95 protein-coding genes and 1 pseudogene (2 of these 96 cut by a window edge) are annotated in these 115343 nt (G+C 58.8%); 25 read left to right on the forward strand and 71 right to left on the reverse strand.

Translation table 11 applies throughout. The features are described from left to right. The 9 genes from ACFFT4_RS03330 to speE form a co-directional block, all read right to left on the reverse strand. Nucleotides 1-1155, reverse strand: the 5' portion of a protein-coding gene (locus tag ACFFT4_RS03330) for a sensor histidine kinase (RefSeq protein WP_378045064.1). It extends 621 nt beyond the left edge of the window; the window shows 1155 of its 1776 coding nt (coding positions 1-1155); the start codon lies at nucleotides 1153-1155; its stop codon lies off the left edge, out of view. A gap of 2 nt (nucleotides 1156-1157) precedes the next feature. Continuing rightward, the gene (locus ACFFT4_RS03335; RefSeq protein WP_378045065.1) at nucleotides 1158-2732 is read right to left on the reverse strand and encodes a response regulator transcription factor; all 1575 of its coding nucleotides are present in this window, start codon (nucleotides 2730-2732) and stop codon (nucleotides 1158-1160) included. A gap of 75 nt (nucleotides 2733-2807) precedes the next feature. Beyond that, complete coding sequence (locus tag ACFFT4_RS03340; RefSeq protein ID WP_378045066.1) at nucleotides 2808-4541, reverse strand: extracellular solute-binding protein; 1734 nt, start codon at nucleotides 4539-4541, stop codon at nucleotides 2808-2810. A gap of 87 nt (nucleotides 4542-4628) precedes the next feature. Further along, nucleotides 4629-5516 (reverse strand): carbohydrate ABC transporter permease, encoded by an 888-nt coding sequence (locus tag ACFFT4_RS03345; protein ID WP_378045068.1) that lies wholly within the window; start codon nucleotides 5514-5516, stop codon nucleotides 4629-4631. Nucleotides 5517-5550: 34 nt separating this feature from the next. Beyond that, a complete protein-coding gene (locus ACFFT4_RS03350) occupies nucleotides 5551-6426 on the reverse strand; it encodes an ABC transporter permease (protein ID WP_378045525.1) in 876 nt (291 codons plus the stop codon). Between the two features lie 783 nt (nucleotides 6427-7209). Further along, nucleotides 7210-7482 (reverse strand): hypothetical protein, encoded by a 273-nt coding sequence (locus tag ACFFT4_RS03355; RefSeq protein ID WP_378045070.1) that lies wholly within the window; start codon nucleotides 7480-7482, stop codon nucleotides 7210-7212. Between the two features lie 319 nt (nucleotides 7483-7801). Then, on the reverse strand, nucleotides 7802-9247 hold the full coding sequence (locus ACFFT4_RS03360; RefSeq protein ID WP_378045072.1) for a hypothetical protein: 1446 nt from the start codon (nucleotides 9245-9247) through the stop codon (nucleotides 7802-7804). 12 nt (nucleotides 9248-9259) lie between these two features. Next, nucleotides 9260-10111 carry an alpha/beta hydrolase gene (locus ACFFT4_RS03365; RefSeq protein ID WP_378045074.1) on the reverse strand — a complete coding sequence of 284 codons (852 nt, stop codon included), beginning with the start codon at nucleotides 10109-10111 and terminating at the stop codon, nucleotides 9260-9262. Nucleotides 10112-10333: 222 nt separating this feature from the next. Then, complete coding sequence (speE, locus tag ACFFT4_RS03370) at nucleotides 10334-11218, reverse strand: polyamine aminopropyltransferase (RefSeq protein WP_378045075.1); 885 nt, start codon at nucleotides 11216-11218, stop codon at nucleotides 10334-10336. A 157-nt stretch (nucleotides 11219-11375) separates the two neighbouring features. Here speE and ACFFT4_RS03375 point away from each other — a divergent pair, with 157 nt between their 5' ends. Beyond that, nucleotides 11376-12056 (forward strand): SOS response-associated peptidase, encoded by a 681-nt coding sequence (locus ACFFT4_RS03375; RefSeq protein ID WP_378045077.1) that lies wholly within the window; start codon nucleotides 11376-11378, stop codon nucleotides 12054-12056. 26 nt (nucleotides 12057-12082) lie between these two features. Here the strand turns inward: ACFFT4_RS03375 and ACFFT4_RS03380 are convergent, their stop codons facing one another. Continuing rightward, nucleotides 12083-12898, reverse strand: a complete 816-nt coding sequence (locus ACFFT4_RS03380; protein WP_378045079.1) for an SDR family oxidoreductase — start codon at nucleotides 12896-12898, stop codon at nucleotides 12083-12085. 132 nt (nucleotides 12899-13030) lie between these two features. Here ACFFT4_RS03380 and ACFFT4_RS03385 point away from each other — a divergent pair, with 132 nt between their 5' ends. Then, nucleotides 13031-13606, forward strand: a complete 576-nt coding sequence (locus ACFFT4_RS03385) for a TetR/AcrR family transcriptional regulator (RefSeq protein ID WP_378045527.1) — start codon at nucleotides 13031-13033, stop codon at nucleotides 13604-13606. Nucleotides 13607-13680: 74 nt separating this feature from the next. Here ACFFT4_RS03385 and ACFFT4_RS03390 read toward each other — a convergent pair whose 3' ends face one another. After that, nucleotides 13681-14469 (reverse strand): SDR family oxidoreductase, encoded by a 789-nt coding sequence (locus tag ACFFT4_RS03390; protein ID WP_378045081.1) that lies wholly within the window; start codon nucleotides 14467-14469, stop codon nucleotides 13681-13683. A gap of 334 nt (nucleotides 14470-14803) precedes the next feature. Between ACFFT4_RS03390 and ACFFT4_RS03395 the strand changes: the two genes are divergently transcribed. From ACFFT4_RS03395 to ACFFT4_RS03405, 3 genes are all read left to right on the forward strand, one after another. Further along, complete coding sequence (locus ACFFT4_RS03395) at nucleotides 14804-15625, forward strand: hypothetical protein (RefSeq protein ID WP_378045082.1); 822 nt, start codon at nucleotides 14804-14806, stop codon at nucleotides 15623-15625. A gap of 91 nt (nucleotides 15626-15716) precedes the next feature. Continuing rightward, complete coding sequence (locus ACFFT4_RS03400; RefSeq protein ID WP_378045084.1) at nucleotides 15717-15932, forward strand: hypothetical protein; 216 nt, start codon at nucleotides 15717-15719, stop codon at nucleotides 15930-15932. Between the two features lie 231 nt (nucleotides 15933-16163). Further along, the gene (locus tag ACFFT4_RS03405) at nucleotides 16164-16679 is read left to right on the forward strand and encodes a L,D-transpeptidase (RefSeq protein ID WP_378045086.1); all 516 of its coding nucleotides are present in this window, start codon (nucleotides 16164-16166) and stop codon (nucleotides 16677-16679) included. Between the two features lie 2 nt (nucleotides 16680-16681). Here ACFFT4_RS03405 and ACFFT4_RS03410 read toward each other — a convergent pair whose 3' ends face one another. The 3 genes from ACFFT4_RS03410 to ACFFT4_RS03420 are packed head-to-tail and all read right to left on the reverse strand — an operon-like array spanning nucleotide 16682 to nucleotide 20529. Further along, nucleotides 16682-16933: a DUF6953 family protein gene (locus tag ACFFT4_RS03410; protein WP_378045088.1), complete on the reverse strand. Its 252-nt coding sequence runs from the start codon at nucleotides 16931-16933 to the stop codon at nucleotides 16682-16684. 19 nt (nucleotides 16934-16952) lie between these two features. Beyond that, nucleotides 16953-18794, reverse strand: coding sequence for an ABC transporter ATP-binding protein (locus ACFFT4_RS03415; protein ID WP_378045090.1), 1842 nt, complete (start codon nucleotides 18792-18794; stop codon nucleotides 16953-16955). Beyond that, nucleotides 18775-20529 (reverse strand): ABC transporter ATP-binding protein, encoded by a 1755-nt coding sequence (locus tag ACFFT4_RS03420; protein WP_378045091.1) that lies wholly within the window; start codon nucleotides 20527-20529, stop codon nucleotides 18775-18777. The genes ACFFT4_RS03415 and ACFFT4_RS03420 overlap by 20 nt, the downstream gene beginning before the upstream one ends. Before the next feature lie 259 nt (nucleotides 20530-20788). Here ACFFT4_RS03420 and ACFFT4_RS03425 point away from each other — a divergent pair, with 259 nt between their 5' ends. The 5 genes from ACFFT4_RS03425 (at nucleotide 20789) to ACFFT4_RS03445 (ending at nucleotide 25427) form a co-directional block, all read left to right on the forward strand. After that, on the forward strand, nucleotides 20789-21361 hold the full coding sequence (locus ACFFT4_RS03425; RefSeq protein ID WP_378045529.1) for a peptidylprolyl isomerase: 573 nt from the start codon (nucleotides 20789-20791) through the stop codon (nucleotides 21359-21361). 132 nt (nucleotides 21362-21493) lie between these two features. Further along, nucleotides 21494-22306, forward strand: a complete 813-nt coding sequence (locus ACFFT4_RS03430; RefSeq protein ID WP_378045093.1) for an AraC family transcriptional regulator — start codon at nucleotides 21494-21496, stop codon at nucleotides 22304-22306. Between the two features lie 92 nt (nucleotides 22307-22398). Continuing rightward, the gene (locus ACFFT4_RS03435) at nucleotides 22399-23418 is read left to right on the forward strand and encodes an ABC transporter substrate-binding protein (RefSeq protein ID WP_378045094.1); all 1020 of its coding nucleotides are present in this window, start codon (nucleotides 22399-22401) and stop codon (nucleotides 23416-23418) included. Between the two features lie 3 nt (nucleotides 23419-23421). After that, complete coding sequence (locus ACFFT4_RS03440) at nucleotides 23422-24447, forward strand: FecCD family ABC transporter permease (RefSeq protein WP_378045095.1); 1026 nt, start codon at nucleotides 23422-23424, stop codon at nucleotides 24445-24447. After that, a complete protein-coding gene (locus ACFFT4_RS03445) occupies nucleotides 24444-25427 on the forward strand; it encodes a FecCD family ABC transporter permease (RefSeq protein ID WP_378045097.1) in 984 nt (327 codons plus the stop codon). Before ACFFT4_RS03440 ends, ACFFT4_RS03445 begins: the two co-directional genes overlap by 4 nt. A gap of 128 nt (nucleotides 25428-25555) precedes the next feature. Here the strand turns inward: ACFFT4_RS03445 and ACFFT4_RS03450 are convergent, their stop codons facing one another. Further along, on the reverse strand, nucleotides 25556-26206 hold the full coding sequence (locus ACFFT4_RS03450) for a GntR family transcriptional regulator (RefSeq protein WP_378045099.1): 651 nt from the start codon (nucleotides 26204-26206) through the stop codon (nucleotides 25556-25558). A gap of 71 nt (nucleotides 26207-26277) precedes the next feature. After that, the gene (locus ACFFT4_RS03455; RefSeq protein ID WP_378045101.1) at nucleotides 26278-27342 is read right to left on the reverse strand and encodes a stalk domain-containing protein; all 1065 of its coding nucleotides are present in this window, start codon (nucleotides 27340-27342) and stop codon (nucleotides 26278-26280) included. A gap of 167 nt (nucleotides 27343-27509) precedes the next feature. Here ACFFT4_RS03455 and ACFFT4_RS03460 point away from each other — a divergent pair, with 167 nt between their 5' ends. Both ACFFT4_RS03460 and ACFFT4_RS03465 read left to right on the forward strand, forming a co-directional pair. Then, entirely contained in the window at nucleotides 27510-28472 is a 963-nt protein-coding gene (locus ACFFT4_RS03460; protein WP_378045103.1) for a DNA-methyltransferase, read from the forward strand. 132 nt (nucleotides 28473-28604) lie between these two features. Next, on the forward strand, nucleotides 28605-28817 hold the full coding sequence (locus ACFFT4_RS03465) for a sporulation protein Cse60 (RefSeq protein WP_378045105.1): 213 nt from the start codon (nucleotides 28605-28607) through the stop codon (nucleotides 28815-28817). A gap of 226 nt (nucleotides 28818-29043) precedes the next feature. On the opposite strand, the gene ACFFT4_RS03470 is transcribed toward ACFFT4_RS03465, so the two are convergent. From ACFFT4_RS03470 to map, 8 genes are all read right to left on the reverse strand, one after another. Then, entirely contained in the window at nucleotides 29044-30060 is a 1017-nt protein-coding gene (locus ACFFT4_RS03470; RefSeq protein ID WP_378045106.1) for a PHP domain-containing protein, read from the reverse strand. A gap of 5 nt (nucleotides 30061-30065) precedes the next feature. Beyond that, nucleotides 30066-30860 (reverse strand): DeoR/GlpR family DNA-binding transcription regulator, encoded by a 795-nt coding sequence (locus ACFFT4_RS03475; RefSeq protein WP_378045108.1) that lies wholly within the window; start codon nucleotides 30858-30860, stop codon nucleotides 30066-30068. Nucleotides 30861-30862: 2 nt separating this feature from the next. After that, nucleotides 30863-31912 (reverse strand): ABC transporter ATP-binding protein, encoded by a 1050-nt coding sequence (locus tag ACFFT4_RS03480; RefSeq protein ID WP_378045110.1) that lies wholly within the window; start codon nucleotides 31910-31912, stop codon nucleotides 30863-30865. Further along, a complete protein-coding gene (locus ACFFT4_RS03485; protein WP_378045112.1) occupies nucleotides 31909-32709 on the reverse strand; it encodes an ABC transporter permease in 801 nt (266 codons plus the stop codon). Before ACFFT4_RS03485 ends, ACFFT4_RS03480 begins: the two co-directional genes overlap by 4 nt. Further along, the gene (locus ACFFT4_RS03490; protein WP_378045114.1) at nucleotides 32706-33638 is read right to left on the reverse strand and encodes an ABC transporter permease; all 933 of its coding nucleotides are present in this window, start codon (nucleotides 33636-33638) and stop codon (nucleotides 32706-32708) included. Before ACFFT4_RS03490 ends, ACFFT4_RS03485 begins: the two co-directional genes overlap by 4 nt. A gap of 72 nt (nucleotides 33639-33710) precedes the next feature. After that, nucleotides 33711-34814, reverse strand: coding sequence for an ABC transporter substrate-binding protein (locus tag ACFFT4_RS03495; RefSeq protein WP_378045116.1), 1104 nt, complete (start codon nucleotides 34812-34814; stop codon nucleotides 33711-33713). 283 nt (nucleotides 34815-35097) lie between these two features. Then, nucleotides 35098-35730, reverse strand: a complete 633-nt coding sequence (rnhA, locus tag ACFFT4_RS03500) for a ribonuclease H (protein ID WP_378045118.1) — start codon at nucleotides 35728-35730, stop codon at nucleotides 35098-35100. Between the two features lie 33 nt (nucleotides 35731-35763). Next, on the reverse strand, nucleotides 35764-36510 hold the full coding sequence (gene map, locus ACFFT4_RS03505) for a type I methionyl aminopeptidase (protein ID WP_378045120.1): 747 nt from the start codon (nucleotides 36508-36510) through the stop codon (nucleotides 35764-35766). Nucleotides 36511-36698: 188 nt separating this feature from the next. Here map and ACFFT4_RS03510 point away from each other — a divergent pair, with 188 nt between their 5' ends. From ACFFT4_RS03510 to ACFFT4_RS03520, 3 genes are all read left to right on the forward strand, one after another. Next, a complete protein-coding gene (locus ACFFT4_RS03510; protein WP_378045122.1) occupies nucleotides 36699-37877 on the forward strand; it encodes a ParB/RepB/Spo0J family partition protein in 1179 nt (392 codons plus the stop codon). A gap of 91 nt (nucleotides 37878-37968) precedes the next feature. Continuing rightward, entirely contained in the window at nucleotides 37969-38772 is an 804-nt protein-coding gene (locus ACFFT4_RS03515) for an AraC family transcriptional regulator (RefSeq protein WP_378045124.1), read from the forward strand. 120 nt (nucleotides 38773-38892) lie between these two features. Then, a complete protein-coding gene (locus ACFFT4_RS03520; RefSeq protein WP_378045126.1) occupies nucleotides 38893-39270 on the forward strand; it encodes a VOC family protein in 378 nt (125 codons plus the stop codon). A 185-nt stretch (nucleotides 39271-39455) separates the two neighbouring features. Here the strand turns inward: ACFFT4_RS03520 and ACFFT4_RS03525 are convergent, their stop codons facing one another. The 7 genes from ACFFT4_RS03525 to ACFFT4_RS03555 all read right to left on the reverse strand — a co-directional run bounded on the left by ACFFT4_RS03525 (nucleotide 39456) and on the right by ACFFT4_RS03555 (nucleotide 48625). Further along, the gene (locus ACFFT4_RS03525; protein ID WP_378045128.1) at nucleotides 39456-40442 is read right to left on the reverse strand and encodes a hypothetical protein; all 987 of its coding nucleotides are present in this window, start codon (nucleotides 40440-40442) and stop codon (nucleotides 39456-39458) included. Beyond that, on the reverse strand, nucleotides 40432-41013 hold the full coding sequence (locus ACFFT4_RS03530; RefSeq protein WP_378045130.1) for a sigma-70 family RNA polymerase sigma factor: 582 nt from the start codon (nucleotides 41011-41013) through the stop codon (nucleotides 40432-40434). Before ACFFT4_RS03530 ends, ACFFT4_RS03525 begins: the two co-directional genes overlap by 11 nt. A 78-nt stretch (nucleotides 41014-41091) precedes the next feature. Continuing rightward, the gene (locus tag ACFFT4_RS03535; protein ID WP_378045132.1) at nucleotides 41092-41292 is read right to left on the reverse strand and encodes a hypothetical protein; all 201 of its coding nucleotides are present in this window, start codon (nucleotides 41290-41292) and stop codon (nucleotides 41092-41094) included. 166 nt (nucleotides 41293-41458) lie between these two features. After that, nucleotides 41459-42730, reverse strand: coding sequence for an MFS transporter (locus ACFFT4_RS03540; RefSeq protein ID WP_378045133.1), 1272 nt, complete (start codon nucleotides 42728-42730; stop codon nucleotides 41459-41461). Between the two features lie 47 nt (nucleotides 42731-42777). Then, a complete protein-coding gene (locus ACFFT4_RS03545) occupies nucleotides 42778-43386 on the reverse strand; it encodes a TetR/AcrR family transcriptional regulator (protein WP_378045134.1) in 609 nt (202 codons plus the stop codon). 224 nt (nucleotides 43387-43610) lie between these two features. Then, nucleotides 43611-47372, reverse strand: coding sequence for an RCC1 domain-containing protein (locus ACFFT4_RS03550; protein WP_378045136.1), 3762 nt, complete (start codon nucleotides 47370-47372; stop codon nucleotides 43611-43613). Between the two features lie 149 nt (nucleotides 47373-47521). Continuing rightward, nucleotides 47522-48625: a site-2 protease family protein gene (locus tag ACFFT4_RS03555; RefSeq protein ID WP_378045530.1), complete on the reverse strand. Its 1104-nt coding sequence runs from the start codon at nucleotides 48623-48625 to the stop codon at nucleotides 47522-47524. A gap of 504 nt (nucleotides 48626-49129) precedes the next feature. Here ACFFT4_RS03555 and hflX point away from each other — a divergent pair. Continuing rightward, nucleotides 49130-50416 (forward strand): GTPase HflX, encoded by a 1287-nt coding sequence (gene hflX / locus ACFFT4_RS03560; protein WP_378045137.1) that lies wholly within the window; start codon nucleotides 49130-49132, stop codon nucleotides 50414-50416. A gap of 32 nt (nucleotides 50417-50448) precedes the next feature. On the opposite strand, the gene ACFFT4_RS03565 is transcribed toward hflX, so the two are convergent. Next, nucleotides 50449-52209 (reverse strand): methyl-accepting chemotaxis protein, encoded by a 1761-nt coding sequence (locus tag ACFFT4_RS03565; RefSeq protein WP_378045139.1) that lies wholly within the window; start codon nucleotides 52207-52209, stop codon nucleotides 50449-50451. A 228-nt stretch (nucleotides 52210-52437) separates the two neighbouring features. On the opposite strand from ACFFT4_RS03565, the gene ACFFT4_RS03570 reads away from it, so the two are divergent. Together ACFFT4_RS03570 and ACFFT4_RS03575 are read left to right on the forward strand one after the other, a co-directional pair. After that, nucleotides 52438-54081, forward strand: a complete 1644-nt coding sequence (locus ACFFT4_RS03570; protein WP_378045141.1) for an SWIM zinc finger family protein — start codon at nucleotides 52438-52440, stop codon at nucleotides 54079-54081. Further along, a complete protein-coding gene (locus ACFFT4_RS03575) occupies nucleotides 54078-57053 on the forward strand; it encodes a DEAD/DEAH box helicase (RefSeq protein WP_378045142.1) in 2976 nt (991 codons plus the stop codon). Before ACFFT4_RS03570 ends, ACFFT4_RS03575 begins: the two co-directional genes overlap by 4 nt. A gap of 201 nt (nucleotides 57054-57254) precedes the next feature. On the opposite strand, the gene ACFFT4_RS03580 is transcribed toward ACFFT4_RS03575, so the two are convergent. Together ACFFT4_RS03580 and ACFFT4_RS03585 are read right to left on the reverse strand one after the other, a co-directional pair. Continuing rightward, nucleotides 57255-57533, reverse strand: a complete 279-nt coding sequence (locus ACFFT4_RS03580) for a hypothetical protein (RefSeq protein WP_378045144.1) — start codon at nucleotides 57531-57533, stop codon at nucleotides 57255-57257. A 73-nt stretch (nucleotides 57534-57606) separates the two neighbouring features. Next, the gene (locus ACFFT4_RS03585; protein ID WP_378045146.1) at nucleotides 57607-57963 is read right to left on the reverse strand and encodes a LytTR family transcriptional regulator DNA-binding domain-containing protein; all 357 of its coding nucleotides are present in this window, start codon (nucleotides 57961-57963) and stop codon (nucleotides 57607-57609) included. A gap of 224 nt (nucleotides 57964-58187) precedes the next feature. Here ACFFT4_RS03585 and ACFFT4_RS03590 point away from each other — a divergent pair, with 224 nt between their 5' ends. Further along, on the forward strand, nucleotides 58188-58556 hold the full coding sequence (locus ACFFT4_RS03590; RefSeq protein WP_378045148.1) for a helix-turn-helix domain-containing protein: 369 nt from the start codon (nucleotides 58188-58190) through the stop codon (nucleotides 58554-58556). Between the two features lie 153 nt (nucleotides 58557-58709). On the opposite strand, the gene ACFFT4_RS03595 is transcribed toward ACFFT4_RS03590, so the two are convergent. The 10 genes from ACFFT4_RS03595 to ACFFT4_RS03640 all read right to left on the reverse strand — a co-directional run bounded on the left by ACFFT4_RS03595 (nucleotide 58710) and on the right by ACFFT4_RS03640 (nucleotide 74486). Then, on the reverse strand, nucleotides 58710-59327 hold the full coding sequence (locus tag ACFFT4_RS03595; RefSeq protein ID WP_378045150.1) for a DUF8426 domain-containing protein: 618 nt from the start codon (nucleotides 59325-59327) through the stop codon (nucleotides 58710-58712). 19 nt (nucleotides 59328-59346) lie between these two features. Further along, the gene (locus ACFFT4_RS03600) at nucleotides 59347-60078 is read right to left on the reverse strand and encodes a ZIP family metal transporter (protein WP_378045152.1); all 732 of its coding nucleotides are present in this window, start codon (nucleotides 60076-60078) and stop codon (nucleotides 59347-59349) included. A gap of 147 nt (nucleotides 60079-60225) precedes the next feature. Then, on the reverse strand, nucleotides 60226-62997 hold the full coding sequence (locus ACFFT4_RS03605; protein ID WP_378045154.1) for an alpha-mannosidase: 2772 nt from the start codon (nucleotides 62995-62997) through the stop codon (nucleotides 60226-60228). Between the two features lie 19 nt (nucleotides 62998-63016). Next, nucleotides 63017-66127 carry a beta-galactosidase gene (locus ACFFT4_RS03610; RefSeq protein WP_378045155.1) on the reverse strand — a complete coding sequence of 1037 codons (3111 nt, stop codon included), beginning with the start codon at nucleotides 66125-66127 and terminating at the stop codon, nucleotides 63017-63019. Beyond that, a complete protein-coding gene (locus tag ACFFT4_RS03615; RefSeq protein ID WP_378045157.1) occupies nucleotides 66120-67445 on the reverse strand; it encodes a glycoside hydrolase family 125 protein in 1326 nt (441 codons plus the stop codon). Before ACFFT4_RS03615 ends, ACFFT4_RS03610 begins: the two co-directional genes overlap by 8 nt. Before the next feature lie 47 nt (nucleotides 67446-67492). Next, complete coding sequence (locus tag ACFFT4_RS03620) at nucleotides 67493-68407, reverse strand: carbohydrate ABC transporter permease (RefSeq protein WP_378045158.1); 915 nt, start codon at nucleotides 68405-68407, stop codon at nucleotides 67493-67495. Between the two features lie 24 nt (nucleotides 68408-68431). Then, nucleotides 68432-69367, reverse strand: a complete 936-nt coding sequence (locus tag ACFFT4_RS03625) for an ABC transporter permease (RefSeq protein WP_378045160.1) — start codon at nucleotides 69365-69367, stop codon at nucleotides 68432-68434. A gap of 88 nt (nucleotides 69368-69455) precedes the next feature. Next, nucleotides 69456-70940 carry an ABC transporter substrate-binding protein gene (locus ACFFT4_RS03630; RefSeq protein ID WP_378045161.1) on the reverse strand — a complete coding sequence of 495 codons (1485 nt, stop codon included), beginning with the start codon at nucleotides 70938-70940 and terminating at the stop codon, nucleotides 69456-69458. Nucleotides 70941-71155: 215 nt separating this feature from the next. Beyond that, a complete protein-coding gene (locus tag ACFFT4_RS03635) occupies nucleotides 71156-72670 on the reverse strand; it encodes a response regulator (protein ID WP_378045163.1) in 1515 nt (504 codons plus the stop codon). Continuing rightward, the gene (locus tag ACFFT4_RS03640; protein ID WP_378045164.1) at nucleotides 72663-74486 is read right to left on the reverse strand and encodes a sensor histidine kinase; all 1824 of its coding nucleotides are present in this window, start codon (nucleotides 74484-74486) and stop codon (nucleotides 72663-72665) included. The genes ACFFT4_RS03635 and ACFFT4_RS03640 overlap by 8 nt, the downstream gene beginning before the upstream one ends. A gap of 230 nt (nucleotides 74487-74716) precedes the next feature. Between ACFFT4_RS03640 and ACFFT4_RS03645 the strand changes: the two genes are divergently transcribed. From ACFFT4_RS03645 to ACFFT4_RS03660, 4 genes and pseudogenes are all read left to right on the forward strand, one after another. Further along, nucleotides 74717-75559, forward strand: a complete 843-nt coding sequence (locus tag ACFFT4_RS03645) for a lipoate--protein ligase family protein (protein ID WP_378045166.1) — start codon at nucleotides 74717-74719, stop codon at nucleotides 75557-75559. A gap of 146 nt (nucleotides 75560-75705) precedes the next feature. Further along, nucleotides 75706-76833, forward strand: coding sequence for a transglutaminase domain-containing protein (locus ACFFT4_RS03650; protein WP_378045168.1), 1128 nt, complete (start codon nucleotides 75706-75708; stop codon nucleotides 76831-76833). A 990-nt stretch (nucleotides 76834-77823) separates the two neighbouring features. Beyond that, nucleotides 77824-77985 (forward strand): annotated as a pseudogene (locus ACFFT4_RS03655) (transposase family protein); the annotation flags it as partial. Nucleotides 77986-78003: 18 nt separating this feature from the next. Next, nucleotides 78004-78735, forward strand: a complete 732-nt coding sequence (locus ACFFT4_RS03660) for a hypothetical protein (protein ID WP_378045542.1) — start codon at nucleotides 78004-78006, stop codon at nucleotides 78733-78735. A 367-nt stretch (nucleotides 78736-79102) separates the two neighbouring features. Here the strand turns inward: ACFFT4_RS03660 and ku are convergent, their stop codons facing one another. Then, complete coding sequence (gene ku / locus ACFFT4_RS03665) at nucleotides 79103-79939, reverse strand: non-homologous end joining protein Ku (protein ID WP_378045170.1); 837 nt, start codon at nucleotides 79937-79939, stop codon at nucleotides 79103-79105. A gap of 158 nt (nucleotides 79940-80097) precedes the next feature. Here ku and ACFFT4_RS03670 point away from each other — a divergent pair, with 158 nt between their 5' ends. Further along, nucleotides 80098-80997, forward strand: coding sequence for a helix-turn-helix domain-containing protein (locus ACFFT4_RS03670; RefSeq protein WP_378045171.1), 900 nt, complete (start codon nucleotides 80098-80100; stop codon nucleotides 80995-80997). A 97-nt stretch (nucleotides 80998-81094) separates the two neighbouring features. Here the strand turns inward: ACFFT4_RS03670 and ACFFT4_RS03675 are convergent, their stop codons facing one another. The 17 genes from ACFFT4_RS03675 to ACFFT4_RS03755 form a co-directional block, all read right to left on the reverse strand. After that, entirely contained in the window at nucleotides 81095-83716 is a 2622-nt protein-coding gene (locus ACFFT4_RS03675; RefSeq protein WP_378045172.1) for a glycoside hydrolase family 38 N-terminal domain-containing protein, read from the reverse strand. Then, nucleotides 83679-84665: an ROK family protein gene (locus tag ACFFT4_RS03680; protein ID WP_378045173.1), complete on the reverse strand. Its 987-nt coding sequence runs from the start codon at nucleotides 84663-84665 to the stop codon at nucleotides 83679-83681. The genes ACFFT4_RS03675 and ACFFT4_RS03680 overlap by 38 nt, the downstream gene beginning before the upstream one ends. Before the next feature lie 21 nt (nucleotides 84666-84686). After that, entirely contained in the window at nucleotides 84687-86114 is a 1428-nt protein-coding gene (locus ACFFT4_RS03685; protein WP_378045174.1) for a DUF5005 domain-containing protein, read from the reverse strand. Between the two features lie 193 nt (nucleotides 86115-86307). Beyond that, entirely contained in the window at nucleotides 86308-86628 is a 321-nt protein-coding gene (locus ACFFT4_RS03690; protein ID WP_378045175.1) for a hypothetical protein, read from the reverse strand. 26 nt (nucleotides 86629-86654) lie between these two features. Continuing rightward, on the reverse strand, nucleotides 86655-86984 hold the full coding sequence (locus ACFFT4_RS03695) for a helix-turn-helix domain-containing protein (protein ID WP_378045177.1): 330 nt from the start codon (nucleotides 86982-86984) through the stop codon (nucleotides 86655-86657). A gap of 277 nt (nucleotides 86985-87261) precedes the next feature. Continuing rightward, a complete protein-coding gene (locus tag ACFFT4_RS03700) occupies nucleotides 87262-87819 on the reverse strand; it encodes a hypothetical protein (protein WP_378045179.1) in 558 nt (185 codons plus the stop codon). Further along, complete coding sequence (locus ACFFT4_RS03705) at nucleotides 87816-88460, reverse strand: SCO family protein (protein ID WP_378045181.1); 645 nt, start codon at nucleotides 88458-88460, stop codon at nucleotides 87816-87818. Before ACFFT4_RS03705 ends, ACFFT4_RS03700 begins: the two co-directional genes overlap by 4 nt. Before the next feature lie 8 nt (nucleotides 88461-88468). Further along, nucleotides 88469-90112, reverse strand: coding sequence for a cbb3-type cytochrome c oxidase subunit I (locus tag ACFFT4_RS03710; RefSeq protein ID WP_378045182.1), 1644 nt, complete (start codon nucleotides 90110-90112; stop codon nucleotides 88469-88471). A 14-nt stretch (nucleotides 90113-90126) separates the two neighbouring features. Next, nucleotides 90127-90600: a cytochrome c oxidase subunit II gene (locus tag ACFFT4_RS03715; protein WP_378045183.1), complete on the reverse strand. Its 474-nt coding sequence runs from the start codon at nucleotides 90598-90600 to the stop codon at nucleotides 90127-90129. A 17-nt stretch (nucleotides 90601-90617) separates the two neighbouring features. After that, nucleotides 90618-90764 (reverse strand): cytochrome c oxidase subunit 2A, encoded by a 147-nt coding sequence (locus ACFFT4_RS03720; protein WP_378045185.1) that lies wholly within the window; start codon nucleotides 90762-90764, stop codon nucleotides 90618-90620. 141 nt (nucleotides 90765-90905) lie between these two features. After that, entirely contained in the window at nucleotides 90906-91595 is a 690-nt protein-coding gene (locus ACFFT4_RS03725; RefSeq protein WP_378045187.1) for an LrgB family protein, read from the reverse strand. Beyond that, nucleotides 91570-91965: a CidA/LrgA family protein gene (locus ACFFT4_RS03730; protein ID WP_378045188.1), complete on the reverse strand. Its 396-nt coding sequence runs from the start codon at nucleotides 91963-91965 to the stop codon at nucleotides 91570-91572. Before ACFFT4_RS03730 ends, ACFFT4_RS03725 begins: the two co-directional genes overlap by 26 nt. Next, nucleotides 91947-93491 carry a TIGR02679 domain-containing protein gene (locus tag ACFFT4_RS03735; RefSeq protein WP_378045189.1) on the reverse strand — a complete coding sequence of 515 codons (1545 nt, stop codon included), beginning with the start codon at nucleotides 93489-93491 and terminating at the stop codon, nucleotides 91947-91949. The genes ACFFT4_RS03730 and ACFFT4_RS03735 overlap by 19 nt, the downstream gene beginning before the upstream one ends. Beyond that, nucleotides 93466-97677: a TIGR02680 family protein gene (locus ACFFT4_RS03740; RefSeq protein ID WP_378045190.1), complete on the reverse strand. Its 4212-nt coding sequence runs from the start codon at nucleotides 97675-97677 to the stop codon at nucleotides 93466-93468. The genes ACFFT4_RS03735 and ACFFT4_RS03740 overlap by 26 nt, the downstream gene beginning before the upstream one ends. A 17-nt stretch (nucleotides 97678-97694) precedes the next feature. Continuing rightward, complete coding sequence (locus ACFFT4_RS03745; protein ID WP_378045192.1) at nucleotides 97695-98948, reverse strand: TIGR02678 family protein; 1254 nt, start codon at nucleotides 98946-98948, stop codon at nucleotides 97695-97697. Further along, nucleotides 98941-100446 (reverse strand): TIGR02677 family protein, encoded by a 1506-nt coding sequence (locus ACFFT4_RS03750; protein ID WP_378045194.1) that lies wholly within the window; start codon nucleotides 100444-100446, stop codon nucleotides 98941-98943. The genes ACFFT4_RS03745 and ACFFT4_RS03750 overlap by 8 nt, the downstream gene beginning before the upstream one ends. A 258-nt stretch (nucleotides 100447-100704) precedes the next feature. Beyond that, a complete protein-coding gene (locus tag ACFFT4_RS03755) occupies nucleotides 100705-101448 on the reverse strand; it encodes a DUF3800 domain-containing protein (protein ID WP_378045196.1) in 744 nt (247 codons plus the stop codon). A gap of 172 nt (nucleotides 101449-101620) precedes the next feature. On the opposite strand from ACFFT4_RS03755, the gene ACFFT4_RS03760 reads away from it, so the two are divergent. Continuing rightward, nucleotides 101621-102544 (forward strand): hypothetical protein, encoded by a 924-nt coding sequence (locus tag ACFFT4_RS03760; protein WP_378045197.1) that lies wholly within the window; start codon nucleotides 101621-101623, stop codon nucleotides 102542-102544. Between the two features lie 107 nt (nucleotides 102545-102651). Here the strand turns inward: ACFFT4_RS03760 and serS are convergent, their stop codons facing one another. From serS to ACFFT4_RS03805, 9 genes are all read right to left on the reverse strand, one after another. Then, entirely contained in the window at nucleotides 102652-103941 is a 1290-nt protein-coding gene (serS, locus tag ACFFT4_RS03765; protein ID WP_378045199.1) for a serine--tRNA ligase, read from the reverse strand. Nucleotides 103942-103952: 11 nt separating this feature from the next. Beyond that, nucleotides 103953-105038, reverse strand: a complete 1086-nt coding sequence (serC, locus tag ACFFT4_RS03770; protein WP_378045201.1) for a 3-phosphoserine/phosphohydroxythreonine transaminase — start codon at nucleotides 105036-105038, stop codon at nucleotides 103953-103955. 325 nt (nucleotides 105039-105363) lie between these two features. Next, nucleotides 105364-107226 carry an SLC13 family permease gene (locus tag ACFFT4_RS03775; RefSeq protein WP_378045532.1) on the reverse strand — a complete coding sequence of 621 codons (1863 nt, stop codon included), beginning with the start codon at nucleotides 107224-107226 and terminating at the stop codon, nucleotides 105364-105366. A 116-nt stretch (nucleotides 107227-107342) separates the two neighbouring features. Continuing rightward, the gene (locus ACFFT4_RS03780; protein ID WP_378045202.1) at nucleotides 107343-108560 is read right to left on the reverse strand and encodes an MFS transporter; all 1218 of its coding nucleotides are present in this window, start codon (nucleotides 108558-108560) and stop codon (nucleotides 107343-107345) included. A 26-nt stretch (nucleotides 108561-108586) separates the two neighbouring features. Continuing rightward, nucleotides 108587-109591: an ROK family protein gene (locus ACFFT4_RS03785; RefSeq protein WP_378045204.1), complete on the reverse strand. Its 1005-nt coding sequence runs from the start codon at nucleotides 109589-109591 to the stop codon at nucleotides 108587-108589. A gap of 199 nt (nucleotides 109592-109790) precedes the next feature. Further along, on the reverse strand, nucleotides 109791-110813 hold the full coding sequence (locus tag ACFFT4_RS03790; RefSeq protein ID WP_378045205.1) for a S1C family serine protease: 1023 nt from the start codon (nucleotides 110811-110813) through the stop codon (nucleotides 109791-109793). A gap of 104 nt (nucleotides 110814-110917) precedes the next feature. Beyond that, complete coding sequence (locus ACFFT4_RS03795) at nucleotides 110918-112672, reverse strand: methyl-accepting chemotaxis protein (protein ID WP_378045207.1); 1755 nt, start codon at nucleotides 112670-112672, stop codon at nucleotides 110918-110920. A 180-nt stretch (nucleotides 112673-112852) separates the two neighbouring features. After that, the gene (locus ACFFT4_RS03800; RefSeq protein WP_378045209.1) at nucleotides 112853-113884 is read right to left on the reverse strand and encodes an ABC transporter substrate-binding protein; all 1032 of its coding nucleotides are present in this window, start codon (nucleotides 113882-113884) and stop codon (nucleotides 112853-112855) included. A gap of 83 nt (nucleotides 113885-113967) precedes the next feature. Next, a protein-coding gene (locus ACFFT4_RS03805) for a helix-turn-helix domain-containing protein (protein ID WP_378045210.1) crosses the window boundary here: on the reverse strand, nucleotides 113968-115343 show its 3' portion. Its footprint extends 214 nt past the window's final position; only the last 1376 of its 1590 coding nucleotides appear in the window; its start codon lies beyond the right edge, outside the window; its stop codon occupies nucleotides 113968-113970.

Here is a 115343-nt window from a genome sequence, read left to right on the forward strand (position 1 = left end):
TAAATACACCTCGTCGATCAGCTTCTCCATATTGGAAGCCATGTCGTTGAACGCATCCCCGATCTGGGAGAACTCGTCGTTGCCCGGCACGACCATCCGCTTGTGAAAATCTCCCTCCTTAAAAGCTTTAAGCGAGCGGATCAGCTTCATGAACCGTTTGGAGAAATAGCGCGATACGAGCCAACTGATGGCCGTCAGCACGATCAGGCTGACGAGGCTGATCCAGATCGTCAGATTGCGGACTCTCTGGGAATTTTCCTGGAACGACGAAGTCGGAATCCAGGCGACGAGTTCGGCGTCCATGTTGGCGATCGGCTGTCTGATCTGCATATAGCGATCCGGAGGGCCGCTGAATCCGTTCTTGGCCACCGTCAGAATGTTCGGGTTCATCTCGTCTAGCGAGCTCGTGTAGAGCAGCTCGTCGCTGCCGTTCACGACGAACAGCAGGCTGTCGTCGCCCAGCTGCGTAAAATCCACGTCGAAGAAAATGTCTTTGAGCTTGGCGCTCATGCGGATGAGTCCGATCGGCAGCAGCGTATCGTAATTGATGACCGGACGCAGGAACGAGATGCTGCCGCGGGTGACGTCGTCCTCGACCTGCATCCACGTTTTGAAATCGTACGCGGAGGACAAGGAGCGGTACCACGGTTTGTTTTCGATCCGGTTCAGGTGATAGATGGAGTATTGGCGCCCTCTCGTCTCCTGCCCCTGGCTGTTTGCTTTCTCCATCTCGTCTTTATAGTAAAAATCGCTGATATAGTAATATTCGCTAATATTGGTGTTGCTCAAATAAACCGACAGCTTCGCGTCCAATACGGGCAAGTTCGCCGCGGACTCCAGCTTCGGCAAAATATATTGGGTCATGATCGTATACTTCTCGTAATCCAGATAATAGCCCGACAAAATCCGGGACAGCGGCTGGTCGGCGAAAATATCGTCCGAGCTCCGAATCACGTCGCTCAGCCGGTAGTCGACGTTGCTGGCGATTTGCCGGACCGCGATTTCCAGGTTGCCGCGGGTATGCTCCTCGCTCGACTTGACCGACGTGAAGTAGGAATAGCTGCCGAGAACGAGCACCGGAGTCATGACGAGCAGCAAATACGAGCTGAGCAGCTTATACCGCAGCGGAATGTAGGCGTTCGGCTTCTTGAACATCGTTATCCACTCTGCTTTCGATAATCTCCGGGCGTAATCCCGAATTGCTCGCGAAACAGCCTGCTGAAGTAGGCCAGGCTCTTGTAGCCGACCCGGTCGGCGACCTCGTAGATTTTCAGGGCAGGGTCCTTCAACAGCGCCCGCGCCCTCTCCATCCGGTTGCGCACCAGATACTCGTTAAAACTCTCGCCGGTCTGTTCCTTGAACAGGTAACCCATATGGTTCGCCGAATAGGAGAATTTGTTCGCGATTTCCCGCAGCGTAATTTCCTGGGCGAGATTCGCCAGGATGTACTGCTCGATCGGCTCGATGAGCCGTCGTCCCTTCGTCTGCTTCTTCAGGAACAGCCGCTCGGATATTTCGAACAGCGTCTTGCGCAGCCACGATTTAATATCCTCCGCCGTCTCGAACTGCCGCACGACGTCCAGGTGCTCGAAGCCCCAGCCCAGCAGGCTTTCGTAAGTCTCGTTGACCGTGCTCAAATAAGCCTCCAGCTTGGAAGCGATATGAATCGAAAAGCTGTACACCTGCACCGGCTGCTCGAAGAAACGGACGTTGTCGAACAGTTCGTCCATGCAATCGCAAATATGGACAAGCGCGTAGTTGGCGACGGCCGCGAACATCGCTTCCAGGCTCGCGTTCAAATCTTTGGCGTCCTTGGAAATTTGCAGCTTGGCGGATTGCGGCGGAATGACCCGATTTTTGCCGAGAAACATTTTGTTGCCGATCAGTTCCTTCGCTTGGGCGTAAGAACGGGAGATTTCATCGGGAAAATGGGCCGGCTCCCCGTAGCTTGAGGTCAGCGTATACGAGGTCAGGCTTCCGACGTGCGCGCCCAAAGCCGTCAGCTCCTGCTCCAGTCTTGCCGACTCCCCTTCGTAGACGAAGGCGAGCTGGGAATCCGACACCTCGCACCACGCCCCGAGCTCGCGCTCCTCGACATAATCGGCGATCGCTCTGACGGCCGCCTTCAATTCCGCGCGGCCCGCCTCGGGAGAACGGTTCATCTTCCACAAGGCGTCGTCCAGCTCGACGACGACGGCTCTCGCGGCTCCGGAAGGAAGCGGTTTCGGATATCTCGCGAGGAAAAACGACAGCGCCTCCTTGTCCGTCTTCCCTTCCAGCAGATGCAGCAGAAAATCTCCGCGAATATAGGCGAACGACTCTTCGAAGTGCTGCTGCTCCTCCAGCTGCTTGCGCGCCTCTTCGATTTCCGCGACGACCTTCCTCAGCAGCTCCGCCACCTCGTCGTCGTCGATCGGCTTGAGCAAATACCCGTCCGCCTTCAGATTCAGCGCCGCCTTGGCGTATTCGAAATCCTGGTAGCCGCTGATGAAGATGGTTTTCAGGCTCGGGTTTTTCTCCTGCGCTTTGCGCGACAGCTCAAGACCGGTCAGCACCGGCATTTTGATATCGGTTACAAGAATGTCGATCGGGTATTGATCGATATAGCTCAGCGCGGCCAGCGAGCGATTCTCGCTGCACACGACTTCGATGCCGAGCTCCTCCCAGGGAATCAGCCGGCGCAAGCCTTCGAGATCGTACTTCTCGTCGTCCACCAATACGGCTTTGTACATATCGTCTATGCGCTCCTTTTATGGAGAAAAGAGAGGGTATGTTGAGTATACCCTCTCTTAACGCTTTGGGATAGATTAATTGCCGGCCAGCTTCTGCAGGTTGGCCTGCCACTGCTCGGCCTTCCAGGCCAGCAGCTTGTCGTAGCCGATCTTCGTCGCTTCCTCGTCGGCCTTGTCGATGAGGCCGAGCACTTCCTCGTCGCTCTTGGCGAACAGAAGCTTCGGAATCAATTGCTTGTGATAATCTCTCAGACGCTGCGCGATAATGCCTTCCTCCGAATTCGGAGCCGGCTCGAGATTGGAGAACTCGGTGACGTCGCGCGACGTCTTGAACGATACGGTCGTCTGCGCGACCGTCGTCCAGTCCTGAGCCGCGTCAGGCAGCAGCTGCTCGCGCTTGCCCTTCGTGGAATCGACGTAAGCGGTATTGCCGCTCCAGTTGAATTCGCCGATTTTCAGCTCGTCGTACTGTTTGAGATCGCGGTTGATGTACGCATCGTTCGGAATCGGAACGCCGTCCTCGACCGAATCGTAGAACAATCCCGGAGGCCCGAAGAAAATAATTTGCTGGCCTTGCGGGCTGGACGCCCAGTTGTAGTACGAGAAGATCGCTTCCGGGTCCTTCGCGTTCGTCGTAATGACGTTAACGTTCCAGCCCAGCGTATTGTAGCCCGACGGGAACACTTGATTTCTGTCCACGTCCGCTTTGTGAACCGGCCAGATGACATCGTATCCGTCCTCCGGATCGACGGCCTTCAGCAGGTTGTTCGCCTCGCGGCCGATGCCTTCCACAACGGAGTCGTAGGCGCCGAACACGGCGATTTGGCCCTTCTTCAGCTTCTCCAGAATCTGGTCCCGCGTTTGCGTGAACATATCTCCGGAGGTCAGGCCTTGGCGGAACAGCTTGCTGCTGTATAGCGCCGTATCCTTGAAGCCTTGATCCTTGTAAATCGAAGTCAGATCGCTGCCGCTCGGAATGCCGAAGATCGAACCCGAGCCCGGAGAGATAAAGGCCGGAGTCGCGCCGTTGGCCGCGCCGCTGTACAGCATGCCGACCATCTGCACGTCCTCGCCTTCGCCGCGGACTTCGCCGAAGTCCAGCGGAACGATATTCGGATATTTCTCTTTTACGAGCTTCAGATAAGACTCCAGATCTTCCCACGTCTCGAGCGGAGGGGAACCGAGCGCTTTGTAGATTTTCTTCTCGACGAGGTAAGCCGCGTTGCCGTTGCCGTTCTCGCCGTTAATGAACCAGTTCGGCAGCTGATACAGCTTGCCGTCCTCGCTGCGGAGCATGTTCAGCGTCTTCTCGCCGACCGTCTGCACGTATTCCGGATACTTCTCCAGGAACGGATCGAGCGCGACGAGCTTGCCGGCTTGCTGCAGACGTTCGATATCTTTGCCGCGGTCGGAGACGATCACGTCCGGAAGCTCGTTGGAGACGATCATCGTGTTCAGCTTCTGCGCGGCGGCGCCGTTCGATTGAACCGGTTTCAAAGTCACTTGCAGATTATCCGTAATCCATTGGCCTTGCGGACGCTCCTCCCAGGTCGGCGCCGTGTACCAGTCGTAATTGACGAACAGGGAAAACTCCACCGGCTTGACCTTGGATTGAACGTCGCCGGAATCGGCAGGGTTGTCCGAAGCGCTTGCGGGTGCGGTTTCCGACGGACTGGCCGCCGGCTGGCTTGCCGGCTGCGAAGCCGAAGGACTGGCATTGCCGCCGTTGTTGCCGGAGCAAGCCGAGAGCAGCAAGCTGAGCGTCAACACGCTTCCCGTGACCAGGCTTGCGCTTTTCTTGAACTTCATGTTCTTTCCCCTCTCTGATTTGTCGAATTGGTATATGTCATAAGCGGATGCCGCATGCAGACACCGCGTATAACCGCAATGGAAAACCTACTCCTTCAGCGAGCCTACCAGCGCGCCCTTGACGAAATACTTTTGCAGGAACGGGTAGACGACGAGGATCGGCAGCGTGGCGACCATCATCGTCGCCATCTGCAGCGCCTTGACGGTGACGGAATTCTGTACGGCGCTCTGCGCGTACGAATTCAGATTGGCGATCAGCGTCGCCGTCTGTCCGGCGTTGACGATCTGCACGAGCAGCGTCTGCAGCGGAATCAGATCCTGGTTGCCGATAAATACGGCGGGCGTGAACCAATCGTTCCACAAGCCGACTGCTGTGAACAGCGCCAGCGTGGCGACGACCGGTCCCGAGATCGGGACGACGACGCGGAAGAAGACGCCGAAGTTCGAGCACCCGTCGATTCTTGCCGACTCCTCCAGGCCGTCGGGCAGCTCCTGGAAGAAGGTGCGGAAGATGATCATGTTGTAGACGTTGATCATCCCGTGAATAATCAGAAACGTGAACGTATTGTAAAGGTTCAAATGATACACGAGAATAAAGTACGGAATTAAACCGCCGCTGAAATACATCGTCACAATGCAGACGATCATATACCCTTTTTTGAAGACGATGCCTTTCTTGGACAAGCCGTACGCGAACAATGCGGTGAAAAACATCGAGACGGCCGTTCCGATAACGGTCCGGGCGATCGTAATGAGATAGGCCTGGAAGATCCGCTTGTCCTTAAACACGATCTCGTAATTCTCCAATGTGAACTTCCGCGGCCAGAACGTAATTCCTCCCAGCGAAGTATCGCTCCCCACGTTAAAAGAGATGGCGAGAGAGTTCCAGAAAGGGTAAAACGTCATGAAGGCCAGCAGGACGAGCAGGACGTAAATGACGGTTTGCAGCACTTTGTCCGAGAAGTTTAATTTCATCTTATCGCTTCCGTTTCCTGAGAATCGCGTGGTCCTACCACAGGCTTGCCTTGCCCAGACGCCGGGCGATGCCGTTGGCGATGAAGAGCATGATTACGCTGAGCACCGACTTGAAAAGGCCTGCCGCCGTCGCGTACGAATATCTCTGATTGTGAATGCCCATCTGGTAGACATAGGTGTCGATAACTTCGGCGTACGGCATGACGATTCCGTTGGACAGATTTTTCGTCATCAGCAGAATGTCTTCGAAGCCCGCGTTCAGGATGTTGCCGACCCCCAGGATGAGGAAAATGATAATGACCGGCGAAATGCTCGGTATCGTAATCAGAAAAATCTGCTTGAAGCGGTTGGCCCCGTCCATCGCCGCCGCCTCGTACAGCGCCGGGTCGATGCCCGCGATGGCCGCGAGATAGACGATCGAGCCGAAGCCGATTTCCTTCCACACGCCGACGGAGACGAGAATGCCCCAGAAATATTCCGGCGTGGACAGCCAGTTGATCGGTTCCTTAATGAGCGAAAACTGGATCAGCACGTCGTTGACGGGCCCGTTGTCGACGGCCAGCATCGAGAACACCAGACCGGATACGACGACCCAGGAGATGAAGTGCGGAATATAGGTAATCGTCTGCACGACTCTCTTGAACAGCGCGTTCCTGACTTCGTTCAGCATGAGCGCGAGGATGATCGGAGCCGGGAAGGCGATAAACAGCTTCAACAGGCTGATGGCCAGCGTATTGCGCATGATGTTCCAGAACTCCGGCGATTCGAAGAACATCCGGAAATGGTAGAACCCCACCCACGGACTGTCTCCGAACCCTTTGAACAAATTGTACTCTTGAAAAGAAATCAGCACGCCCCACATCGGAATGTAGCTGAAGACGATGATGAACGCGATAGACGGCAGTATCATCAGTTGGTAGTCCCACTGCCGCGCGAACCGGCTCCATACTCCGTCCTTGCTCTTGCGGAGCTCGCCCGGCGGTCTCTGCGCTCCCGCGCCCGGCAGGGAAGAAATCGTGTCGCCCTTCAAGTCATCACCAGCTTCGTTTGTTTTGTATCTTTATGCTAATAGATGTCGAATCCGTTTTCTACGCAAGCGATTAACGATTATTTGACTAAATCAACGGAAAAAAATCGCGGTTGACCGATTGTCTTACATTGGCTTGTTGAGGTCTCTTGAAGTACGAAAGCGCGAAATACCAATTAAGCTTTTTCGTCATGACCTCATCCGTGCGCCGATCGTGCGCCAATGGTGCGCCGTTCATGCACCGATAGACGATTCCTTAGAACAACGTCGTCTATTTGAGCACCATTCGTGCGCCGATGTACGATTCTTTAGAACAACGCCGTCTATTTAAGACCCGTTTGAGCGCCGATGTACGATTCCTTAGAACAACGCCGTCTATTTGAGCCCCATTCGTGCGCCGATGTACGATTCCTTAGAACAACGTCGTCTATTTGAGCCCCGTTCATGCGCCGATACACGATTCCTTAGAACAACGCCGTCTATTTGAGCACCATTCATGCGCCGATACCCGATTCCTTAGAACAACGCCGTCTATTTGAGCCCCATTCGTGCGCCGATACACGATTCCTTAGAACAACGCCGTCTATTTGAGCCCCATTCGTGCGCCGATACACGATTCCTTAGAACAACGCCGTCTATTTGAGCACCATTCCATTCTTCGAGTCTTCAGGCTCCAAAATCGGTCGAAGCCGCCCAGTAACGGCCTCTCAGACCGCTAAAAGTGGGCAGTTGCCTGAATTGGCCTCCGTAACAGCCTCTCAGACCGCTAAAAGCGGGCAACTGCACGAATGAACCTTCGTAACGGCCTCTCAGACCGCTAAAAGCAGGCAACTGCACGAATGGGCCTCCGTAACGGCCTCTCAGACCGCTAAAAGCGGGCAACTGCACGAATTGGCCTCCGTAACGGCCTGCCAGACCGCTAAAGGCGGGCAGCTGCACGAATTGGCCTCCGTAACGGCCTGCCAGACCGCTAAGGCGGGCAGCTGCACGAATTGGCCTGCCGGGACGCAAAGAGGGTTGGTAGAGTAGAGGGGGCGCGATTCCTTCGAGTTCATGTATGAGAATAAAACTACGGCTGATGGCCGGTCATAGAAAAAAAGCTCGCATAAAAAGCAAGCTTCCCCTCCCATCCGTGAGCCGCAGCCACAGCCGTCGCCAGATCGAGTGAATATTGGTCCCTGCCGCCGAGGCCCATGCCGGGCGCATAATGAAAAGCCTTTGGAAACCGGGAGCGGTATTCCAAAGGCTTTTTTTAATATTATTTTGTCGCCGGATGGCTTTCTTCTTCCTCTTCTTCGAGCCCGGCCCATACGTTCTCGTCGTCGTCGGGCTCTTGCTCATTCGACTCAGGGACGAAATCGTTGTCGTCGACCTCGTAGCCGGGATCGAACGCTTCGGGAGGCAGCTTGTCCGTCGGAGCGGAGGACGAGGCGGAAGCCGTCGTCTTCTCCAGCGTGCGCAGTCCCCCCCGCAGCAGCCCCATCTGCGGCATCGCGTTGCGCCGCAGTCCGGATCTCAGCCGCATCAGCGTCGCCAATTCGCGATCCGCCTCGTCCGGCTCCCGCTGGGCGGAGGAGACGTCCGTCATCTGCAGGCGGTCCTGGAACGTGCCGAGCAGCGCCTTTTTCTTCTTGACCGCGAAGCCTCGCGCTTCCTCCACCGTACCGGCTTCGGGAGCTCTTTTGACGCGTTTTCTGACGGCTTCGTCCGACATCTCGCCCTTCATGATCGACTCTTCCACCGCCTGGAACTGATGAACGGCTCCCGCGCCCGTCGAGCTGATCGATCCCGGGAAGTTGAACGCTTTTGTCTTCAATTCGTCGGAGTCCGAATCCGCGTCCGCATCCCCCGTCTTCCTCTTGCGCTTCTTCTTGACCTCGCGCTCCTCCGAGTCCCCGAAAGCTTCCCCGAACGGCTTCGGCGTTCCGGTCGTGTGGGCTTGATTGGCGATTTCCATATTGCTGACCGCTCCCATGAGCGGCGATCGCTGCACTTCCGAGAGATTCGTAATGGTCGGAACCGACATCAGCTCCCGTTCGCGACCCTCGAAGCCTTCCGGCACTTTCTCGCCGCGATTGACGGCGTCGAGCGCCTTCCATACCTCTTGCGTGCTTGTGCTCGAAGACGTCATGTCCTCAAGATGCTCGGCCTCTCGCGGATAGGGCGTGAACTTGCCGCCGGCGTCGTAGAAATGCTGCTCTCTCTGCTGCCCGCGCTGGTTTTTGCCCTGCATTCGGCCCAGCCTGTGCCTCTTCCCCCGTACGGAGGGAGAGGCGGCGTCAAGCCGGACGTAACTGTGCGAATGGCCCTGGTCCCGAGCCTCCCTCACCAACGCGGCCCGGTCCGAAGGCCCGCTCAGCTCCGCCAAGCGCCGTCCGTCCTCCTCTCGGTTCAGGTCGGGGAACAGCTCCCGATCGCTCGCGCTCGGGGCGTGCGAATATCCGGTTAACAATTCCTGATTGAACTCCTGAATCAGCGGCGCCTGCGGCAGCTGATATTGGAAGCCTTCCGAGCTGACGCTGAACGTATTCGCGGAGGGCGTCGCCGTGGGGGGCACCGTGCCGAGCATGCCCAGCGCCTGCTGGTTGCCTCCCGTCTGCTGCATTTCCAGCAGAGCGTCGCTTACGGCCGAAGACGACGAAGCGGGAGAGGCCGGCTTTTTGGCCGGCGCCTTCGTTTGTTTCTCCTCGTTCTTTTTTGGCATCCCGTTTCCCTCTCATTCCCCTAACGCTTTAAACCAGCTCTCCACTTCTTTCAGCGCCGCCTTGTCCGACAGGATGCCGTCGTGATCGCTGTCCCGAATAAGGCTGACCTTGGCCTGACGGCATTCGGCGAACAGAGGCGCGTATTGTCCCGGCAGGAACATCTCGTCCTTCTCGCCGACCAGCACAAGCGTCGGCTGGGTCATCGCCCGCAAATCCTTTATGTACTTGGCCTTCGTCGTTCTCGACTGCAGCAGCCTGTAGCTCAGCTCCAGCGTCTCGCGTCCGTGCCGGCGTTCGAGCGGCTTGTCGATGCGCAGAACGGTCCGCCCGTTCCAGAATCGCAGCCCGATCGCATTGAGCGCAGACAACACCGCGAAGCGGAACTTGTCCACCTGAAGCTCGCTCCACGGGTCCTTCTTGTGATTGATCGGCGCTTCCGGATGAACGGACGGAGCCAGCAGCAAATAACCGCCGATCCGCTTGGCGAGACGGCGCCGGGCCATCCGGATCGCATTGCCGCCCCCCTGGGAGTGTCCGGCGAGAATGATGTCCGGCTCGTCGCCCGACTTGTTCCGCAGCCAGCCTACCAAGTCCTCCAGATCGTGGTCGTACTGTCCGATATACTCCACGTCCCCCCGGCGCACGGGATGAAAGCCGTAGCCCCTTAAATCCGGCACGACGACCTGCGCCAGTCCGTTGCCCGAGATAAACTCGGCCAGCGGATGCAAATACTGTCCGTCCTCGGAAATGCCGTGCAGCAATATGACGATTTTACCCGATTCCGCTCCGTAATGACGGTAGCATAACGATTTGCCGTCCCTCGCCTCGTAAGTCTGAACGGGCGGCAGCGCTCTCTCGAACATGACGTTCCTCCGGCAGCCGACTCATCCGCGCGGCAACCCGGCCAGCCGACTGCCACTCCCGCAGATGAAAAGCAATTTCGACTATTATATCATAATCGGACAAAAATTTCCTTCGAAATTAGGTCCATAGACTTATTCCGATAAGCCGCGTCGAAGAGGAGCGGACCGTGCCGGCAGCAATTATGCCGATACGGAACCGCGCCTGCTTCAAACACCTCCCGATTAATGCGCCCGGGCGGCGTCCGCCGACAGCTCCAGCCTTTCCTTCAGGAAGGCCGGCAGAGAGAAGCAGCGGCGCACAAGCTCCTGATTCGCATACGATGCGGTTTTATTGAAACGGATTCGTTCCGGTTCGGGCAGCTCTCGCTTGGAGCCCAGCGTGAAGCTCCACAGGCCTCCCGGATAAGTCGGAACGACGGCCGTATATAGACGGGTGTGAGGAAAAATATGTCCGATTCGCCGATACGTCTGCTCCATGATGTCGCCGTGAAATATCGGGGACTGGCTCTGGCAGACCATAAGTCCGTCCTCGCGCAGCGCCCGGTGCAGGCTTTCGTAGAAGGCCGGCTCGAACAGCATTTGCGCCGGGCCTACCGGGTCGGACGAATCGACGATAATGACGTCGTAGGCCGCGGACGCCCGCTTGGCAAAATCGACGCCGTCGTCATAGTAATAATGGACGCGCGGATCGGACAGGTTGCCGGATACTTCCGGCATATAACGTTTGCTGGCCCTCACGACGGCTTCGTCGATCTCGACCAGATCGATCCGCCGAACGCTCTCGTACTTGGCCGCTTCTTTCGCGGCTCCGCAATCTCCTCCGCCGATAATCAGCACGTCTTGGGGACGCGGGTGGACCGACAACGGAACGTGGGTAATCATTTCATTGTAAATATGCCCGTCCTTCGATGTCGTCTGGACAACGCCGTCGAGCACGAGCATGGGACCGAAATCGAACGAATCCAGCACCATCACATGCTGAAACGGGCTCGATTCCTCGAATAAGACTTCCTTGATGCGGTAGCTGATTTTCAAATTGTCCCTCTCGTCCTCGGTCAACCACAGTGTACCCTGTGAGTTATGAATATACTTGGGTAACCGTATCAATTTTCAACCTCCCTTGGAAATGTAGTCTACTCTATTGTATCAAAAATTGGCCCAAGGGTGACCGCACGGTTCAGCCCGCCCTCCGGGAGCCGCGAAAAAATTCGCTTGAACGGCGAGTGCCGCTATGATTCAATGGGCTTAAAAGGAGGGACGGGCGATGTGCGGACGATTTACGGTCGTGGCGACGATCGACGAGCTGATCCGGCGTTATCTGATCGAGCAGCCGATGGCCAGATATCATACGCCCCGCTACAACGTGGCTCCAACGCAGGATGTGTGGGCGGTCATCCACGACGGGAAGAACAATCGGCTCGGCGAGCTTCGCTGGGGGCTCGTGCCTTCCTGGGCCGCGGACGACAAAATCGGGAGCAAGATGATTAACGCGCGGGCGGAGACGCTGCTGGAGAAGGCTTCGTTCAAAAAACTCGTGGGGAGAAAAAGAGCGATCGTTCCGGCGGACGGTTTCTACGAGTGGAGGAAGGACGGCGGCCGCAAGCAGCCGATGCGCATTACGATGAAGGACGGGGCTTTGTTCTCGATGGCGGGGCTGTACGATACGTGGCAGACTCCGGACGGCCGCAAGCTCGGCACGTGCACGATCATTACGACGGCCCCCAACCGGCTCATGGCCGACATTCACGATCGAATGCCGGCCATTCTGAGTCCGGAGGACGAAGCTTCGTGGCTGGACCGCGGCAACGACGATGTCGAGTCGCTTATGGCGATGCTGCGGCCCTATCCGGCGGAAAAGATGCGCGCCTACCCCGTCTCCCCGATCGTCGGCAGCGTGAAGAACGACACGGAGGAATGCATTGCGGAGCAGCCCGCCCTGTTCTGACGGCCTCTGGAGAAACCCGTTGCGATCTATTTCTGTCGATTCAATTTCTGCACATTGGCCGTTGTGCCGCCGTCTACGCGCAAATCCGTGCCGGTGATGTAGGAGCTTTCCCCGCTGCACAGAAATTCGACGGCCGCCGCGATCTCATCGGCCGTTCCCTCCCTGCCCAGCGGAGTCATATCCAGCAATTGCTTCATCATCGGCTGCCGGGCGGCTTCCTGCCTGCCCATAGGCGTATCGATCGTCCCCGGGGAGACGGACACGATCCGCGCCCCTTTCCGCCCCCACTCCCACGCTTGGTCTTCGACCATCAGAATCACTCCAAGCTTGGAAAGACCGTATGCCGCGCCCGGATTATCTTGCGTGAACGGCATCATCCTCTCGACAAAATCGGGAGCGAGCGGCTGAGTCAAAATAGAGTCGTATGCCGCGTTCCTCGGCGTGCTGTGTCCGGCCATTGAAGCGACGCATACGGCTGCGCATCCCTGACCCGCAAGCGGCAGAAAGGCTTTAAGAACGTATCCCGTACCGATCGAATTGACCTCCAGTATTCTTCTCGCATCGGCCATTGTCGGAGACAGACCGCCCGTATGGATTATAGCCCCGAGCTCCCCGAGTCCGGAAGCGGCGACGGCCAGCTCGTTAACCTGGTCTTCATCCGTGATGTCGACAACTCTATGCGCTACCTGTGCCGCGGCGAGCGGCTGCAGCTCGGCCGCGGCCTGCTCCAGCCGCTCCGCCGACACATCCGCCAGCAGCACGGTTCCCTTTTGGCAAAAACGCCGCGCGATCGCTTTCCCCATCCCTCCGGCTCCGCCGGTAATGACATATACTTTCGGCATTCGTTATCCCTCCGTCGCAAATGATCAGGTTTTTGGTTGATGCTATAATCATTGTAGAAGCCTGTCCGAGCGCGGTTCAAGCGACAAAACGGGCGGAAATGTCCATTCCTGGAGAAAGCCGCGGTGAGCGCAATGAGCGAGAAGCCGTTGGATTCCGCATGCGAATACATCATCGAAGCCTTCTACAGGCTCTTCGCGAGGTATCCGATCGACAAAATTACGGTGAACGATATCGTGAAAAAAGCGGGAGTGAGCCGCTCGACGTTTTATCTGCATTTCGAAGACAAATTCGACTTGCTCGGCCGGGCGACGCGACGAGTTCTGGACGAGCTGAGCCGGTTCTACAACTCCGGGGGAAGTATGGAGGACGTCCGGTCCCTCGGTCCGCGAGAGTGGCTCATGCGGCATAACGCGGCCCTATGCGAGCACGTGCATTTGCACGGTTCGTTTTATCTCCGGCGGCTTCGGGATATCGAGTTCGTCGTCTATTTGTCCGCCTTGCTCAAAAACTGGATGCAGGCCAGCCTTCTCGACGAGTCTCGCGCGACATTCGCCGCACACGGAACGATCGGCCTCCTCCGCGAATGGCTGGAAAACGAGCGATTCCGCTCGATCGACTACATGGCGCGCAAGCTGACGAATATCGCGTTCTATTTGGTGCCCGACTTCGCCGAAGCCGAAGCCGAATCCGACGAATTCCGAACGTAGCGCGCCCGGCAGCCCGGCGCATCCCAAAAAGGCGTTCCCCGCCGCACTCGGCAGGAACGCCTTTTCATTGGTTCTCACAAGCCCTTGACCATTCCGCCGTCGACAAGCAGAGCTTGCCCGGTGACATACGTGTTGGCGAACGAGCCGTAAAAGACGGCGTGTCTCGCGAACTCCTCCGGCGTCCCCGCGCGGCCGAGCGGAATCAGCCGTTCGGCCTCCGCCCGGATGTCCTCGACCGTCCGTCCCCGATCCGCGGCCTTCTTGGCGTCGAGCTCGGCGATTCGGTCGGTCCCGATCCGGCCGGGAGCGACGGTGTTGACGAGAATACCGGACTCCGCCAGCTCCGTCGCCAAGCTTTTCGTCAGAGCGTAGACGCCCGCGCGGAAGACGTTGGACAGAATCAATCCGTCGATCGGCTGCTTGATGGAGACCGACGTCAGATTGACGATCCGGCCTCCGCCCGCCGATTTCATGAACGGCAGCGCCTCGCGGATCATGCGAATCGTGCTCAGCAGGCTCAGCTCGAAGCCCTGCGTCCAGTCGGCGTCCTCCATGTCGGAGAAGAAGCCTCCCCGCGGACCGCCGGCGTTCGTGACAAGCACGTCCAGGCCGTCCGCCGTAGCGGCGGCCGTGCGGATCGCATGGCTGACGTCCTCTCCTTTGGACGCGTCCATTTCGATCATCGACACCTCGACCCCGGTCCGCTCCCGAATGTCGTTGCGCGCTTCGACCAATCTGTCCAGGCTTCGGCTCGCAATCGTCACCTTGGCCCCTTCCTTCGCGTACTGCAGCGCCACGGCCTTGCCCAGACCCTTGCTCGCCGCCGCCACGAACACCGATTTTCCCTCCAGCATCAAATCCATGCTCTGTCGCACCCTTTCCCGATCAGCCGATCGCTGAAATATTCGACTTCCGTTCGTCTAAGATAAGAGTGCCATACGGAGGGCTCCGACGCAATAAGACGGGTCTGCGGAACGGTTTTCGACCAAATTCTCCGCCCTCGTCCCGGCCGTGCCGGAAAGCCTCCGAACAGTCTCCGGATTCGCTCCGGCGCTTGACACTCCTTCCAAAGTCCGGTATATTGAAGCAACAATACGATATTTTTCCACTTACGACGGAAGCACCCGTAAGCAAGGCTGAGCCAGCCTTCTTGCGGGTGCTTTTTGCCGTCCACACCAACCAAGGGAGGAATCCGTCATGTCGTTGAAAATGCCGTCCCGCCTCGTTCCGTTTATCCTGTTCTTCGTCGCCCTGATCGTCGCCCTGCCCGCCGGCGTCTCCGCCGCGGCCATCGAGCTGACCTCGTCGCTCAAGGCCTCTCTCGACAAAACCGCCGCTTCCGCGGACGCGAAGAAGGGAGCCCGGCTGCGGGAGCTGTATGCCGAGCTTGGCACCCAACTCAAGGCGGACAAAGACGCCGCGGCCAAAGTCAAAGCGCTGCAGTACCGCAACGAGGAAGCCGTCATCCTCGTTCGCAAACAAATCCGCGAGATCGACGCCGCCAAAGTAAGCCGGTCGGCCGCGGACGTCCAGCAGGCGAAAACCCGCTACAAGCCTCTGTTCGACGGCTATACGGCGCTTAACAAACAGCTGTCGCTGGCCAAATCCTTAAAGAGCAAAACGCTGAGCAGCGCCTTGAGCCTTCAAGCCCAAGTAATGAAGCTGTCCGTCCAGGCCGCCCGCGAAGATATCAAAAAGAAAGAAGCCGCCCACAAGGCGGTCAAAACCGCGGCCTCGGGCAAAATCAAAGCCGCGCGCGATTCTCTTGCGGCTATCGATTCTCTCAAAGTCCAGATCAGGGCTCAGCGCAGCAGCCTCAGCGCGACGAGGAACGGCCTGTCTCCCGTCTGGTCCAACTTCAAGTACGCGCTGAAGAAGAACGATGCCGGCAGCGCGGGCAACGCGCTGGCCTCGCTCGTTGCGTCCTTCAAGTCGATCGTCGCCCAGCAGTCCAAAATCTATGCGCTGGAAACGAAAATTTCGGACACTATCTCCGCCACGAGAGCCCGGTATCTGTAGTCAAGCCCGTTTACGAGGTATAATAGACTCCACTACTATCGCTTGCAGGGACGTTCCCCTTCGCGATAAGGAAGAGGAAGGAGGAGTCTCCGTGGCCCTTAACATTCGCTTGGTGACCGATCAAGATTTCCAGGAAGCTTTGGAGAGACACGCCCGCATCCGGGTGTTCAAGGACGATCATATCATCGATTCCGGCGGGGTCATCGTGCGCTTCGATTCCCGCACCGTCGTCATCCAGACCGGCGTCGGCGATCTGGCCTACCACGACCGCGCCGCTTGCGAAATGTTCGAGCTGCGGACCAGATAAGCCGAACCCGCTGCCGCCCTTTCGAGCCGGCTACGTCGCTGACGGCCCGGATAGACGGCAGCGGAACAGCGTCCTGATCCGAAACGGCGTCGATGTCAAAAACCGCTTCCCCGGCGCTCCCCTATGCTCCCGCATTTTGTCCTATTCGCGCTTAAAAACCGAGAATCAAGCCATTTTTCCCGAGATGTCGCATATATAGATTAGACAGATCATCCCGGGAGGCCGATACGCATGAAAACCGCTTTGTGGTGCCGCGTCCTGCTGTTCCTGTCCGCCCTGCTGCTCGTTCCGGCCGTCGCTTCCGCCCAGACGCAAACGGTGAAACTGGCGAAGAAATATGTCGAATACGAGCAGTTTATCCTCATCGACAAATCGACGAACCAATTGCATTTCTTCGAGAAAGGGAAGCTGGTCAAGTCGTTCTCCGTCGCCACGGGGAAGAAGCCCTCCTATACGCCGGAAGGCCTGTTCACCATTCGCGAGAAAATCAAAAACCGCCCTTATTACAAAGAAAACATCAAAGGCGGAGATCCCAAAAACCCGCTGGGAGACCGCTGGCTCGGCCTGGAAGTGACCGTTAACGGCAAAACCTCTTTCGCCTACGGCATTCACGGCAACAACAACGAGAAGTCGATCGGCAAATACGTATCGGCCGGCTGCATCCGCATGCATAACAAGGAGGTGCACTGGCTGTACGATCGGGTCAAGAAGGCCACGCCCGTATTGATCGTCAAGAAGCTGGCCTGACTTCAGACCTTGATCGCCGAAGTCCAGCCCCAGTAGAAAGCGTCCCGGTCCCACGCCGCCTTGCCGCCGTGGAGCTTCTTGAACGCCTTCTTGACCTCCTTGTCGATCGAAGCGTTCCCGTTCTCGTTGACGTAGACGAACCGTTCTCCGAAATGCGCTTTAATATGCTCGATCGCCGCGGCCTGGTACAGCACGCCGGCGCTTCTAAGCTCGCCGAACATCCAGGCCGCGACGTCTTCGGCCGAGTAATCCATCGTCTTCCCTCCTTCCCGTTTACGAGAATTGCACGTGGCCGCGCACCATTTCGCTGTACAGTCCGGGCCGGGCAAGCAGCTCTTCGTGGGAGCCCTGCTCCAGCAGCCTGCCGTCCTTCAATACGAGAATCCGGTCCGCGCGCCGAATCGTATTCAGCCGGTGGGCGATGACGAAGCTCGTCCGACCCTCCATCAGCCGCTGCAGGCCTTCCTGGATTTTAATTTCCGTGACCGTATCGATGCTGCTCGTCGCCTCGTCCAGCACCAGAATGGCGGGGTCGGCCAGAATCGCCCTGGCGATGGCGAGCAGCTGCTTCTGCCCTTGGCTGATCCCCCCGCCGTCCCCTTGCAGCACCTTGTCGTAGCCGCCGGGCAGACGCGCGATGAAGGAATGCGCGTTCGCCAGCTCGGCGGCCCTCACGACCTCCTCGTCGCTCGCTTCGGGTTTGCCGTAACGAATATTCTCGCGGATCGTTCCTTCGAACAGGAACGAGTCCTGCAGCACGAAGGCCATATGGGAGCGCAGGCTCGCTCGCTCAATCGTCCGAATATCGCGGCCGTCAACCGCGATCGTTCCCGAATCGGCCTCGTAGAACCGCGAAAGCAGCTGGATAAGCGAGGTTTTGCCCGCGCCGGTCGGCCCGATAATCGCGATCGTCTCGCCCGGCTTCGCCTCGAAGCTGATCCCCTTCAGCGTCTGCTCGCCGGGAACGTAGGAGAAGATGACGTCGGAGAAGGACACGGCGCCCCGCACCGCCCGAATCGGACGGGCGCCGCCCTCGTCCTTCGTCTCGTCCTCCTCGTCCAGAATCTCGAACACGCGCTCCGCGCCGGCGATGGCGGAGAGCAGTGTATTCCACTGGTTGGCGAGATCGTTAAGCGGACGCGTAAACTGTCTGGCATACTCGACGAACACGACGATTACGCCGACCGTAATCGCCCCGCGAATGGCCAGCAGGCCTCCGACCCCGACGATGACGGCGTAGCTCAAGTTGTTCAAGCCGTTCATCAGCTTCGGAATGAAGCCGGAAATCGTCTGCGCCCAGAAGCCGGACAGCCTGATCCGGTCGTTCCGTTCGCCGAATTCGCCAATGACCGTCTCCTCCTGGGAGAAGGCTTTGACGATGCGCTGGCCCGACAGCGTCTCCTCGATATAGCCGTTCAATTCTCCGAGATTGCGCTGCCGCTCCTGGAACAGCACGCCCGTTCGACGCGTAATCCACTTCATGCCCGCCGACATCAAGGGCACGACCAGGAAGGTCAGCACCATGAGCAGCGGACTTAAAATCAGCATCACGATGACGGTGCCGACGAGGATGAGCGCGCTGGAGAAAACCTGGATCGCGGAGCTGTTCAGCGTGGAGCTGACGTTGTCCATATCGTTGGTCATCCGGCTCATCAGCTCGCCGCGCTGCCGCTTGGCGAAGAACGGAATCGGCAGCCGGTGCAAATGCCGGAACAGATCGAGCCTCATCCGGTACACCGTTTCCTGCGCGATCGAGATCATCCATACGTTCTGCAGCCATCCCGCGACCGAGCCGAGAATATATACCGCCGCGAGCGCCGCCAGAAACAGCAGCCAGGGCGTTCCTCCGCTCCCTTCCAGGTAGCGGTCGATGGCCACGCCGATCATATAGGGGCCGAGCAGGGAAAGACCCGAGCTGACCAGCACCATCAGCAGAACGAGGCTTAGCATCCCTTTGCGGCGAGCCAAATACCCCCATATTCGTTTTAACGTTGCCTGCCAGTTCTTTGCTTTTCTCTTCGGACGCTTGGCTTGGGTCTCCTGCGCCGCCGGCGTCCGTTCGGCCAGCGCTTGCGATCTCGGATAGTGAAGAGGGTCACTTAGCGCTTTCCACATGAGACTCCTCCTCCCCGTATTGCGATTCGTAGATGCGGCGGTACAAGGCGCTGCCGGACAGCAGCTGGCGATGTCCGCCTTGGGCGATCAGGCGTCCGTCGTCCAGCAGCAGAATCAAATCCGCGTTCATGGCGGAGCTGATCTTCTGCGTGATCAGGAACGTCGTGCACGCCATGCCTTCCAACGCCCCGAGCAATGCCGCTTCCGTGCGCACGTCCAGCGCGCTCGTGCTGTCGTCCAGCACCAGAATCGCCGGATTGCGCACGAGCGCGCGCGCGATCGAGATGCGCTGCTTCTGGCCGCCGGACAGGTTGACGCCGCGCTGCCCAAGCATCGTGCCGTAGCCCTGCGGCAATCCCGCGATCGTCTCGTGAATCTGCGCCCGCCGGGCCGCCGCGACGATCTCCTCGTCGCTCGCCTCCGGGGCGCCCCAGGCGATATTGTCGCGAATGGTGCCCGTGAACAGCACCACCTCCTGCGGCACGTAACCGATTCTGTCGCGCAGCCGGCGCACGTCCCATTCCCGCGCCTTGCGGCCGCCGATGCGAATCGTGCCCCGCTCCTCCTCGTACAGCCGCACAATCAGCTGCACCAAAGAGGACTTGCCCGCGCCGGTCGCGCCGAGAATCGCCACCGTATCTCCCGCGCCGGCCCGGAAGGTCACGTCCTCGAGAGCGTAAGCTTCCGATTCCGGGTACCGGAAGCTCACCCGTTCGAACGAGACGCTTCCGTCGACCGGCTCGGCCTTCTCCCCGAGGGAAGCCGGACCGCTCGCCGCGGCGTCCGTTCCGCCGTCGTCCGCAAGCAGCGTCTCCTCGATCCGCCCGGCCGAAGCCCGGGCCCGCGAGAACGCCGACACCAGCATCGACAGGGCCGACAGGGCGCCCGCCGTCCGCAGCGAATAGTTCACGATCGCCACCACCTCGCCGGTCGTCGCGCTTCCGGTCTGAATGTCCAGGTGCCCGAACCACAGCACCGCGATAATGCCCGCGTTCATGATCAGGACGATGAACGGCTGCGTGATCTCGGTCAGCCGCTGCGCCGACGTCGAGCTCTGCATCAGCTCTCCGCTGTGCCGGGCGAAGCGCTCGGTCTCCCGGTCTCCGCGCACGAACACGCGAATCAGACGTATTCCCGTCAAGTTTTCCTGCATAACGCCGTTCACCGCATCGAGACGCCGCTGGACTCTGCCGAACAGCACGGCGGCTTTTTTCACCATCCACAAAATAAACAGGACGAGGATCGGCACGGTCAGCAGCAGCAGAAACCCGAGCTCCCGGTGCACGACCAGCGCCATGATCATGCTGCCGGCGACGACGAGCGGCACCCGCAGCATGAATCTGAGACCCATGAACACCGTATCCTGCACTTGCGTCACATCGTTCGTCAGGCGGGTGATCAGCGACGAAGGAGCGAAGCGGTTAAACGCCGCGTAAGAGAACGCTTGCACCTTGCCGTAGAGCTTCTCGCGGATATCGTAGCCCAGGCTCTGGCTGACGTGCGCCGCGTAAAAGGAGCTTAAAATTCCGGCGCCGAAGGCCAGCAGCGTTCCTCCGACCAGCACCGCTCCCCACAGGATCACGACCCGAGCGTTGCTCGGCCCGATGCCGTCGTCGATGATTTTGGAGATCAGCATCGGCTGGACCAGCTCGACCGCAAGCTCGACCAACATCAGGAGAATCGCCGTAAAGGCGGCAATCCGGTACTTGCCCAATACGTGAAAAACAGATTTCATGATGGTTTGTCCTCCGACCAAGCGTAAACGGCCAACGCCGTCCCAAGAACCGGCCGGACCTCGTTCGTCCCGGCTCTATGTCAGCATATACATATGCTCTCTTCTCTATTTTAACCCTTATCGCGGCCGGAGGACAGTGGATTCCTGCCCGCGCAGATGATATGATACGAATGGATATCGTGGACAAGGGGGTTTGAGCTTGAAATCCGTAAGTCGTCGATTATCCGTATCTCTAATTGCGGTATTCGCGCTTCTGTTGATCGCAACGGGATGCGGAGGCAAACAAAAGGAGGATTCTACAATGGGCGGATCAAACAATCCGATCGTCACGATCGAGATGGACAGCGGCAAGACGATTAAAATCGAACTGTATCCGGAAATCGCGCCGAACACGGTGAACAACTTTGTTTCTCTCGTGAGCAAAGGCTTCTACGACGGGACGATCTTCCATCGCGTCATTCCCGGCTTCATGATCCAGGGCGGCGACCCGGACGGAACGGGCATGGGCGGCCCCGGCTATTCGATCGAAGGGGAGTTTGCGCAAAACAAATTCCAGAACGATCTGAAGCATACGACCGGCGTGCTCTCCATGGCTCGCTCGCAGGCCCCGAACAGCGCGGGCTCCCAGTTTTTCATCATGGTTGCCGACTCGCCGCATCTGGACGGCGCGTACGCGGCCTTCGGCAAAGTGATCGAAGGCATCGAAGTGGCGCAGGAAATCGTGAACACGCCTAGAGGCGCCAACGATCGTCCGAAGACGCCGCAGGTGATGAAGAAGGTTACCGTGGACACCCGCGGAGCGGCTGTTCCGGAACCGGAAATCATCCAGTAAGACCCCCTCAGCTTTCGGTGGCCTTGCCGCCATGAAGAGACGTCGTTCTCTCGTGGAGGCACGGCCCTTTTTCTATCCGCCTCCCGCCGCTGCGCCGCTGCTGAAGATTCGATATCGAAGGGAATTTCCGCCATGAACTTTGATCAGCTTCTGTCCATGATTCCGGTCGTGCAGGCCGCCGATAATCACAGCGCTTCTCTCTCGCTCGACTTCGCGCCCGATCTCCATGTGCTCCTTGTCGTTCGGACCGGCCATGTCACGCTGTCGGGACCGGGGCTCGAGCCGATCGTCTGCGCGCAGGGCTTTGCCTGTCATCCCGCATCCGCTCCTTACCTGATCGAGGTGCCGAGGACCAAAGAAGCCGAATACACGCTTATCGCCTATCGCGCGCTTCCCGCCCATACTCCGTGGGAGCTTCGCGGTCCGCTTCATACGGTCAGCGAGGTCAAAATCCATTACATGCTCGACGAACTCGTTCGCACCTGCGCCAACATTCGGGACATGTCCGCAGAGGAAGCCGCTCCCCACCGCTTCAGAATGCGCGCCATGATCGAAAGGGTCCTGTATATTTTTCTGTACGAATCGCAGATCAAAAATACGCACAAGTCGACATCGAATACGATCGACGAGACGCTTTCCTATATCAACGAGCACTATATGAACAAGCTGACGCTGTCCATGCTCGCCGAGCGCGCCGGCATGAGCGAAGGGCATTATACGGTGCTGTTCAAGCAGCGGACCGGATCTACGATGACCCAATACCTGCGCAGGCTGCGAATCGAGAAAGCCCAGCAGATGTTTAAGCAGACCCGCCTGTCCGCCAAAGAAGTCGCCCTGAGAGCCGGTTTCTCCGATTATTTCCATTTTAGCCGCGTATTCAAGCAAACGCTTGGATGCTCGCCCCGCGAATATCAACGGCGCTTTGTCGAAAATCTAAAAAAATGACATGTCCGATCTTAAGATCAGTTATGGCTTGAGAGAGGCATCGCGGCTAAAATCAGTTGAGAATAATAATCATTTGCAGGAGGAATCAGGTTATGCCGTATTCTGTCAAACGCGTTCTGAACGCCGTTTTTATCATTTTGCTCGTATTGGGGCTGGCCGCCTGCGGACAGTCGGACAAGAATAATACCTCGAAGGACGAATCGTCTCCCGCTTCTTCCGGCTCGCCGGCAGCGTCTTCCGCGTCGCCGTCCGCCTCGCCTTCCGCTTCGCAGGCCGCTCAGGAGGACACCGCGATTCGCGTGGAGGATGCCCTGGGCACGGTCGAGCTTCCCCGCGCCCCGGAACGGATCGTGGCGATGGAATTCGGCTTTACGGACGCTCTCGTCACGCTCGGCGTACAGCCCGTGGGCGTCGCCGACGACGGCGATCCCAATCTGTTCATGGATGCCGTCAGAAACCAATTGACGAATTATCAATCGGTCGGCTCGCGCTACGAGCCGAACATCGAGCTGATCAGCTCGCTGCAGCCCGATCTGATCATCGTCGATTTGAATAAACACAAGGAAGCGTTCCCGCAGCTGAAGAGCATCGCTCCGCTGCTTGTGCTGGACGATTTCCAAGCCGACTACGAGCAAATGCTGAAAAACTACGGCATTATCGCGAAGACGGTCGGCCGGGAAGAGGAAGGCGCGAAACGTCTCGAACAGCACGCGGCTTACATCGAAGACGCCAAGCGGAGGATCAAATCTTCGGACTTGACCGTTCTTCCCGCCGTCGTCAATCCAAACGGCTTCTTCGCCCACTCCGACCATTCGTACTCGGGCTCGTTCCTCGCCTCCTTAGGCTTCGAGGATCCGGTCAAGGACGAGGCCTCTTACCCTCAGCTTACTCTCGAGCAGCTGACGGAGACGAATCCCGGAGCGTTGTTCCTGATGCCGACGGAAGAAGTGACGATCGTCGACGAATGGAAGAAAAATCCGCTCTGGAACAAGCTGGACGCCGTCGCAAGCGAGCGGGTGTTCACGGTCGAACGGCGGGACTGGTCGCTTGCGCGCGGCTTGATCGGCTCGGAGAAAATGATCGAGGATATTGCGAACGCGCTCGGAGAATAGAACATGACCTCTTCCAAGCTCGGGGGAAAGCGGAAACGGACCGGGTTTCTGCTTTTCCTTTTTTCCGCCTCGTTCTCGCTGCTGGTTATCGGAATGATTTGCAGCCTGAAATGGGGGACGGTGTCTCTCTCCTGGACGACTCTATTCGAGGCCCTGACTTACCGCGGGCATGAAAAGGAGCATTTATACGTGCAGACGCTGCGGCTTCCGCGGGCCTTGACGGCGTGTCTGGTAGGCATGCAATTGGCGCTGGCCGGGCTTCTGACCCAGCTGCTCACCCGCAACCCGCTGGCCTCGCCGCACGTCTTCGGCATTAATGCCGGAGCGGCGCTGGCCGTCGTATGCGGGCTGGTTACGTTCGCGAACTTTTCCTTGCCGGCTTCGATCGGATTCGCGTTCTGCGGGGCGGCCGCAGGGGCGGCGCTTGTATGGTCGTTGGCGGGATCGGGGGAAAAAGCTTATGTGCGCCTCGCGCTGGCGGGCATTACGATTCATTTCTTTCTGTCGGCATTAACGGAGGGAATGATCATCCTGAACCAGAATTCCTCCGAAACCATGATCTTCTGGCTGGTCGGGTCGTTAAGCAGAGCCGGGTGGACCAACGTGCGCATCCTGCTCCCGTTCTTCGCGAGCGGCCTGCTCCTGTTTGCCTTGCTGCTCCCGTCCTTCCGGCTGCTGCTGATGGACGACGAACTGGCCGCCGGACTGGGAGGGCGGCTGCGATTCATTCGCGCTGTCGGCATGCTGCTGGTGATTGCGCTGGCCGGCTCCGCCGTCGCGCTGTGCGGACCGATCGGCTTCGTCTGCCTGATCGTCCCCCATATCGCCAGAGCGTTAACCGGAAGCCGCAGTCTCTATGTGGTGGCTCCTCTGACCGGGCTGCTCGGGGCCGCGCTGCTGCTGTTCGCGGACTTCGTCAGCCGCTTTATCGCCTTTCCCTACGAATCACCGGCCGGCATCGTCACGGCGGCGATCGGGGCGCCCTTCTTCATCTACCTGGCTCGCAGGCAAGGCGGTGGATCCCGATGAGGAAACCTGTCGCGATTGCAGCCGCTCTGCTGCTCCTGGTCGCGCTCGCGATCGTATCGCTGAAAGCGGGCGCCGTCGACGTCTCGTTCGGGGAGATCGGCGCGTCTCTCCTGCGCGAACCGAACCGGGCGTTCTTTATCGTTCACGAGGTGCGTCTGCCCCGGGTCGTCACCGGCATTCTCGCCGGTTTCGGACTTGCGTCGGCAGGCGTCATCCTGCAGAGCCTGCTGCGCAATCCGCTCGCCAGTCCCGACGTCATCGGACTGACGAAAGGGGCCGGCTTGCTGGCGGCAGCGGTCCTCTTCCTGTTTCCCAAGTCTCCGGGCTATCTGCTGCCTGTAGCGGCCTTCGCGGGAGCGCTCGCCGCCTTCGGGCTGCTGCTCCTGCTCAGCAAACGCCTGACGCTGGCGCCGGCTTCTCTCGCGCTTATAGGCGTCGCCCTCGGAGCCGTGTTCCAGGCAGGCACGCAATATTTGATCGTCAAGCATCCGAGCGACATCAATCTGGCGCTGCTCTGGCTGGCCGGCAGCCTGTGGAGCCGCGATTGGGCCGACGCGCTCTCGCTGCTGCCGTGGATTGCGGTGCTGCTTCCCGTCGCCTGGCTGAGTTTCGCCAAGCTGAACGTGCTCCAATTGGGAGACGAATTGAGTTCCTCCCTCGGGCTGAACGTCGCGAAGCAGCGTTTCCTGCTGCTGCTTCTGGCGGTCGCGCTGGCCGGCATTTCCGTCTCCGCCGTCGGCTCCATCGGTTTCGTAGGTCTGATCGCTCCGCATATCGCGCGAAGCATCGTCGGCAGCCGCAACCAGTGGCTCATTCCGCTGGCCGCTCTGATCGGAGCCGATCTGATGCTGCTCGGAGACGCTCTGGGCCGCGTGCTGATCGTTCCTCGGGAAGTTCCCGTCGGCATTATGACCGCCGCGCTCGGCGCTCCGTATTTCGTCTATTTGCTGCGCCGGCAGCGGCTGCGAAGGAACGGCTGACTCCTTGCCCGGGAAGCCGTTCCGCACCTCTCCCGGTCCCGGCAGACTTTCCTTTCAACCCGAAAAGACGATGCCCGCCATGAAGACGATAAGTCTTCGCGGCGGGCATCGCCCCGTTTGTTTCTCCGTTAACACTCCACGCTGCCTCGAAGCAGCTCGTCCCGCACATGCCACTTGGAGTTTCGAAGCGTCGTCCTCGCCCCGCGGACATCCCCTGCGGACAAACACTTGTACATCTCCGAATAGACCGCTCTTCCGGTGTACGGACGGTTAGGTCTCTTGTAGGAACGATGAGCGACGACGAAAAACAAAACTTTGTCCCTGTAAGCGTCGAAGGTTTGCAGAATGTGCCGGTTATGGGTCGCCTCCAGCAGCGTCCTCATGAACAGCAGCCCGTTCTCGTAATACTCCCGATAACGCTTTCTGTCGCTGGCCTCGATCAGCCTGTCCAGACAGATTTGCATTTTGGCCAGGTCGATCTCGTCGTGATAGTTCTCGACCACGTCCAGCGCGTAGAGATACAGGGCGTTCAACAGGTCGAAAATATCGAACAGCTCCTGCACCTCGATGGCGTTCACGCGGATTCCGCGCTTGGACAGCGTCTGCACGTACCCTTCCTTCTCCAGCATCCGAATGGCGTCCCGCACCGGCGTTCGGCTCATATTCAACTGCGCGGCCAGCTCGCTCTCGGACAACAGGATGCCCGGAGCGTAATCCGCATTCAACAGATTGTGACGTATTTTCTCGTAGGCGATCGCTACTAGCGGTGAACCGGACATGCGCCTTCTCCTTTATGAAAGGTTATCCTATTCATTATACCCGCGAATGTTATCGCACGATTAACTTCCGGTTATTCGAACGCGGAAAACGGAACTTCGAACTCGGGCATCCCCGCCGCGTACGGCGTATATTCGTATTCGGTGAAGAAGACGACTATGCCGTTATGCTTCAGGAAGAAGTCGCGGTCCGGCTCGATCGTCTTGAACGGATTAAGCAAGCCGATGCCGCGCGCCTTGAGCTGGCTCTGAATGTGATCGTTGATAATCGATACGTACTTCTCGTTGCCCCCGGCGGCGTCGGCGAGGGTCAGCTGCTTGCCCGTCTTCAGGTCGAACGTGTACGTGACGCGCGCGGTCGACCCATGGGCCCCGCCTGTGTAAATATAATAATTCACGTACAGGCTCAGCTTGTCCTGCTCGTTATACGTGATCGTATAGGTCCCGTCGAAGGAAACGTCGTACGTCCCGACCTCATCATCAAGCGCGACTTCAAGCGACTGGCGGGCGAGCTCGGTGTTCAGCTCGGCGTCCGTCTTTAGCGTATCGTTGATTTTCTTCTGCACGTCTTCGTTCGCCATGCCCGAGATGAGCGGATAATTCACGGAGATGGAGCGACGCGTCCCTTCCTCCCGGATCGTCTCCGTCGCAATCTTCAGCGCGTTCTCCTGGATGGCCTGGACTCCGATCGCCTTGGTCGCCGGGTCGTAAGAGACGCCGTAGCCCATCCGCTCAAGCAGGAAGCGGAACGGCACGTACGTCGTATTGCTCTGAAGAATGGACGGCAGGCCGTAAATCCGCTGATCGTTCAACGTTGCGCTGCCATCGCCCAGATTCAGCACCAATTCCCGGTCGCGTCCGGTGACGGTGACGGTGTTGCTCGCTTTATCCCAACGCGTGTTCAAGCCGATCTCGTTGTTGAGGCTTCGAATCGCGACATAGGTCGTGCTGTCCGTATTGATGGCCGGCAGAGCGACGGTCTTGCCGTTCACTTCGATCGACTGCTCGATAATCTTGTACCCGCTCGCAGCCGCGCTTGCCGTATTTACGGACGAGACGAGGGGAGCGGACGCGAGCGTCGCCGCGAAAGCCAGAACCAATGCCGTTTTCGTTTTTCCTTTGCCAACCGTTGAATTCATTGTAATCTTCCTCTCTGTTAAAAGGCTTTCCTAATGATATAGACGTAATTCATGTCGAAAGGGTTCGGTCTTTCCCGAAAATAAGCGGTCGTTGTTGATAATCCGTTCCCGATTCTTATATGATAGGGGAGTCAATGATTACCAAGCGGTGAAGGCGGTGCTGCTCCTTGTCCAACGGCGGAAAAGAACGGGCGACGCGTAACAGAACGATCGCGCTGAGCGAGACGGAGAGAACGGAGTACCGCTCCCGGCTGCTCTCGCTGGCCGCGCCGGCGACGGCGGAACAGCTGCTGGACCGTACGATCTGCCAGGACTTGTTCGAAGCGATCGATTATTTGCCGGACGCGTTCGTGGATTTGCTGTTCGTCGACCCTCCGTACAATCTGACGAAAACTTTTAACGGGAAAACCTTTAACCGCATGAATTACCGGGAATACTCCGATTGGCTGGACGGCTGGTTCTCGAAGCTCATGCGCATTCTGAAGCCCGACGCAACGGTCTACATATGCGGGGATTGGCGCTCGAGCCATTCCATCTTCGAGGTCGCTTCCGGCTATTTGAACGTCATTAACAGAATTACGTGGGAACGGGAAAAAGGCCGGGGCGCGCTCGCCAATTGGAAGAACGCCTCGGAGGATATTTGGCACTGCACGAAATCGGCCGATTACAAGTTTTACGTCGACCGCGTCAAGCTGAAGCGCAGGGTTATCGCGCCGTACCGGACCGTCCAGGGCGCGCCGAAGGATTGGAACGACGATGCGGACGGAAAATACCGCTTGACGCATCCGTCCAACCTGTGGACCGACTTGACGGTGCCCTTCTGGTCGATGCCCGAGAACACGGACCATCCGACGCAGAAGCCGGAGAAGCTGCTGGCCAAAATCATTCTCGCCAGCTCGGACGAGCGGGACGTCGTGTTCGACCCCTTCGGCGGAGCGGGGACGACGGCCGTCGTCGCCAAGAAGCTGAACCGCCGGTTCGTCACGGTCGAGATCGACGAAACCTTCTGCTGCCTGACGGAGAAGCGGCTGCGGATGGCCGATGACGAGCCGGCGATCCAGGGCTATTCGGACGGCGTCTTCTGGGAGCGGAATACGTTCCGCGAGAGCGGACGGACGCGCCGGACTTAACGCGGCCCGGAAGGGAAAAAAGCTTCGATTGACACCGGATACCGCCAATGCTATGGTTGGAGCCATACGGGCGGAGCGCATCCGCCGACGAAGCGCTCGTCTCCAGGGCGAAACGATGGAAGGGGAGTTCCCGTGATCAGAGTCAAAGAATTTCTGGATAGCGACAGCTCCTTGGCCGAGAAAAGAGTGAACGAGTTTCTGGCCGAGCTTAAGGACGAGCAGGTCATCAATATTTGCTACAGCTCGATCAGCAAGCCGAATTTGAACAACGTCAGCGAGCAGAGAAGCGCGATTCTGGTCGTCTACAGAACGGATGCCGAGCCGTCCTCTTCCGGAAAGCAGTAACACCACGGACCGGCAAGCCGCGAACGCCTGTCGCCCGGGACCGGGCGCCGCGCGATGCGGCGAAACCCCGTGCGTGGCTTCCGGCGACTGCAGCGCGATTCCGCTTCCTGCAGCAAATCCCCCTTGAGCGAACCGTGGCGGCGCCGCGGTCATGCCCGAGGGGGATTTGTTTTTGCGTCTCCGCGATCCGCTCCATCGGAAGAATAGCCCGGCGCTAAAGATTCGTTTAAATCCGTGACTTCGACGATTCCGCGATCGGAACCGTGCGCGCCTTGCGTCCTTCGAACACGGTCCATTCCCGATAGCCGGCCTTAAGCGCCGCCGCGCTCGCCTCGTCCAGCAAGCGGCCGATGTCGTCGGGATAATGGGCATCCGACGACAGCGTGATCGGAACGTTATGCTCGGCGAGCACGGACAGAAACAGCGGGCTCGGACAAGGCTCGGCGACCGGGTAGCGGTAGGCGAGACCAGTATTGATCTCCGTGGCCGCGCCGGCCAGTACCAGCTCTTCCGCGGCGCGGCGATACAGGGGCAGCAGCTCCTTCTCGTCCGCGGGGCGGAAGCCGAACGCTTTCAGGTTGTCGGGGTGGGCGATCAGATCGAACAGCCCCGACCGGCACGCCTGGCCGAGAAGATCGTAATAGCGCGCATACGTCTTCAGCGGGTCCATCCGCTCGAAGGTCGAGCGGGTGTCGGGGTTGTCGAAGCCCCATCCGTCCAGAAAATGGACCGAGCCGATGACGTAATCCCATTCGCAAGCTCCCAATATCCGGCCGAGCTCGGCCTCTCCCCCCTCGAAGAAATCCGCTTCCACTCCGAGCCGCAGGTCCGGACGCGACCGCTTCGCATCGGTCACGAACGTCACGAATTCCTCCAGGGACGCGACGCAGACCTGGTTCAGCCATTCTTGCTGCAGACAGCCGATCGGACTGTCGTCCAGCAGCATATGTTTCTCGTAATACGGACGGCATTCCCGAAAGCGGTACAGATGGTCGACGACGCCGAACAAGCCGATCCCCCGCGCTCTTCCCTCATCCAAGTAGCGGTCGAGCCATTCCTCGCTGAAGCATCCGTCCCACATCCGTTTCTCCAATTGCTCCGACAGGTCCTCCGCCCAAGCGCGGGAATGGGCAATCGCCCGATCCGAAGCCGAGCCGGAGGCGGCCAGCGCCTGCAAGGTGCGAGAGAGCCAGCGCAGGGAATAAGGGCCTTCCTCCAGGTGAAAATGCATGTCTACCTTCATCCGCTTCATTCCTCTCCTTTCGCTTCGAGCCATTGAATCCGATGCCGCTTCAGCGCCGGAAGCCATTCTCTGGGCGGAGCGGCGTTGCTGACGATCGCGTCGATCCGGCGCAGGGGCGCGATCTCGACGAAGGCCTCCTTGCCGAATTTGGAATCGTCGGCGAGCACGATCGTCTGGCCGGCCGCCTCGATCATTCGCCGGGACAGCATCGTTTCGTCGAGATCGTAATCGCTGATCCCCCGCTTAAGCGAGATTCCCCCGATGGAAATGAACGCCTTGTCGACGCGATACTGCGCCATCTCGCGTTCTCCCGGCGCTCCGGTCAGCGACTGCTGCTCCGGGTTCAGCCGGCCGCCGATCACGATGATCTGCCCGGAGAACCGGCCCTCGTTCAACGACTCCATCAGATGGTAAGCGACGGCGATCGAATTGGTCAGCAGCGTAATCCGCTCCTTGCCGGCGATCGCCTTCGCCAGCTCGAGCGCCGTCGTGCCGACATCGATGACGATCGTATCCCCGGAAGAGATAAGCTCGGCGGCTTTCCTGCCGATCCTCGCCTTCTCCTCCGCCTTCACCTGCTGACGGTGCAGGTACGGCGGCTCGTAGTTGGCCGGTCTGGCCGAGACCGCTCCGCCGTACACTCTTTTCGCGTCCCCTTCCCTTTCCAGCAGCAGCAGGTCGCGGCGAACCGTTTCCTCCGATACGGAGCAGCGCCTCGAGATATCCGAGACTTTGACCTGCCCCTCCGATTTAAGAAGCTCGAGCATAATCCGTTTGCGTTGTTCAGACGATACCGACATCGTCAAGCCCCTTCTTTCTCCAGCTGCAGCAGTTGCGACGGATCGAGCGCCAAGCGGACGCCGCCGCCCGTCTCCATGCGCAACGCGCTCCCGTCGTTCAGTCTGTCGACCGTGAGCCGCACCCCGTTCGCCGATACGAAATAACGAACGACATTGCCCAGCACGGTAATCGAATCGATCGTTCCCTCCGCGACGCGGGCGCTGTCGCTTCCGAAGAAATCCCGCTCCCCGTGGCCCGTAAGCAGTCTCACCGATTCTGGCCGCAGCGCATAGCTCTCCGCCCGGCCGATCCCGTCGCCGAACAGACGGACGGCTTCGTTACAGGTGAGGACGTTGTAGCTGCCCATGAATCGGGCGACGAATTCGGTGCGCGGCCGCGAGTACAACGTCTCGGGCGTGCCTTCCTGGACGATATGCCCGTTGTTCATAATGCAGATGCGATCGGACATCGTGAGCGCTTCTTCCTGATCGTGGGTGACGAAGATCGTCGTCATGTTAAGCTTCCTCTGAATCTCGCGGATTTCCGTCCGCAGGCTTTTGCGGATCTTGGCATCGAGCGCGCTAAGCGGCTCGTCGAGCAGCAGCACCTTCGGCCGCACCGCCAGCGACCTGGCGAGCGCGACCCGCTGCTGCTGGCCGCCGGACAGCCGCGCCGGATAAGCGTCCCGCTTCTCCTGCAAGTCCACGAGCGCCAGCAGTTCCTCGCACCTTGCATGCCGTTCGGCCTTATCCGCTCCGCGCATTTTCAGTCCGTATTCGATATTTCCGTATACCGTCAGGTTCGGAAACAGAGCGTAAGACTGGAACACCATGCCCACCTCGCGGCTGCGCGGGGGCAGGCCGGCGATATCTTTTCTCCCAAGCAGCATGCGTCCGCCGTCCGGTTCGGTCAGACCGGCGATGCAGCGAAGCAGCGTGCTCTTGCCGCAGCCCGACGGACCGAGCAGCGTGACGAATTCCCCTTCCTGGATCGAGAGGTCTACGTTGTCCAGCACCGTCGACCCCCCGAACGTTTTGCGGATTCCCTGCAGCTCCAGGTACGATGCGTTCATCTGCCCGCCTCCCCGTTGAATTTTTGTCCCAGCTTCATCAGCGCCGCGGACAGCGCCAGAATGAACAGAAAATAAGTGATCGCGATCGCGCTGGCCAGATGCCCGCTCTCGTTCATCCGTTGGTACAAATACACCTGGATCGTCCGGATATGGCCTCCGACCAGCATGTTCGTCAACACGAATTCGCCGAACAGCACGGAGAAGCCGAGCAGCGTCGAAATCATCACGCCCGGCCAGATGTTGGGCAGCACCACCGTCGCGAACGCCCGCATCCGGGATGCCCCGAGCATCTCGGCGGCGCTGATCAGCTCCGCGGCGGATACCGTAAGCAGGCTGTTGCGAATGCCTTGATACATATACGGCAGGATAACGATGAAATACGCCCCGATCAAAATGTAAGCCGTGCCGGTAATGTCGATCGGCCCGGAGGAGTACGTCCGGATCAGGCCGACCGCGGCCACGACGCCGGGGACGGCATACGGCAGCACGACGACTCCTTTCATAAACGTCTCCCATCTCGGCAAATACACCGTAATGACGAAGACGGCGGGCAGCATCACCGCCAGGCTGAGCGCCACGCTGACGGCGCATAGATAGAACGAGGTCCACAGCGCTTCGAGAAACCGCGCATCCTCGAACATTTCCCTTACCCATTCGAGCGTCCAGCTCTCGGGCAGCACCGTTGTCTGCCACTGCTTGGCGAAGCCGTACATGAAAGTTCCGACCAGCGGCAGCAGCAGATAGATCATCAGCAGAAGCATGAGCGATCTGTGCGTCCATCCCGCCCTCGATTTCATCCTGCTCCCGCCTCCTCTTTCGCCGCAAACCGCGCTCGCTTGCGCGAGTCCGGGTTTCTCTTCTTGCTCGGCTCGGCAGCGTACGAAGCCGTAAACCGTTCCGCGCGCTTGGACATTCTATGGTTCAAATAAACCGCGAGCAAAGTGGACAGCGCCAGCAGCACCGCAAGCGCGCTGCCCGTCTCCGGCTGGTTCGCGACGTCTCCGGACACGAGCGAGCCGATGCGGATCGCCAGCAGATTGTAATTGCCGCCGACGAGAGCGTAAGCCGTCGCGTAGGCTCCCATCGCATTGGCGAACAGAATCCCGAGCGTCCCGCCGATCGCGGGCGTCAGCATCGGCAGTCCGACGGTTCTCCAGAATTGCCACGGACTGGCCCCGAGCAGCGCCGCCGCGTCCTTCCACTGATCCCGAATGCCGTAGAAGGACGGATAGAGCAGCAGCAGTGCCAGCGGCACTTGAAAATACACGTAGACGAGCACGAGTCCGCTCCAGCTGTATAGGTTAAAATCGGCGAATACATCCCAGCCCAATTGCTTGAACAGCAGCGTGAACACCCCGTTGTTGCCGAGCAAAATGATATAGGCGAAGGCAAGCGGCACGCCGGCGAAGTTCGAAGTCATATTGGACAGCATCAGCAGCCTGTCGCGAATCCGCGGCGCGAACCGGGTGATCGAATAAGCGCAGACGAGCCCGACGAGCAGGCCGATCGCGCTGGAGTATACCGAGATCAGCAGGCTGTTCTTGATGGCTTGCAAATAAAAGGCGCTGCGAAAAATTTTATCGTAATAAGCGAAGGTAAACCCCTGTCCGCCCGGCTTGCTGACGCTCCCCGTCAGCATCGTCACAATCGGCGTCAATTGGAACGCCAGCACCATGAAGACGAACGGAGCCAGCCCGAGTACCATCCAGCGTTTGTTCTGCTTCACGCTTCCACTCTCCTAGAGGGAAAGGGCGCCCCCGCCAAGCGGGCGAAGGCGCTCCGATATTCTGCCGCCCGCTCAGCTGAGATGAACGAGAACGCGGTCCTGCCACTGCTCCGGAATGCTCTTGGCCGTCTCTTCCCATACCTTGTAATCGCCGACCGGCTTCGCGTTCGCATATTCTTCCTTCGGCAGCAGCTTGGCCGCCACGTCGTCCGGAAGACTGACGCTGTCGCGAATCGGGCGGGCGTACCCCTTGGCCAGATTGATCTGTCCGGCGTCGCTCAAAATATATTCCCTCGTCAGCTTGGCCGCGTTCGGATGCGGCGCGTATTTGTTGATGATCGTTGCGTAACCGCTCACGACGCTGCCTTCCTGCGGAATGGAGACTTCGTATTGCTCCTTGCCGAGCTGGTCGCTGTAGTTAAGAGCGTTAAAGTCCCACAGCAGCGTCACTTCGACTTCGCCCTTCTCGATGTTCGCCAGCGTAGCGTCGACGTTGGAGAGTCTGCCGTTCTTCGCCAAGTCCTCGAAGTACGCAAGCCCCGGCTCGAGGTTCGATTCGTCGCCGCCGAACGCCATCGCCGCGGCGAGCACGGCCATCTGCGCCTGGGCCGCTTTCGTGACGTCGCCCGTTACGATTTTATAGCTGCCGTTCTTGAGATCCTCCCAGCTTTTGGGCGGATTCGCCACCAGCTTCTTGTTCGTCAGGAACGCAATCGTGCCCTGGTAGCCGATCAGCCAGTGCCCGTCGCTATCCTTCGCCCAATCGGGAATCTCGTCCCAATAGGACGTTTTGTAAGGCTGCGTTACGCCCTTGTCCACGGCGACCGGTCCGAACGCGATGCCCACGTCCCCGATATCCGCCGTCGGCTTGTTTTTCTCCGCTTCGAACTTGGCGATCTCCTCGGCGCTGGACATGTCCGTGTCCGAATGGGACAGCCCGTACTCCGTCTGCATGTCCGCCCAGGTATCCTTCCAGTTCGCCCACGAATCCGGCATGCCGACGCTTACGACCGCGCCTTCTTCCTTCGCCTTCGTCTCGATCTCGGCGAGCGTCAGCTCCGAAGCGCCGGATGCGCCGCCGTCGTTTTTCGCGCCTCCGCAAGCCGCCAGCAGCCCAACGAGCAGCACCAGAACAAGTCCGCCGAACGATTTGCTCCTCAGTCCGTTTCTCAACATTCCCATTTCCTCCTATGTGGCATTTTGTGGGGTGTCTCCGTATTCTTGTTGTCTTTGCCTAATCCCACTATAGAGCCGGTCTATTTCCGAGAGATTAAGCGCGATAATCGGGTTTGTAAAAACCGTCGGCTTTCCCTCCCGCTTCGGCGCGTAACCGGAACATGCAAAATAGCGCCCCCCGGAGGGAGCGCTGCCCGCGTGCATACGTTATCTGCAATGCCGTTCATCATCCGCTGCATCGGCGCAATTTTTACAAATCCGCCCGACTGGTGTCATGATACTTTTATTTTCTTCCGTAATCGGCTTTGATCTCGCCCCACTGCTTCGTCTGCCATTTGAGCACTTTATTGGAATAGCTGTTCGTCTTCAGCCAGCGGACCGCGCGGTCCACCAGGTCCCAAATTTCCCGCGTCGACTCATCCCTCGGGAGCGTCGTGGAGACTTCCTTCTGCCTGACCCACTTCAGCGCGTTCATCGAGTCGCTGTAGACCGTTTTGCCGCTGCCGATTTTCTTCAAATACGCCAGCGCATGCACGATCGCGAGGAACTCTCCGAGATTGTTCGTTCCCTTGGCGATCGGACCTACCGCGAACAGCACCTCGCCCGTCTTCGTGTCCACGCCTTTGTATTCCACCGGACCCGGATTGCCTCTTGTGCCCACGTCGACGGAGATGCTGTCGTAATCGACTTCCGCCGGGAGCGCGTCGACGCCGGCCTTGGCGGACGCGGCCTTTTTCCCGCTGCCCCAATGCTTCTTCCAGCCTTCGCGATAAGCCTGCTCCGCGGTCGCCTTCGACTCGTACGATTTGTATTTGGCCTCGTCGAACCCGTTGATCTGCTTCTGGCATTCCGCCCAGCTCGCATATACCCCGGGCTGGCGCCCGGCCCACACGACATAATGCTTCGTCTTCGTCATCTATCGTTTACTCTCCCGTTCCGGCAAACGCTCCTAACATACGGTAGTAATGATCGGATTGCCGTTCGTAATAATAATCGTATGCTCGAACTGCGCGACGCGGCTGTTGTCGGGAACCTTAAGCGTCCATCCGTCCGCCTGCTGGTCGACGTAGGACGCCCCCGTCGAGACGAACGGCTCGATGGTAATGACCTGGCCGGCCTTCAGGACTCTCCGGTCGCGAGACTCGAAATAAGGCAAAATCTCGAAGGGCTCCTCGTGAAGGCTCTGGCCTACGCCGTGGCTGCACAAATTTTCGATGATACGGTAGCCGCCCTTCTTCGCTTCCTCCTGCATCGTTTTTCCGATATAATTCAGCTTCACCCCGGCCTTCAGACCGGAGATCACCTTCATCATCGTCTCGTACGTATGCCGGCACAGACGCTCCACCTCGGAGGCGACGGGAGCGACCTGGAAAGACTGGCCGGCGTCGGCGTAATAGCCGCCCAGCTCCGCGGATACGTCGACGTTCACCAGATCGCCCGCTTGAATCGTCCGTTCGCCCGGAATGCCGTGAGCGACCTCTTCGTTCACACTGATGCACGTATACCCCGGGAACTGAACGTCCTTCATCGGAGCGGACGAGGCCCCGTGCGAAGCCAGCATGTCTCTGCCGATGAAATCGAGCTCTCTCGTCGTCATTCCGGGTTTGGCCCGCTTTTTCATTTCCTCTATCGTAAGCGCCACGATTTTGCCGATCTTCATCAGCTGCTCGATATCGTGCGGAGTTTGCACCGTCATAAGCCGTTCCTTCTTTCCGTTCGCGATTCTTCGCTCGCTTCTCTTCCTCTAACCTTACCTCTTTTGCGTCTCCCGCTCAACTTTACGAACCGATTCAAAACAACAAGACTTCTGGCATTATCCTATTATATAATACAGTTGTTCCCACTGGCTCGTCCTTAATCGAAATCCATAGACAGGAGACCCACATGGACATTATCCCGATTCCTACGCATTTAATAGACGAAGATAAAGATCAGCCGCGTTACCAGTTCGACGACGAAGCGCTGCAGGAGCTGATGAACAGCATCGGAGAGCTCGGGCTGCTGTCGCCCATCAAGGTCCGCAAAACCGGGGACGGACGCTACAAAATCATTTACGGCAACCGCCGTTACAAAGCGTGCACCGCGCTGAACCTGGCGACGATTCCGTGCATCGTGTCCGAAGCGACGGACGAGATGGAAATCTACCTGGAGCAAATCGCGGAAAATTTGACCCGGCAAGGCTTCTCTCCGATCGAGGAGGCCGAAGCGTTCAACAAGCTGCTGACCGACCCGAAATTCAGCAGCTCGATCAAATATTTGTCCAGCAAGCTCGGCAAGCCGGAAAACTATATCAAGAACAAGCTGGACCTGCTGAAATTCAGCCCGTCCGTCCGCCAGTTGATCTCCGCCGGAACCGAGATCAAGAAAGGCCGATTGACGGAAGACCAATTGATGCCGCTGAAGGATCTGCCGATGGAATACCGCGACTCTCTGGCGCTGATCATGGCCGAGGACGAGATGGCCGTCACCGACGTGAAGCGGATTGCCCGCCTGTTCAAGGACAAGGAAATCTCCGACGCGACGAAGGGCAAGCTGCTGTTCAAGACGGGTTACCAGCTTCTCGAAACCTGGTCGACCTACGAGCACAACCGGAAGGAACGGGCCAAGAGCGCGCTGCCCAAGGAGGAGCCTTACCTCGCTCCGGATACGACGGCAGCGGGAAGCGCGGTGCCGTCCAACGGAATGGACGAGCCCGCCGCCGCAACGGACGCTTCGGGCGAACCCCCCGCCCGGGGCGCCGAGCCGCCGAAGCCGAGAGCCAAAGCGAGCCCGGAAGCCGTCCAGCTCGCCATATCCGGACTCGCCGGTCTGGCGGAGACGGAACCGGAGCCGGAAGAGGAGGAGCTGTCGTCCGGCAGCTTCGTTGAGGATATGCTGAACCTGCTTTTGGCTACCTTGCCCGCTCCGAGCCCTCTGTCCCCGTCCGACCTGCCCGAGCTGGAAGGCGTCGAGCTGCAGCAGTTCGCGCGGGACGTGGACACGCTGATCGCGGATTTGGAGAAGCATCTGGCGGAATGGCGCTCCGTGAAGGACAATCTGACCGTCAGGAACAGGCAGGCATAAGCGGCGGCTTGATGCCGGAGAAGTTTTGCAGTGACGGTGCAGGCCATAACAAGGAGAACCGGATTGGACAGGAAGGAGGGCTCAGGAGACGATGAGCGATTATCGCCCGATTCAACCCCCTCAATTGCAGCAGCAACTGCAGCGTCCTGGTTACAGATACCGGGAATATGCTCCCTGTGAAAACTTAGCATCGCATGTCGCCTGTTATTGGACGGTGGACTTTCGTGCAGACGGCGGGAAACAACTGCATCGGATCATCCCCGATGGCTGCGTGGATATTATCGTTAACCGTCGGGCCCCTTCCTGTGGGAAGGCCGCTTTTATCGAAGGATTGATGACTCAATTCGAAATCTTGAGTCTTTCCCAAATCCAGTCTTTGTTCGGCATCCGCTTTTATTCGGAATCGGCGCAGTCCATCTTGCAGTTCCCTGTCTCTGCATTTAACGGACAACATGTTTATCTCGAGGATATATGGGGGACTGCAGGGCTGTTCATGGTTGAGGAGATCTTAACGGCCGATGCGGCCTCAGAGATTATTGAAATCGTTGAACGTCAACTGACCCGATTATTGTCTGGCAAAGACGCTCCATCCCCTTCTTTGTTGCGCACGAGTATGCAGTACATGTATGCCTGCAAGGGGAGTATTTCAGCATCCGATCTGGCGGAAAAGCTGAGTTTCAGCGAACGGCATCTAAGGAGAACCTTCGATCGGGAACTGGGTTTAAGTCCGAAGGAAATGCTGGGCATCGTTCGATTTCAAAGCGTGCTGCAGGAGCTTTATAGCGGCACTTCCTCCAGCTTTACGGACATTGCGATGAAACACGGCTACTACGATCAATCGCATCTCATTAAAAACTTCAAACGATATTACGGCATTCTGCCAAAACAACTGTAGAAAACGGACTAAGAAGTCCGTTTTTTACTATTTTGGAACCGAAGAATCAGATTATGGTATTCATGTACTTCTTGTTTTCACGGCGTGCAAGCCAAACCTCAAATTTAGGAGCTGAGAGTCATGGGAATTAAATTCGATATGATCGGCATTGTTGTGAAAGACATGCAAAATGCTTTAGACTTCTATCGCGTACTTGGACTGGAAATACCGAAGAGTGCCGATGACGACATGCACGTTGAGGTTGCGCAAACCGGTTTCCGACTGGCCTTCGACACGCAAGAAACCGTTAAAGACATCTATGGCGGTTGGGATGAGCCCGCAGGTCATCGTATTGAGCTGGCCTTTCTGTGCGACAGCCGCGAAGCGGTGGACGAGTTGTTCCAAAAAATAACGGGGAATGGGTACAGCGGGTATCGCGAGCCTTGGGACGCTGTCTGGGGGCAGCGCTACGCGATTGTGCAAGACCCCGATGGCAACCTGATCAGTCTTTTTGCTTAGCGGGGACATCGACATAAGGTTCACTCCATTCAGGCCATCCAAGCGGGTGCCCTGAATTTCGCTTTTTGAGCGGTAGGCTGAAGCTTATCCTGCTAGATCGCTAAAGAAAAACTGCACCCCCAAGGTTAGACCGTAGTCCAACAATGGAGGCGCAGTTCAATCTTGACAGCCCGGGCCGACTGGCTCTAGGCGGCCGGTTTTTCTTTGATTTCCTGAGAAATTGCGGATTCCGCGATGGAGAGAAGCTGCTCCTTCGTGACCGCGTCCGAGGAACTGCCGACCGTGTAAAGAACGGAAGCCCCCTCCTGCGTGTCGATCCAGCTTAAGCTCGTAAAGAAATTCGTATCGGTGTACAAATATTTGTCGTTCACCGCATACAGCGCTTCCCGCCCGTCGCTCAACCGGATTTTCTCCTGCTGCGCCTGGGTCAGGCCGACAAGCTTCGCTTTCTCCTCGAACACCTGGGCGGAGAAGATCAGCTCATGGCCTCCCGCATCCCGGTAAGAGGTCGTATAAGCGGGAAACCGCTCCTTCTCCCGTTCGATTTTTTCCCAGGCGACCGCTTTGCCCTGCTCCGTCACCTCGGCTTGCAGCCGTCTGGCCGTCTCCGACTCGAAGACGCTTCCTCCGTACGCCGGCTCATCCTTGCCGGAGACGAAGTCGAGCCCGTTTTTCCCGTCGTCCGGAAGCGCAAGCCCGGCCAATCTTCCTTTCCATTCTTCATAATCCGTGAACAGATAGGGGTTGCTTACGTACTCCGCGTAAAATATCCCCTTGCTTCGATGGTCCGGAAGCAGCGATTCGATCTCAGGAGAATAAACAAGCGCCTTCTCGCCGACCGCCAATTGACTCCTTACCGTCTGCAATTGGTCGCGGACGAGGCTTGCGGTGCGCGCGTCGAAGCGGAGCTGCTCGTTCATGGATACTTCCAGGCTGAAGCGGTCGTCCCCGATCCGCACGAAGTATTGCGCGGTAAATCCCATGATCAGCAGGGCAAGCGATCCGGCAATCGTCCACTGCACCGATCTTCGGCGCAGCCTGGAGCTTCTTCTCGGCTTCGCTTCGAGCAGACGGTCGATCTTGGCTCTCGTGCTCCGGTCCGCCGGGAGCGGGACGGTGATGCTCTCTGCCGCCTGTCGATAAGCGGCCGTCAGGTTTTGCTCAATCCGCATGGTACGCAGCCTCCTCTAGGAACGTGTCTTGACCGATCCACCGGCGCAGTTTGCCGATCGCCGAATGGTGCCTTGACTTGACCGTACCGACCGGGATGTCGAGCGCCGCCGCGATCTCTTCCAGCGAGTATTCGCGATAGTGCCGGAGCACGACGACCTCCCTAAGCTTGTAGGGCAGTCGGTTGACCAGAGCCAGCAGCTCCGAGCTCGATTCGTTGGCGATCGCCTGCTCCTCCGCCAGACGGCCGGCCGGCGAAGAGACGGCTGCCGCGCTCACCCGTTCGAACAGCCGCGTCCCGCGCCACAGCTTGCGCTTCCAGCTGCTCGCCTGTCGTGCCGCAATTCCGTTCAGCCATTTGCGAAACGGCTGTTCCGGCCGATAGCCGGGCAGCGACCGGTGCAGGTTGAGATACACCTCGCTCATGACGTCGCCCGCGTCCTCCCGGTTGTTCAACAGAAAGACGAGCAAGCGGTAGACGTCGTCCTTGGTCAGCTCGTAGATGCGGCGAAAAGCGTCGGCATCTCCCTGGATCATCCGTTCGAGCCATGGTTGGAATTCGTGATCCTGCATAAGGCGCCTCCTAAGTGGGTCTCGCCCTATATTGGCCCGATCGGTAAAAAAGGTTCGAAGCTGCGGTCACACCCAAGCTTACTTCAACATCTCCTTGATCCACTTTAAAGGAAGCCCCGTATGCCGCGCGACGTCCATGAGCGTGGCGCCGGGGTTGTTCTTGACGTATTCCTTGACAAGGTGCGACTCCGCGATATAAACCTGCTGGCATTCCTTGCAGAGCGTATCCGGCTTCTGCACCTGCAGCCTGCCGCACCTGTCGCAATTGTTCAGTTCCATCGAAGCCCACCTTGAGGCGAAACGAGATTTCAACGTGACTTTCCGTTCGCGGCTCATTAGTATCATCGGATGAAAAACGACTCGTCATTAGGAGAAAAGAAGGGAAACTTCCTCTCCGGACCACTAGACCCGGACAGTCGGCTTCCGCTTCGCAGCTTGCAATCCTTCAATCGCTGGCCGAATGCGAATCCGCCGGCGCTGCGGTTTCTTTTTCCTTTTTGGGAGGAGGCGTCTGCCTCATGAAACGCAGTCCCAGCGCCGGCCAAGCCGACAGAACACACAGCGCCGCCGCCGTTAAATACGCGGTCACGACTCCGCCGCTGTGGCTTAGAGGTCCCGATACCGACGTACCGATCAGCAGTGCGCCCATCGAGAGCGGAGTTAAGATTCCGCTTACCCTCCCGACCATCTCGCCCGGAATTTTCGCAATGACATAGCTCCCCACAGCGGTATTGAGCACCGCGAGCAGAATGCCGTTAGCAAACCGGAACATCCCCGTCAGTATGGGCCAGACGGACAAAGCCTCGACGGCGTACGTCACCCCCAGAAAAACGACCGCTGTCGGGAACAAATAGCGCAAGTTCAAGAGCCCCGAGAAAGCGGCCGCGGCCAGGGCGCCGAGCAGCAAGCCGAGGCCGTCCGCGGCTGCGAACCATTGCACGTTGTCCGGGGACAGCCCCAGTCTTTCGGTGACGATGAAGATCTCCAGCGGCTGCACCAAACCTCCGCCCAGTCCGATCAAAGCGAAGGACAGCAGCAGCTTTTTCAAGCCGCCTTCCGACCGGACGAAGCGAATGCCGTCCCGCATATCCTCGCCAAGCGTAGCGGTGGAAGGAGCGGCGGCGGTTTGCTCCGCGGGCAGGAACGACAGCACCGCGGCGGATAGCAGGAACAGGATCGGCAAGGCGATTAGCGAAGCGCCAAGCCCGGCCCATTGATAGATCGCCGTGCCCGCAACCGGCCCCAGAATCAGGAACAGCGAGCTCATGCTCTGCGTCAATCCGATCGCCGCCGGAACTTGTTCCTCGGGTACGCGGGCCTTGAATATTTTCGCCGAAGACGGTTGGGAGAATTGACTCAGAATAGCCGACGCGAAAACGGCTCCGTACAAAGACTGCCACGCATCGTTGGCTATAAGGACCAGGATGACAAGTATAGAGGCCGCGCTGAGCAAATCGCCCGCAATCATCGTTCGTTTCGGATTCCATCTGTCCGCCAGCACCCCGCCGATTACGGAGAAGACGAAGATCGGCGCGTACTCGACGATGGACAGCAGGGATACGGCAAACTTGTCCCCGTTCGTCCGTTCCAGGACAAAATACAGCAAAGCCATGTTCCGGATCCAGATCGCCGTCTGCTGCAACAAATCGGATACGAAGATCAACCGGAACGTTCGATTTTTGAATAGCATGCCTGCTCCTCCAAATAGACCGACCATTCGGTCTAATTAATGGTTAAAAAAAAGGCCAAGCTTGGCGGCGCATGTTAATTACGCTTGGCGCGGATCCCTTCTAACAATAGCTTCACCGCATCGCGGTAATACTCCCTTATCTTGTGCTGCTCTTTGTCGCGATCGAGCATATAGTAAATCTTGCCCAAGCCCTCCAGCATGCTGCTGACGAGAATGACCAACCGATCGAGCTCTCCCCCTGCGAAGTCTCCCTTCTCCATCCCGTCACCAAGAACGCTCCGGCATGCTTGGGAATTATTGTCGGAGATGCGCAGCAATCTGTCCAACACGTCGCCCGTAATCGGCCGACTGCGCGAATATTCCTCCTGAGCCGCAAGCAGCGGATTTTGGAAATCGTTCGCGTAATGCTCGGCCAGAGCGTACAGCTGATCCTCCGTCGAGCTTGTCCTCTCCCGGATTTTCTCCCATTCCCTGCTCCACTGCTCCGAATCCTCTTCGATGACCTTCAGGAACAGTTCATCCTTGCTCGTGAAATGGTGATACAGACTGCCCTTGCTCACCTCGGCCTCGACGCATACTTCGTTCATCGAAACCGCGCCATAGCCTTTCCGCGTAAACAATTGTCGAGCCGCGGCCGTAATCCTTCTCTTCGTCTCTTCGCCGTCCGAACGTCCTCTAGCCATGCCGCCCTCCTTAGACCGACCGTTTGGTCTAATTATAGACCGAAGCAGGCTCCGAACGCAACGGGTTGTCGTTCGTATAACTCCGCTGCGGCCCGCCTTGAGGCGAATCGAAACTGTATCATCGGATGAAAAACGACTCGTCATTAGGCGAAAAAGAAAGGAAGCCGCCTCTCCGGGCCGCAAGACCCGGACAAGGCGGCTTCCTTTCGTATCGCTTGCGAGCATCAATCGATAAGGCCGGAACGCTGCAGCAGCCGGTTCACGATAACCGCCGTTTCCGCGCGCGTAATGGCGTTCTTGGGCAGCAGCGCCGCCCGGCTTCCCTGCAGCAGGCGCTCGCCGACCCCGATCGCCAGCGCCTGGCGGGCCCACAGGCTGACGTCTCCCGAATCGCGGAATGCGGCCAACTGCTCGGCCACGAACGCTTCGGACGCGGAGGCTCCGTCGTTCAAGCCCGTCAGCTTCATCGCCCGAGCCAGCATCACGGCCGCTTCCTCCCGCGTAATCGCCGCCGTCGGCCGGAAGTTGCCCTGTCCGTCCCCCTCGACAAGGCCGTATTTCCGGGCTTGCGCCGCCGCGCCCGCATACCAGGCGTTCGGAGCCACGTCCGCGTAGCCGGACTCCGCGCCGCGCTCGGGCAATCCAAGCGCCCTCGTCAAGATCGCCGCGAATTCCGCCCGCGAGACCGACGCTCCGGGCAGGAACGCTCCGTTCTCGTTGCCGCGCACGACCAGACGCGATGCCAGGCCGTCGATCTCGCTCTTCGCCCAGTGCTTCTCGACGTCCGCGAATGCCGACGGATGCGCAAGAAGCGCGTAGACGCTGTTCGTCAAGCTGCTTGCAATCGCCACTCGCTTCCCCCCGACCGTCTCTATTCGGGTCGGGACGTGCCGGACCGAGCCGTCCGGCTCCAGCGCGACGACGGTCGTGACTCCTTCCGCTCCGGGCGGAATCGGAAGATTACGTTCCACGAAGCCAGGGAACTGTTCGATCTCCGTACGCGTTCCAGCATATTCGGCCGATACCGAGAACTCGACCGGTTGGCCGACAATGCCCGGCAGGCCGGCATACGCGCCATCCGTATGCGCAATGGAGATCCGTACGCTCACCTCGTTCAACGAGGACGATCCCCCAAACTTGGCCCCGAGCGCCGCGATGTCGATAAACGCCGCCGGGAGGCGATAGCTTCCGTACGACGTCCGGACCTCCAGCATCGCCGTGCGATCCTCGAGAGCTTGAACGACGTTGCCCGTCAGCTCCAGCAGCACGTTCGTATCCGATTGGTCCGCCTCGATGACGACCGTGGGCTTATCTCCTCCCGCGGCCAACCGCTCGAGGAACGCTTCGGTGCGCAGGGAAACCGTTAAGCCGTTCGGCGTTTCCCGCTCCACGGCAACCCCCGGCAGCGGCTGTCCGCTTAGCGAAGCTTTGATCCCGGATACCGGCGCCGTCGGTTCGCCTCCTCCCGCTCCGCCTCCGTTCCCTCCAACATTTCCTGCGCCGTTTCCTCCGCCTCCGCTTCCCCCGCCGCCGCTGCCGCCGGACGATGAGGTCGCACGGAACACGAAAATATCGTAGCCAAGCGAAGATCCGTCTTCCGCCGTGACGTGCAGGCCGATCCGGTTCATCCCCGTTTGCAGCGCGAGCTGCTGACCGGGAACGCCGTTCGTCAGCAAGATCGGTCCGGCGGCGGGAAGACCGTCGCTGCCGTATACGCTGACGGCCACGCTGGACCGCGCATCGTAGGTTGCCGCCGTTACCGACACCGACGACACGGTGCTGGCCACGCTTGCCGAGTACAGCTTATTGGCACGGGCGAATGCGGGGCTAAGCGGCACCGCGGCTCCGCCGGCGCTCGCCAATGCCAACGACACCAGCGTGGCGTCGTCGCTTAACGGAGCCGTCGGCTCGCCTTCGGTCGCGAACGTCCACGTCGCATCGTCCGCGATGCCCGCATATCCGTTGCCCGCGGCGTCCTCGAACGCGCCCGCATCGATCCGCACCACATAGTCGGACGAGCGCTCCAATTCGACGGAAGGATGGATCGTGACTCTGGCTCCGGCTACCGTCACCTTGGCGGCATCCGTTACAGCGTACGTCTCCGACCAGCTTCCGTCCGCTCTGGACAACGTAATCGTTTTGCCCGCAACCGCCGTCACGAGCTCGTTAAAGCTGAGCGTTAGCGGGTTGTTCACGGATGCGCCGACGGAGCCCGGAGCCGGCTCGTACCCGGCCGCTCGCGGAGCCGTCGTGTCGGGCCCGGCAATCCAGCGCGCGAACAGCGTCACGTCGTTCGCCGGCATCACGAGGATATCCCCGGGAGCGTAAGCGACGCCGTTCCCGTTGGGGAGCGTATTCCAGCCGCCGAACGTAGCGTCCGTCTTTTCCAAGCCGCCCAGATTGTCCAACACTTCGGCATACTCGTCGACCCAATACTCGAACGGATCCAGAGGAGGCTCTCCGCCCGTATTGCCGTTGCCTTCGTATTTCACGATATAAGTCGGCTCGGGCAGCGTCTTGATCGCTTTTTTGGCGTATACGCTTTTCTCGCCCACTTTATCTTTGACCACAACCGCGTAGTGATACGTTTGTCCTCCGTACATCCCGTTAATCCGCATCGTCGAGATATCCGCCTCGTACGAGCCGAGCGGCGTGCCCCCTTCGACGGCGGCGACCGTGTCCGCGGTATTTCCCCCTATTCTGTAGACCCGGTACTCCAGCTCGGAGGACGGGGTCATATTGTCCGTCGCTTTCGTCCAAACGAGCGTCGCTTCGGAATGGGTGATGTCGCTTGCCGTTATTTCGCGATTGGCCAGCGTTGGCGGGGTCACATCGGTGATCGCTTTCGTAACGGCGGGGCTGCGCCGCTCCAGCGTCGTACCGTCTCCCAGCTCTCCGCTCGAATTGAGCCCCCAGCCCAGCATCGTTCCGTCGGATCTCATCGCCGAGCCGGAAAATCCTCCGGCGGTAACCGCCACAACGTCGGATGCCCCGATCTGCACCGGAATATACCGCCACTCCCCCGTTCCGTCCCCGATCTGTCCCTGATAGTTAAGGCCCCAGGACCACACCTGGCCGTCATTCGTTACGGCATGGCTATGAAAGCCGCCGCCTACGACGGCTTTGACGTTGTCGATCAGACTGACCTGCACCGGCTCGTGCCGGTCGAAGCCCGAGCTGTCCCCGAGCATTCCCCAAGTGTTTCTTCCCCAGCTCCATACCGTTCCGTCTTTCTTGACGACCAGGCTGTGGAAATTGCCGGCGGCGATCGACGCCACATCGTCGATGTCCACCTGCACCGGAGCGGAGCGGTTCGTCGTCGTTCCGTCTCCGAGCTGTCCGTAGTCGTTGCTTCCCCACGTCCAGACGGTCCCGTCCGCCTTGAGCGCGAGGCTGTGCCAGCCTCCCGCGGCAACGGCGACGACATTGTCCAGTTCCGGCACTACCTGCACGGGGGAGGTCCGATCCTCCGTCGTTCCGTCTCCGAGCTCTCCGCCGGCGTTGTTTCCCCATGCCCATATTTTGCCGTCGTCCGTTAACGCAAGCATGTGGTAGCTAATACCGGACGACAGCGCGATAATACGGCCGTCGATCCCCGTAATTCGAACCGGCAGCGTACGGTTGGTCGTCGTGCCGTCGCCCAATTGGCCGTCCTCGTTCTGTCCCCATGCCCACAATTCGCCCTCTTCCGTGACGGCATAGCTGCTGCGAATGCCGGTGGCGATCAATCTTACCCTTTCCAATCCGCTCACTTGGACGGGAACCGCTCTCCCCGTCGTCGACCCGATCCCCAGCTGTCCGTGCACGTTCCGGCCCCAGCTCCATACCGTTCCGTCCGAAACCAATGCCAAGCCGTGATAATAACCCTGTGCGATCTGGGGAGCGATGACGTAAGGCTCCGCCGCTCGGGCGGCCTTGCCGGGCAGCAGCGGAATCACCCCCAGCAGAAGCAGCAGACTCAAGCCTATTTTAGCGAATCGCGACATTTCCTCCTCATCCTTCCTTTGCGTTTCTATAGCCTGTACATACCTCCTTCCATTTTACGAAGGGAAACCGCGCAATTCGATTGACGAAAGTTAACCCCGCTAACAAAAAAAACGCCTGCCGATCGTTCGGCAAGCGTCCCTTACATCGATTATCTATGCAGCTCCATGATCCGATGCCCGTACAGCATGAATACGGACAGCACGCCGGCCAGCAGCAGATAAGCGGCCAGCACCTTCCATTTCACGGATGCGGGGGCCTCGTAGTACGTACGATAGCGCCGCAGCTCCTCCTCGATTCCGGCGAGCGCCTCGTCGATTTTCCGCACTTCCTCCGTGAGCAGGTGGGAAGGAATCGGCTTGTCGGGATCGCCGTCCTCGTACTGTACCGGCTCGTACTCCCACTCCTGGAGCAGCGCAAGCATCCGTTCGGCGAATTCGCGATCCATGCGAACCTGTTCCCGGGCCAGCTTCTCCTCATCCTGCAGGAACGGGATAAGCCTTCCCCTGCCGCCCTCCTCTTCCGCGCGCCTGGCCGTCTCGATCTGCGCGATCAGCGACTGCTTAAGCTCCCAAGTGCCGGTCAGGTTCGGCCAGCGCAGCAGCTCTCTGCGGAATTCGGCCAGCTTCCACTTCTCGTGCCCGAGCAGCCCTCCCCGGTAGCTTTCCCTGGCCCGATTCCACCAACTGAACGCGCCGATAATCAAAATAAAGATCACGATCGGACTATGCGAGATAAAAGCGTAAACCCCGAGCAGGATCAACCCGATCAGCCAAATTTTCGTCGACAGCACGGAGACGATGCGGCCTCCGTCCAGCGGGGAAACCGGAATCAAGTTAAACAGATTAATCATGGCTCCCAGGAAAACGACCAGCGCCCAGAGAGGCTCTCCCGTCCACTCGTACAGCGCGACGGCGGGCAAAAAGGAGATCAGTCCGGCCAGCGGCCCTCCGTAAGCCAAATAGGCTTCTGTAGCCGCGTCTCTGGGCATCTGTTTCATCGAGATGAACGCGCCCATAAACGGGATGAAAAACGCCGGCGACACCTCGATTCCCTTGCGCTTGGCCGCCAGGACGTGCCCCATCTCGTGAACGAAAATGAGATAGACGACCGCAACGCCGAATTTCCATCCGTACAGCGCGGCGTACGCCCCCAGGCTCACCATCATCGTGATCAGCGTGCCGCCGAATTTGGTCCACTTGAGCAGCGCAAGCACCCATTTGAACTTCGCCAACAGGAATACGCCGATTCCCATCAGCAGCGATCTGCTTTTGGATTTATCCACGTCGGACTCCCTTCGTTACCCTCAATGCGATGGATTTCTTCCTATTATCCCCTATAATACGTTCGGGGACAAAGCCTAGTTTCGTCTCGAAAATTTTCTATGCCTTTACTTGCCGGCGAAAGCTGTGCTACACTTACACGTACTTACAGGAAATGGAGGGGTTACGAGTGATTGACTTCATCCGAGTTAGAACCTTGCGCGGCTAATTGAATAGCGCTTAAGGCTCTGCCTGCGTGCAGAGGACTCTGGATAAGTCTGTCCTATAACCCTTTTATAACGGCGAACGGTACGGATATGCGCGGAACGGATGAGAGATGGCCAACGGTGCGGCTATCTGTTTTCGGGCATGTTCGTTTGCGTTGCGACGTTGGTGTAGGTACGGTTCATTCGGAACCTCTATCGTCATACGACCGCACAGGCAGAGAGATGTCTGTGTTTTTTGTTGCGTTTTTTTACGAATGGAGGAATTAACCTATGGAACGAATAGAACAAACGAGAGATAAAGCAATCGCGGTCGGGGTGCAGCTGAATCAGGCTCCGGGCTTCCGCGCCTCGATGGAGGAGCTGCGCAGCTTGGCCGAAGCCTGCGAGCTGGAGGTCGCAGGGGAAGTCACGCAGAAAGCGGAAAAAATCGTCACCGCAACCTATATGGGAAGCGGCAAGCTGAAAGAGCTGAAGGAAACGATGGCGGCTTGCGAAGCCGGGATCGCGATCTTTAACGACGAGCTGTCCCCCTCGCAAATCCGCAATCTCGAAGCGGAGCTCGATTGCCGGGTCATCGACCGGACGCTGCTGATTCTCGATATTTTCGCCAGCCGCGCGCAGACTCGGGAAGCCAAGCTGCAGGTCGAAGTCGCCAGGCTGCAATATATGCTGCCGCGTCTGGTCGGATTGCGCGAAGCTCTGGGACGTCAGGGCGGCGGCGCGGGTCTGAAAAATCGGGGCTCGGGCGAAACGAAGCTGGAGCTGGACCGCAGGCGGATCGAAGACCGGGTCGCGGCGCTGCAGGCCGATCTCGAGAAGCTGACGGCCAGACGCCAGGTACAGCGCAGCCAGCGGCGCAAAAACGAAATTCCCGTCGTCTGCCTCGTCGGCTACACGAACGCGGGCAAATCCAGCCTGATGAACGCGATTATTCGGAAGGTAGATCCGGGTTCGGACAAGGAGGTGCTGGCCAAGGATATGCTGTTCGCCACGCTGGAAACATCGGTTCGCAGCATCGCGCTGCCCAGCCGCCGCTCGTTCCTGCTGGCCGACACCGTCGGCTTCGTCAGCCAATTGCCCCACCATCTGATCAAGGCGTTCCGCTCGACGCTCGAGGAAGTCACGAACGCCGACCTGCTGCTGCATGTCGTCGACTGCTCCGATCCCGAGCGCGCCAAGCGGATCGAAGTGACGAACGGGACGCTCCGCGAGCTCGGCGCCGGGGATATCCCGTCGCTGTACGTTTACAACAAAGCGGACTTGGCGGAGGATATGAGCTATCCCGCGGAAGCGGACGGAGGCATCTGCTTGTCCGCGCGGGAAGGCGCCGGGATCGACGAGCTCCTCGGGCTGATCGGCAGCCGGATCTTCACGGACGACAAAACCTGCGAGGTGCTGATCCCGTTCGCTCAGGGACGGCTCGTCTCTTATTTCAGAGAAAACGCGGTCATCCACGCGATGAGCCACGAAGAAAACGGCACCCGGCTGGAGATGACCTGCCGGGAAGCCGATTACGAGAAGTATCGGAGCTTGTTCGCGTCCGCAAGCCCGAGCTGAACGCGATGGTTCCGACCGGGCTTGCGCGAGGCTTAGCTGATTTTGAACCGACCGGCAAGCTCCTTCATGTTGACGGACATTTGGCTTAACCGTTCCGCGGACGAAGCGATCTCGTCCATGGACGCCAGCTGCTCCTCGTTCGCGGCGGAGATGGTGCCGGCCGTCTCGGCCGACCTGGCGGAGCCCCGCTCCATCTGCTGCAGCGACGCGGCAACCTCCTGCGCGCTGGCCGACATCTGCTCGGCGGCGGCGGAGGCCTCCTCGGCCTGGTCCGCGACGCTGCGCGTCGCTTCGTAAATATGCGCGAAGGCTTCGCCCGTCTGCCGGATGGAGGCGATGCCGAGCTGCACGTCGCGCTCGCCTCTCTCCATCGATGCGCCGGCCTTCTCAATGTCGCCGACGATCGCTTCGATCAGCTCCGTCACCTGGATGGCGGATTCGTCGGAGCGTTCCGCCAGCTTGCGGATTTCGCCCGCAACGACGGAGAAGCCTTGGCCGTGCTCGCCCGCCCGGGCCGCTTCGATGGAGGCGTTCAGCGCCAGCAAATTCGTCTGCGCCGAGATTTCCCGGATCGCCAGGGAGATATCGGCGATCTGCTGCGAACGGTCGCCGAGGCGGCCGACGACTTGGCCGATCTCTCCGACCGTGCCGCTGATCGTGCTCATCCGGTCGGAGGATTGGCCGATCAGCTCGCGGCCCTCCTCGGCCCGCTTTAACGTCGACGCGGAGGCTTCGAACGTCATGCCCGCCGAATTCGCGATCCGGCCGATCCCGATCGTCATCTCTTCCATTGCCTTGGCCGTCTCTTCGATTCCCTTCGATTGCGTTTCGTTGGTCGCCGCCAATTCGGCGAGCGATTCCGATGTCTGGTGCGCCGCTCTCACCGTATCCCCGATCACGCTCGACAGCTGCGTCGAGGAGGAGGCGAGGGCGTTGGCGCTGAGCAATTGGTTGCCCGCCAGCTCTCTCAGATTGTGCGCCAGCCGGTTAAAGGCGGCGCCCAACCGGCCGATTTCGTCGCGGTTGCGAATGTTCAGCTCTTCGCCGGTCAGATCGCCCTGCGAGATTTGCTCCGCCAACCTGGTGATGCGAATGGCCGGCCGCGAAATATGCTCGCTGAACAGCACGAGCGCGATCAAGCCGCCGACCACACAGCAGACCAGCGTAATTCCGAGCGCCCACAGAATCGCCCTTTCTCCCTCGTTGTAATCCTGAACGTAGGAGCCGGCCGCAATGACCCATCCCCAATTCGGATTGATCTCGGCGTAGACGATCTTGCGGGCTTCCTTGTCGGATTCGGGCAGCGGCCAATCGTAATAGGTGAAGCCCCCGCCGGCAAGCGCGGCCGCCGTCACGTCGCGGATATAATACGTGCCGTCGGAGGTTTGCTTGTCCCATATGTTTTCGCCTTCGTTGCTCGGATGGGCCAGCAAATTGCCTTTGTCGTCCATCACATAGAAATAACCGTTTTCCCCTAAATCTATCGTTTTGTTGATCGGCCTGGTATTGTCCGCCTGCTTCGCGCCCAGCAGCAAGGTCCGCAGCGTCTCCTCGGCCTCCTCCCGCGGGAGCGAGCCCTGCCGGACGGACTCGTCCAAAGCGTTCAGCATCTCGCTTGCCATTCTTACGTTGTTTTTCAAGCCCTTCTGGATCAGGTCGGTCGTTTCTCCGGACGCTACCCGGTAAGCGACTACGCCGAGCACGAGAATCGGAACGATCAGCAGAAAGAAACAAACCGTCAACAGTTTTTTTCTAATCGTGAGCATGCGTGAATATTTCGCGTTTTTTGACATAAGACAAGCCCTCCGACCCACAAATCCTAGTTATTTTTTCCTAATCTCTCTCCATCCATAATATCAGAAGATGTATGAGCCGATTTCTCGTTTCAAGTCCGATATGGGGCAAATCTGTGAACGTTTCAACACCCGAACATATGTGCGAAAATGCGGGCGAAACTCTGCCGAACATGTTATAATTAAGGGATAGCTTGCTGATTTCGATGACTCGGGAGACTTGAAAATATGATACCGACTTACGAATTGGACGACGAACAATGGGATCGCCTCGTTCGCGACGTCGCCAAGCATTTCGGCGAGGTGACGATCAGCAGAGGCTTCCAGTATTTCAAACGGGGCAGAGTCGTAAAGCTCACCCTCCCCTCCGAGCGATTGGTGAAAACCGTCGTCGAGGGCGGAGATCTCTATCACGTCTCGATCCATCTCGATGCCTTCCCGTCAAGCCGCTGCGACTGTCCCGTCGGCTACTACTGCAAGCATATGTTCGCCTCGATTCTCCGGTACGCCGATATGCATAACCGGTCGATCCATACGCTGATCAACGCCAAATCGGTCGCGGGAGACGCCGCGCCCAAGGCCCGCTCTTCTTCCTATAACGAAGCCAAGCAGCTTGCGGCCAAGAAGGCCGCGGACGATCTCGCCCTGCTGCAGAAGCAGGCCAAAAACATCGCGGCGCTCAGCGTGAAGGAATGGCACGAGTGGTTCGCCCTGGCGACCGCGCCGCTGATGCAGAGCTCGCGGAACACGCAGTTCATCAACGACGCTCTGGCGGCGATCTACCGGCATAAGCCTTCTCTTCCGGCGGTCGTCGACGCTTTTTTCCTGCTGCACGCCCACCTCTACGTGCTCGGCAAGCTGACCCAGCAGCCGCAGGATCTGTCCGGCTACATGTATTCCTATTTGGCTTTTCACACGCATCACGCGGCCTCGGACCTGCAGGGCAAAATCGCCCAGCGCATCGTCCAGATGGCCGAAGCGGCCGCGCTCCCGGATAACGCGGCGAGGGCCAGACAGACGCTGGTCTATCTGCGAAGCGAGATGTTGGCCGAAACGAACGACAACCATTATTACTTGCAAATTTACCTGCAGGTCTGGAGGCTCTGGTTCGTTCCCCGCGCCGAAGCCTCCTCCGCCTGCGAAGACGAGATCGCCCGCATCGGCGAAGCTCCGAACGCGTCCGCCGATTCTCCCGCTTCTCTTGCCCTTAACGTTGCCCTGGCTGCGCTGCGCACGTTTCAAGGAAACGACGAAGAGGCCTGGCGGCTGCTGCGGTCGATCGACGAAAAGACGGACATTCCCGAAACGTTTTTACTGGAGCTCCTCGACTATCTCGCGCATGTCGGCAGCTGGCCCAGGCTCGCCGACTGGTTGTCGGAGGTCGCTCCGCTGCTCAATCTCCGCCGGGCCAGCAGCGTGCGCGCCTATTCCGAATATTGGGAGCTGGCCGTACGCCGGCTTCCGGAGGCCGGACCGCGGATGTGGGACTGTCTCGTCTCCTTGCTGCCGCATACCCGGGAATTATATGAAGCCAAGCTGCTGGAGACCGGGCAATGGCGCCGCTGGATGGACTTCCAGATGAGCATGGGCAGCGATCCGCTGGAGTTCCGCGTAACCGATCTTGCGCCGATCGAGAAGAACGCGCCGGAAGCGCTGCTCCCCTTCTACCACCATGCGGTCGAACGCTACGTGCTGCTTAAAAACAGGGACGGCTACAAAACGGCGGTCAAGCTGCTCAAGAGATTGGCGAAGCTGTATAAGAAGCTGAAACGGGAAGCTCGCTGGGAGGAATTCCTCGACGCGTTCGTCGGCAGACACAGCCGGCTGCGCGCGCTTCAAGAGGAGCTTCGGAAAGGAAAGCTGCTGCAATGACGATGTCCAAACCGATCGAAAGAAAAATCCGCGTGCGCGTTCTGCTCGGAGGCTACGGCGACGCTCTTATGCACGGCTACTACGTCGAAGGCTACGGCTCTGTCTCGGGAATCGCCCTGAAGCAAGCGCTGTTCGCCTGGCACGAGCCCTCCTTTTACGGGACGGAGCTGGTTGTCCATGCCCTGGAGGAGATCGAAGCCGTCGTGCTCCCGTCCGAGATGGTCGTTCCTTTCTTCGCCGAGCCGAACTTGCTTCGGCATATCGAGTGGGAATGGGACGATCGCGGCGAACGGCTGCTCGGGCTCGCCCCGCTTCTGGCCCACCGGATCGGGGAGAAAAAATACCATCCGAGCTACGAAGCCTATTTGGCGGATAAGCTGGAGTGGGCGTGGGACGAAGAGGCCTTGTCTCCGGAAGAACGGGCACTGCTGGAGGCGGCCGCGGCGGACGAAGAGTTCGCGACCGGGCTCCGGGCGGCGTTCTCCGCGGCGGTCTTCGGCCGGCAATACGGCCAGCCGACGTCGGCTGGCGATCTGCGCCGGGAATACCCGCTGCTCTTCTCGTCCAAAGACAAGCTTGTCCATGCCGGGCTGACCGAGGACGACTGGCTCGTCTCCATCGGCTGGAAGGCGGACAACGCGCCCTTCCGGCCCGCGCTGCAATTGCTGGAGCCGAACGAGCAGGCGGACGATTGGCGCTTGCGGCTCGTGCTCCAGGACAAACAGGACGAGTCGGCGACTTTCCCGGCGCGGCTGGCTGCGACCGGAGAGCTGCTCGGCACATGGCCGCGCGAATGGTCGCCGTATGTCGGACAGCGCTCGCCGCAATGGCTGGAGCGGCTGCTCGCCCTGCTGCCGGACGACCGCTTCAACGGCTCTCCCCGCGACGTATTCGCCGAGCCGCTGGACGACGAGGCCGCCTGGCGCTTCCTGACGGCGGACAGCCAGCGGCTGCTGGCGGCCGGCTGGCAGGTGCTGCTTCCCGCCTGGTGGGAGGCGGCCAGCCGGAAGAAACCCCGGCTCCGGGCCAAAGTCGGCTCCAGCGAAGGAAGCCGCGCCGGCGGGTCGCTGTTCGGACTCGACTCGCTGGTCGACTTCGACTGGAGAATCGCGATCGGCGACGTCGATCTGTCGGAGGCGGAGTTCGCCGAGCTGGTCGCCAGGGGCGCCAGGCTGGTTCGCTTCCGCGGCCAGTGGATTCAGCTCGATCCGGCGCTGCTGGCGCAAATCCGCAGGGCCATGTCCGCCGTGGACAGGCGTCAAGGTCTCTCGTTCCAGCAGGTTCTCCAGCTGCATCTGCTGGGAGGAGACGGCGAGTGGGAGCCCGGACGGGAAGAAGACGCGGAGAAGGACGCCGACCGGGAGCAGCGCATCCGGCTGGAGGTCGAGCTCAACGCGCATCTGACGAGGCTGATCGGCCAGCTGACGCAGCAGTCGGAGCAGCCCAAGCTCGCCGTGCCGACCGGGCTGCGGGCGGAGCTTCGCCCCTACCAGCAGGAAGGGTACGCCTGGCTGAGCTTCCTGCACAGATTCGGACTCGGCGCCTGTCTCGCGGACGATATGGGCCTCGGCAAGACGGTGCAGCTGATCGCTTATCTGCTGCACATTCAAGAGAGCGCGGCCGGAGGCGAGCGACCGATGCCGTCGCTGATCGTCTGCCCGACGTCCGTGCTCGGCAACTGGCAGAAGGAGATCAGCCGGTTCGCCCCTTCGCTGCAGGTGATGCTGCACTATGGGAGCAAGCGTCTGAGCGGGGAGGAATTCGTCGAAGAGGCCCGGCGCGCGGACGTCGTGCTGACCTCGTACGCGACCTGCTCCCTCGACCAGGAGACGCTCCAGGGGCTGACGTGGACCTCAATCAGCCTGGACGAAGCGCAGAACATCAAAAACGCCCAGACGAAGCAATCGGCCGTCGTGCGCAGTCTGCCGGCCAGACACCGCATCGCGCTCACCGGAACGCCGATCGAAAACCGGCTGTCCGAGCTGTGGTCGCTGTACGATTTTATCAATCCCGGCTACCTGGGCAGCTCGCGGGAGTTCGGCAGCCGCTTCGCCGCGGCGATCGAGAGGGAAAGGGACGAGCAAAGCACCGCCGAGCTGCAGAAGCTGATCAAGCCGTTTATGCTGCGGCGCAAGAAGAAGGACCCGGCCATCCAGCTCGACTTGCCGGACAAGAACGAAATGAAAACCTACGTCCATCTGACCGCCGAGCAGGGCGCGCTGTACGAGCAGACGGTGAACGAGCTGATGGAGAAGATGCAAAAGCTGGAGGGCATCGAGCGCAAAGGGGCGATTCTGGCCGCGTTGACCCGGCTGAAGCAGCTGTGCGATCACCCGCTGCTGCTGACCAAGGAAGCCGCGCCCGAAACCGCGAAGGAAGAAGCGCCGCTCGACGTCGAGGCGCTCGCCGGACGCTCCTCCAAGCTGGAGCGCCTGCTCGCCATGGTCAAGGAGCTGCGCGAAGAAGGAGACCGCTGCCTGATCTTCACCCAATACGTGGACATGGGAAATATGCTGAAGCGGATTCTCGGCCAGGAATTGCAGGAGCCCGTATTCTACCTCAACGGCAGCACGCCCAAGGCGGCCAGAGACCGGATGATCGAGCAGTTCCAGTCGACCGCGGAGCCTGGGGAGGAGGAGGAACGTCCCGGCGTGTTCGTCCTGTCGCTTAAAGCCGGCGGCGTAGGGCTGAATCTGACGGCGGCGAACCACGTCTTCCACTTCGACCGGTGGTGGAATCCGGCGGTCGAGAACCAGGCGACGGACCGCGCCTACCGGATGGGACAGACGCGCGACGTGCAGGTGCACAAGTTCATCGCGCTCGGCACGCTGGAGGAGAAAATCGACGAGATGCTGGAGAGCAAGCAGCAGCTTAGCGACAACGTCGTCTCCTCTTCCGAGGGCTGGATTACCGAGCTGTCGACGGAGGAATTGAAGGATCTGTTTACGCTGCGCCGCGATCTCGTCGGCTGACGGCCTCCCGCAAATACGAGGGGCTGTCCCCTAAGCAGAGCTGCTTGAGATGATCGATAGACAAAGAAGGGGTATATATCTCCTGGAGACTGCCTCATACGCTCCTGAAATCACCGATTAACGGGTTTACCATTCCCATTTCAGGAGCGTATAGCAGCGGAAGGAGATATATACCCCTTGCACCTTGTTCGTCGATTATCTTTATAGATGGCGATGGAGACCCGCTCTCCGAAGCAGCCTGCGCGCGACGGCGCTGCCCGCGATCATGACCAAGGAGCAGCCGAGCAGGCCGACGGCCGCCACCGTCGCTTCGTCCGCTCCGAGGCTTGCCGTCACGGAGCCGGCGGTTACGCCAAGCGCAATGCCGAGCGCCGCCGAGAGCATTCCGAGCGCTTTGCCCGCCGAGGAGCGGGAGCCGATTCCGATAACCGTCATACAAGCGACGGAAGCCAGGCCTGCGGCGATTAACAGCAAGATCATGCGATCACCCCGTCTAGTATATGAATTCCTTACTAGAATGGTCATGAACCGCGCAATCTAAACGTTCGCCCGATTATTCCTCTTCCAACTGGACCTCTCGCAAGCTTTTCAAATAATTCATAATTTGCTTCTGGGCTTTGCTCGACACCGGCGCGATAATCTCGCCGTTCCTCGTGCGCAGCTTGACGATGTTCAGAATCCCGTCGAACGTCTCCACCCGTTTCGGATGAATGAGCGTTCCCCGGTCGGTTCGAACGAATCCCGACTCTTCGAGCAGGTCCGACAGGTCTTTGACCGTCGAGATCATCTTGTATTCGTCGTCGTACGAGTAAATCGTCATCCTCCCCGCTCCGTTCGTCTGCAGATACACGATCTCCTTCACATCCAGCATTCGATGCTCCCCTTTTGAATTCAGCAATGGCAGCAGCATCCGTCCGTTTCCCCCCTTGGTGGCTTGTTGCGCATAAGTTTTTCCGGCGCGGAGATGATACATCTAAATCGCATCTAAGGCGATGAAAAGAATCGAATGTCTTGATTATAGCTTTAAATGCGATTTATGAATACAAGTTTTGAGATTTACAGTATCTTTCTACCGCTTCAATCCCTCTCGTTACTTTTCTACACTGAGAAAGAACGAATGAGAGGTGTAAACGATTGGCGAACGATATCCTGAAGCTCGTCGGCCAACGCATACGAAGCTTGCGCAAGGAACGGGGACTGTCGCAGGATCAGCTCGGGGAGAAAGGCGGCTTCCACTACTCCTACATCGGGCAGGTGGAACGCGGCGAGAAGAACGTCTCCCTGCTGAATTTGGCGAAAATCTCCGAAGCGCTGGAGGTCAGCCTGTCGCAGCTGTTCACTTACATAGACGGGGAAGAAAAACGCACCGACTCGGAGCGGGATTTGCAGGAAATCCTGTCCGCGCTGCGCTACCAGAAGCCCGACCAGGTTCGGATGGTTCGCAATGTCGTGCGGGAGATTCTGGGAGACGGCGACCAGTATTCGACGGACAAGAAGCGCTAGGACGTGTATGCATACCCGCCCCAGGACGGAACCTTCGTGCCGCCCCTCCGCACCGCATACCAAAAACCTCAAAACGGCTTTCCCGTCTCTTCCGAGTCGGGGAAGCCGTTTTGAGGTTCGTCGCAGGTTATTGCCCGGCGTGGGCGCCATCGTTCACTTCGCATAGCGCAAAATGGCCTCGGCGGCGCGTTCCCGCCTGTCCGGATCGGCGCTGCGCAGCGCCTCCTTGAGCACCGCCAGCGCTTCCGCGACCGTCTCGTCGTCGACCTTCGGCCGGTCGGCGCCAGGCGGCTGAACGCCCTGCGGAGAGAGCCAGCGGTCCAGTTGGGCCAATTGAACAGGATAAGGAAAAGATCGGATGATGCCCGAAGCGTCCAGCATGTCCCGCACGAGACCGGTCAGCTCCGAACGCGCGATCCGGTGCAGCCACGTCACGCCGCGCCGATGGCAGGCTCCGTCTTCGGGAGTATCCGACGACTCCGCGTAGAAATAATCCCCGACATCGCCCAGCATCGCCGTATCTCCGTCCGCGAACAGAATGTAATCGCCGTCCTGCACGCCGCTCGCGAACAGGTGGACTTCCTCCGCGATCCTCCGGAGCTCAGGCCCCTCATATCCGCCCGAACGAGCCAATCGATCCGCGATCTCGTCCCTGCCCGCTCCTTCCAAATCCCCGATGCCCGGATAGCCGATGCTGACGTAATTATCCTCCAGAAACGCCGGGAACCGTCCCTCGAACGCGGAATTCAGCCGTATACCGTACAGCTTCATTTTCGCCGGTGCGCCTCCTTTATCCAAACCATTGGCTAATATAGAGCATAATCAGCAAGCCCAGAATAAACGAATAAGTGGAGGAGCGCTCGAATCCGTGGCCATGGCTCTCCGGAATCAGCTCTTTATAGGAGATGAACAGCATCGCTCCCGCGGCGAAAGCCAGCCCGTAGCCGATCATGCCGCCTATGCCGCTGGCCGTAAAATAGCCGACCGCCGCCGAGACGGCTTCCATCAGTCCGGTCAGGAAAACGATGGAGAACGACCGCAGCTTGCTTACTTTCGAGTTGATCAGGAAGACGGCGAGAATCAGTCCTTCCGGCATGTTCTGGGCTCCGATCGAGATCGCCACCATCGGCCCCAGTCCTTGATTCTGGCTCGCATAGCTGAAGCCTGTGCTAAGGCCCTCGGGAATGTTGTGGATGAACAACGCGATAATGACAAGCAGCGATTTCGAATCGAACGAGCTGACCCGGCTGTCGTTCTCCACGTCGATATGGGGAATGTTCTTCTCGATCAGATCGAGCACGACCACTCCGATCAAGAGACCGAGAGTAAGGCCCAGAACGCCCGATTCGTTAATCGCCTGGGGCATCAGGCCGAACGTGGAAGCCGACACCATTATTCCCGCCGTGAAGGCGACCAGAATGTCCTTCCATCTCTCGGACAGCTTGCGGATGAAGAAAATGGGAGCGGCTCCAAGCACGGTGGCCATGGCCGAGATAAAACTTCCGAGCAAAGCGGACTCCAAATTCGAATGCTCCCTTCCTGCCGACAACGCGACTGTCTGAATTGATTCTAATTTGAATCGCCCGCCATTGCAATCGCAAATAAGGGCCATCCCCCCGGGTCAGGCCGATGAACGGCGACCTGGAAAGGGACAGCCCCTGATGGCGATTTACTCGGCCGGAACGACGCCCAGCGTGTAAATCTCGCACTTGCCGAGACGAACCCGCAGCGACTCGTCGCGATCGGACGGCGTCGCGTCTTCGCCGACGCGTTCAAGCACGTCGCTCTTGTAGAGGCGGGCGAAATCTCCCGTCATGTAGACGCTCAGCTCGCCTTCCGCCGGCTGCAGGTTGTACCAGCGCAGCATCAGATCGCCGCTGTCCTCCGCGAGCTTCATCGACGAGAAGGCGATGCCCTCGCCCTCCCAGTGCAGCGGGGCGTCGATCGCGGCCAGCCGGCCGTCGTGAACGCCGGTCTGGGCGACCGTCCACGGAACCGGGAACTGGTAGGCCAGCGCGAACGCTCCCGAGGCCGCTCCGTCCCCGGAATGGGGAATAATCGTCAGCTCTGCGGCATGCTCGCCCAGGCATTGCGCCTCCGGCGTCGGGAAGACGCCCCAGTCGCCGAGCTCGGACACCGAACGCAGCAGCGTGACGGCGATCGTATTGCGGCCGTCCCGCAGCACCTCGTATTCGTTCAGTCCGCGATTGGCGACCGTAAGCCCCCGGGAGCCGTCGCTGACGTCGGCGAACGCTTGCTGGTGCTGCGTATTGCTCGGATTTTGCCACTCCGCGGACGGTTCGTTGGGACGGACCGCCGCCTCGAAGATCGCGTCCGCGCGGTGGGAAACCGCGATAAGATCGGTCGGGAACAGCGCGCGAACGCGGTGATCCCTGGCCTGGTTGTCGAACGCCGCGCGGATGCCGACGCCCCTGCCGTCCCGCTCCAGGCTGACCACGGTGCGGATCGTCAGCGGCACGGTGTGCTCGACCCGCTGCGCCTTGCGCTCGGGGTAGTACACCGCTTCCCGCTTCTCCCGCTCGAACAGCTCGTCCGCCGAAGCCGGCACCGCCCAGTAGTGAACGATCTCGATCGAGGCGCGGTACGGCGCGTCCTCCAGCACCGTAATTTCCGCTTCCAGCCCCTTGGTCGTCAGCGGAGCTTCCCCGTCCGGCTGCTTGTACATATACTCGTTGCCGATATCGCCCGTATCCTCGTAGACGAGCAGGTCGCGATAGACGCCGCCGCTCGCCTTGTCCGTCACCGAGAGTGAGCCGTCGTCCGCGATCTCCACGCGCAGATGCTCGTTCTCCAGCACGCGATTGCTTGATACCAGCGAAGCTTCGGCCCGGACGCCGGACGCGCCGCCCGCTTCAAGCGCCGCGGAAGGCTTCGCCCAGGCGTACGCCCTGTGTCCCAGCGCGGGCACGCCGCCCGCCTGCAGCGCAAGCTTCACCCGGCGAGCCCAGTAGGGCTGGCGGAACTTGTCGTCCGGCAGGTCGTAGCCGAATTGCAGGCCCAGGTCCTCCAGCGTATGCGGGACGACCTTCCCTTCGGCATCGACGACGACGCGGCCCGCGACGTCCGCCTCGTTCATCCGCCGGATCATCTCGTCCATGGCGACGCCGTCGCGGAAGTAGATGCGCGCCGCGTCCAGCTCGACCTCGACCGTGCCCCCGCGCTCCCAGCCCGTCGTATTGAATACGACGAACGGCACGGCATCGGGTCCGTACTCGGCGAACGCCGAAGTATCGACGGCCTCCGCCAGCGACCTTGCGCTCGCGTCCACGATCGTCTCCGCGACGTGCCGGCTCTTGTCGAAGCGCGTCACCATCTCGCGATGCACCTCGTCCACGCTGCAGCCGCATATGCTGTCGTGCGGGTGGTTCTGCATCAGCGTCTTCCACGCGTACGTAAACAGATGATGCGGATAGGCCGCGCCGGCCGCCGCGGCAGCGTATGCCGCGAGCGGCTCGGCCACCTTCTCCAGCAGCGTCTGGCCGCGCTCGTTCATCTGCTTCAAATACACTCTGGCGGAAGCGGTGTTGACCAGCGTGGACCAGCCGTCCGTACGCTGGCTGCGGAGCTCGCCCCGCACGACCGACAGCTCCGACTTCAGCGCCCCCTCGAGCGAAGCCAGGTAATCCGCGAAATTCGAATGGACGAAGTCCGTATCCGGATACAGCTCCCGGGCGACGCGAATCGCCTCCGGCAGGTCGGTCTGGATCGGCTGATGGTCGCAACCGTTCATGAACAGCAGCTCTCCGGTGGACGCATATTTGCCTGCGTCCGCCAGTTTGCGCTCCCAGTAGACCTGCGCCTCAGCCGGATCGGCCGGCACCTCGTTGCCGTTGCTGTACCAGTTGGCGAACAGGATGCCGAGCACGCGCGACCCGTCCGGCCCTTCCCAGATCAGCTCGGAGAAGGACGATTCGTAATCGGAATCGGCCACCGTATTGTTGAACCCGGTAGGCTTGACGCCCCGGCCGAACACGGCGTTGCCGATGTCCGCCTGCCGCATCAATTGCGGCGCTTGCCCGATGTTGCCGAACGTGTCCGGGAAATAGCCGATTTTGGAAATTTTCCCGTAACGGCCCGCATCCCGGTGCCCGATCTGCAGGTTGCGAACGTTCGCTTCGCCGCTCGTCAGGAACGCGTCCTGAAGAATGTACCACGGCCCGATATGGATGCGGCCTTCATGGATCAGCTTCTCCAGCCGCTCCCTGCGGTCGGGACGGACCTGAAGGTAATCCTCCAAAATAATCGTCTGCCCGTCGAGGAAAAAGCTGCGGTATTCCGGCTCACGCTCCAGCGTGTCCAGCAGCGTATCCATCAGCTCGATCAGCCGGACGTGATGCTTCTCGTACGGCAAATACCATTCGCGATCCCAGTGGGTATGCGAGATGATATGCGCCGTCTTTCGATTATTGTTGTCTGTCATGACGCATGCTCCTCACCGTTTAGGCTTTGACGGTTATCTGCGCTTCCTCCGGCCGGTAGACGGACACGATCCGCCCTTCTCCGTCCGTTGCGAACAGCACCGCTCTTTCTCGTTCCAGCTTGAAGCCGTACGCAGCGCCCGTAAGCGGGTCCTTCACCCGTACGGACGTATCGAAGGCATATTCCGACACGAACACATACAGCGAGCCGTCCCGGAACTTCAACCGCCGCCCGTATACGCCGGGCAAGTCGCCTTCCAGCCACTCCAGGTCCGCCTCGTAACCGGCCGCCTTCAGCGCGTAGGCATACAGCGCCGCAATCGGCTCGACGCGATCGTTCAGCTCCACCGGCAGCGGACACCAGATGACGCGCCCTTTGCCGTACGCCGCTTCGACGACCGCATCGCCCGCCGAGCCCGAGCCGCTGTTCTCGACGGCGATCTCCTTGAATACCTGGGCGATTCTCCGATTGCCGTAGGACACCGGATAGGATGCGCCGCCGATGACCAGCCGTTCCTCGCGAACAACGTTGCTCAGCTTCCGCTGTCCGAACGCATCGGCCAGCCTTTCCGCCGGGCGCCAGTACGCGTCGATGCCCATCGGTCCCGTGAACAGCAGGGTCGCGCCGGTACGGGCGACGTAATCGAGCATCTCCGCGAACGCCTTGTCGTCGACATTGTGCGCGGACGGCATAATGACCAGCTTGGCCGGGGCGGCCTCCAGCTCGCTCAGATGGTATTCCGACACGCCGCGGAACGGCACGTTCAGCTCATAGCCGAGCACCCGCGTCAGGCGCGTCGTGGCGTCGAAGGCCAGATTACGGTTCGAAAAATCGTTGGAATAAGGGAACACGACGGCGACATCCTCCAGCTCGCGGTCCCGAAACAGTCCCTTGATCTCTTCCATAAAGCTGCCGAACCGATACGACACGTCCGCCTCCGGCTTCTCCGTGCCGTCGGCGCGCAGAGCGCCGATGTGCGATTCGTTGGCGTTGTCCATATAGAAGTTGGTGTTCCAGATCCAGTGGATCGCGCCCGCTCCGCCCGTCGAGAACGCGTAGGCGTACTTGCGCTCCAGCATGGCGCGCAGCTCTTCCTCGCTCCGCTTGGCGAAGCCTTCCGGCGTCTCCACATACATGATGCCCGTTTCCTGCACGACATTCGGCTTGTCCGCCGTCTTGGCGAAAATGCCGTCCCACAGCAGATGGTCGTTCAGCCACCAGCTGTGCACCGTCGTGTAGTCCGCCGCCTCCTGATAGAAGAACGGGGACGGCCGCTGCGCTCCGAGCGCCTCGTCCTGGCCGACCGTGACGAGCTGGTTCGGGCAGACGTCCTTGATCGCGCCGTACAGCTCCCTGGCCCAACGATTATGCATTTCCATCGAAAACAAGACGTAATCCAGCCAGCGCGTCCCGCGCTTGCCTTGATGCATATCCTGCACGTCGAAGTTGATCTCTTCCGCTTCGGGAACGGCCGCGGAGGCGAAGTCCGGCAGCTCGCCCGGGGTCATGCCCCAGCGCTCGCGCAGCGCCTCGATCGTGCCGTGCCGCTCGGCCAGCCATTCCACATAAGCCCGGCGCTCGAACGCGTCCCGGCCGGAGCGGGGACCGCTCGAGAAAATCCGCGCGGGATCGAACATCGACGGCTCGTTGATCAAATCCCAATCGACGTTCGTCGTCTCCCGATGACGGCTTGCGATCGAACGAACGAAGCGCTTCTGCGCCTCCACGCTGCGCGGGTCGAGATACGGATTCGTCCCTTCCCACGTCTCCGGCGTGAACGAGAAGAACGTAAACGTCACCTGCAGCCTGTGCTTCTTGGCCGTCATGAAGAACGCGTCGATAGAGCGCAGCGCCTCCTCCGAGGCGTGGCCGTCCACCTGCATCAGGTTGCGGTAAGCGGTCCAGATGCCGGTGCGAATCCAGTTGATGCCGGCCTTGCGCATCTGCGCCATGTCCTTGTCCCAGACGGCGACGTTGGGCAGAAACAGAAACTTGCGAGCCACGTCCGACGTCATATACGTCATGCCGACGATCGGCAGCGGCTGCCCGTCCTTCTCGAAATAATCCCTGCCGGCGCCGATCGGGCTGCCCGCTTTCAGCAGCTCCGCGTCGGCAGCCCAGAAGCCTTGGCGCAGAATGCGCTTCTCGCCGTCCGAAGCTTCGGCCTCGCACGTCACCGCGTAGTAACCGCTGTCCAGGTCGACCGGCAGCGGAATCCGCTCGTATAGAATCTCTTCGCCGATCCGAGCCGCAAGCCGGTGCTCGAATACGACATATCCGTCCCGCTCCCGTACGACGCGAATCGAGAACGTCCACTCGCGGGCCGGGCCGCCGCGTCCGAGCTTCTGCGCCTGAAGCGTCAGCAGCGGACGCTCGTGCAGCTCGTAAGAGGCGTAGTTCGGCTTGATCCACAGCTCGGTCGCGCCCGCCGCGCAGAACGACGCCCAGCGCGCCAGCGCCTCGAAGCCGCCGGCTTCGGCGAACGAACGCCCAAGCGGCTGGTTGACGAACAGCCAGCGCCCGCCGGCGAACTCGCCCCGCATGTTCTCCCACAGCACGACCGGAGCGGCCACCTCCCGCCCTTCGGACGAGACGCCCTTCACAAGCGCGTAAATAAACGCGTCCATCGGCCCCGCGGAGCCCATCTGGTGCGGCAGGTCGCTCGACTTCGTCACGTGCGGAACGAGGTTCCACGTATCCGCGACGTCGAGCAGCGCCTCGCAGCCCCCGAATAACGGCAGATCGCCCGCCGCTTCCAGCTTCGCGACAGGCTTGGATTGGACCGGCAGCGCCTCGTGAACGCGCAGCTGCCGATGATATGCGGTTTGTTCCGGTTCGATGTGCCATCCGCCGTCCGGCGCCGGTCTGACCGGTCTGCGGAACGGAGCGCCGCCCGCGCTGACCAGTCCGCCTCCCCGTTGCAGGAAAGCCAGCGTCTCCTCCCAGGCGTCCGCCGGAAAATACGGGGCGTGAAGCGTAACGAAGCTCCCTCGGTCCGCTTCCTTCAGCGCCGCCGCCAAATCCGCGGCGCCGGCAACCGTGCCGATCGCCGCCAGCCGCTCCCTCGCCTCGCTCCCGAGCGCCGCGGCGCCCGGAAACGAAGGATCGTAGAAAATTACCGTTTTAGCCATCCAGCAATCCCGCCTTCATCGACTTATAGACTAACTGAGAAAACAGACTGTTCGACCAGGCGAACCATTTCCTCGTGAACGTGTTCGGATCGTCGGCATGGAAGCCTTCGTGCATAAACCCCGTATCGGCGTCCGTCGCTTCCAATAAGGCGATCATCTCCAGTTTCTCCTCGTCCGCCTTCGCCGTCAACCCCTGCATCGACAGCGCCATATGCCAGATGTAATCCGGCGGCGTGTGCGGGCTTCCGATGCCTCTGGCCGCTTTGCCTTCATAATAGAACGGATTTTCCTTGCTCAGGGCGAAGCGCCGCGTATTTTCGTAGATCGGATCGTCCACGGTCGTGTAGCCCAGGTACGGAATCGAGATCAAGCCCGGCGTTCCCGCGTCGTCCATCAGGCAGTAATTGCCGAAGCCGTCCGTCTCGTACGCGTAGATCGGGCCGAATTCCGGATGGCGGTAGACGCCGTACAGACGAATGCCGTGATCGACCTCGCGCTCCAGCTTGGCCATCTCCTGTTCGAACGACAGATCGCGGAAGACGAATTCGGCGATTTCCCGCATCTGCCGCAGCGTGACGACGAGAAACATGTTGTCCGGAATGTTGTAGTGAAAATCGCAGGCGTCGTCGCTCGGACGGAAGCCGGACCAGACCATGCCCGTATAGTTGACCGGCATGCCCAACCCGTCGTTCATGAGCGTGTCGGTCGCTACGCCGTTGTTCCGTTCGAAGCGGTAAGGCGACTGCTCGAAATGCCGCTGCTCCCTTTTCCACAAGTCGACCGCCGTCCGCATCGCCTTCTTGAACTCGGAGTCGAAGATGTCGGCCAGCCCCGTCTCCTTCCAATAAGCGTAAGCGAGCCGCATCGAGAAGCAGATCGAGTCGAGCTCGAACTTGCGCTCCCACACCCAGGGCGACATCTCGGTGACGTCGTCGGCGTTCCAATGCCAATCGTTGTCCAGCTCGTTAAAAGCGTTGGCGTAAGGATCGATCCGGATCAATCTCATATGAAGCTTGACCAGTCCGCCGATGATTCGCTGCAGGTCGGCGTCGTCCTTGGCCAGCGGCACGTAATGGATCACCTGCTCGACGGAGTCGCGCAGCCACATGGCCGGGATGTCTCCGGTAATGACGAACGTCGTGCCGTCGTCCAGCAGCTTGGTCGTCGTCTCCAGCGTGTTCGGGAAGCAGTTGCGGAACAGCTCCGACAGCTTGGGTCGATGGGCCAGCCGGCTCTCCGCTTCGGTCAGCGCGTCCTGCACCGCACGGGGCAGCTCCAGCTTGGGCATAGCAATTTTAGGTAACCGGAATTGTTCCATGATTGATAAATCCCTCCATGGCAATATCATTTCTTCGCGCAGACCCGTTATTCCTTCACGGCGCCTACGGTCAAGCCTTGAATAAAGTAACGCTGGAAGAACGGATAGGCCAGCACGATCGGGCCGGTCGCCAGCACGACCATCGCCATTCGCGACGTATCCTGCGGCATCGACTGCAGCACGCCCATGCCCAGGGACGGATTGTTCGTATTCTGCAAAATAAACTGCATGCTGTTCTCGATGCGCATCAGCATCGACTGCAGCGGCACAATGCTCGGGTCCTCGATGTAGAGCAGGGCGTTAAACCAGTCGTTCCAATAGCCGAGCGTGCTGAACAGGGCGATCGTGGCCAGGCCCGGCAGCGCCAGCGGGACGACAAGCCGGAAGAAGATGCCGAACTCGCCCGCTCCGTCGATTTTGCCGGATTCGATAATCGCGTCCGGGATCATTGTGGAGAAGAACGTCCGCATGATCATAATGTAGAAGGCGTTAACCGCCAGCGGCAAAATGAGTGCCCAGATCGAGTTTTGCAGGCCGAGCAGCTTCGTGGTGACGATATAGGAAGGGACAAGCCCGCCGTTGAACAGCATCGTGAAAAAAGCGAAGAAAGCGAAGTACGTTCTATACTTGAAACTTCTGCGCGAGATGGCGTAGGCGAACAGCGAGATGAAGATCAGACTGAGCGCCGTGCCTATAACCGTAACGAAAATCGTCACTCCGTAGGAGCGCAGCAGCTGATCGCCGGCCTTGAAAATGTATTCGTACGCGGCCAGGCTCCATTTTTCCGGAAACAGGGAATAGCCGTTGCGCGCCAGCGTCTTCTCGTCGGTGAACGACAAAATCATGACGAACAGGAACGGGAAGACGCACGCCAGCGAGAACAAGCCCGCGATTAGATTAAACGTGACGTTCCAGACCGGGGAAAGCCGGTGAAAGTCGCGCGATTTCGCCAAAGAGGCCATGAGGGTTGCTCCTTTCCGCCAAAATTAGAAGAGCGCGTTGTCCTTGTTGAACCTGCGGACGATGTAGTTCGACGTGATGACGAGAATGAAGCCGACGAACGATTGATACAGGCCCGCCGCCGTGCTCATGCCGATCTCGCCGGTCGTCTTCAGACCGCGGTAAACGTAGGTGTCGATGACGTTGGTGACGGAATACAGCGTTCCGGAATCCCGCGTCACCTGATAGAACAAGCCGAAGTCGGCGTAGAAAATGCGTCCGATCGCCAGCAGCGTCAGAATCGTCATCAGCGGCGTCAGCATCGGCAGCGTAATGTTGCGGATTTGCTGCCACTTGTTCGCGCCGTCGATCATCGCCGCCTCGTACAGCGACTTGTCGATGCCCATGATGGCGGCCAGGTAGATGACGCTGTTGTAGCCGAGCGATTTCCACAGGAAGACGAGCACGAGAATGAGCGGCCAATATTTCGGCTCCGAATACCACTGCACCGGGTCCGCCCCGACGGCGACGGCGATCTTGTTCAGCATGCCGCGGTCGAAGCTGAGGAAGCTATATACGAAATAGCCGACGATGACCCACGACAGGAAGTACGGCAGGAACATTCCCGTCTGGTACCATTTCGCCAGTCTTTTGTTTGCGATTTCGGACAGGACGATCGCCATCGCCACGGCCAGCACGAGGCCGATAAAGATGAAGACCGCGTTATAGAGAATCGTGTTGCGCGTAATAATATAAGCGTCGTCGGTCCGGAACAGAAACTTGAAGTTGTCGAAGCCGACCCACTTGCTGTTGATGATGCTGGACAGGAAGCTGCCGCTAAAACGATACTCCTTAAACGAGATGATCGTTCCGAGCATCGGCAAATACGAGAAGCAGATAAACCACAGGCTGGCGGGAAGGACCATCAGCAGCATGGCTTTGTTGCGGTTGATATCCTTCAGATGGCGCCCTAAGGCTTTCATGAACAATCCCCCTTGCGCTGTAAAATGCAAGACAAGCCCAATCGTGAAAAACGGGCGAATGCCGATCATTCGCCCGCGCTATCGCTTTTTACTTGTTGTTGGCGGTTTTCCAGGCGTCGAGCTGGCTTTGCGCTTCGGCCATAATCTTGTCGAGGCCGGCCGCCTTCAGCTTCTCGATCGCTTTCGGCACGTACGATTCCGGATCGACCGTACCCGTCATCAGCGGAGCCCAGAACGCTTCCTTCGCGTTCTGTACGGCCGCGATCTCGGTCGACACCTTCGACGGATCGAAGTTAAAGCCGAGCAGGATGGCCGGTTGGCCCGCGTCGTTGTACTTCTTGAACTCTTCCCACTTGTTGTCCGGGTCGCCCGGGTTCAAGTACGTCAGCATCACGTTGCCGAGAGCGAACGTCGGCATGTCGTAGTTTTTCGACTCCGGCAGGTTCTCCATGTGCGTGTCGTCGATTTTCTTGTAGTGCGTGCCTTCGATGCCGGAGTCGACCATATTGCGCAGCACCGGATCGGTGTTGAGCAGGTTCAGGAACTCCATCGCCTTCTCCTTATGCTTGGAGTTGGCCGAGATCGCCTGCATCGAGCCCATTACCGACAGGTTGTACACGAGCGCGTCGCTCTGCGGCGTCGAAACGATCGGGTAGCCGTAGCTCGTTGACCAGACGTTGTCCGCGAACGGCTGCGTCGTCGCCTTGTCGGCGAACCACAGGCCGGTCGCCTGTACGTCGCTCGACGATTCGAGCGTCGCCGCTTCGGTCGGAACGTAGCCGGCTTTGTAATACTTGTTCATCGTCGCGAGCGCCTGCATCAACTCCGGCGTCTCGAAGATGTTGACGACCTTGTACTCCGTGTCGTCCAGCTTGACGGCCAGCGGGAACTTTTCGATCAGATAGTCATAAGGCACGTAAGGCATGAAGCTCTTGTCCACCTGCAGCGGAATGACGTCCGGATTGTTTTCCTTGACCGTCTTCAGCAGCGGCTCCAGGCTTTCCAGCGTGCGGACGCCTTCGAAGCTCAGGTTGTTCTCGTCCAGAATGTTCTTGTTGAAGCGCCATACCTCTTGGGCCGGAAGCTCCTTGTTGGCCGGAACGCCGTAGTTTTTGCCGTCGACCTTGGAGCCTTCCAGGAACGCCGGGTCCAGCGTGTCCTTGATGCCTTGGCCGTATTGGTCCAACAGCTCGTCAATCGGGGCGAAGGCGCCTTTACGCGCGTTCTGCACGTAATCGAAAGCCCACGAAGCGGTGAACATGATATCCATCGAAGAACCGGAAGCGGTCAGAACCTGCATTTTCTGGTTGTAATCGCCCCAGTCGATCATCGTCATTTTGACCGTCGCGCCGATTTTTTCCTTCGTATATTTGCTGACTTCCTCCATGACCTTGTCGGTGTCCTTCTGCGGCGTGCCGATCGTGTACCAGCTCAGCTCGACCGTATCGCCCTTGTCGCCGCCGGATCCGGCGGAGTTGTCGGAAGCGTTGTTGCTTCCGCACGCGCCGAGGACAAGCGACGCGGCCAGAATCGACGTCAGTCCGAACGTTAATTTCTTGCGTGTGCTGTTCATGTTATGGCCTCCCTTATCTATCTGCCTAAGTATGTTGCATCTCCACCTTGAATATTAAAGGATGAAACCATTTTCAAAAATATTAGAAACCAAAGATTCCATGGACAAACTAAATAAACGACTTCGTTCCGCAAGTTTCGACAGCTTGCAGAACGAAATCGTTTATCGCGGGAGCCTGTCCGGAGCCTGCGATGCCGCGACGCGCAAGACCAGCTTCAGAGCAATCCCTTGTATTCGCTGGGAACGATGCCGACGTGCTTCTTGAACTGCTTGTAGAAATAGCCGATCTCCCAGTAGCCGACCTGGCGGGCGATCTCGTTCACCTTCAGCGGGCTTTCCAGCAGCAGCTCCTTCGCCTTGCCGATGCGGAACTTGTTGATATAATCCGCGAACGTCTCCCCCGTCTGCTTGTGAAACAGCTGGCCGAGATAGTTCGGATGGATGTGATACGTCTGCCCGAGCGACTTAAGCGTCATCGGCTCCGCGTAATGCTCCTGAATGTGGCGCAGCACCTGCTTGATGACCGGGCTCATGTCCTCCCCGGCGAACGAATCGACGGAGAACGTCGCCGCAGCCGTTACCGCTTCCTCGAGCTCCTCGAACGAATCCGCGCCTACGGCCCGATCCAGGGCGCTCCGGTACGCTTCGGCGGCGTCGGGGCGGTTCAGCTTGTCCGTCTCCAGCTTCATGCGGATGATCAGCTCGACGGCGGCGCCCTTGGCCCGCGCCGGATCGGCGCCGCCCGCGGAGCGAAGCGCGGCGAAGTCGGCGGCGATGCGGCGCAGCAGCTCCGGCTTGTCCTTGGCGACGAAATCTTTGGCATACGCGTCCCATTCCAGCAGCCCGTCGGGCAGCGCGACCGCGGAAGCCGAAGGCAGCTCGTCGCAATCGATAAAGCGCAGCTCCGGCGCGATCAGGAACAGCGGCTGCGCGCGCCGCGCCTGCTCGTAGCTCTCTCCCGCGCTCCCCGTCGGCTGCGCGCCACCGAGCGACACGAGCAGCTGCCCTTCTCCCGCCTCGACGAGCGATAACAGCTTCTTCTCCGCCATTCTCCTGCCCAGCTCGGGATCGTCCATGCCGAACACGGCGATCGCGTCGTCCCCTTCCGTATCCCGGAACAGGACGACGGCTTCCTCGCCCGCCAGCAGCTTGGCCGCCTCCGCGTATCCGTCTCCGGAAGCGCGGGGGGCGCGCACGACTGCGACCGCCGAATACGGCTTCATCGGCCCGATGCCGAGCATTCCCAGCCTCTCCTCCAGCTCCGCGGGGCCGATCCGCCCGGTCAGCCAGCGCTTCATAACGTTGTCGCGCAGAATGCCGATTTCGTCCTCGCCGAAGGCCCGCTCCGGCCGGGCGGCGTTCAGCTTGTCGACCGTGCCGCTCAGCGTTTCGCGCAGCTCGTCGAAGTGAACCGGCTTGAGCAAATAATTTTCGATGCCGAGGCGCAGCCCTTCCTTCAGGTAATCGAATTCGTTGTAGCCGCTCAGGATGACGACCTTCAGGTCGGGCAGCAGCTCGCGGGCTTGCCGAATCAGCGTCAAGCCGTTCATTACCGGCATCGAGATGTCCGTAATCAGAATGTCGGCCGGCACCTGACGCAGCAGCTCCAAAGCCCGCTTGCCGTTCTCGGCGCTGCCGACGACCTCCAGGCCGAAGGCCGACCAATCGACCGCATCGATCAATCCTTCGGTAATAAACGGCTCGTCGTCGACGAGCAGCACGTTATACATCGTCCGAATCCGCTCCTTCCTTGTCCGCGGGCCAGACCGCGGTGACCGTCGTGCCCGCGCCCGGCTCGCTCTCGAGGGTTAATCCGTAGGCCGGCCCGTACGTCAGCTTCAGCCGGTCGTTGACGCTGCGCAGGCCGAACGACGTTCCTTCCGGGCTCTCCGGATCGGCCAGCTCCCGCACCAGACTCTTTAGCTCCTCCGGCTTCATGCCTTTGCCGTTGTCGCGAAGTCGCACGACGATCAGCTCGCCGTCCCGGTACGCCTGCAGCTCCAGCAAGTTGTCGCTGCGCTCCGTGTCCAGCCCGTGGACGATATAATTTTCCACGAGCGGCTGCAGCAGCAGCCGGAAAACGACGGCGCTCGCCAGCTCCGGCTCGCATTCGACTTTATAAGCGAACTTGTCTTTATATCGGATGCGGAACAGCTCCAGATAAAGCCTGCACATCTCCAGCTCTTCGCGCAGCGTGCATTCCGGATTGGCGCTGACCGAGTTGCGGAATAGCGCGGCCAGGCTGTAGATCATCTCCGCGACGTCGTCGGCTCCCCGCGACACCGCCCGCATGCGGATGACCTCCAGCGTATTGTACAGGAAGTGCGGCTTGATTCTCGCTTGAAGCGCGGACAGCTCCGTCTGCTTCAGGCGGATTTCCGCCTTGTATTCCCGGTCGATCCGGCGGTTCAGCTCGTCGAGCATCTCGTTAAAGCTGTGCGAGATCTGTCCAAGCTCGTCCTCGCGCGGGTCCTGCAGGCGCGCGGTCAAATTGCCGTTCTCGACCTTCTTCATGAACAGGACAATCCGGTTCGTCCTCCTGGACACGCTGACGATGACAAGGGACGGAATGACGATCGCGACGGAGATACAGACCGCGCTGACAAGCACGATCGTCCGCTTCAGCCCGGCGTAAGCTTCGGCGACCTCGCGCACGGGCGAGAGGCCGACGACGGTGTAGCCCGCCTTGTTTTGCGGCAGCGTGGAGATGTAGGCCGGCTCGTCCAGCTTCTCGATCGCGTTCAGCGACCGGACCTGCTCCAGATAGGGGAACGGCGCGCCGTAGTAGCGGTTGGACGTATCCAGCATCACCTGGCCGTCCTGCGTGAGCACGAGTATCGTCCCCTTAAGCGGGGCGCGATTGTGCTCCAGCGCCCGGCCGGCCATGCCCGCGTCGAAATAGACGAGCAGCTGGCCGATGTTTTCGAGCGAGTTTTTGTCGTTCAGGCGGCTTCTCATGCCGTACAGCTGGGGATTCCATTGATTGATCGTTTTGCGGACCCAGACGTTGGGCACGGAGGCGGCCGGCCCTTCGGCGGCCATAATCTCGGGAAGATAGGAGCGGGTGGCGTTCACGTCGTACAGCCTGCTCGCTCCTCTCGAATCGTAGACGTACATCTCCTGCCTCTGGGAGCTGTACAGAATAATGTTCTGGATATCGGGATCGGATTCCATCCGTCCCGCGAAGTAGCTCACCGCGTCCGTCGAGCCGATGCCCTCGTAGTTCTGGTCCAGCATGTACTGCACATAGTCTCCGTAAGAATGCTTCAGAAAATAAGACACATTGCTCGCCAGCGCCCCGTTGCGATAAATATCCGATACGGCGTCCTGCATCCAGTCGTACTTTTGCTCCAGGTAACGGTTAATCCGGTCCATTGCCTGCTTCTGGTTGTTCAATTCGCCTTCGATGACCGACGCGGACAACAGGTTAAACAGCAAATAAGACAACGTAATAATCGTCGCGTTCACGATCAGGGCCAGCACGAAAATGACCTTGACGAACAAGTTGTTGCGGATGTAGTTGCGGTACAGCTTTCCGAATTTCAATGGAGGGCCTTCCTCGTCCTTGGGTTTATGGATAAATCATAGCAGATATGCCCAGGGAAACCCAACTTCCGAATATTAAAGGCTCCTGCGCGCCCGCGACGGAAATACATTTGTCTGCGACCGTACGGAATAGCACGGGAGTGACATCGTCAATTTATCCGAAAGGATGGTATGCTAAATAAGATGAACCATGGAACATGAATTCGAACGGCCGGCAGGAGGACAATCCGTTGCGTATCAATGAACTGGAGTGGATGGCGGACATGCGGGTTCTGGACAGGACAAGAGAGCCCGCAGCCGCCGACGTCGCGGAGGCTTTCGCTCTGGACGAATGGCTCGGCAGAGCGGTCGGGGGCGGGGAGCCGCCGATCTGCCATCTATGGCGGCATCCGCGGGCCTTCGTTATCGGATCGAAGGACAGCCGTTTGCCGCATGCGGCGGAAGCGGCTCATATGCTGGAGAGGGCGGGCTATTCCGTGCTCGTTCGCAGCTCCGGCGGCGCAGCCGTGCCTCTGGATCTCGGGGTTGTGAATGCGTCCCTCATCCTGCCGATCACCGCGAGCGGGACGCAGGATTTCCGTGCCGACTTCGAGCGAATGTACGTGCTGATTCGGCGTGCGACAAGCTTGTATGGACGTGGGATCGAACGGGGAGAAGTGCCCGGCTCTTATTGCCCGGGCGATTACGACTTGTCGCTGGACGGATTGAAGTTTTGCGGAATTGCCCAGCGAAGACAGCTTCGGGCCATGATCGTCCAGGCGTTCGTGGTCGTCGAAGGCTCGGGAGCCGCGCGGGCCCGGCTCGTCCGGAATTTCTACGAGGTCGCTGGAGCCGGCGCGCAATCGGGAGCCTATCCCGACGTTCGGCCGGAAACGATGACGAGCTTGGAAGAACGCGCTCTTGCGGGCCTCGATTCCGCCGAAGCGTTCGCCGACTCGCTCGCAAGCATCGTTCGGAACGCAGCGGAGGACGGAGGCAGACCTTCGCCCGTGATTTTGCCCGACGCCCAAGCCATCGCCGACATGGGTCAAGAGCTGCGAACACGGTACATGATGAGCGAAAACAAATTTTAATCGATAGGAAGAACGGACCACTTTAACGAAGGGAATAAAGATGTACGGCCGAACGAACGGTATGCTATATTACGAATATAACCGTTTACGGGAGCGCCGCCGCTGCCCGGAAGCCTTGACGGGACGAGAGAGAGGATACGCCGCGTATGAACGACAAACTGAAAGCTTTGATCGCTTCCTCGCTCTTATTAGGCGTGCTGCTGTTGACTTCGGCATGCAGCTCGTTCCAGATCGTTCATGCCGCGGACAGCGCAACGTCACAAGCACGGCTGCAAAAAGATATCGTAACCGCTATCGCCAATCGGCAAAGCACCATTCAACTGAAATACGTAGGCCTTAAAAACGCCACGCTTAAGCAAGAAATCAAAGATATTCTTGAAGCGGCGATCCGTTCCGACGACTACCTGCACTATATCGTAAAGACCTACAAATATAAGGCGGCCATCAAAGGAAATTCCGCAACGATCGACTTCAGCTTTACTTACTGGGAATCGCTTGCCCAGACCGCCGAGGTGCGCAAACAGGTCGCATCCGTTATCAAAAGAATCCTAACCCCCGGCATGAACGACCATCAGCGGGTCAAAACCGTTCACGACTGGGTTGTCGCGAATTTGGCCTACGACACCCGTCTTGTCTCCCATTCCGCTTACGACGGGCTAGTAGACGGATCCACGGTCTGCCAGGGCTATGCCTTGCTCACCTACGAAATGATGAAACAGGCAGGAGTGGCGGTGCAGATCGTCGAAGGAACTTCGCGTGGAAGGGCCCATACATGGAATCTCGTGCGAATCGACGGAAAATGGTATCATCTGGACACGACCTGGAACGACCCTATACCGGATGCCGTCGGCAAAGTGCAGTATAACTACTATAATTTAACGGATGCTCAAATCCGCGTCGATCATAAATGGTCCCTATCGACCGGTTATCCCGCCGCCTCGACCGATTACGGCCAAGTCGTCTCGGAGCTCGCCAAAAAAGGCGGGAGCAAGGCAAGCTTCTATCGGCAGCTGCACGGCTTGATGGGCTACGCTTATATGGAAGACGTCTATACCGCTTCCAGCGTCTCCGAGCTGACGGAACAAATCCGCGCGGCCGCGGACAACGGCGAGTCCGAGCTCATCATCCGCTACACGAAAGGAATTAGCGTAACTTCAGACCTCAAAAAAGCGTTTAACGCCCAATCCGGAGCCTCGCGCATCAGCTACACGCTTGAAGACTATACCCGCACGCCGGCCAACGACAAGCTTCTTCGCATTCAGCTTCACCGCTAAATCCGCGCCTTTAAAACATCAAGGCCCCGACCATGCGTCTGCATGGCCGAGGCTAGCGTTGCGGTAAACTATTCATTTGTACTCGCTCAGACCTCCGATACATGCGCAGCATGCGCTCCTAAATTTGCCTTGCTCGAACATGCTTGGCATGTAACCATCCACGTTCTTCTTGCTTATGTGTTGCTTGGCGTTGCTCTTTCATTGGATACCCGCATGCCGGGAGGTAGGCTGGCACGCTTCGCCTTTCGCTACGTCATCGGATGATTCTCCCTTCCGATCCGTCATGTATATTGTCAGTTCAGGCGAGTATGCGTTGGGGGTGAGCCGGACCGTCTCGGAGTTGCCTTTGGACGCCGTTTGGTCACCTAAATTCGCCTGAAGCAGAACAATCGTCTTAAGGTGGCAACCTTGTTTTGCTGCCTTTATTATAGCCCATCTTTACATTAAGTTAAATATTCAGATAATTCAGTTTTATCGAAAATTCAGCCGATTTCCTGAATAATGCTCACGAATATTCACTCTTTCTCTGTTGTTCGCGATTTTTCGCTGCATCGTTCTCCTCCTTTCTTCCACCTTATAGCCATTATCCCCTCGGCTCAGATTCCGCTGCAATATCCGTTTTATAACTCGTCCCATTTCCCTCCTCATCTTCAGCTCCCACTCTCCGTCTCTCAGATTCCGCTTCTTATGCCCTCATTCTCCCCCCTCGCTCCTTCTCATTTTTTCCCTTATGGCCACTATCCCTTCTGCTCAGAAATCGTTCGCCCCCCCGACCTATCCACTTTCTGGGTTTTCAATCGAACATTAGCAAACGTTTTTTTCATTTTACAATTTCTTTTTTTTGAAAAATGTTGTAAAAAACCCAAAATTGAATTATAATAAGAACATATGTTCTAGACACAAACTTCTCAGTCAACAATCACATTCGTTCAATTGACGCAATCTATCTCCAATCGTTCATGAAAGCGGGTGGCTCCAATTTCTAACGAGATGACCTTTGAGCAATTTTGCACACGTTACTCCACGGAAGCTTTATGCGCCGAGGCTTTGTTTCATTCGCGATGGCCCAATGGGTTCAATTGTCCAGGTTGCGGTCACCGTGAATACTATGAACTCCGGACCCGCAGACTACCGTTATACGAATGCCGCTCATGCCGCCGCCAAACCTCATTGATCGTCGGCACGATCATGGAAGGCAGCCGAACGCCTCTGACGTTATGGTTTCAAGCCCTGTTTCTCCATGCCCGCCCGAAAGGAATCAGCGCATTCCGCCTGGCTTCCGTGATCGGCACCACCTACAAAACCGCATGGCTGATCTGTCACAAAATACGTCACGCCATGTCCGCCTGCGATTCTCAAGAACTGCTTTCCGGACTTGTCCGGGTCAATTGCGGAGGATACGGTCGTCCCCACAATCCGACGGTTTTCAGGCATCCCCAAAAACAACCCCTGATTCTGGGAGGAACGATCTCCGCAGAGGCAGGTATCACTCATCTCAAAATCAAACAAGTTCCTGACCGCCATCTCATCCAAGATCGAATTACTTCCCTGGGAAGCCACGAGTTTGTCCAAAAGCATGTCGACTCCGCTAAAGCGGACATCACTATCGTTATCCAAGAATTCAGTATTCACAGATACAGACCGCTTCTTCAGATGGCTTCGAATGCTTCCAATTGGATAAACTGGACATTTAGCGGTATAGGACCGAAGCATCTTCAATCCTATCTGGATCAGTACTGCTTCGGGTACAATCAGTTGCAGCGGAAAACCAACCCTTTTCAAGTATTGCTAAGCTATATCGCCATAACCCCTACACTGACTTACCTCAACCTGATCCAGCGAGAAGATTATTCAGCCCAACGCAAAATCGAGTACGAGAGATTGCTTCGCGAAGCTTGTTAGACGGCCTGCCACCCTGCTTTTTAAAAAATCAAGTATTAGAGAGGCTCGCTGTATTCTGCCTTTACTTCTGAGCCAAGGGGATAATGGCCATAGGCGCGAAAAAGACGCGAAAAGTCCCGGGGAACGGGCGGTCGGGAAAAGCATCGCAGCCTGGGTCAAAACGGAGCCAAGGGGATAATGGCCATAGGCGCGAAAAAGACGCGAAAAGTCCGGGGGAACGGGCGGGCGGGAAAAGCATCGCTGCCTGAGTCAAACCGGAGCCAAGGGGATAATGGTCATAAGCGGGAAAAATACGGAGGAGCGTGCAGTCGGGATAACCGGGATAGGCGCAGAAGTCTGGGTTAATATGGAGACGAGGGGATAAGCCTCAATGAGGGAGGCTGTCATCCCCTGACGGAGCGAACGAATCATCGCCGTTTTGGGCCATCTCCAGGCTGGCCGTCAGGTTGGTCAGCAGGTCCCCGAGGTGGTTTTCCCGCTTCACGGCGGGTTCTTCACGAGCGCGTTGCTGGGGAGCAAGTTTGGTCATTTTATTTTCGAGCAGGGCTCGCAGAGCGGTATCGTATTTGTTCGGGTACTTCGTTCCGACAAACGGGGAAGACATCGCATCAATCAACTGTCGGAAAACGAAAAGGTGGTTCTCGGAAATTGGAGCATGCGCTCGGTTGCCTGCGGAAGCGATGCGCTCCATCGGGCGAAGCTCGTCTTCATAGAGCATTGTAGAGAGAACAAGCCCCTCCGGCGTCGGCCATAGAGCGGCAAGGCTTTGGGCGGATCTGAGCGTAATGTATCCGATCCCGGCTTTATTCGTTCGAAGAAGACCGGCGTGAAGCAAACGGAACGTCTCGTCTCCCAACTCGTCGCTTCCGACATAGTAGTGCTTTTTCAAACGGATGCGGGCTACGTCCGACTCGTCGGCGAATTGTTCGATGAACAGCGTTTTGGAAGCGGGAGGCGCTATCCCTTCCAGTTCCTCCTCGGTCAGCTCGACGTAATTGCCCCCGCCCAGATCGTATGCCTTGCGCACGTCCTCCGGTTCGACTTTCTCCTCGCAGGCCCGGCAGTATTTCAGATGAGACAGAGCTCCGCCGCAGGCCGCATGAAGCGTTTTTAGCGCAATCTCCTTGTCTTCGGTCGCCGCATACAGCTTGATCGGGATTTGGATTTTGGCAATCTGCAGGGTACCTTTCCACATGGCATGCATTCGGTTTCCTCCCGTTATCGCAATCTATCAACAGGATTGCCCAAATGATAGGATCGAATACTCGCTTACAAGGGAGAAAATGAAGAAGGAAGGCGCCGCTTTCCGTTGCTTTGGAATGTCTCCTTCGTTAAGATGAAAGTAACGGATGGTGTCGAACAATGGAATTCACGCAGCAGGATTTGAATCATTTCAATGCCGTGCTCAACGACTACGCCGAGACTTTGAGCGGCTCGGAGCTCACCTTCTACGTTCACTATTGGGGCGGTGAAAAAAAGCTTTTTACGAACGGCGTTCACAAGCATTCCTTTTTCGAAATGTGTTACGTGCTTGACGGAAGCGGAACTTACGAGGAAGGCTCGCATCGGCTGCCTATCGGGCCGGGCACGCTGTTTATGTCGCGGCCTAATCTGAAGCACCAGATCGTCAGCGACGAAGGCTTGTACATCGTGTTTGTCGCTTTCGAGCTCATTCCAGCGGAGTCTTCCACGGAGGGGCAGAGAAGATTTCGAAATCTGGAAAAATCCCGCACCTTTTTCCTCCGCAACGCGGAAAGCTGTCCCTCGGTTCTGATCTGGCTTGCTTTACTGCGGCAGATCGGGGATTCGAGGCATTTTCTCGAGGAGGGCGTTCTCGGGCTGGCTCGCGCTTTGATCGTTTCTTTCGAAAGCGCCTTCTCCGATCAACGAGGGCCGGCCAGAGCCGAGTACCTTCCCAGTTCCTCATCCACGCTGGTGCACCGGGCGAAGCTGTACGTTCGCGACAATCTGGCCCAAGAGCTGAAGCTCTCGACGGTGGCCGATTACTTGCACGTGTCTTCGCGCCATCTCTCCCGCCTGTTCGGCGAGGAGCTCGGGCAGCCCTACTCCGCATACGTTAGAAAAGAAAGAATTCGGCAAGCCGTATCTCTGCTCACGACGACGGACTGGTCGATCAAGCGGATCGCCCAGGAAACCGGCTTCGGGACGGTGCATTATTTTACGACCGTGTTCAGCGCCGAAATGGGCGAGCCGCCCGGGCAATTCCTCAAAAAGCTGAAGGAGCAGAGCGAGATGTTCTGATGCATAAAGGTTGGATGTTAAAGCGGTTGGATGTTATAACAGTTGGATGTTAAAACGGTTGGCGGGGATAAGCCCGGCCAACCGTTTTTTTGAGGGATTACGTGGACGCCGTAAACGCGATGCGGATGGCCGAAAGTCCTCCAGGCTCCAGCATGCCGCGTATTTCTCCCCCGGTCGTCTCCAGCTTCTCTGCGTTTTCTTCCAACACGTTTACGCGGAAGGCGCGAGAGATGGCTGTACCCGGCAATTTGAGCGCGTATAGCGCCGCCTGTCTCCCCGAAGAGCCCCGGATATCTTGAAGCCGGACGATGATGCCGTCACCGTCGTCGGCGGCTTTGATGTAGGTGACAGCGACGCCTTCGCCGGATACCTCCAGCAAAGTTCCGCCCGTTTCTTCCGGACAGACGCAAGCCGGAAACTGTTGAATCGGCAGCGAAGCTTCGAGTCCGCAGCGTGTCATCTCTTCCGGCCGGAAAGGGCCGGAAAACGGAAGGATTCGATACGTCAGAGAGATCGAGCCGGGCTGGCTGGCCCGGAAATTGGTATCCCAATAATTGTTCAGCGGCCAAGCCAGCAGGAGCGGATTGGCGTCGCGCGGAATCGAAGCGCTCTCCCGGCCGAAATTGAAGCCGCCGATCTGCACGAGCGGGGCATCCGGACAAGCCAGGATAACTCCGTTGCGGCCGTCGTGCACCGATACCGCGCGATCCGTCGTCACCCAGTCCCGGCTGACGCCCGGCAGCTGATCGTCGTCCAGCCGCACCGGCGAGCCGGCGGTGTCAAAGACAGCCTCCCACCCTGCGTTCAAACGGAGCGGAAACGCGAAGTAGAGCGACTCGGGCTCCCGGTCGTCCGTCTTGTCCAGCAGGGCCCGCAGCTCGATATCCGGACGATCGCGGAACAGCGTAATTCGCTGCTCCAGCCTGCGGACGCCGGGAGCTTCCCAAACCAACGTCAGCGTAACGCCGCTGTCGTGCTCGGCGACGGAAGACGACAACAGCCGGTCCGCGCCTCTTCGGCGCGCCTTCCAATCGTTGTTCCAGCAGCTGACGCTGTTATTGCCTTTGTCGATGTCGCGCAGGAACAGCGTCTCCCGATGGCGCCTCCCGCGCAGCGGATCGGGCGTCTCGTGCACGTACTGAAACCACGTCCATTCGCTGTCCGGATCGATTATCGACCAGTTCTCTTTTTTGGCGAACAGCTCCGAAATCCTTCCGGTCTGCGGATCGTAATCGAGCCGATAGTATGGCGTCTCGATCCTTCCCGGCTCCAGCCTTATATCGGCGTTCCCCCTATCGGCGCGTGAAAGCGCGGCGTGCGGCACTTTCTTCCAACTGAAGGGAGGCAGGGTGATTGAGCCGAAGGACGGCAGGCTCCAATCGGTGTCCAGGTTGTTGGCGTGCACGCAAAAACGCGATGCCGTCAAATGGCGTCCCCCATGATACCAATGCTCCGGCAGCCGGAGGTCGACGGTCTGTTCCACGGACGAAGCGTTCACGAGCAGCGTCCCTTCCGGTTTGCCGGATTGCGGCGGGTTGCCGGCGAAGCGCTCCAATTCGCGGTTGAGCAAATAACCGCTGAGGCTGTTGGCTTGATGGGCGAAATGGGCTTTGTGCCCCCACAGCACTTTGGTATACGTCGCATCGGGGTCGGTTACCGAGATGTTGGCTCCCCACGTATGCTCGTCGTACAATTGCGCCTGCTCCCAAGCTTCGTCGTACAGGCCGGCCTCCGCTGCGGACAGCGGCTGTCCGCGGAAAGCGGCCAGAAACTCCGCGCTCTGGAGAGCGGCTTTGGCTCTGCGGTTCAGGCGGGTTTCGTCCGCGGAGCTGGCCGCACCGAAGTTCCAATAATCGGTCCAATCTCCCGAATGGACGGGAACCTGCTCGTGCGGCAGCCCCCGCAGCCGCTCAAGCAGCATCTCCGGCGTCGCCATGCGAATTCGGGGACCGAGCCCTTCCGCGTTCCAACGCCGAATCATGCCGAGCAGCTCGGAGTCGGGGGGCGTGTTGTCGAACAGCGGGATATTGGTCGCCGACAGATAGATGAAATCGTAAGGATAATTTTCGTTATCCAGACGGGACAAGTAGCGATCAAGGCCCGCCTTCATCTTGACCATGTCGTTCTCCCACAGCTCCCCGAACTGCGTGAACAGCGAGTAATGCTCACCGTGGAAGGTAAGCAGCTCCTGGCGGTTCGGCGCCGCCCAGCGGAACGCGCTCGGACGCTTGAACGGAATGCCTCCGAAATGAATGTTGATGCCGGTCGTATAGAGCTCGATGCCCGCGTCCGGCAAAATCTGCGCGAACGTCCAGGGTTGGCCGTTGATGTCGTGGTTGATCGCCGTGCGAATCGGCGCTCCGAAGCGCTCGCGAAGCCGCTTGACCGGACGCAGCGCGCGAATCATCTCTTCTGCGGAGCAGAGCGGCGTACTGTGCAGGTTGACCGCCGTGAGGCAGATCTGTCCGCTCCGCACGCACGCAGCGAAACGTTCGACGCGCTCCTCGTCTGCCGTATCCAGCCAACGCATGACCGGCTCGGTCGCCTCGCACGTCCAATAGAAGCGCTCGTCTTCCGGCTGATCCGCCGTCTCCTCGCACAGCTCGATCGCCTGATCGATATACGATTTCTGCAGCTCCCACAGCACCGGCTGCGGATGCGTATAGCCGATATCCAAGTGGCTATGATGGTAGACGAGAATGTCCCGAATTTCGGCCATCGTTTTCCCTCGCTTTCGTCCCGTTGATGGTTTGGCGCAGCAGCAGCGACACTCCCGCGAACGCGCTGAGCGATGTGTCTTCGGTGACTTCCAGGGCGACGCCGTACCCGCCGAGCGCCAACTTCACGCGATCCAGAAACAGATCCTGGCTCTTGACGATCTGTCCTCCGAGAACGACCGCTTCCGGACGAAACGTCTTCAGGAATGGAAGCAGCATCTCTCCGACGCTGTCGCCGAACCGCTGAAAGACGCCGATCGCCTTCGGGTCTCCGCCGCGAGCCAGCTCAGCCGCTTGTTTCACATCCAGAGCGGTATCGTCCATTCCCGCCTCCCGCATAAGCCGGACGATCCCCCTTTTGGAAATATAATCGTCCACGATCGACTCCCGGAAAGGCTGGTTGTAAACCCATCCGTCCTCGGGCACGTCCTCCCGATGCTTGACGAGAACGCCTTCCTCCAGAAACGCGGAGCCCGCCCCGGTGCCGATGGTCAAGAACAGCGCCCTGCCGTACGAGGCTGCCTTGCCTGTGGCGTATTCGCCCAGCGCGAAAAGGTTGGCGTCGTTCTCGAATACGATCTGAAAGTCGGGCGAATGCTTGTCTGCGAACCAGCTTTCTTTCGCCAGCCTTACGGTCAATTCCTCGCGCAGGTTCACCCCGTAGATGCTCTCGAATTTGTCTATGCCCCGAATATAGCTGATGCCCTTCTCGTAATCGAACGGACCGGGGAAGGCGTAGCCGACGCCGTCGATCCGGAACGTTTTGTCCATAATCCGGTTTGTCTGCTGCTTGATCAGTTCAATGAAATGCGCGAGCAGCTCGTCTTTGGCCTCTTGAGATTTGGACGGATAGATCATATAGGAGTCCGGGACGAGCTTCCCGAGCTCGTTCATGACCGCCGTTTTGATGAACAGGCCGCCGATGTCGAATACGATCGTATAGGTTTTCATAATCCCGCTCTCCCATTCGTTCTAGATAATCTGCCGAATCCGGATGAATCTCGGGCGGTAGATGCCGCCGAGCGCCATATGGGCGTCCATGCTCGTCGTGTTTACATTGTAGCTGGCCAGAAGTTCGCCCGGGTGCGACAAGTGTGGGTGCGCTTTGGCATTGTACGAATAGATGCCATGCCCTTCTTCGGGCTCGGTGCATGCATGCAAAGGCAAGTACGGGCTAAACGGGCCGACAGGACTGTCTGCCGCGCTCACGGCCACGCGGTTCCCGGAAACTCCCCCCTGCTGAATGACGAGGACGTATTTGCAGTCCAGAAATCCGCCGTTCACGGGGGAGACGCTCAGTTCCGCCGAGACACCGGACGCGATCGGCGCGCACGTCTCCTTCCGGGCCGTCCAGCCGCTGCCGTCCCAGAACGTCCATTTCTCCGTCCGTTCCAGCTCTTCCGCGGGCACGCGAGCGACGACAAGCTTCGCGACGCCGTCATTTTGCAGCCCGTAGATATAGACGAAGCCGTCCGGATCGGGGACTCCGGCCTCCGCCGTGTTGGGCAGCACGGCGGCTCCGAAATAGGTCGTATGGCCGGCGGCCGACCGGAAGTACAAATCCGTGTCCGCCTGCTCCTGTCGAGCCAGCACCGGGCCGTCCTCATTCAGGGGAGCGGATACCCGCACGACGCCGTGGACCGCGAATTGGAAACCTTCCGGACCGTCCGGGTTCGGACCAATGATAAGCGGAAAGCAATGGAGCTTGCCGCCCACCGACGTTCCGTCCTGCAGCCAATAATACGCGCCTTCGTGAGCCAGCCCGGCCGGGGTCCGCGGCACGATCGCGCTGGCCGGCAATTCCCCCTCCCGGTTCCACAGGAAGGCAATCGCCTCCGGGTCCGGACGGCCGCCCTCCAGCAAAGCCAGCGTATTGTTGATCATGACCGTATCTATGCGCTCGTCCGTTCGCTCGTCGACCGTGCCGATAAACGTGTCCCCGAACAGAAACAAGGTCCGGGTTTGCGCCGCGCGACCCGGCGCTTCCACGCCGTTCAGCGGAATCGAATAGATCCCGTCGGAGCCCGTCCATCCCCGCTTTCGATGAAACAGGCGCGTCCATTCCTCGTCCGGCTCGGCCGCCAGGCCCGTGCCGGCCAAGAAGGCGGCGGCCTTCCCTTGCGTCCGGACGTATCTTGCATGCGGCACGCTCTCCGGCCGCCGGGATTCGTCCGGCTTCGGAGCGGAGAACGGCGTCCACGCTCGGCCGTCTAGGGAAATTTCGGCTTGCCGAAGAGGGCGGCCGTCGGTGTCTCCGCGGATTTCGCCCAGCGGATATGTGGCGCCGAAATCGTAAATCGTCCATGTTCCACCCGGTCCCGCTTCCTCCTCCCAGCTTCGGCTAACCGGGATCGGATCTCCCCTGCGCTTCGGTAGGCTTGTCTCGCGTTCGTCGTTCATGGGCCCAAGCACCTCCTGGTCTTTTGTCTCGCATTCCGCCGCTTATTTTTATAGTAAGACTCTCGCGAGGCCGTCGTCTTTCTGAATAGACGTCTTTCTTTTATAAAATCAAGACATTTGTCGGATTCGGACAACGCAAAAAATCCCCCGTCAGGGGGATAGGGGAGCGGCAGAATCATGCTTCTTGCCGCCGTTATTGTATGACTCTGTACGGTCCGACGTCGGGCCAAAAGGCGAGTGTAAACGCCAATTCGTCCGTCAGCATGTCCATCATCTCCTGCAGCGGTCCTATGGCGGGAACCAGCTGCCATTTGCCGCGATGATTGGCGATGCTCAGCACGAAATCCTGTCGGCTGTCCAGCCGGGTCAGCACGGCGCGTATCGCCTCTTCGTTCGGCTCGATGGAATAGATGACCAAACTCCTGCCCTGCGTGCGAACGTCCAAATGCAAAAATCCCATTGCGTGCAGCTTGTTCCGAATAAAGCTGTGCGATATTTTCAGATCCAGATCCAAGGCTGGCGCCTCCTTACGCGATAGCGTTATCCCTCGTAATCGACGATCGGCTTAATGATCTGCGCGATCAGCTTGATCTTCTCGGGCGGACAGCCTTCCAGCATATCTATGATCTCGTTGCGCATGTAATCCGTGCCAGAAGTGTTCGCGCCGCGCAAAATATAATCGGCGGATGTCTCCAAAACCGCGCATATTTTATCCAGGTTGTTCAGATTGACCGGAGTCCGGCCTCTCTCGATCTTGCTGATATATGCATTCGACACGTCCAGAGATTCCGCAAGCGTCTCCTGAGTAATGCCCTTCTCTTCTCTGGCCTTCCTGATCCGATTGCCAATTACCGAGTAATCGAAGCCCAATGTTCATCACCCAATCCGACTATAACAAGCCCCCTTCATCGTTTACATATCCATAAATTCAATGTTAACTTATAGGTTCATGGAAGGTGACGATTTTATAAAAAAGTTTGATCGAGCGCTCTTTGTCGAACAAATAGGCCTGACGTAGGAGCCCTCTTCCTCTAATCTTAGCATATCGTCTCCGGTATACGTGAGAGACAATAGGCCCGCGCCAAAAAACACGGCCGCAAGCGGTCGTGTTTTCGGAGCTGCCGTTCCGGCGGGTGCGGCGGGAGCGTCACTCATATTGGGAACGACGCGTAAACGCGTGGTAGATCAAGTAAACGGCCATGCAGATCGCCGTCGTCAAAAAGCCCCAGCCGAGCGCGATCTGTTCGAGCAGCAGATAGTTGTTGCAGAGCTGAACCGGTGCGATGACGTACAGCAGTCCCATCGCGGCGAAAAGCGCCGTGAAGCCGATCGCGACTGCGCCTTTGGCCGCGCCGCCGATCTTGGGCCAGCTGTCCCTCAGCGGCACGCCGCATAGAAACGCCAGGCTCAGGAATTTGAAGGCCTCCGCCCCGAACGAGGCCAACGCCTCGTCCATCGCCCTCGGCAGCATCCAATACGCCGCGATAATTGCGAACAGGACGATGCCGGGCGCGCCGTTCCCGTTCCACCGGCCGAGAAATCCGGTCAAGCGGATTTGCGGATACTTGCCCATCAAGAAGCCGGACAGAACCAATAAGGGCATCTGCATATGCATGTGAGCGATCATCACCGATTCCATCAAGCCGGCCACGGGAGGGAGGGCAAGAAGGACGAACAGCGCAAGCCCGTACAGCGATTGCTTCATCCGCTTCCCCTCCCTGCCTTCTCTTGGACGAGGATTCGGGAGATTTTGTCCGCCGCTTCCTCCGGCCGGGTATAATCCATCACGTCGATTAATTTCCCGCGCGGATCGACGAGATAGAAGGCGGAATTATGGGCGAAGCCTCCGCTCTCGTCGGGAATGACGATGACGCCGAATTCGTCCAGCAATCTGTCCAATTCGTTCCGATCGGGAACTCTGGCCATCCGCCATGTCTCTCCGTCGCTGTCGAAGTAGGTCCGGTATTCCTCCAATCTCGCGGGGTCGTCCCGGTCCGGATCGAAGCTGACGCTCAGAAACTCGATCTCCCGGCCGCGATGTCCGGCGGGGATTGCGTCGTACACGAGCCCCATATTACGCTCCAGTTGAACGCACACCGTAGCGCACGTCGAATAGAAAAACGTCATGAACACATACTTGCCTTCGAATTCGGAGATGGAGTAGCTGCGCCCCTTGCTGTCTTCGAACGTCGTCTCGGGAAACGTCGGACGGTTGGCGATTAGCCGGTTCACTCTGGCCGACTCCGCGGTGTAGGCGGTAAAGCCGTCGGTTCCCCAATAAAACAACGCGATTCCAAAAAGAAGGACGATGAACGTCGCCATGGAATTCGAGCGGCCGCTTCTCATGACGGACCCTACCAGGTAACGAACGGCGGCGACCCCGGCGGCGAGTCAAAGATAAAATTGACCAGCGGAGCCACGTAAGCCATGGCGACGAGCAGCAGCATCAGAATAATCGTGCGCCCCCAACGTTCGGTCCAGTACGGCGTCGCCGAAGCGTTCTCTTCGGGCTCGGCCAGCGGGAACTCGGTCTGTCCTTTAGGCGCGCGGAACATGAGATAATAGGCGGCATACAGCTGAAGGAGACCTCCGACCAGCAAAAATGCCGCGCCGATCACGACAAGGGTCGTGTACGTATCCCACCCCATTGCGGCCGCATGATCCCCGTAGGTCGTATAGGAGGTTCTGCGGGGAGCGCCCAGCAGACCGGCGATATGCATCGAGAACGTCATGATCAGCATGCCGACTGTCCAGAAGATCGTCTGAACGACTCCCAATTTGTTGATGCGCGGCGTCAATACGCGTCGCGAGACGTACGGGATCAGCCAGTAGCTGATGCCGAAGAACGTCAGGATAACAGAGGTGCCGACGGTCAGATGGAAGTGTCCGACGACCCATAGCGTGTTGTGAACGACCTGGTTCAACTGGTTGGTCGTCTGCACGATGCCGCCCGCTCCTCCGGGAATGAACGCTACCATGGCGATGAAGGGGGCCAGAAATCGGACGTCGCCCCACGGCATTTTTTTGAACCATCCGAGCAGTCCTTTGCCTCCCAGCTCCCTGCCCCGGCGCTCGAAGACGGAGAACATCGCGTAGGCCGTCATCATGGAAGGAACCGCGATGACGAGACTCATGAAGACGTGCATGAATTTCAGCGCCTGCGACATTCCCGGGTCGATAATCTGATGGTGGAAGCCGCCGGGAATGTTCGTGATGACGAGGGCGATGACGACGAATCTCGTCAAGACGTCGCTGAACCTTCTGCCTCCGATCACCTTCGGCACGATCACGTACCAGGCGGACACCGCCGTCAAATACCAGATGTTGACCAGCGTATGCCCGAACGACCAGAACAGCGTGCGGCTGACCATAACGTTGATCGTTTTCGTCCATCCGAAAGCCCACGGAATGAGCGTCAGCACCTCGACCGTCACGCCCAGACTGCCGAAGAACAGCAGCACGAACACGCCCGTGGCGAAGAAGGACAGAATCGGCAGATGCTTGCCGCGGTTGTTTTTCCTCCAGGTTGCGACCTGAACGAAAGCTCCGAACGCGCACATCCACACGCCCAGTACGATAAACACCAGGCCGATGTAGAAATACGGAGAGGCTTTCATCGGCGGGTAGAACGTGTACATGACGGTAGCCTTGTTCATCAGGACGGGGATGACGACGAACACGAAGCCGACGATTTTCAGCGCAAAGCCGATCCACGCCATGCTTCTGACCTTGGGCAGCAGGCCCCCCAGCGTATGCGACAGTGCCGCGTAAAAATAACCGATCGTGAAAAAAGCGGTCAGCACGACGACAAGCACGATTCCGTGCGTCGTCAACGCTTGATAATAGGTGAACCAGCTTGGCATCTCGAACAGTCCCGCCCGTTCCGTCGCTTGCAACAATCCCATGATGCCGCCCAGCAGCAGCGCCGCGAAAGCAACGAACAAATACGTTTTCGACAGGGACGCGTCCCGCGGGTGGGCTCCCAGCAGCTTGTTCAATCGACTCGCCTCCTCTAGACGACTTTAATGATCGTGTTCATGTATTGATGGCCGGCTCCGCAGTATTCGTTGCAGACGATCAGATATTCGCCCGCCTTGCCGAACTTCTGCGTGATCTTCTGGATGTAGCCCGGCATGACCATCGCGTTGACGTTGGTGCCCGCCACTTCAAACCCGTGCGCCACGTCCTTGGAGGTCAGAATGAAATGCACGGTCGAGCCCGCGGGAATCTCGATCTCGGCCGGCGTAAAGGAAAACGCTTCCAACGTCATGACCACTTCGTACTCCGCGTCTCCGATCTTGTTCACGCCCGGCTTGTCGAACGGAGCCGTCCGATCGACCTGCTGCGGATCGATCGTCTCGCTATGGCTCGGCGGTCCCATCCCCAGAGCGAACGTCTGGTACCCGGTCAAGAGCATGAAGATTACCAGCAGGGAGCTTCCGCAGATCAACCAGATTTCTTCGTAGCGATGCATTTTCAGCTTCATCTTCTTCCCTCCTTCGGCTACACTCTGGACATGTACAATCCGAATACCGCGATAAACAAGAGAGCAATAAAAATTCCGACCATGAATACGGAGAACAACGTTCCTCGGTGCGAGTCGACCGCTTCGTGACGGTCTTCTTCGCGATTCGGTTTCACGGACTCCATCGCCGAACGCCCCTTTCGATAAATAATGGTTCCTGGTGCTATCGTAGCGGATCGGCGAATCGAGTTCGTGATAGGAATCACATTAACGCAGAAAAAACAAAAAGCCCCGACCAGACGTCATAAAAACGTCAAATCGGGGCGTTACAGCCACCCGTATACCGGTATCATCAAAATCGAAGTCGCGATCCCCGCCGCGGCCATCGAGAAGCCGCTGACGCCTCCCGCCCACTCCGAATCCAACAGCAGCCTGGCCGTTCCGATTCCGTGGGAGCTTGTGCCGACGCCGACGCCGAGGGGGACGTCGTCGCGGAGGCCGCACAGGCGCATGAACGACGGGCCGGCCACGCTGCCGAATAAACCGGATAAAACCGCGAACACGGCGCTAAGCTCGGGAATTCCTCCCGTGCGCTTCGTGATTTCCAGCGCGATCGGCGAGGAGACCGACTTCGTCAGCATGGACAAGAGCAGCTCCCTCGGGCTTCCGGGGATATGGAGCAGCAGCAGTACGGCGGCCAGGGACAGAATCGAACCGGCGGTTATGCCCAGAAGGACGGGGCCCAGCGCGCGGCGAATGGCGGCCGCGTGCTTGTAGAGGGGAACCGCCAGCGCGACCGTCGCGGGCCCCAGACCGTAGGCGATCCAATCTCCCCCGATGCGGTAAGACTCGTACGGAATTCCCGTTATCGACAGGAAGGCGATCAGGAACAGCGAGGAAACCACGAGCGGGTTGATCCCTCGCCGCTTGCTCTTGCCCCATACCGCCGCGCAATAGACCAGCAAGGTTAATCCGGCGCCGAACGCCGGGTTATCCAGCCACGTCGGCAGAGTCATGGGCTTCCTTCTCCTTTCGGCTTAATCCCTTCGTTACGAAGCCGGAGACCGCCATGACGAGCAGCGTGCCGGGAACGACGCCGGCGACAACGTAGAGCCAATGCGTCTTCATCAGATCCGCGAACGCGATCGTCCCTACGATCGCCGGTACGAAGAACAGGCCCATATGCCGGAGCAGCAGCCCGGATTCCTTCTCGATCCATTCCAGCTTCACGATGCCCGCGAACAAACACAACGCAAGCAAAATCATGCCGGTCACGTTGGCCGGAATCGGCAGATGGAGCCAGGCCTCGAGCCCGACTCCCGCCAAATAGAACGCAATCAAGATCGCGATGCCCTTCACGATTGCTGTCACTCTCCTTCGCGACATGTTGCGGCCTCATCGAACGCATCGAGCCAGTCGGCCAGCAATTCGTTCACCCACAGCTCCTGATGGAGCTTGAAGCCCTCGGCCGACATCAAGCTCCCCAGCTTCGGCTCCCAGGGAGCTTCGAAGTCTTCAAGACGCTGCCTCTCCGCTTCCGTAAGTGGAATTCCGCGATGCGCGTAGCGCGTGTAGTGTTCCGAGTCCATTTTCCATGGACGATAACGCTGTGGAAAGCGTTGCTGTAATCCAAGTGCGATCTCCAGCCCTTTAACGTCAATGTCACCGGAATACAGTAACAGAGGAGCATCTTTCCTAACACCTCCGAGCACGAACTCAAGCAGCTTCACTACCGCTACGCTCGGCTGCCCGCTTACGCAGACGAGAAGCGGCAGGTTCTTCCCCGTCCGATCAGGAGATTGCCCTCGCAATCCGCTCCTCTGATATTGCTTTGCAGCCGCATCCGCCAACATTGCAAAAACAGACGGATTCTCTACTGCGTAAACCGCAGTACTGTTCAGCCTCCCTGCCGGAGTTCCCGTCATTCTTTCCACTTGTCGCAGCGTAAGTATCCGCTCTTCCCAAAGCGAGTCCCATCCCGGTGCGAAAAACATCACTTGCGAAGACAGGTCGTCGTCCGCCACGCCTCCTCGGCGATAACCTTCGCGAATCAGCTGTGCTTGCGAAAAACTGGGGACTGCTCGCTCTTTTACAAGCGAATCCTCGTCGGAGTCTATATCTGAAAAGGCCGCAAATCCCCCCTCGCGCGAATGGACGCCGGCGCTGGCTACCAATCCCCACCAGAATAACCGCCCTTGCGGGTGCTTCCAGTCCAGCGCATGAGCGTCGCCTGTCGCTTGGGCGGAGAGGACGGGCAAACGGATCTGCTCCCAATCCGGCGCCGGGCCGGCTTTAACCTGCATCTCGGCCAAGGCGAGCAGCGCCCGAACGGTGTTCAGCAACGCGCGTCCCGCCTCCTTCGGCCCTGCCGCAAACAGCTTGCGCAGGATCCGCACGCCAGGAGATGTCTCGTCCTGCATGCCTTCAACCCATTTCGCAATCTGCCTCCCACGCGCTATGAGTTCGTTCTCTATCCCGTCCGCTTCTTTAGCATTCATGTTCGAAGCCTGAAAGCGAGATACGTAAACCTCCTCAACCGCTTCGCGGATCATCGTCTCCCAAGCTCCCGCTGCCGCCGCTCTCCGTTCGCCGCGCGTCCGCACCTGCCTCCCGCTCAGAAGCCCAAGCAGTTCCGGAACCGACAACTGAAATCGGCTTGAGCGCAGCAAGCGCTCGAATCGAAGAATGGAGTAACGATAGTCAGACTGGCTCCGGTCAGACGTGTAAGTGCCGTAGAAGCCGTCCAGCACTTCGAATTCCTCTTCCGTCGGACGGTGCAGCGCCACATAGCCCCGCGGACCGGAACTCGACGACTCAAGTCTCGCGCGCAGTTCGACAAGAAATCGGTGAAACCCCTGTTGCCCGAAATACGTCCGAACAGCCTCCTCAAACTTCGATTGTGTCTCGCTCATCCTGCTCCGACTCTCCCGCATCCGCAATATACTCTCTCGTTTTCCCATTCCACCGGTAGCGGAACAGCGTCACGAAGCTTGCATCCTTCGGACGGTAAATTTCGCAGATCGACAGTCGCGGCACTGTGTCGTAGCAGCCCCACAGCACCTGCGAAGTCATCATATAGTCGAAATCCATCTGCGTGAGCAGACCGAACAGATCGCGAATATTTTCATCATCCACCCCGGCGAACGCCTCATCCAGCGAAATGATTTTAGGAGCCTCGGGTCCGGCATCCGCGTAACGGGAATAAGTTGCCGCGAACAGCGGGATGTACATCGACATCGCCTTCTCTCCGCCGCTCAGCACGTTAAAGCGAGGGTCTGTCAATTCCCGATACTGCGCTTCTTCCCCTTTCTTATAGCGCAGGGAAAACTGGAACCATGTCCGGTAATCCAGCATCTCGTACAGATGCTTGCGCAGCGCTTCCCTTTCTTCGGCGGCTCCCTGCTTCGCCCACTGAATTCGCGAACGGAAATGCGCGATCAGCCGCTCGACTTCCTCGTCGTGCAGCAAATGGGCGTCGCGTCGCAGCAGCGCGACAAGCTCGTCGCTGTTCAGCTCCTGCTCCGTTTGAGCAGCCTTGGGCAGCCATTGCAGCTGCAGCTTTAACCCGCTTGACGTATTGCGCTCGGACATCAGCTTGTTCATCGTCTTCATCCACAGCTCCGCGCGTTGAATACGCTGGCGAATGGCTTTGCCGACGCTGCGCAAAATAACTTCCTCGAACAGCTCACGATCCTTCTCGCTAAGCAAGTCCTGCTGTTCTGCCAAGATGAGATTCATTTCAGCCAACAAAGCCGCCGGCTTCATCGGTCTCGTCCGATCTCTCATCGACATGAGCATGATGCGGCCTTGTTCGTTGATCTCCGCTTCAATCACATATTCGACCAGCAGATGCTTGGTGGCATTGTATTGATCCTGCAAGATGCTGCCCAGCCGCTCTTTGCTCGTTCGCGACATGGCCGGTTCGAACAGCGCCACCGCTTGCTTGCAAGCCCGCATCAACTCGTCGCGCCCGCCTTCCAGCGCCTGAGCAACATTAACGAAAGCCCGCTCGCTCTCCGCCTCATCCGGCAGCAGCTCGGGAATAAGCTGCAGGCCGAGCTCCTCGCGGAACAACCGCTCGGATCGTTCCAGTCGCTCCAGCCGCTCGCTCTCCTGCTCCGCAAGCTGCCTTTGCCGCTCACGCAGCCCGCCGAGACGGCCCGCCAACTCCGCCCGCAAATCGGCGAGACGCTGCTGCGCCTTCGCCGTCTCCTCGCGGCGAGTTCTCAGCCCGCTGACGCGCGCATGAAGATCGCTGATGCCAAGCTCCTCCATCAGCTTGCGCAATTGTTCCACCTTGACGCGATAGCCATACAGCTTGTCCTGCAGCTCGTCGCGCTGCGCCTCCTCGAATTCCGCTTGCTCGGCATACGCCGCAACGTCGGACGCATGTCTTTCCTCCTGTTTGGCCGCCTGCGCATAAATACGCCAATCGGCAAGCAGCTCGGAAACGGTCTCCCGATAGCTGGAGACGGCATCCAGCGCTTCTCTGAGCGCTCGCGCATTTTTCAGACGGTTCCACTGCGCCGTAGCCGCAATCAAATCCCGCTTCAATCGCGCCCATTGCTCCTGCTGCGCTCTCAGCTCCTCCGCCTTGCGCGCTTCCTGTTCCATATACAATTGGAACCGGGCCGTCTCGTCGTACTGACGCTTCCAGGCCTCTTTCACGGCCGTATGAAGCTCCTCATGCAGCGGAAAGAGCTTCAGTTCCTCGTCGATGGCCGCCATCGAAGCTTCCAGCGCCGAGATTTCGGCCGCCAACTCGCCGAGCTGCCGCTCCCCCTCCTCGATCTGGCGGGTTAACCTCGCAATTTCGGCCAGCTTAAACTGCCTGCGCGCCTCCTTGCCGATATACTGCGCCCGTCGTTCCGAAGCTCCGAGCTTCCCCGTCACCGCTCCGAATTGATAATAGTCGCTGCCGACGGTCACTCCTTGCGCCGCTCCGACAGACGGCACTGCAGCTCCGTCGAATCCTTCGCCCCAGGTGAACGAGCGCAGCGCTTCTTCCACAATCTCCTCGGACACTCCCGATTCCGGCGTCGGCATCGGCTTCAGCACATCTGCAAGCGTATAACCCCACTCCAGAGGCGCTGGCGTAATCCACACTTCTTCGTCCCGCTCCGTCACCCGTCCGATTGTCCCGTCCGGTCTCACCCAGGCATCGAGCAGCCCGCTGGCCAACAGCGTTTGTTCGATCGAAGCCTGCTCCTGCGGAGACAGCGAGCTGCGGAACTCGCACAGCTCGAATAGCGGCGCGCCTTGCCCCGCGCCATAGCCGCTTCGCGTCGCGATACGCGCCTCGCTGCGCGGCGGCTCCGGCTCGCGAGCGCTCTGCCATTCCCGCTTCTCCTCCTCCAGCCTCCGCGTCTCGTCGCGGACCAGCCTCACCTGCTGCTCCAGCTCCAGCTTGCTCACCGTCAGCAGTTGCTTCTGGCGATCGGCTTCCTCCTTGGCCGGGCGCAGCACCGCCTCCATATCCTGATGTTCGTAAGTCAAATCCGCACTGGCCTCAAACAAAAGCTGAACCGCTTGTTCTCCGAGCTTAAGCTCCCGCAGTTCTTCCTTCCACTCCAACACGCCTTCCTTCCAACGATGCAGCGTATCCTCGGCGTTGGCTTCCGCCGCTCTCATCGCCCGTTCGGCTTCATCGCGCTGCGCCCTCATCCGACCAAGCTCCCTGTCGTATTCGGCTACCCGGCGCTCCGTCTCCCGCTCCTGTTCGGCGAGCTTGACCGCCTCCGCCACCGCTGCGCGATGCTCTTCCAAATCCTTGAGCCATGCTCCGGCAAATCCGGTCTCCTCCGGCGGCTCCGGCATCCAGTAGCGATGATAGACGCCATGATGGCCGAACTCCATATCGCCGGCCAGACCTTCCAAATGCTCCAACGCGTTCGTCTGATTCGCCAGTTGTTCCGCCAATTCGGCTTGCGCCTTCTTACGGGCATGCTGCGCCGCATCCCGGCCTGCCAGCGCCGCAGCCAACCGCTTCTGCGTCTGCTCCGCATACCGCTGCGTCTCCTGCAGGGACCGCTCAGCCTGCTCCAGCTCGCGCTGCTTCTCCATCGCTTCGCTGCGAGACAGCAATTCCAGTTCCGAATCGATCGCCACAATCCGCTCCCGCGCTGCCTGCAGTTCCTCCTTCGCCCTGGCCTCTTCATTTAACTCTGCCTGCAGTTGCTTCAACAAAGCGCCGGATTGCCGATGCGTCTCGTCGCTGTCGGCTTTGGCATGCAGCAATCGTTCGCCGCTCTGATATACGTGATACCGATTGTATTGCTCGTAGCTGCGATTCAGCTTCGTCAGCTCCGCTTCATGCAGCTTCAGCTCGTCCAGCCGATCGGCAAGCTGGTCCATGTCCTCCATCACTTCGGAGAGCGGACGCAATTCTTCCTCATGCAGCGGCGGAAGCGCCTGAACGAGCACCTCGTAGATCGCCGTCGGCTTTACATCTTTGGACAGCTTCGGACTGCGAAGCTGCACGAGCAGCTGAAGCAAATCCGTATAAGCGTCCCGATCGTAGAAGTTGAACAAGGCCCGATTGACCAGCTCGCGATAGGCCCCCTGCTCCTGCACAACTTGACCGCCCGCGGCAATGCTTGTCTCAAGCGACTTGCGATCAAGCGGGAACTTGCCCGCCCCTTCGCGCTCCAGCACCCGATCGTACAGCCAAAAATCGTGGTTGACGCGCCTGCCGTCCTCCAGCACAAACCCCCAGAAGCCGACTTGCGCCATTCCTTTGCGAGCTCTAAGGCCGATGCCGACCGTCTTGTAAATCTCCTTTTTCGTATGCCGAAATTCCAGCCAGAGGTAGCCGGTTCTGTCTGTGTGCTCGTCCTTCTCCCCCAGCAAATAAAATTCAATCCGGCGATCCTTCGATCCGAACGGGTCCAGTCGATGAGGACGCTTGTCTCCGTCCAGCACGAGCGGCAGAAAGCTCTGCATCGTTACCGACTTGCCCGACCCGTTGGCGCCTCGCAGCACAAGACGACCGTCTTCAAGCACAAACTCCTCATCTTCATAAAACCAAAAATTCAGAATGCCTGCGCGCGACATTTGCCATCGTCCTTGCTCGTTCGCTCTTGCCTCCTGCTCCTGCATCTCCAAGTCACTCCCTCTTATCCCATGTCCCTCTCATCCTCATCGAAGGAATAATCCGCATTCCAGCGAGACAGCACCGCCGACACGATGAAGCGTTCTCCTTGACCGCCGCCCTCCTGCTGCCGCCACGCGCCAAGCCCCCATTCGGACATGTGCGCGGTCAGCGCTGTCGCCAATTCGGGGAGCCCCATCGAGCGATGCTCTTTGCTCCAATAGTCTTCGAACTGTCTTTTTAACGCATAGAGAATGCTCTCTACATCCGTACGGGTCAGCTCGATTGTCCCTTGCTCGGTCACGAACCAATCCCGCTCGCCCAATCTGCGCCGCAGCTCTCCCGCGAACAGCAGCGTTAAATCCGAGACCGCCGCCGCCGTTGGAAACAAATCGCACTCCGCGCTTAGCTCCGGATAAAAAAAGTAAAGCCCCTCCCGGTAACGAGACCCCTCCATGCCAAACATAAACTGCATATTGTCGATAATCGTGCGCCGCTGCGTGACAACGTAGTACAGGTCGTCCGGATGCCAATCCGTATCCGACACGGCCGGTTCCAGCAGCAGCCGGCGAAACACCCGATGACGGCGCCGGCGAAGCTCTCCGTCCGCCGTCTCCGGGTAGACGATCAATTCGTTGAAGTCGTCCGCCAACCGGTACTGCCCCAGCGGGCGAGGAAAATGCCGGAGAACGTATCGAGTGCTCGGGGAGCATTCGTACAGCACGTTCTTCTGCCCGCTGTGCGCCGCCCAGTCGGACTCGTCCCCATCGATGCCGACAAGTACGCCGAGCTGTCGCAGCTTTTTCAGCGCCCGCACCATCGAGAGCCGGTGTTGGTAATTTTCCCAATCTACAGTCGTTCCGGCAGCAGCCATCTGCTCGCCTACCTGTTCCACGATGTCGGTCAGCACGAACTGGTCCAGCTCCGTCTTCCCTTCGAGAAACCATAACGCATAAGTAAAAAAGGTATAATCTCTCACTTCCCGGAATTCCGTGATGCCCATCCAGGACTGTGCAACGAGAGGAGCCTTGTCCAGTTTGGCCATCGTACGGGTCAGAAGAAGCACAAAGCCGGTATATTCGGAAAACCAATCTCTTAATTCGGTATATTGATCTTTAATCCAGTAAAACATCTCAGGATCGGAATCCTTCGTAATCCACGTTCGGTTGAGCAAGGCATGCGCGCATGCCCGGCGCCGCTCGTTCCATTGCTCCGCGTCCGCCCGTTTGCTTGTCCGCATTCTGCGGATCGCATAGGAGGTCGTTCCGCCTTTAGCCACGTGCGAGCTCTCCTCTCGTCACTTCTATCCGGTAATTCCGCATCGTCAGATCGCCGTCCTCACATCGGAGCACCGCCGTATCGTCCGGTTTCGGCTTGCTCACCGACACCCGAAACCCGTCCGCCGTAACGAACGAACGCGCTTCGACCGCCGAGCAGCGGCCGATCCACTGCAGCAGCCGCATCCGCTCTTTCCCGTCCACCTGAGGCAGCTCCTCGATCCGGATCGAGCCGTAGCCGAGCATCCGCTCCGTAAAAGCGCTCTCCTCGGCAAGCAGCTCCTGAACCTGCTCCCGATACGCTTCCCGCTTCGCTCCGTGGCTGCGCATCGGCTCGGAAGCTCCCTTGGAGACGCGCCTGCGGCTGCGTGTGCGGATCAGCCGAATATTCGGCGGCTCCTCCCAGGTCGAAGCATCCGCCCGTTCCGTCTCGCGACGATCCTCGCCTTGCAGATGTCGGGCGGGAAACAGCCCGAATACATACGCCGCGAAACGATGCGCATCCTCCATCTTGTCCATGGCCGCGAACCTCTCCGCGACAAGCTCCAAATCCAGTCTTCGGCTCGCGCCGCCGCGCCTGCGCTCCTGAAGGCGTACCGCGCTGCGCACGACTTTGGCGATCGTGTCCTTGGTCGCTTTCTCCAGCAGCGTAAGCTCGCTGACGTTGATCGCATCCCCCACGAACCAGCGCATCAGATTGCTCCAGCCTTGACGGAATTCGCTCATCAGTTCCTCCGCCGTTTTCCCTTCCTCCAGCCTCGGCTTTCGCAGCTCGTCCGCCGTCACATGCGCCAAATAAAGCTCGGCAAGAGGCGGAGAGATCTGCTGCAGTTGTCCTTCGATTCTGTACGCATTGCGCTGCAGGCTCTTCACGAAATGCTGCAAATAGTTGACGAGGTTTTCCTTCATGGCCAGAAAACCGTCCGTCGCCATCATCTCTTCCGCCTGAATCGAGTTCATGCTGGCAATGAAATCTGCTGCGTTCTCATGCATCGTCTTGAACGCCACGTAGAGTTTCTCCCAATTGTGCAGCGCCTCGCCTTCACGCATCCCATCTGCGTTTACACGAATTTGCTGAATACATTCCGATATCGTATCGAAATACGTCGTCTCCAGCGAACCGCCGTAACCTTTTACCTTCTCCAACGCCTCAAGCATTCTCTCAATCTCGATCGCATACGGGGTGAGCAAATATTGACTCTTCTTGCGCATATATTCCTCAAGCGACAACGCTCTTCCACCGTCATGACGGGAGGCGAGATTGCCCCAGTTCTTCAACTGTTCCAGATCCGAAACGCACTGCTCCAGCGTGTAACCGTCTATGACGTCCCAGGCTTGTATGCCCTCGAAAATTTCCTCCGGCTTAAGCCAATATTTGAGCCTCTGATATTGCAAATAAATATATCTCATAATCGCGCGGTAACGGGCTACATTAATCGCGTTCAAATAGTTCAGCTCGGTCACCGGCCTGAGCGCTGAAGCCGTTATTCTCTCGTTCACTGCGACAATCCCTCCGCTGACAGTTGAATATAATTTATTTTATCATAGCGAACAAACACGATTTAACACGAATTTGTTGCCAAGTCGAACAAGCCATCCGAAAGCCGGATGACCTGAAATTGAAATTCAAATAAAATAAGACCAGCGCAAGGCGGCTCCTAGTCAGAACCACAACACCAGTCTTAAGAAGAACATACCTTTGTTTCATTAGAAAGTCAACCCCCCAAATATTTACATTAATCACCAAAAGGCAATGGCTTACAGCAAAAGTCTGGAAGGAATCCGGTATATCCCGTTCAATTGCTTACTTCCGTCTGGCGAAGGGACCGAACATGTCTGCCTATGAATCTTCTCGAATAATTCGTTAATCCAGTTCGAAAAAACATCTGGTGCCGAGTCGCCGACAATCTGCTCATAATATTTTCTAAGTAAACCTGCGCAAAGATCAGCCAATTGAATACCTTCTTCAACTTTAGAGCTTACGAAAAACGCGGACTCCACAATTGAGGTACACTGGTTGCCCTCTAACGAACGAAATAAATAGTTTCTCATTTTGTGAGAAATGATCATGTCGTTTCCTTCATCCTGAGAGTCGAAACAGACAAGGCACTTGCTTGTTTTTAATGCGGCATAGCCATTGATCCTCTGTAATAGAAACCGATAATGATTGGGAAAGGTGCTTCGCTCTACATCCAAAGGCCGTTCGGGTTTATCCATAACGATCGCAAACACTTTAATATTCAACGCACTATTCAGGACCTCATTTACAACTCGTTCTGCAAACAGTTTGTTGTTGGTATTTCTGGTCAGAGACTTCGGTTTTAGAACATTTACAGCTTTTAGTTCTACATCGAACCTGCCGAAAATATCCGTTTTGATTTTGTACATGCGCTGAACGATTAAACGAACCGCCTCTTTAGGTATACATACTGCTGCTAGAACAGGATTTTGGGTTTCGTCGTTGGGATGTGGAAAACCACTCTCATCGATAAAGGCAAGCATGTTAATCCCCCGATTTTTGAATTTTCAAGTCCAAGTTACATCTACTATAAGTCGAAATCTGACGGGATTTCAAACACTGTTTCTAAAGGAATGTCGAATGTACCATTTTTTTGTGGATGGGGAATGTTTGTTCGGTTATGATAGAAAGAAAAATGCATTGGGAGGGAAATGCGTGGAAGACTTTCGTCAACTTTACCGCCAGCTTAATATGCTTCCTAAAGAAAAAAAATTACCGCTTTATAAACAAATCTCCAAGTTTGTCGGGTATGATGATTCGGCCAACCGTGAAGCAAAATACAGCTCAAAGTGCGATATTATTTGCCCTAAGTGCGGCAGCGCATCCAATGTTGTTGGTCACGGAACAACGAAACCCGATTCTGATCGGCATAGATATAAGTGCACAAGCTGTCCAAACCGTCGGGGAAATAAGGGATATACCTTTAACGACTACACTTCAGGAGTTCTGCATGGGCTTCGTTCCCCTGAGCAATTTGTAATCTTTCTGGAATTCATGTTTAAAGGAGTGCCGCTTCGTAAAATAGCTGGAGCTATGGGTATGAGCAAAACAACCGCACTTTCCTGGAGACACAAAGTGCTGCACGCTATCTCAAAGCTCCATCCTCAACTTAATAGCGGAGTCATAGAAATCATGGAGATTCCCGTTAAACCCTCCAGAAAAGGATTGCCGCGTAAAAGTCGATCCGAATCTCCTGCTGCAGCTCCGGATCGACTGATTGTTGCGCACAATCGCAACGGCCACGTGTTTCTCGGTACTAAAGACCAGTTGTCTCGTCTTGCAGAACGTTATTTGAACGATGGTTCTCTTCCTGCCTGGGCGCCTCGTAATGCTGTTTCTGTTCAGCTGAATTGTTCAAAAACCGATCAACAGAGCTCCATAAGCTTGAAACTACAGCTCCTGCACACAAGAAATGTCCAGTTGCTGAGCGAGGAGTTCCACAACATGCACAGCGTTTCAATGCGCGGTGTGGCAACCCGTAACTTGCTTCATTATGCGGCTTGGCAGCAATATCTAAGCAACACCAAGTCTCAAAAACCCGTTGCTCGCCTAAGAAATCTTCTACATACTTGCCTATAAATCTTGTTTATAGACTTTTTCTTTGTGATAGAAAAATAGATTGTCAGGAAAGCTTTCCCTTTAAAATCCACCGTAAGTTGGTACATTCCATTTACGGGCCCATCTAGCTATAAATCGTCCGGCCGAAGCTCCTCCCTGCCGCCCAAATACGGTCGCAAGGCCCGGGGCACGTAGACCGAGCCGTCCGCCCTCTGATGGTTCTCCAGCAGCGGGATCAGGATGCGCGGCGTCGCGATCGCCGTGTTGTTCAGCGTATGGCAGCAGCGCAGCTTGCCCTCGCTGTCCCGGTAGCGGATGTTCGCCCTCCGCGCCTGGAAGTCGAGCAGATTCGAGGCCGAATGCGTCTCGCCGTAAGCTTGGCGGCTCGGCATCCACGTCTCGATGTCGTACTGCTTGTGCGTCTTCTGCGACATATCGCCGATGCAGACGGCCACGATCCGGTAAGGCAGCTCAAGCAGCCGCAAAATCTGCTCGGCGTTGTCCGTAATTTCTTGCAGCAGCCTCTCCGACAGCTCGGGATCGTTCTCGCAGACGACGACCTGCTCGACCTTGGAGAACTGGTGCACCCGGTACAGGCCGTGAACGTCGCGCCCCGACGAACCGATCTCCCTGCGAAAGCACGACGTCGCCGCCGCCAGCCGGATCGGGCCGCCGTCCAGCTCGACGATCTCGCCCGCCAGATACGATACCAGGCTCACCTCCGACGTACCGACCAAATAGCGGTCCTCCTCCGCAATCGCGAACACCTGGTCCTCTCCCGTCGGGAAAAATCCGGTGTTCCGCAGCGCTTCGCCGCGCACCATCAACGGAACGTCCAGCGGGGTAAAGCCGCGGCTTTCCAATACGTCCATCGCCAGCTGCTGCACCGCCCGGTGCAGATGCCAGCCCGCTCCCTTCAGCACGTACTGGCGCGCGCCCCCGATCTTCACTCCGCGCGGCAGATCGACGATGCCCAGCCGCTCCCCGAGCTCAACATGGTCCAGAGGCGCGAATTCAAACCCCGGCGGCTCTCCGACCCGCTTAACCTCCACGTTGTCCGCATCCGACTTCCCTTCCGGCGTGTCCGCCGATACGGGATTGGGGATCAGCAGCATCAGCCTCCGGAGGTCCGCCTCGACTTCGGCCAGCTCGGCCTCCAGAACGCCCAATTCGTCGTTCGCCGCCTGCGCCTCCCGTTTGACCGGCTCCGCTTCTTCCGCGGCCCCCTGCTTCATGAGCTTTCCGACCACCTCCGACAGCCGGTTGCGCTCTCCGCGCAGCCGCTCGACCTCCCGCAGCAAGCTTCTTCTCCGCTCGTCCCGTTCGAGCAGTTCCTCCACCGACAGGGCAATGCCTTTGCCGTCGGCCGTCCGCTGCAGCAGCTCTCCGTGCTCGCGTATATACGCCATTTCCAACATTGCTCTTCCTCCTATCCGCGTCTCCTGCGAAAATCGTTCATAAATTCTGCAAGCGCCTTGCAAGCTTCCTCGGGTACCGCATTGTAGGCCGAAGCGCGAAGCCCTCCGACGCTGCGATGGCCCGCCAGACCGATAAAGCCTTCCCGCTCCGATTCCAGCGCGAACCGCTTCTCCAGCTCTTCGTCCGCCATCCGCCATGTCGCGTTCATCGTCGAGCGATACGGTTTCTCCACGATCCCCCGGTAAAAGCCGTCCCCGGCGTCGATCGCTTCGTAAAGGAGTCCGATTTTCCGTTCGTTCCGTTTCTCCAGCTCAGGAATGCCGCCCTGACGCGCGGCCCACTCCAGCATCAGCTTCATCATGTAGATCGCATGGACCGGAGGCGTGTTATAGAGAGAATGGTTATCGGCGTACGTGCGATATTGGAAAATCGCCGGAATGTCCGCGCTGCCCGCTCTTAACAGTTCTTCCTTTACGATAACGGCCGTCACGCCGGCGGGGCCGAGGTTTTTCTGCGCGGCTGCGTAGATCAGCGCGAACTTCGTCCAATCCAGCCTCCGGCTTAAAATGTCGCTCGTCATGTCGCCGATCAGCGGAACCGTCCCTGTATCGGGAAAGTCGCGGAATTGCGAGCCTTCGATCGTGTTATTCGTGGTCATGTGAACATAAGCGGTATCGGTCCGAACCTTCAACTGCCGCACATCGGGGAGCCTCTTCCAGCCCTCCGCCTTGCCGCTCGCCAGCACTTCCGCCTGTCCGACCGTCAGCGCCTCGCGGTACGCCTTCTCCGCGAAGCTGCCGGATACGAGATAACGCGCGATTGTTCCCGCTCGAAGAAAATTCATCGAAACGAGCGCAAACTGGGCGCTCGCTCCCCCTCCCATAAACAAGACCCGATAGCCCGACGGCAGATCGATCAGCTCCAAAAGCAGCCTCTCCGTCTCCTCGACGATCCGCTCCACCGTCTTGCTTCGATGCGACATTTCCAGCAGCGATAGCCCCTGATCTCCATACTCGACGAACGCTTCCTTCGCCTGCTCCAACACTTCAAGCGGCAGCGCGGCCGGCCCCGGGTTGAAATTCCAGCTTCTCTTCATGGTTCCTCAGCCTTTCCTTGGTTGGGTGTATACGACAAAAGACGCCCTTCGTCCGAATTGGGACGAGGAGCGTCTGCTCGCGGTGCCACCCAACTTGAACGGAACGCGGCGGGCGTTCCGATCCTCTTGGTTCCGCGGTAACGGGCGGGGCCGGTAAGCTTAGGATACGGCGCGGGCGACCGGGCCGTTCTTGACGAAAACGCCTCCGAGTTGGATGCTCTTCACAGGCATGATCCGAATGTGTAATTGCTCATTATACTAACGCCTTCAGCTTCGGCTGTCAAGGGGCGATTGTCCGCGATGGGCAGCCGCGCGCATGGATCGCTCAAAAAGGGAAAAACAGCGGCAGCGCGGCCACCATCACGACGCCGATAACGACCTGCAGCGGCAGGCCGACCTTAATATAATGCGAGAACCGGTAGCGGCCGGCCGACATGACCAGCGCGTTCGGCGGCGTGGAGAACGGCGAGGCGAAGCACATGCTCGCTCCGACCGAGACGGCGAACAGGAAAGGGTACGGACTGACGCCGAGCTGCAGGGCGGCCGCCAGCGCGATGGGCGCCAGCAGAACGGCGCAGGCCGTGTTGCTGATGAACATCGTCAGCAGCGATGTCGTAAAGTAGACGCCCGCCAGCAGCATAAGCGGACCGTAGCCGCCGAGCAGCCCGACCATGCCGTCGGACAGCAGCGCCGCCGCTCCCGTCTTCTCGATCGCGGTGGACATCGGGATCATGCCGCCGATCAGCACGACGCTCTCCCAGTTGATCGTCTTGTAGGCGTCCTCCATGCTGCGCACGCAGCGGAACGCGACCATCAGCACCGCCGCGACCATAACCGACGCCACGGCCGGAATCAGCTCGGAGACGAGCAGCACCACCATCAGCCCCATGATGCCCGCGGCGATCGGCGCCTTGTTGTCCATCGTCACCTTGCGCGCTTCCTCGCTCGGCTGGCCGACGACCACGACGTCCGGCTCGGTGGCGAGCCGGGCGATGTCGCGCCACGTTCCCTGCACGAGCATCGCGTCGCCGAAGCGCATTTTCTCTTCCTTCAGGCTGTGCAAAATGTACTGATCCTTCCGCTGGATGCCGAGAATGTTCACATGATATTTCTCGCGGAAGCCCGATTCCTTGATCAGGCGGTTAATGAGCCGCGAGGTCGGCGTGAGCATCACCTCGGCAATGCCGACGTCTTCCGTCGCGTACTGCTCCGAGCCGGACGTCCCCTTGTTCTCCGGAATGCGGCTGTCCAGCATCTTCAGGCCGCCCTCGAGCGCGAACGCCTGAACGCTCTCGAAAGGGCCGTGGACGTACAAAATATCGTCCTCCTCGATCACCGTATGCGAGCCGGCGATCTCCTGGTTGATCGTCTTGAAAAACTGGTTTTTGGCCGATATTTTGCGCCGCACCTCGATAATGTTCAAGGCGTGCCTGGCGGAGATATCGAGCTCCTGCAGCCGCTTGCCGCAAATCGGCGAACCGCCGCCGACCTGAACGCGATACAGGTTCTGCCTGAGCTGATACTGCCGCACGAGATCCTGCAGCGAACGGCCGTGGCGGTCCCCCTCCGCATCCCGGTCATTCTTCGGCAGAAATCGCCTAAGGAACAGCAGCGACGCGACGCCTACGGCGATGCAGACCAGACCGATCGGCGTAAAGGTGAAAAACGAGACGCCCGTATATCCCGCCGCCTGAAGCGTCTCCTGGACGACCAGGTTGGGCGGCGTTCCAATCAGCGTCAGCATGCCGCCGAGACTGCTGGCGAAAGCAAGCGGCATCAGCAGCCGCCCCGGATTCGTTCCCGCGCTCATCGCCAGGCTGACGACGATCGGCATCATAACGGCGATCGTGCCCGTGTTGCTGACAAAGGCGCCGATCGCCGAAGTGACGATCATGATCATGACCAGCAGACGGGTTTCGTTCGTTCCGGCCAGCTGGAGCATTTTGCTGCTGACCATTTTCGCCAGGCCGGTCTGGAAAATGCCGCCGCCCACGACGAACAGGCCGACCATCATAATTACGACGGAATTGGAAAATCCGGACAGCGCCTCCGCGGGCGTCAGAATGTCGCACAGCATGAGCAGAATAAGCGCTCCGACGGCTACCAGGTCGGAACGCACTTTACCGGATATGAAGAGGACAGAGGCGAGTGTCAATACAGATAACGTAACGATCATCGGTCCGTTCAAAGTCTGGCTCCCGTTCAACATGAAGATTGGTCGGGCTCCCCCGCGGAAGGCCCTGCCTAGCTCCCATTTAAGCACGGCTGCTCCGCGGACGTCAACTTTCCGCCGCACCGGCGCCGCTAAATCGCCTGCGGCTTTCTGTTCAAGAAGCGGTTCAGCCTTTCCGAGCAGATCAGCATGATCGCGGCAAACGCGACGATAAAGAAAGGCAGAATCCCGATCGTGGAATACGACGCCAGCGCTCCCAGGAGAGGAGGCACGAAGGTGCTGCCCGTATAGGCCGCCGCCATCTGGAAGCCCATGATGGATTGGGAATGCTTATTCCCGAACCGCGCAGGCGTCTCGTGCAGCATGCAGGGAAAGATCGGCGCCAGCCCCAAGCCGATGACCATAAATCCCGCAAGCGAGAAACCGGAAGGCAAGGGCAGCGCGAGCAGCACCGTGCCGAACAAAGCCGTGAGCTGCCCGCAGCGGATAAGCGAGCGATTGCTTACCCCGAAGGTAATAAACCCCGTAATCATGCGTCCGACCGTAATGCCGACGAAAAACAGGGAAACCCACTCCGCCGCCGTCGACGCGGGCAGCTTTTTCATCCCGACAAGGAAGCTGCTTCCCCATAAGCCTACGCTGGACTCCACGCCGCAATAGAACAGGAAAGCGATCATCGAGACCCTGACCCCTTTAATCCGCCACGGCTTCGTTGACCCGGATTCAGCTTCGGATGCAGGCTCCCGCACTTGCGTCTCCGGTTCATGACGTTCTTCCGGACGGCTCCCGCGGCTCCTTGCGGCGACCTTATCCCACAGAGGAAGGGAGAACAGCAGGATCAGCACCAACGAACCTTGAACGGCGGCAACCGTGAGGTAGCCTTGCCTCCACAAGGCTTCGCCGGATATATAGGAGGCCATGATCATCGGGCTCAGCGTGGCGCCTACGCCCCAGAAGCAGTGCAGCCAGCTCATGTGATGAGCCTTGTAATGCAAGGCGACGTAATTGTTCAGCCCCGCGTCCACGGACCCTGCGCCCAACCCCAGCGGAATCGCGAACACGATCAGCCAAACCAACGAAGGCGACCAAGCGAACCCGAGCAAAGCTCCCGCCGTCAGCATGCAGCTCACAAGCGTGACTGCGCCCACGCCGTACCGCCGAATGACGGCTCCGCTGGCCAGGCTCGACACGATCGTACAGCCCGCGATCGCCATCGAAATCACTCCGGCGGTGCCGATCGACGCGCCCAGCTCCACCCTCATGACGGGCCATGCCGACCCGAGCAGGGAATCCGGCAAGCCCAGGCTGATGAAGGCCAAATAAATAATCAGGATAAAAAAAGTGGCCATAAAATGCACAAGCTCCTTCGTTGTCTTTATCCGTCCGTTTGCGAGAGCAGCAAGCCCAGCCCCAGGCTCCGCAATCCGGCCAAGTAATCTCCGCGCCATTCGCTTGCCGCCAATTTCGGGAGGTGCTCCCTCGGAACGTAAGCGGCGGCGCGCTCCAGAATCGGTTCCAGCATGGCCTCGCCGATCTCGTCCTTATTGAAAATAAAATAATGAGGGTTCAGAATCGAGGCCGTCGAAGCGACCAGGCGGCCGATCGCCTCCGTCCGATCGGCGTCCCCCTTCGACAAAGCTTCCCCGAAATTGCCGCGATCCCGCACCGGAACGAACGACACTTCCCCCGAGAAAAACGACTTGCCCCGAACGACTTCGCCGTTCACGACGATTCCGGCTCCCGGCCCGTTCTGTCCCAAATACAAATAAACGGCGGTGCATCCGTCCCCCGGCTTGGCCCGCGCGATATAGCCGAGCACGGCGGCGTTCATATCGTTCTCCACGACGGCCGGAAGCCCCGTTCGCTCCTGAACAAAGCTCTTCAGGTCGAAATTCCGGTACTTCTCGTAAGTCGGAATGAGAAAGATCTTCCCGTCGTTTACCGCGCCCGGAACGCCGAGCGATACGGAACGAAGCTTGGGATGAGCCAGCCTGAGCCGCTCGATCAGATCCGTTAAGCGGGAAGCGTCTTCGTCCAGAAAACCGTCCGCTCCGCCCTGCTCGATCGTCTCCCCCAAGCAGTTGAACAGAATGTAGCGCGTCTCGTCCTTTTCCAAAAAAACGGCCAGTCCCAGCATGTACCCGGCATCGTAGCGATACCTCTTGGCCCTTCTCCCTCCGCTGGACTCGTCGTATCCGACCGAGACCGCTTCTCCGCGGGCTTCCATTTCGTCCAGAAACTTGCCCGCGGTCGGAAAGCTGATCCGCAGGCTGCGGCTTAATTCCGCCTTCGTGGCGCTGCCCCGCTCCAGCAATATCGTGCGAATGCCCGTTATAATCCCCGGTTTCGCAGGCTGCGGCGTTAATCGTCCATCGATCACGAGATGTCTCCTCCCGTTCGCAACGACTTATTAAAGACGTTTAATAAGTTAATTCGATCATAGCAGGATTGCCCCTCGCTGACAAGAGATTAGCTAAGGAACGCCAAAACGGAGCTGTCCCCTGCGCGGTCTCTCCATACCGCTGAAAGGGAACAGCTCCGTTCTTATCAATTTTCATGTTGTCGCTCCGGTCTCGCGCTTAGAAGGCGGCGGGCTTCGCGTTCATCAGATCGGTCAACGCCTCCTTGATGACCGAGGACGGGATCGCAAATCCGATGCCCTGCGCCTCGGCGTTAACCGCCGTGTTCATTCCGACGACCTCGCCCCGCTCATTCAGCAGCGGTCCGCCCGAATTGCCCGAGTTGATCGATGCGTCGGTCTGCAGGAGGTTCCGATAGACATGGTTGCCCTGTTCGTCCGCTATCGTAATCTCGCGCCCTTTCGCGCTGAGAACGCCAAGCGTCATCGTGTGATCGAGGCCGTACGGGTTGCCGATCGCGATTACCCAGTCCCCAATGCTCGTCTGATCGACATCTCCCAGCTCCAAGGTAGGGAAAGCCTGTCCGTCCGGGCTCTCCACCTTCAGCACAGCCAGATCCAGCTCGTAATCCGAGCCTACGAGCTTGGCCGTCAGCGGCTCGTCGTAACCTTCCACCGTCACTTTAAGCTCGTCCGCGTCCGCAACAACGTGCTCGTTGGTCAGAAGGTAGCCGTCCTTCGAGAAAAAGAACCCCGTCCCCGATCCCGCCAGCTGCGGCTCGCCCGTCTGCTGCTGCCCGCCTCCCCTGCCTCCGAAGAGACTTCTCATGGAGTAGGTCGGAACCGCATAGTTTTCGATCTTCACTACAGCCGGACCGGCCGAATCGAATACCGACGCGAGATCGCCCTTCGCCTTCACGGACGCCGCGGCAATTCCCGCTGCGGACTCCGAACCGCCGCCGGAAGCTCCCGCAGCCGGGCTCTGGCCTCCTCCGAACAGGTTGCCGCGGTCCGCCGCATACCCGAAGCCGCCGACAAGCATCGCTCCGACCAGGAAGGAGGCCACATAAGTGGAAAACGAAGAGCCGCTCCGGCGTTTCGAACCGCCGCTTCCCGGGGAAGGCTGCGGTCGGAGCGCCGCCATTTCTTTCTCATAGGATGCCACCAGCGGGGTTGGGTATACCGTCGTCCGCTCGCGCTCGCCGTTGTTCTCCTGCGTATCCGTCCAGTTGCGTTCGTTCATCTTCTATCATCCTCCCGTTGCCTTCTATGCTTCTATCATGGAGGATGGAGCTTAAACGGAACTTAAACGGAAGTAAAAGATAGATGAAGTTCCCGAACGCGGCTTTACAGTTTAAACTTCGCTACGCCCGCTTCCAGCCGGGCGCCCCGCTCCCTCAGCATCTCGGTCGTATCGGCAATCAGCTTGGCCGCTTCGAGCTGCTGGGCGGACATTCGCTCGATCGCTTCCGTGCTCTCCGCCGTTCTGGCGGAAATCTGCGAAATCTGCTCCACCGACGCGGCGACCTCCTCGGAGCCGGCCAATACTTCCTCGATCACCGCCGACACCTCCTGGATTTGCCCGTTCACGTGGCCGAACCGTCCCATCGTCAGGCGGAACAGCGTTTCCGCCCGATCGGACAGCTCGGAGCCCAGCTTCATTCCTTCGTTGCCGAGCTGCATTCTCTCATCGATCTGCCCGGACTCCTGCTTGACCTGGTACAGCAGCGAGGTGATCCGCTCGACGGACACGGCCGAAGCTTCGGCGAGCTTGCGAACCTCTCCGGCCACGATCGCGAAGCCCGCGCCATGCTCGCCCGCTCTGGCGGCTTCGATCGACGCGTTAAGCGCAAGCAGCTTCGTCTGATCCGCAATATCCGTAATCGACCGCAGCACCGGCTCGATCTCGTCCATATGCGAGTTGAGAATGTCGACGGACCGGGTCGTCTGCATGGCGACATCGGCCATCGCCAGCACCTGCTCCCGCAATCGGCCGATGGAGGCGGTTCCCTCTTCCGCGAAATCGAGCGCTTCGCCGGAAGCGCCGGATACGCTGGCCGACGCTTCGGAGGCCTTCTGGATGGCGACCGTAATGTCCTCCATCGATTTGGCGCTCTGCGCCGTCCCGATACGCTGATTGATCGCGCCGTCGGCCAGCTGCGCCGCCGCCCGCTCGAGCTCTACGTTCATCGCGACCATCCGCTCCGCTTCGGAGCCGAATCGTTCGGTCGAATGCACGAGATCGCGGGCGGTGAGCGCGATATCCTTCAGAACTTCTCCGAGAGTGACGCCAAGTCTCTCGATCATCTGCATCATCGCAGAATAAGCCTGTCCGATTTCATCGTTCGGGCTTGATCGGCCCGCTCCCAGTTGGGCTTTCGCTTCGGCAAGATTTCCCCGCGCCATCGCTTCCGCTCCGCGAACGATCGCGCCGAGCGGGCGCAAGGCCCGGGACAAGAACAAAACGATCAAGACGAAGAAAACGATCGTCAGCACACCCGTCAGAACGAACAGCAAGGTGTTCTCCCCGATCACTTCCCGGTAGATCGTCTGCGATACGGAGACGTCGGTGTCAATTCCGATCGCGCCGATCACCTCTCCGCTTTCGCTGCGCAGAGGAGCGAAGGAGGAGATGTAATTTCCGTATTCCGGATTGCGGATAATGCCCGTCTTGGCCGATCGTCCGTCAAGGATCGCATCGATCGCCTCCTGCGGCATATCGGTTACTTCGCCGATCGGGGAAGCCGCGTCGGAATCCCTTGGCTGCCCGTCGATCAGCAGCAAAGGCTGCTTCTGCTCGTCTATTTTCACCGTATACACATACAGGGCGCCGATCTGCACGCGGTAACGGTTAATTTCCTCGCGCAGGCTCCAGTACAGCTCGTTCTCCTGAGCGTCCTGCAGAAAATTTTCGTAGGCTTGCAGGTCGAATTGCCCCGCATAAGCCTCCGCCGTATGAATGCTGAAATAGCCGATCGCTTCCTCGCTCGCCTTTTTCGTGTTCTCGACCTGCATGTAGACAAGCGAGACGGACAGAAGAATCAATATGGCCAAAATAAATGCCGAAAGCTTCGAAACGAGACGACTCCTGAATCTGGTCATGGTGGTCCATACCTCTCTGACTTTAGTCGGGGGAATAATTCAAGTCCTTAGTATTTTCGACAGGGTTCCTTGTTTTTCCTTCATGACGGGAGAGAGAGCTTACACAAATAGCCGCACCAACCTCGGTTAAGGTCGGTGTGGCTGTATAATCGCGATTTCAATTCTTGGGTCGCAGACGGCTTAGCCGCGATCACGCTCCAGCAATTCGATAAACGTATCAAGCTGTTTCAGCGTCGATAAGGGGTCCGTCGTAAAATAAGTGTCCCAATCCAGGTCGTGCACCCGGTCGTTCCGAACCGCCGGCAGCTTGGCCCATATTCCGCTCTTCTTGATTTCCTCCGCTCTCTCCTTGCCGCCGTCCGCCTCCAGTACCGACAGGAATACGTGATCCGCGGACGCGTAGTCTCCGATGACCTCTTCCGAGATTTCGAGCATCGCCAGCTGCTGATCGATCACGTCCCGCTGAATCGCTTCCGGAGCCTTGAGTCCGAGAGCCTGATAAATCACGTAGCCTCCCATGGCGCTGTTGCCGTAGACGAATTGATTTTTCGGGCGAATGTTCAAGATGGCGACGGTCTCGTCCGGACCGATCAGTTCAGCCGCTTTGAGCTTGGCCGCATCCACTTTGGCATCGAAGTCGGCAAGCCATTCGGCGGCCTCCTCCTGCTTGCCCAGTATGTCGCCGAATTCGGCAATCTGCCCGCGCACGTCATATTTCAGCCATGGAATGAAGATCGTCGGCGCGATTTTCTCCAGTTGTTCGTACGTCTGTTCGACGTGCGTGACGATCAGGTCGGGCTGCAGGGAAATGATTTTCTCCAGGTTTAATCCCGTCCAAGGGTCTCCCACATCTTCGATCCCCGCCCACTCCTCCCTCAGCAGCGGATAGACGGACCATTCGTCGTCGGCCCCGACCGGCTTCACGCCGAGCGCAAGCATGGCCCCCGTATATTGAATGGATACGACGCGCTGCGGATGAGTCGGAATTTCCGTGCTGCCCAGGGCGTGTTCGTATATTCTCATGCCGCTTTCCTGATCCGCGGCGGGTGTCTCGGACCCCGAGGTCGCTGCGGACGCGGGCGCAGACGACTCGGCGGAAGGAGAAGCAGAGGGCGAAGCTTCGGTTCCATTGTTTTTGCCGCATGCGACGAGAAGCAGAAGAGCGATTAGAGCCCCTGCGATAAGCAGTCGATAACGTGATGTTGCCTTCATATTCATCCTCCTGATACTGATTCTCATTATCATAAGAATCATATCAAAGCGGGCGCACGCCCTCCATGTACGGGCGTAAGAACTTATTTGTACTCTCGTAAGGCGAACAGCCGGGACGCATCTTCCAGCTGCCATAAGATGGACAGCGGATCGTAGCCGTGCCATCTCGCCATGTCCACCTCGCGGACGCTCTTGCCGGGAAGACTGCCGTAGGCCGCCCATTCCGAAGATTTCAGCATGCATTCCGCGCGCTGCCTGGCTTCCGGCGACCTGTCTACGGAAAGCAAAATGCAATCCGCGGAAAATGCGGGAAGCACTTCCTCCGGTTCGACCGGGATAAAGTTGCCTTGGGCCGACCGGGCTTGGACGCTGGCGGGCATCCTCATCCCCAGCTCGTCGTAGATCACTTGGCTGCCCATCGCGCGGTTCCGATAGACAAAAGCCGCGTCGCTCCTCACATTGTAAATGAGGACGGTCCGTTCGACACCCCCCGCTTCGCGAATGGCATTCCGTGTTGCGTCGGCCTTGGCGGCGAACGCCTGCAGCCAGCTCCCCGCTTCCGTCCGCCGGTCGACGGCCCTTGCCACTTCCCGGAAATGGCCGCGCCAATCCGACAAATACCAGGGGATGACCAGCGTGGGACAGATGACGCGATAGAAGCTCAGCCGTTCCGGGGAGACGTTGTCGATGCACAGCAGCAGCTCCGGCTCCATCCGCAGCAGTTCCTCGTCGGAGAAGCCCTTGTCCCAGCTTCGGCAGACGCAGCCCTGCTCGTCCATCCGCTTCTGATAGTCGCCGAATCCCCACGGAAACGTCAAGGTCGCTGCGGGTACGATTCCGAGCGCAAGCAGATGACGGGTTAAATGCGGGTTCAGAGACACGATTTTTTTGTCGGATTTGACATAGGCGCTTGGGGACATTCCCGTTACGTTCTTGAATTTGCGGCTTAAATAATATTCGTCCCGGTACCCGACCGACTTGGCGATCTCCGCCAATCGCTCATCCGTGAATAGCAGCCTCTCCTTGACGTGCCCGATGCGCACGCCGGCCAAGTAGTCGGTGAGACTGCTCCCGCTAACGGCCCTGAACTGCTGCGAAAAATACTCCGGACTGAGGTTGGCCCTCTTCGCCAGCTCGTCCCTGTGCAGTTCCTCGCGGTAATGCTCCTGGATGTAGCGAATCGTACGCCGGACGGCCCCCTGCGAATCCTTCTGCTCCGCAGTTCGGCCGACGGCGGCTCGGACGCATTCGTAGAGGAGCTCCTGGAACAGCAAGCGTCGGCGACGCACCGCAAGCTCGTCCCGTTCGACGATGCCGTGCAGAGCGTTCGCCAGCTCCAGATAACGTCCTTCGTCCCCCGCATTCAGCTCGCCCTCCGGCAGCCACTCCGAGAGATCGGCTATCCGTATCGGCTCCCGGCGATCGTTCTCCGATTTCCTCCATCGGTCGAACCGGATAT

Source organism: Cohnella cellulosilytica (assembly GCF_042431195.1).
GTDB lineage: Bacteria > Bacillota > Bacilli > Paenibacillales > Paenibacillaceae > Cohnella > Cohnella cellulosilytica.

Coding starts and splice junctions, on each gene's coding strand:
- ACFFT4_RS03335 (WP_378045065.1), bottom strand. CDS start 2,732: ATGTACAAAGCCGTATTGGTGGACGACGAGAAGTACGATCTCGAAGGC.
- ACFFT4_RS03340 (WP_378045066.1), bottom strand. CDS start 4,541: ATGAAGTTCAAGAAAAGCGCAAGCCTGGTCACGGGAAGCGTGTTGACG.
- ACFFT4_RS03345 (WP_378045068.1), bottom strand. CDS start 5,516: ATGAAATTAAACTTCTCGGACAAAGTGCTGCAAACCGTCATTTACGTC.
- ACFFT4_RS03350 (WP_378045525.1), bottom strand. CDS start 6,426: ATGATACTGCCGTCTATCGCGTTCATCATCGTCTTCAGCTACATTCCG.
- ACFFT4_RS03360 (WP_378045072.1), bottom strand. CDS start 9,247: ATGCCAAAAAAGAACGAGGAGAAACAAACGAAGGCGCCGGCCAAAAAG.
- ACFFT4_RS03365 (WP_378045074.1), bottom strand. CDS start 10,111: ATGTTCGAGAGAGCGCTGCCGCCCGTTCAGACTTACGAGGCGAGGGAC.
- ACFFT4_RS03375 (WP_378045077.1), top strand. CDS start 11,376: ATGTGCGGACGATTTACGGTCGTGGCGACGATCGACGAGCTGATCCGG.
- ACFFT4_RS03380 (WP_378045079.1), bottom strand. CDS start 12,898: ATGCCGAAAGTATATGTCATTACCGGCGGAGCCGGAGGGATGGGGAAA.
- ACFFT4_RS03385 (WP_378045527.1), top strand. CDS start 13,031: ATGAGCGAGAAGCCGTTGGATTCCGCATGCGAATACATCATCGAAGCC.
- ACFFT4_RS03390 (WP_378045081.1), bottom strand. CDS start 14,469: ATGGATTTGATGCTGGAGGGAAAATCGGTGTTCGTGGCGGCGGCGAGC.
- ACFFT4_RS03395 (WP_378045082.1), top strand. CDS start 14,804: ATGTCGTTGAAAATGCCGTCCCGCCTCGTTCCGTTTATCCTGTTCTTC.
- ACFFT4_RS03405 (WP_378045086.1), top strand. CDS start 16,164: ATGAAAACCGCTTTGTGGTGCCGCGTCCTGCTGTTCCTGTCCGCCCTG.
- ACFFT4_RS03410 (WP_378045088.1), bottom strand. CDS start 16,933: ATGGATTACTCGGCCGAAGACGTCGCGGCCTGGATGTTCGGCGAGCTT.
- ACFFT4_RS03415 (WP_378045090.1), bottom strand. CDS start 18,794: ATGTGGAAAGCGCTAAGTGACCCTCTTCACTATCCGAGATCGCAAGCG.
- ACFFT4_RS03420 (WP_378045091.1), bottom strand. CDS start 20,529: ATGAAATCTGTTTTTCACGTATTGGGCAAGTACCGGATTGCCGCCTTT.
- ACFFT4_RS03430 (WP_378045093.1), top strand. CDS start 21,494: ATGAACTTTGATCAGCTTCTGTCCATGATTCCGGTCGTGCAGGCCGCC.
- ACFFT4_RS03435 (WP_378045094.1), top strand. CDS start 22,399: ATGCCGTATTCTGTCAAACGCGTTCTGAACGCCGTTTTTATCATTTTG.
- ACFFT4_RS03440 (WP_378045095.1), top strand. CDS start 23,422: ATGACCTCTTCCAAGCTCGGGGGAAAGCGGAAACGGACCGGGTTTCTG.
- ACFFT4_RS03445 (WP_378045097.1), top strand. CDS start 24,444: ATGAGGAAACCTGTCGCGATTGCAGCCGCTCTGCTGCTCCTGGTCGCG.
- ACFFT4_RS03450 (WP_378045099.1), bottom strand. CDS start 26,206: ATGTCCGGTTCACCGCTAGTAGCGATCGCCTACGAGAAAATACGTCAC.
- ACFFT4_RS03455 (WP_378045101.1), bottom strand. CDS start 27,342: ATGAATTCAACGGTTGGCAAAGGAAAAACGAAAACGGCATTGGTTCTG.
- ACFFT4_RS03470 (WP_378045106.1), bottom strand. CDS start 30,060: ATGAAGGTAGACATGCATTTTCACCTGGAGGAAGGCCCTTATTCCCTG.
- ACFFT4_RS03475 (WP_378045108.1), bottom strand. CDS start 30,860: ATGTCGGTATCGTCTGAACAACGCAAACGGATTATGCTCGAGCTTCTT.
- ACFFT4_RS03480 (WP_378045110.1), bottom strand. CDS start 31,912: ATGAACGCATCGTACCTGGAGCTGCAGGGAATCCGCAAAACGTTCGGG.
- ACFFT4_RS03485 (WP_378045112.1), bottom strand. CDS start 32,709: ATGAAATCGAGGGCGGGATGGACGCACAGATCGCTCATGCTTCTGCTG.
- ACFFT4_RS03495 (WP_378045116.1), bottom strand. CDS start 34,814: ATGTTGAGAAACGGACTGAGGAGCAAATCGTTCGGCGGACTTGTTCTG.
- rnhA (WP_378045118.1), bottom strand. CDS start 35,730: ATGACGAAGACGAAGCATTATGTCGTGTGGGCCGGGCGCCAGCCCGGG.
- map (WP_378045120.1), bottom strand. CDS start 36,510: ATGACGGTGCAAACTCCGCACGATATCGAGCAGCTGATGAAGATCGGC.
- ACFFT4_RS03510 (WP_378045122.1), top strand. CDS start 36,699: ATGGACATTATCCCGATTCCTACGCATTTAATAGACGAAGATAAAGAT.
- ACFFT4_RS03515 (WP_378045124.1), top strand. CDS start 37,969: ATGAGCGATTATCGCCCGATTCAACCCCCTCAATTGCAGCAGCAACTG.
- ACFFT4_RS03520 (WP_378045126.1), top strand. CDS start 38,893: ATGGGAATTAAATTCGATATGATCGGCATTGTTGTGAAAGACATGCAA.
- ACFFT4_RS03525 (WP_378045128.1), bottom strand. CDS start 40,442: ATGCGGATTGAGCAAAACCTGACGGCCGCTTATCGACAGGCGGCAGAG.
- ACFFT4_RS03530 (WP_378045130.1), bottom strand. CDS start 41,013: ATGCAGGATCACGAATTCCAACCATGGCTCGAACGGATGATCCAGGGA.
- ACFFT4_RS03535 (WP_378045132.1), bottom strand. CDS start 41,292: ATGGAACTGAACAATTGCGACAGGTGCGGCAGGCTGCAGGTGCAGAAG.
- ACFFT4_RS03540 (WP_378045133.1), bottom strand. CDS start 42,730: ATGGTCGGTCTATTTGGAGGAGCAGGCATGCTATTCAAAAATCGAACG.
- ACFFT4_RS03545 (WP_378045134.1), bottom strand. CDS start 43,386: ATGGCTAGAGGACGTTCGGACGGCGAAGAGACGAAGAGAAGGATTACG.
- ACFFT4_RS03550 (WP_378045136.1), bottom strand. CDS start 47,372: ATGTCGCGATTCGCTAAAATAGGCTTGAGTCTGCTGCTTCTGCTGGGG.
- ACFFT4_RS03555 (WP_378045530.1), bottom strand. CDS start 48,625: ATGGGAATCGGCGTATTCCTGTTGGCGAAGTTCAAATGGGTGCTTGCG.
- hflX (WP_378045137.1), top strand. CDS start 49,130: ATGGAACGAATAGAACAAACGAGAGATAAAGCAATCGCGGTCGGGGTG.
- ACFFT4_RS03565 (WP_378045139.1), bottom strand. CDS start 52,209: ATGTCAAAAAACGCGAAATATTCACGCATGCTCACGATTAGAAAAAAA.
- ACFFT4_RS03570 (WP_378045141.1), top strand. CDS start 52,438: ATGATACCGACTTACGAATTGGACGACGAACAATGGGATCGCCTCGTT.
- ACFFT4_RS03575 (WP_378045142.1), top strand. CDS start 54,078: ATGACGATGTCCAAACCGATCGAAAGAAAAATCCGCGTGCGCGTTCTG.
- ACFFT4_RS03580 (WP_378045144.1), bottom strand. CDS start 57,533: ATGATCTTGCTGTTAATCGCCGCAGGCCTGGCTTCCGTCGCTTGTATG.
- ACFFT4_RS03585 (WP_378045146.1), bottom strand. CDS start 57,963: ATGCTGCTGCCATTGCTGAATTCAAAAGGGGAGCATCGAATGCTGGAT.
- ACFFT4_RS03595 (WP_378045150.1), bottom strand. CDS start 59,327: ATGAAGCTGTACGGTATACGGCTGAATTCCGCGTTCGAGGGACGGTTC.
- ACFFT4_RS03605 (WP_378045154.1), bottom strand. CDS start 62,997: ATGACAGACAACAATAATCGAAAGACGGCGCATATCATCTCGCATACC.
- ACFFT4_RS03610 (WP_378045155.1), bottom strand. CDS start 66,127: ATGGCTAAAACGGTAATTTTCTACGATCCTTCGTTTCCGGGCGCCGCG.
- ACFFT4_RS03615 (WP_378045157.1), bottom strand. CDS start 67,445: ATGGAACAATTCCGGTTACCTAAAATTGCTATGCCCAAGCTGGAGCTG.
- ACFFT4_RS03620 (WP_378045158.1), bottom strand. CDS start 68,407: ATGGCCTCTTTGGCGAAATCGCGCGACTTTCACCGGCTTTCCCCGGTC.
- ACFFT4_RS03625 (WP_378045160.1), bottom strand. CDS start 69,367: ATGAAAGCCTTAGGGCGCCATCTGAAGGATATCAACCGCAACAAAGCC.
- ACFFT4_RS03630 (WP_378045161.1), bottom strand. CDS start 70,940: ATGAACAGCACACGCAAGAAATTAACGTTCGGACTGACGTCGATTCTG.
- ACFFT4_RS03635 (WP_378045163.1), bottom strand. CDS start 72,670: ATGTATAACGTGCTGCTCGTCGACGACGAGCCGTTTATTACCGAAGGA.
- ACFFT4_RS03650 (WP_378045168.1), top strand. CDS start 75,706: ATGAACGACAAACTGAAAGCTTTGATCGCTTCCTCGCTCTTATTAGGC.
- ku (WP_378045170.1), bottom strand. CDS start 79,939: ATGCATGCCATGTGGAAAGGTACCCTGCAGATTGCCAAAATCCAAATC.
- ACFFT4_RS03670 (WP_378045171.1), top strand. CDS start 80,098: ATGGAATTCACGCAGCAGGATTTGAATCATTTCAATGCCGTGCTCAAC.
- ACFFT4_RS03675 (WP_378045172.1), bottom strand. CDS start 83,716: ATGGCCGAAATTCGGGACATTCTCGTCTACCATCATAGCCACTTGGAT.
- ACFFT4_RS03680 (WP_378045173.1), bottom strand. CDS start 84,665: ATGAAAACCTATACGATCGTATTCGACATCGGCGGCCTGTTCATCAAA.
- ACFFT4_RS03685 (WP_378045174.1), bottom strand. CDS start 86,114: ATGAACGACGAACGCGAGACAAGCCTACCGAAGCGCAGGGGAGATCCG.
- ACFFT4_RS03700 (WP_378045179.1), bottom strand. CDS start 87,819: ATGAAGCAATCGCTGTACGGGCTTGCGCTGTTCGTCCTTCTTGCCCTC.
- ACFFT4_RS03705 (WP_378045181.1), bottom strand. CDS start 88,460: ATGAGAAGCGGCCGCTCGAATTCCATGGCGACGTTCATCGTCCTTCTT.
- ACFFT4_RS03715 (WP_378045183.1), bottom strand. CDS start 90,600: ATGAAGCTGAAAATGCATCGCTACGAAGAAATCTGGTTGATCTGCGGA.
- ACFFT4_RS03720 (WP_378045185.1), bottom strand. CDS start 90,764: ATGGAGTCCGTGAAACCGAATCGCGAAGAAGACCGTCACGAAGCGGTC.
- ACFFT4_RS03725 (WP_378045187.1), bottom strand. CDS start 91,595: ATGACTCTGCCGACGTGGCTGGATAACCCGGCGTTCGGCGCCGGATTA.
- ACFFT4_RS03730 (WP_378045188.1), bottom strand. CDS start 91,965: ATGTCGCGAAGGAGAGTGACAGCAATCGTGAAGGGCATCGCGATCTTG.
- ACFFT4_RS03735 (WP_378045189.1), bottom strand. CDS start 93,491: ATGAGCGAGACACAATCGAAGTTTGAGGAGGCTGTTCGGACGTATTTC.
- ACFFT4_RS03740 (WP_378045190.1), bottom strand. CDS start 97,677: ATGCAGGAGCAGGAGGCAAGAGCGAACGAGCAAGGACGATGGCAAATG.
- ACFFT4_RS03755 (WP_378045196.1), bottom strand. CDS start 101,448: ATGCTTGCCTTTATCGATGAGAGTGGTTTTCCACATCCCAACGACGAA.
- serS (WP_378045199.1), bottom strand. CDS start 103,941: ATGTTGGAAATGGCGTATATACGCGAGCACGGAGAGCTGCTGCAGCGG.
- serC (WP_378045201.1), bottom strand. CDS start 105,038: ATGAAGAGAAGCTGGAATTTCAACCCGGGGCCGGCCGCGCTGCCGCTT.
- ACFFT4_RS03780 (WP_378045202.1), bottom strand. CDS start 108,560: ATGGCCACTTTTTTTATCCTGATTATTTATTTGGCCTTCATCAGCCTG.
- ACFFT4_RS03790 (WP_378045205.1), bottom strand. CDS start 110,813: ATGAACGAACGCAACTGGACGGATACGCAGGAGAACAACGGCGAGCGC.
- ACFFT4_RS03795 (WP_378045207.1), bottom strand. CDS start 112,672: ATGACCAGATTCAGGAGTCGTCTCGTTTCGAAGCTTTCGGCATTTATT.
- ACFFT4_RS03800 (WP_378045209.1), bottom strand. CDS start 113,884: ATGAAGGCAACATCACGTTATCGACTGCTTATCGCAGGGGCTCTAATC.